Origin of the sequence: Blautia sp. AM28-27 (genome assembly GCF_003480905.1) — a bacterium.
GTDB lineage: Bacteria > Bacillota > Clostridia > Lachnospirales > Lachnospiraceae > Fusicatenibacter > Fusicatenibacter saccharivorans.
In genome coordinates this window covers 1-115,343 of the sequence record NZ_QUJK01000004.1, presented here as the reverse complement: position 1 = coordinate 115,343, position 115,343 = coordinate 1, and the positions used below count along the sequence as shown (strand labels likewise).

Annotated in this window: 111 protein-coding genes and 5 pseudogenes (1 of these 116 running past the window's edge); 109 read left to right on the top strand and 7 right to left on the bottom strand. The window is 43.1% G+C overall.

The window, feature by feature from the left end; all coding sequences use genetic code 11:
- The 4 genes from DW743_RS08415 to DW743_RS08395 all read left to right on the top strand — a co-directional run.
- On the top strand, nucleotides 1-6 hold the 3' end of the coding sequence (locus tag DW743_RS08415; RefSeq protein ID WP_117761319.1) for a SurA N-terminal domain-containing protein. Its footprint begins 1,419 nt before the window's first position; 6 of the gene's 1,425 nt are visible here — the last part of the coding sequence; the start codon falls outside the window, past its left edge; its stop codon occupies nucleotides 4-6.
- Nucleotides 7-253: 247 nt separating this feature from the next.
- Nucleotides 254-541 carry a hypothetical protein gene (locus DW743_RS08410; protein ID WP_055220917.1) on the top strand — a complete coding sequence of 96 codons (288 nt, stop codon included), beginning with the start codon at nucleotides 254-256 and terminating at the stop codon, nucleotides 539-541.
- Between the two features lie 215 nt (nucleotides 542-756).
- The gene (locus tag DW743_RS08405; protein ID WP_117510893.1) at nucleotides 757-1,641 is read left to right on the top strand and encodes a homocysteine S-methyltransferase family protein; all 885 of its coding nucleotides are present in this window, start codon (nucleotides 757-759) and stop codon (nucleotides 1,639-1,641) included.
- A gap of 232 nt (nucleotides 1,642-1,873) precedes the next feature.
- The gene (locus tag DW743_RS08395; protein WP_117761315.1) at nucleotides 1,874-2,584 is read left to right on the top strand and encodes an HAD family hydrolase; all 711 of its coding nucleotides are present in this window, start codon (nucleotides 1,874-1,876) and stop codon (nucleotides 2,582-2,584) included.
- Between the two features lie 114 nt (nucleotides 2,585-2,698).
- Here DW743_RS08395 and DW743_RS08390 read toward each other — a convergent pair whose 3' ends face one another.
- Nucleotides 2,699-4,060 carry an MATE family efflux transporter gene (locus tag DW743_RS08390; protein ID WP_117761313.1) on the bottom strand — a complete coding sequence of 454 codons (1,362 nt, stop codon included), beginning with the start codon at nucleotides 4,058-4,060 and terminating at the stop codon, nucleotides 2,699-2,701.
- Nucleotides 4,061-4,359: 299 nt separating this feature from the next.
- Between DW743_RS08390 and DW743_RS08385 the strand changes: the two genes are divergently transcribed.
- The 10 genes from DW743_RS08385 to pulA all read left to right on the top strand — a co-directional run bounded on the left by DW743_RS08385 (nucleotide 4,360) and on the right by pulA (nucleotide 22,020).
- The gene (locus tag DW743_RS08385) at nucleotides 4,360-5,934 is read left to right on the top strand and encodes a carboxylesterase/lipase family protein (protein ID WP_117510899.1); all 1,575 of its coding nucleotides are present in this window, start codon (nucleotides 4,360-4,362) and stop codon (nucleotides 5,932-5,934) included.
- Between the two features lie 148 nt (nucleotides 5,935-6,082).
- A complete protein-coding gene (locus DW743_RS08380; protein WP_117761311.1) occupies nucleotides 6,083-7,654 on the top strand; it encodes an AAA family ATPase in 1,572 nt (523 codons plus the stop codon).
- Between the two features lie 200 nt (nucleotides 7,655-7,854).
- Entirely contained in the window at nucleotides 7,855-8,250 is a 396-nt protein-coding gene (locus tag DW743_RS08375) for a hypothetical protein (RefSeq protein ID WP_117761309.1), read from the top strand.
- Between the two features lie 198 nt (nucleotides 8,251-8,448).
- Nucleotides 8,449-9,972, top strand: a complete 1,524-nt coding sequence (locus DW743_RS18650) for a response regulator (RefSeq protein WP_117761307.1) — start codon at nucleotides 8,449-8,451, stop codon at nucleotides 9,970-9,972.
- 1 nt (nucleotide 9,973) lies between these two features.
- Nucleotides 9,974-11,704, top strand: coding sequence for a sensor histidine kinase (locus DW743_RS08365; RefSeq protein ID WP_158568552.1), 1,731 nt, complete (start codon nucleotides 9,974-9,976; stop codon nucleotides 11,702-11,704).
- Nucleotides 11,701-13,446: an extracellular solute-binding protein gene (locus DW743_RS08360; RefSeq protein WP_117761303.1), complete on the top strand. Its 1,746-nt coding sequence runs from the start codon at nucleotides 11,701-11,703 to the stop codon at nucleotides 13,444-13,446. The genes DW743_RS08365 and DW743_RS08360 overlap by 4 nt, the downstream gene beginning before the upstream one ends.
- Before the next feature lie 277 nt (nucleotides 13,447-13,723).
- Complete coding sequence (locus tag DW743_RS08350; RefSeq protein WP_117510163.1) at nucleotides 13,724-15,037, top strand: extracellular solute-binding protein; 1,314 nt, start codon at nucleotides 13,724-13,726, stop codon at nucleotides 15,035-15,037.
- Between the two features lie 101 nt (nucleotides 15,038-15,138).
- Nucleotides 15,139-16,512, top strand: a complete 1,374-nt coding sequence (locus tag DW743_RS08345; RefSeq protein ID WP_117761299.1) for a carbohydrate ABC transporter permease — start codon at nucleotides 15,139-15,141, stop codon at nucleotides 16,510-16,512.
- Complete coding sequence (locus tag DW743_RS08340) at nucleotides 16,512-17,390, top strand: sugar ABC transporter permease (protein WP_227094136.1); 879 nt, start codon at nucleotides 16,512-16,514, stop codon at nucleotides 17,388-17,390. The genes DW743_RS08345 and DW743_RS08340 overlap by 1 nt, the downstream gene beginning before the upstream one ends.
- 664 nt (nucleotides 17,391-18,054) lie before the next feature.
- A complete protein-coding gene (gene pulA, locus DW743_RS08330; protein WP_117761295.1) occupies nucleotides 18,055-22,020 on the top strand; it encodes a type I pullulanase in 3,966 nt (1,321 codons plus the stop codon).
- Between the two features lie 221 nt (nucleotides 22,021-22,241).
- Here the strand turns inward: pulA and DW743_RS08325 are convergent, their stop codons facing one another.
- Nucleotides 22,242-22,622, bottom strand: coding sequence for a 4Fe-4S binding protein (locus tag DW743_RS08325; RefSeq protein ID WP_022463049.1), 381 nt, complete (start codon nucleotides 22,620-22,622; stop codon nucleotides 22,242-22,244).
- A 320-nt stretch (nucleotides 22,623-22,942) separates the two neighbouring features.
- Here DW743_RS08325 and DW743_RS08320 point away from each other — a divergent pair, with 320 nt between their 5' ends.
- The 6 genes from DW743_RS08320 to DW743_RS08295 all read left to right on the top strand — a co-directional run bounded on the left by DW743_RS08320 (nucleotide 22,943) and on the right by DW743_RS08295 (nucleotide 27,994).
- Nucleotides 22,943-23,767 carry a C39 family peptidase gene (locus DW743_RS08320; protein WP_158568551.1) on the top strand — a complete coding sequence of 275 codons (825 nt, stop codon included), beginning with the start codon at nucleotides 22,943-22,945 and terminating at the stop codon, nucleotides 23,765-23,767.
- Between the two features lie 68 nt (nucleotides 23,768-23,835).
- Entirely contained in the window at nucleotides 23,836-24,093 is a 258-nt protein-coding gene (gene spoIIID, locus DW743_RS08315) for a sporulation transcriptional regulator SpoIIID (RefSeq protein ID WP_055225733.1), read from the top strand.
- 87 nt (nucleotides 24,094-24,180) lie between these two features.
- The gene (locus DW743_RS08310) at nucleotides 24,181-24,927 is read left to right on the top strand and encodes a copper homeostasis protein CutC (protein ID WP_117761291.1); all 747 of its coding nucleotides are present in this window, start codon (nucleotides 24,181-24,183) and stop codon (nucleotides 24,925-24,927) included.
- Nucleotides 24,928-24,965: 38 nt separating this feature from the next.
- A complete protein-coding gene (locus DW743_RS08305; RefSeq protein ID WP_117761289.1) occupies nucleotides 24,966-26,225 on the top strand; it encodes a M20/M25/M40 family metallo-hydrolase in 1,260 nt (419 codons plus the stop codon).
- A gap of 15 nt (nucleotides 26,226-26,240) precedes the next feature.
- The gene (locus DW743_RS08300; protein ID WP_117761287.1) at nucleotides 26,241-27,170 is read left to right on the top strand and encodes a nucleotidyltransferase family protein; all 930 of its coding nucleotides are present in this window, start codon (nucleotides 26,241-26,243) and stop codon (nucleotides 27,168-27,170) included.
- A gap of 98 nt (nucleotides 27,171-27,268) precedes the next feature.
- Nucleotides 27,269-27,994 (top strand): glycosyltransferase family 2 protein, encoded by a 726-nt coding sequence (locus tag DW743_RS08295; protein ID WP_117761285.1) that lies wholly within the window; start codon nucleotides 27,269-27,271, stop codon nucleotides 27,992-27,994.
- Nucleotides 27,995-28,079: 85 nt separating this feature from the next.
- Here the strand turns inward: DW743_RS08295 and DW743_RS08290 are convergent, their stop codons facing one another.
- Nucleotides 28,080-29,207 carry a hypothetical protein gene (locus DW743_RS08290; protein ID WP_117761283.1) on the bottom strand — a complete coding sequence of 376 codons (1,128 nt, stop codon included), beginning with the start codon at nucleotides 29,205-29,207 and terminating at the stop codon, nucleotides 28,080-28,082.
- Nucleotides 29,208-29,769: 562 nt separating this feature from the next.
- Here DW743_RS08290 and DW743_RS08285 point away from each other — a divergent pair.
- From DW743_RS08285 to DW743_RS08010, 52 genes and pseudogenes are all read left to right on the top strand, one after another.
- On the top strand, nucleotides 29,770-30,744 hold the full coding sequence (locus tag DW743_RS08285) for a cell wall hydrolase (RefSeq protein ID WP_117761281.1): 975 nt from the start codon (nucleotides 29,770-29,772) through the stop codon (nucleotides 30,742-30,744).
- Between the two features lie 819 nt (nucleotides 30,745-31,563).
- The gene (locus DW743_RS08275) at nucleotides 31,564-32,031 is read left to right on the top strand and encodes an NfeD family protein (protein WP_117761277.1); all 468 of its coding nucleotides are present in this window, start codon (nucleotides 31,564-31,566) and stop codon (nucleotides 32,029-32,031) included.
- A complete protein-coding gene (locus DW743_RS08270) occupies nucleotides 32,028-32,996 on the top strand; it encodes an SPFH domain-containing protein (RefSeq protein ID WP_117761275.1) in 969 nt (322 codons plus the stop codon). Before DW743_RS08275 ends, DW743_RS08270 begins: the two co-directional genes overlap by 4 nt.
- Before the next feature lie 355 nt (nucleotides 32,997-33,351).
- Nucleotides 33,352-34,341, top strand: coding sequence for an ornithine carbamoyltransferase (gene argF / locus DW743_RS08265; RefSeq protein ID WP_117761273.1), 990 nt, complete (start codon nucleotides 33,352-33,354; stop codon nucleotides 34,339-34,341).
- 166 nt (nucleotides 34,342-34,507) lie between these two features.
- Nucleotides 34,508-35,500, top strand: a complete 993-nt coding sequence (locus DW743_RS08260; RefSeq protein WP_117761270.1) for a biotin--[acetyl-CoA-carboxylase] ligase — start codon at nucleotides 34,508-34,510, stop codon at nucleotides 35,498-35,500.
- A 32-nt stretch (nucleotides 35,501-35,532) separates the two neighbouring features.
- A complete protein-coding gene (locus DW743_RS08255; protein WP_117510128.1) occupies nucleotides 35,533-35,916 on the top strand; it encodes a DUF6145 family protein in 384 nt (127 codons plus the stop codon).
- On the top strand, nucleotides 35,906-36,904 hold the full coding sequence (gene dusB / locus DW743_RS08250; protein WP_243004569.1) for a tRNA dihydrouridine synthase DusB: 999 nt from the start codon (nucleotides 35,906-35,908) through the stop codon (nucleotides 36,902-36,904). Before DW743_RS08255 ends, dusB begins: the two co-directional genes overlap by 11 nt.
- Nucleotides 36,905-37,024: 120 nt before the next feature.
- Nucleotides 37,025-38,419 (top strand): MATE family efflux transporter, encoded by a 1,395-nt coding sequence (locus DW743_RS08245; RefSeq protein ID WP_117761268.1) that lies wholly within the window; start codon nucleotides 37,025-37,027, stop codon nucleotides 38,417-38,419.
- A gap of 232 nt (nucleotides 38,420-38,651) precedes the next feature.
- Nucleotides 38,652-39,134 carry a transcription elongation factor GreA gene (gene greA / locus DW743_RS08240; protein ID WP_022461080.1) on the top strand — a complete coding sequence of 161 codons (483 nt, stop codon included), beginning with the start codon at nucleotides 38,652-38,654 and terminating at the stop codon, nucleotides 39,132-39,134.
- Nucleotides 39,135-39,163: 29 nt separating this feature from the next.
- A complete protein-coding gene (gene lysS, locus DW743_RS08235) occupies nucleotides 39,164-40,762 on the top strand; it encodes a lysine--tRNA ligase (protein WP_117761266.1) in 1,599 nt (532 codons plus the stop codon).
- Nucleotides 40,763-41,001: 239 nt separating this feature from the next.
- Nucleotides 41,002-41,223, top strand: a complete 222-nt coding sequence (locus DW743_RS08230; RefSeq protein ID WP_008395358.1) for a DUF6462 family protein — start codon at nucleotides 41,002-41,004, stop codon at nucleotides 41,221-41,223.
- Nucleotides 41,224-41,231: 8 nt separating this feature from the next.
- Complete coding sequence (locus DW743_RS08225) at nucleotides 41,232-41,690, top strand: DUF6462 family protein (protein ID WP_008395356.1); 459 nt, start codon at nucleotides 41,232-41,234, stop codon at nucleotides 41,688-41,690.
- A gap of 3 nt (nucleotides 41,691-41,693) precedes the next feature.
- Entirely contained in the window at nucleotides 41,694-41,978 is a 285-nt protein-coding gene (locus DW743_RS08220; RefSeq protein ID WP_005340582.1) for a DUF6462 family protein, read from the top strand.
- A gap of 988 nt (nucleotides 41,979-42,966) precedes the next feature.
- Nucleotides 42,967-43,887, top strand: a complete 921-nt coding sequence (locus DW743_RS08205) for a ParM/StbA family protein (RefSeq protein WP_077327778.1) — start codon at nucleotides 42,967-42,969, stop codon at nucleotides 43,885-43,887.
- An 11-nt stretch (nucleotides 43,888-43,898) separates the two neighbouring features.
- Nucleotides 43,899-44,345 carry an ATP-binding protein gene (locus tag DW743_RS08200; protein WP_226801078.1) on the top strand — a complete coding sequence of 149 codons (447 nt, stop codon included), beginning with the start codon at nucleotides 43,899-43,901 and terminating at the stop codon, nucleotides 44,343-44,345.
- Nucleotides 44,346-44,350: 5 nt separating this feature from the next.
- Entirely contained in the window at nucleotides 44,351-44,524 is a 174-nt protein-coding gene (locus DW743_RS08195) for a hypothetical protein (protein WP_172622380.1), read from the top strand.
- 181 nt (nucleotides 44,525-44,705) lie between these two features.
- On the top strand, nucleotides 44,706-45,548 hold the full coding sequence (locus DW743_RS08190) for a hypothetical protein (RefSeq protein WP_077327774.1): 843 nt from the start codon (nucleotides 44,706-44,708) through the stop codon (nucleotides 45,546-45,548).
- Nucleotides 45,549-45,639: 91 nt separating this feature from the next.
- Nucleotides 45,640-51,018 (top strand): SpaA isopeptide-forming pilin-related protein, encoded by a 5,379-nt coding sequence (locus DW743_RS08185; RefSeq protein ID WP_172622379.1) that lies wholly within the window; start codon nucleotides 45,640-45,642, stop codon nucleotides 51,016-51,018.
- A 71-nt stretch (nucleotides 51,019-51,089) separates the two neighbouring features.
- A complete protein-coding gene (locus DW743_RS08180) occupies nucleotides 51,090-51,437 on the top strand; it encodes a helix-turn-helix domain-containing protein (RefSeq protein WP_055196088.1) in 348 nt (115 codons plus the stop codon).
- 14 nt (nucleotides 51,438-51,451) lie between these two features.
- Entirely contained in the window at nucleotides 51,452-52,447 is a 996-nt protein-coding gene (locus DW743_RS08175; protein WP_117568820.1) for a DUF5688 family protein, read from the top strand.
- Between the two features lie 109 nt (nucleotides 52,448-52,556).
- A complete protein-coding gene (locus DW743_RS08170) occupies nucleotides 52,557-53,096 on the top strand; it encodes a JAB domain-containing protein (protein WP_004611525.1) in 540 nt (179 codons plus the stop codon).
- A 4-nt stretch (nucleotides 53,097-53,100) separates the two neighbouring features.
- On the top strand, nucleotides 53,101-54,078 hold the full coding sequence (locus tag DW743_RS08165) for a DUF3991 and TOPRIM domain-containing protein (RefSeq protein ID WP_117606304.1): 978 nt from the start codon (nucleotides 53,101-53,103) through the stop codon (nucleotides 54,076-54,078).
- Nucleotides 54,079-54,471: 393 nt separating this feature from the next.
- Nucleotides 54,472-54,993, top strand: a complete 522-nt coding sequence (locus DW743_RS08155; protein ID WP_117477939.1) for a multidrug transporter — start codon at nucleotides 54,472-54,474, stop codon at nucleotides 54,991-54,993.
- 4 nt (nucleotides 54,994-54,997) lie between these two features.
- Nucleotides 54,998-55,330, top strand: coding sequence for a plasmid mobilization protein (locus tag DW743_RS08150; protein WP_117477940.1), 333 nt, complete (start codon nucleotides 54,998-55,000; stop codon nucleotides 55,328-55,330).
- A 10-nt stretch (nucleotides 55,331-55,340) separates the two neighbouring features.
- On the top strand, nucleotides 55,341-56,759 hold the full coding sequence (locus tag DW743_RS08145) for a relaxase/mobilization nuclease domain-containing protein (protein WP_117761394.1): 1,419 nt from the start codon (nucleotides 55,341-55,343) through the stop codon (nucleotides 56,757-56,759).
- Nucleotides 56,760-56,788: 29 nt separating this feature from the next.
- Entirely contained in the window at nucleotides 56,789-57,973 is a 1,185-nt protein-coding gene (locus DW743_RS08140) for a hypothetical protein (protein ID WP_117690976.1), read from the top strand.
- Nucleotides 57,974-57,982: 9 nt separating this feature from the next.
- The gene (locus DW743_RS08135; protein WP_006858865.1) at nucleotides 57,983-58,387 is read left to right on the top strand and encodes a hypothetical protein; all 405 of its coding nucleotides are present in this window, start codon (nucleotides 57,983-57,985) and stop codon (nucleotides 58,385-58,387) included.
- Nucleotides 58,387-59,505 carry a PcfB family protein gene (locus tag DW743_RS08130; protein ID WP_055262783.1) on the top strand — a complete coding sequence of 373 codons (1,119 nt, stop codon included), beginning with the start codon at nucleotides 58,387-58,389 and terminating at the stop codon, nucleotides 59,503-59,505. Before DW743_RS08135 ends, DW743_RS08130 begins: the two co-directional genes overlap by 1 nt.
- A 6-nt stretch (nucleotides 59,506-59,511) precedes the next feature.
- Nucleotides 59,512-61,707: a VirD4-like conjugal transfer protein, CD1115 family gene (locus DW743_RS08125; protein WP_117761262.1), complete on the top strand. Its 2,196-nt coding sequence runs from the start codon at nucleotides 59,512-59,514 to the stop codon at nucleotides 61,705-61,707.
- Between the two features lie 123 nt (nucleotides 61,708-61,830).
- Nucleotides 61,831-62,370, top strand: coding sequence for a helix-turn-helix domain-containing protein (locus tag DW743_RS08120; protein ID WP_227701393.1), 540 nt, complete (start codon nucleotides 61,831-61,833; stop codon nucleotides 62,368-62,370).
- A gap of 266 nt (nucleotides 62,371-62,636) precedes the next feature.
- Nucleotides 62,637-63,017, top strand: coding sequence for a hypothetical protein (locus tag DW743_RS08115; RefSeq protein ID WP_040894197.1), 381 nt, complete (start codon nucleotides 62,637-62,639; stop codon nucleotides 63,015-63,017).
- 54 nt (nucleotides 63,018-63,071) lie between these two features.
- Nucleotides 63,072-63,914, top strand: a complete 843-nt coding sequence (locus DW743_RS08110; RefSeq protein WP_008120647.1) for a hypothetical protein — start codon at nucleotides 63,072-63,074, stop codon at nucleotides 63,912-63,914.
- A gap of 12 nt (nucleotides 63,915-63,926) precedes the next feature.
- On the top strand, nucleotides 63,927-64,337 hold the full coding sequence (locus DW743_RS08105) for a DUF4313 domain-containing protein (protein ID WP_004611541.1): 411 nt from the start codon (nucleotides 63,927-63,929) through the stop codon (nucleotides 64,335-64,337).
- Between the two features lie 12 nt (nucleotides 64,338-64,349).
- Nucleotides 64,350-64,862, top strand: a complete 513-nt coding sequence (locus DW743_RS08100) for a PrgI family protein (protein WP_005340536.1) — start codon at nucleotides 64,350-64,352, stop codon at nucleotides 64,860-64,862.
- A 92-nt stretch (nucleotides 64,863-64,954) separates the two neighbouring features.
- Nucleotides 64,955-67,336: a VirB4-like conjugal transfer ATPase, CD1110 family gene (locus DW743_RS08095; protein ID WP_117761260.1), complete on the top strand. Its 2,382-nt coding sequence runs from the start codon at nucleotides 64,955-64,957 to the stop codon at nucleotides 67,334-67,336.
- A 123-nt stretch (nucleotides 67,337-67,459) separates the two neighbouring features.
- Nucleotides 67,460-69,355 (top strand): C40 family peptidase, encoded by a 1,896-nt coding sequence (locus tag DW743_RS08090; RefSeq protein ID WP_117528223.1) that lies wholly within the window; start codon nucleotides 67,460-67,462, stop codon nucleotides 69,353-69,355.
- A 50-nt stretch (nucleotides 69,356-69,405) separates the two neighbouring features.
- A complete protein-coding gene (locus DW743_RS08085; RefSeq protein WP_117568848.1) occupies nucleotides 69,406-70,302 on the top strand; it encodes a hypothetical protein in 897 nt (298 codons plus the stop codon).
- A 27-nt stretch (nucleotides 70,303-70,329) separates the two neighbouring features.
- Entirely contained in the window at nucleotides 70,330-70,548 is a 219-nt protein-coding gene (locus tag DW743_RS08080) for a DpnD/PcfM family protein (RefSeq protein WP_015567852.1), read from the top strand.
- Nucleotides 70,545-70,913, top strand: coding sequence for a hypothetical protein (locus DW743_RS08075; protein ID WP_106492169.1), 369 nt, complete (start codon nucleotides 70,545-70,547; stop codon nucleotides 70,911-70,913). Before DW743_RS08080 ends, DW743_RS08075 begins: the two co-directional genes overlap by 4 nt.
- A 798-nt stretch (nucleotides 70,914-71,711) precedes the next feature.
- A complete protein-coding gene (locus DW743_RS18450; RefSeq protein ID WP_106492170.1) occupies nucleotides 71,712-72,071 on the top strand; it encodes a TnpV protein in 360 nt (119 codons plus the stop codon).
- A 158-nt stretch (nucleotides 72,072-72,229) separates the two neighbouring features.
- Nucleotides 72,230-78,580 carry a helicase-related protein gene (locus DW743_RS18785; protein ID WP_306793946.1) on the top strand — a complete coding sequence of 2,117 codons (6,351 nt, stop codon included), beginning with the start codon at nucleotides 72,230-72,232 and terminating at the stop codon, nucleotides 78,578-78,580.
- A 13-nt stretch (nucleotides 78,581-78,593) separates the two neighbouring features.
- Nucleotides 78,594-79,211 carry a class D sortase gene (locus DW743_RS08065; RefSeq protein WP_117477952.1) on the top strand — a complete coding sequence of 206 codons (618 nt, stop codon included), beginning with the start codon at nucleotides 78,594-78,596 and terminating at the stop codon, nucleotides 79,209-79,211.
- On the top strand, nucleotides 79,204-79,602 hold the full coding sequence (locus tag DW743_RS08060) for a hypothetical protein (protein WP_117477953.1): 399 nt from the start codon (nucleotides 79,204-79,206) through the stop codon (nucleotides 79,600-79,602). The genes DW743_RS08065 and DW743_RS08060 overlap by 8 nt, the downstream gene beginning before the upstream one ends.
- Before the next feature lie 3 nt (nucleotides 79,603-79,605).
- Nucleotides 79,606-80,295, top strand: coding sequence for a SpoVG family protein (locus tag DW743_RS08055; protein ID WP_117477954.1), 690 nt, complete (start codon nucleotides 79,606-79,608; stop codon nucleotides 80,293-80,295).
- A gap of 60 nt (nucleotides 80,296-80,355) precedes the next feature.
- A pseudogene (locus DW743_RS08050) lies at nucleotides 80,356-80,592 on the top strand (DUF6674 family protein); the annotation flags it as partial.
- 303 nt (nucleotides 80,593-80,895) lie between these two features.
- On the top strand, nucleotides 80,896-82,815 hold the full coding sequence (tet(O), locus tag DW743_RS08045; protein WP_117761257.1) for a tetracycline resistance ribosomal protection protein Tet(O): 1,920 nt from the start codon (nucleotides 80,896-80,898) through the stop codon (nucleotides 82,813-82,815).
- 51 nt (nucleotides 82,816-82,866) lie between these two features.
- The gene (locus DW743_RS08040; protein WP_002779755.1) at nucleotides 82,867-83,040 is read left to right on the top strand and encodes a cysteine-rich KTR domain-containing protein; all 174 of its coding nucleotides are present in this window, start codon (nucleotides 82,867-82,869) and stop codon (nucleotides 83,038-83,040) included.
- Between the two features lie 82 nt (nucleotides 83,041-83,122).
- Nucleotides 83,123-83,557, top strand: coding sequence for a MarR family winged helix-turn-helix transcriptional regulator (locus tag DW743_RS08035; protein WP_158550875.1), 435 nt, complete (start codon nucleotides 83,123-83,125; stop codon nucleotides 83,555-83,557).
- A 47-nt stretch (nucleotides 83,558-83,604) separates the two neighbouring features.
- Nucleotides 83,605-85,350, top strand: a complete 1,746-nt coding sequence (locus DW743_RS08030; protein ID WP_117761255.1) for an ABC transporter ATP-binding protein — start codon at nucleotides 83,605-83,607, stop codon at nucleotides 85,348-85,350.
- 18 nt (nucleotides 85,351-85,368) lie between these two features.
- Nucleotides 85,369-87,255 carry an ABC transporter ATP-binding protein gene (locus DW743_RS08025; protein ID WP_117761253.1) on the top strand — a complete coding sequence of 629 codons (1,887 nt, stop codon included), beginning with the start codon at nucleotides 85,369-85,371 and terminating at the stop codon, nucleotides 87,253-87,255.
- Nucleotides 87,256-87,309: 54 nt separating this feature from the next.
- Nucleotides 87,310-88,590, top strand: a complete 1,281-nt coding sequence (locus DW743_RS08020) for an amidohydrolase family protein (RefSeq protein WP_117529001.1) — start codon at nucleotides 87,310-87,312, stop codon at nucleotides 88,588-88,590.
- Between the two features lie 275 nt (nucleotides 88,591-88,865).
- Nucleotides 88,866-90,089: an IS256 family transposase gene (locus DW743_RS08010; RefSeq protein WP_404856553.1), complete on the top strand. Its 1,224-nt coding sequence runs from the start codon at nucleotides 88,866-88,868 to the stop codon at nucleotides 90,087-90,089.
- A 182-nt stretch (nucleotides 90,090-90,271) separates the two neighbouring features.
- On the opposite strand, the gene DW743_RS08005 is transcribed toward DW743_RS08010, so the two are convergent.
- From DW743_RS08005 to DW743_RS07995, 3 genes are all read right to left on the bottom strand, one after another.
- Complete coding sequence (locus tag DW743_RS08005) at nucleotides 90,272-90,865, bottom strand: MerR family transcriptional regulator (RefSeq protein WP_243004568.1); 594 nt, start codon at nucleotides 90,863-90,865, stop codon at nucleotides 90,272-90,274.
- A 150-nt stretch (nucleotides 90,866-91,015) separates the two neighbouring features.
- Nucleotides 91,016-91,216, bottom strand: coding sequence for a helix-turn-helix transcriptional regulator (locus DW743_RS08000; protein WP_004611564.1), 201 nt, complete (start codon nucleotides 91,214-91,216; stop codon nucleotides 91,016-91,018).
- Between the two features lie 84 nt (nucleotides 91,217-91,300).
- Entirely contained in the window at nucleotides 91,301-92,035 is a 735-nt protein-coding gene (locus DW743_RS07995) for a helix-turn-helix domain-containing protein (protein WP_117482444.1), read from the bottom strand.
- Between the two features lie 238 nt (nucleotides 92,036-92,273).
- Between DW743_RS07995 and dinB the strand changes: the two genes are divergently transcribed.
- The 28 genes and pseudogenes from dinB (at nucleotide 92,274) to DW743_RS07855 (ending at nucleotide 109,185) form a co-directional block, all read left to right on the top strand.
- Nucleotides 92,274-93,521, top strand: a complete 1,248-nt coding sequence (dinB, locus tag DW743_RS07990; RefSeq protein ID WP_117529002.1) for a DNA polymerase IV — start codon at nucleotides 92,274-92,276, stop codon at nucleotides 93,519-93,521.
- A gap of 15 nt (nucleotides 93,522-93,536) precedes the next feature.
- Nucleotides 93,537-93,779: a LexA family protein gene (locus tag DW743_RS07985; protein ID WP_004611567.1), complete on the top strand. Its 243-nt coding sequence runs from the start codon at nucleotides 93,537-93,539 to the stop codon at nucleotides 93,777-93,779.
- A gap of 14 nt (nucleotides 93,780-93,793) precedes the next feature.
- Nucleotides 93,794-94,039 (top strand): hypothetical protein, encoded by a 246-nt coding sequence (locus DW743_RS07980; protein ID WP_154266625.1) that lies wholly within the window; start codon nucleotides 93,794-93,796, stop codon nucleotides 94,037-94,039.
- Between the two features lie 666 nt (nucleotides 94,040-94,705).
- Nucleotides 94,706-95,017 carry a helix-turn-helix domain-containing protein gene (locus DW743_RS07970; RefSeq protein ID WP_158565043.1) on the top strand — a complete coding sequence of 104 codons (312 nt, stop codon included), beginning with the start codon at nucleotides 94,706-94,708 and terminating at the stop codon, nucleotides 95,015-95,017.
- 129 nt (nucleotides 95,018-95,146) lie between these two features.
- Nucleotides 95,147-96,016: a hypothetical protein gene (locus DW743_RS07965; RefSeq protein WP_117529004.1), complete on the top strand. Its 870-nt coding sequence runs from the start codon at nucleotides 95,147-95,149 to the stop codon at nucleotides 96,014-96,016.
- A 16-nt stretch (nucleotides 96,017-96,032) separates the two neighbouring features.
- Complete coding sequence (locus DW743_RS17940; protein ID WP_156454676.1) at nucleotides 96,033-96,182, top strand: hypothetical protein; 150 nt, start codon at nucleotides 96,033-96,035, stop codon at nucleotides 96,180-96,182.
- A gap of 103 nt (nucleotides 96,183-96,285) precedes the next feature.
- The gene (locus tag DW743_RS07960) at nucleotides 96,286-96,639 is read left to right on the top strand and encodes a helix-turn-helix domain-containing protein (RefSeq protein WP_118589283.1); all 354 of its coding nucleotides are present in this window, start codon (nucleotides 96,286-96,288) and stop codon (nucleotides 96,637-96,639) included.
- 122 nt (nucleotides 96,640-96,761) lie between these two features.
- On the top strand, nucleotides 96,762-97,169 hold the full coding sequence (locus DW743_RS07955; RefSeq protein WP_117761249.1) for a recombinase family protein: 408 nt from the start codon (nucleotides 96,762-96,764) through the stop codon (nucleotides 97,167-97,169).
- Nucleotides 97,170-97,373: 204 nt separating this feature from the next.
- Nucleotides 97,374-97,694 carry a helix-turn-helix domain-containing protein gene (locus DW743_RS07945; RefSeq protein ID WP_004611636.1) on the top strand — a complete coding sequence of 107 codons (321 nt, stop codon included), beginning with the start codon at nucleotides 97,374-97,376 and terminating at the stop codon, nucleotides 97,692-97,694.
- A gap of 10 nt (nucleotides 97,695-97,704) precedes the next feature.
- Nucleotides 97,705-98,076, top strand: a complete 372-nt coding sequence (locus DW743_RS07940; RefSeq protein WP_004611637.1) for a recombinase family protein — start codon at nucleotides 97,705-97,707, stop codon at nucleotides 98,074-98,076.
- A 2-nt stretch (nucleotides 98,077-98,078) separates the two neighbouring features.
- Nucleotides 98,079-98,516: a type II toxin-antitoxin system PemK/MazF family toxin gene (locus DW743_RS07935; protein WP_004611638.1), complete on the top strand. Its 438-nt coding sequence runs from the start codon at nucleotides 98,079-98,081 to the stop codon at nucleotides 98,514-98,516.
- Nucleotides 98,500-98,712 carry a DUF6462 family protein gene (locus DW743_RS07930; protein WP_004611639.1) on the top strand — a complete coding sequence of 71 codons (213 nt, stop codon included), beginning with the start codon at nucleotides 98,500-98,502 and terminating at the stop codon, nucleotides 98,710-98,712. The genes DW743_RS07935 and DW743_RS07930 overlap by 17 nt, the downstream gene beginning before the upstream one ends.
- Before the next feature lie 134 nt (nucleotides 98,713-98,846).
- On the top strand, nucleotides 98,847-99,023 hold the full coding sequence (locus DW743_RS07925; RefSeq protein ID WP_077326067.1) for a DUF6290 family protein: 177 nt from the start codon (nucleotides 98,847-98,849) through the stop codon (nucleotides 99,021-99,023).
- 32 nt (nucleotides 99,024-99,055) lie between these two features.
- On the top strand, nucleotides 99,056-100,291 hold the full coding sequence (locus tag DW743_RS07920; protein ID WP_004611641.1) for a tyrosine-type recombinase/integrase: 1,236 nt from the start codon (nucleotides 99,056-99,058) through the stop codon (nucleotides 100,289-100,291).
- A gap of 267 nt (nucleotides 100,292-100,558) precedes the next feature.
- A pseudogene (metG, locus tag DW743_RS07915) lies at nucleotides 100,559-101,035 on the top strand (methionine--tRNA ligase subunit beta); the annotation flags it as partial.
- Between the two features lie 226 nt (nucleotides 101,036-101,261).
- The gene (locus DW743_RS07910) at nucleotides 101,262-101,765 is read left to right on the top strand and encodes a GNAT family N-acetyltransferase (RefSeq protein ID WP_022461045.1); all 504 of its coding nucleotides are present in this window, start codon (nucleotides 101,262-101,264) and stop codon (nucleotides 101,763-101,765) included.
- A gap of 35 nt (nucleotides 101,766-101,800) precedes the next feature.
- Nucleotides 101,801-101,944 carry a hypothetical protein gene (locus tag DW743_RS18645; RefSeq protein ID WP_003864332.1) on the top strand — a complete coding sequence of 48 codons (144 nt, stop codon included), beginning with the start codon at nucleotides 101,801-101,803 and terminating at the stop codon, nucleotides 101,942-101,944.
- Nucleotides 101,935-102,528, top strand: a complete 594-nt coding sequence (locus DW743_RS07905) for a class I SAM-dependent methyltransferase (RefSeq protein ID WP_278309103.1) — start codon at nucleotides 101,935-101,937, stop codon at nucleotides 102,526-102,528. The genes DW743_RS18645 and DW743_RS07905 overlap by 10 nt, the downstream gene beginning before the upstream one ends.
- A 99-nt stretch (nucleotides 102,529-102,627) precedes the next feature.
- Entirely contained in the window at nucleotides 102,628-103,230 is a 603-nt protein-coding gene (locus DW743_RS07900) for a Type 1 glutamine amidotransferase-like domain-containing protein (RefSeq protein WP_055225706.1), read from the top strand.
- 270 nt (nucleotides 103,231-103,500) lie between these two features.
- The gene (locus DW743_RS07890) at nucleotides 103,501-103,689 is read left to right on the top strand and encodes a hypothetical protein (protein ID WP_055040005.1); all 189 of its coding nucleotides are present in this window, start codon (nucleotides 103,501-103,503) and stop codon (nucleotides 103,687-103,689) included.
- 104 nt (nucleotides 103,690-103,793) lie between these two features.
- Nucleotides 103,794-104,507 (top strand): lantibiotic protection ABC transporter ATP-binding protein, encoded by a 714-nt coding sequence (locus DW743_RS07885; RefSeq protein WP_055225704.1) that lies wholly within the window; start codon nucleotides 103,794-103,796, stop codon nucleotides 104,505-104,507.
- Nucleotides 104,500-105,231, top strand: coding sequence for a lantibiotic immunity ABC transporter MutE/EpiE family permease subunit (locus tag DW743_RS07880; RefSeq protein WP_055225702.1), 732 nt, complete (start codon nucleotides 104,500-104,502; stop codon nucleotides 105,229-105,231). Before DW743_RS07885 ends, DW743_RS07880 begins: the two co-directional genes overlap by 8 nt.
- Nucleotide 105,232: 1 nt before the next feature.
- Complete coding sequence (locus DW743_RS07875) at nucleotides 105,233-105,973, top strand: lantibiotic immunity ABC transporter MutG family permease subunit (protein ID WP_117761244.1); 741 nt, start codon at nucleotides 105,233-105,235, stop codon at nucleotides 105,971-105,973.
- Nucleotides 105,974-105,987: 14 nt separating this feature from the next.
- Nucleotides 105,988-106,650 carry a response regulator transcription factor gene (locus tag DW743_RS07870; protein ID WP_055195474.1) on the top strand — a complete coding sequence of 221 codons (663 nt, stop codon included), beginning with the start codon at nucleotides 105,988-105,990 and terminating at the stop codon, nucleotides 106,648-106,650.
- On the top strand, nucleotides 106,638-108,014 hold the full coding sequence (locus DW743_RS07865) for a sensor histidine kinase (RefSeq protein WP_117761242.1): 1,377 nt from the start codon (nucleotides 106,638-106,640) through the stop codon (nucleotides 108,012-108,014). Before DW743_RS07870 ends, DW743_RS07865 begins: the two co-directional genes overlap by 13 nt.
- Nucleotides 108,015-108,126: 112 nt before the next feature.
- A pseudogene (locus tag DW743_RS18440) lies at nucleotides 108,127-108,222 on the top strand (DUF6462 family protein); the annotation flags it as partial.
- Between the two features lie 308 nt (nucleotides 108,223-108,530).
- Complete coding sequence (locus DW743_RS07860; RefSeq protein ID WP_055221652.1) at nucleotides 108,531-108,746, top strand: hypothetical protein; 216 nt, start codon at nucleotides 108,531-108,533, stop codon at nucleotides 108,744-108,746.
- A 22-nt stretch (nucleotides 108,747-108,768) separates the two neighbouring features.
- Nucleotides 108,769-109,185 (top strand): hypothetical protein, encoded by a 417-nt coding sequence (locus DW743_RS07855; RefSeq protein WP_055225697.1) that lies wholly within the window; start codon nucleotides 108,769-108,771, stop codon nucleotides 109,183-109,185.
- A gap of 51 nt (nucleotides 109,186-109,236) precedes the next feature.
- On the opposite strand, the gene DW743_RS07850 is transcribed toward DW743_RS07855, so the two are convergent.
- Nucleotides 109,237-109,752: a helix-turn-helix domain-containing protein gene (locus tag DW743_RS07850; RefSeq protein WP_055182202.1), complete on the bottom strand. Its 516-nt coding sequence runs from the start codon at nucleotides 109,750-109,752 to the stop codon at nucleotides 109,237-109,239.
- Nucleotides 109,753-109,944: 192 nt separating this feature from the next.
- Between DW743_RS07850 and DW743_RS07845 the strand changes: the two genes are divergently transcribed.
- The 9 genes and pseudogenes from DW743_RS07845 to tnpA all read left to right on the top strand — a co-directional run.
- A complete protein-coding gene (locus tag DW743_RS07845) occupies nucleotides 109,945-110,601 on the top strand; it encodes a hypothetical protein (RefSeq protein WP_191892610.1) in 657 nt (218 codons plus the stop codon).
- Between the two features lie 735 nt (nucleotides 110,602-111,336).
- On the top strand, nucleotides 111,337-111,546 hold the full coding sequence (locus DW743_RS18435) for a DUF6219 family protein (protein ID WP_021737557.1): 210 nt from the start codon (nucleotides 111,337-111,339) through the stop codon (nucleotides 111,544-111,546).
- 3 nt (nucleotides 111,547-111,549) lie between these two features.
- The gene (gene bcp / locus DW743_RS07830) at nucleotides 111,550-112,005 is read left to right on the top strand and encodes a thioredoxin-dependent thiol peroxidase (protein WP_021737556.1); all 456 of its coding nucleotides are present in this window, start codon (nucleotides 111,550-111,552) and stop codon (nucleotides 112,003-112,005) included.
- Nucleotides 112,005-112,754 (top strand): peroxide stress protein YaaA, encoded by a 750-nt coding sequence (gene yaaA / locus DW743_RS07825; protein ID WP_055267392.1) that lies wholly within the window; start codon nucleotides 112,005-112,007, stop codon nucleotides 112,752-112,754. Before bcp ends, yaaA begins: the two co-directional genes overlap by 1 nt.
- 127 nt (nucleotides 112,755-112,881) lie before the next feature.
- Nucleotides 112,882-113,289, top strand: a complete 408-nt coding sequence (locus tag DW743_RS07820; RefSeq protein ID WP_055225693.1) for a Fur family transcriptional regulator — start codon at nucleotides 112,882-112,884, stop codon at nucleotides 113,287-113,289.
- Nucleotides 113,282-113,902: pseudogene (locus DW743_RS18925) on the top strand (flavin reductase); the annotation flags it as partial. The gene DW743_RS07820 and the pseudogene DW743_RS18925, both read left to right, overlap by 8 nt.
- 18 nt (nucleotides 113,903-113,920) lie before the next feature.
- Nucleotides 113,921-114,463, top strand: coding sequence for a rubrerythrin (rbr, locus tag DW743_RS18920; RefSeq protein ID WP_005426680.1), 543 nt, complete (start codon nucleotides 113,921-113,923; stop codon nucleotides 114,461-114,463).
- A 27-nt stretch (nucleotides 114,464-114,490) separates the two neighbouring features.
- A pseudogene (locus DW743_RS19050) lies at nucleotides 114,491-114,586 on the top strand (L-lactate dehydrogenase); the annotation flags it as partial.
- Between the two features lie 353 nt (nucleotides 114,587-114,939).
- Nucleotides 114,940-115,343, top strand: a 404-nt coding sequence (tnpA, locus tag DW743_RS07810; protein ID WP_118760256.1) for an IS200/IS605 family transposase, incomplete at its 3' end; no start/stop codon positions are given.

The following is a 115,343-nucleotide window of genomic DNA, read 5'->3' as shown; positions in this document are numbered from 1 at the left end:
GAATAAAAGCATACGATACAGGACAAACGGCAGCCGGATCCGGGAGAGGGATCCGGCTGCTGTTTGTGTCTGAAAATATTTTGGAACAAAAAAAAGAAAATAATAGGGAATTTGTAGAGTAAATTGACAATAGTAAGAAGTTCATTTAAAATGAAATTACAACCAGAGTGTATCTCGCAAATTGCGGAAATAATTTTTCAGACACGCTCTAATGTTCAGGCGAAAACGATGTACCAGGAAAGAAGGTGGAGAAATGAAGAAGGCAGTAATTTCCGTACTTGTCGGTACAGCAGTACTGGCTTTCGTTGCGTGTGGAAAAAATGCTGCAACGGAAAACAGTTCCGATTCGGGTGTTTCAACGGTATCGGCATCCTCGCAGGTGGAAAATGGACAGAAAGCAACCCGTGTGAACCAGGGAACAAATTTGTCTCCGGGGTCACCGAAGAATATCCCGTCCGGTGGGGGGAACAGCTCGGGCAGGACACATCATTCGGAGACGCATCATTCGGAGACACATCATTCAGACGCGCATCATGATTGAGAATGTCGGGGGTTGCTGAACATCCGTGAACAGAAACAGACGAAGGGGTATCCAAAACGGATACCTCTTTTTCTACTTGTCGGGAAAACAATACAATGCTATACTGAACATGAATTTGACGCGAAAAGCGCGGCAGGTTCAGAAAAAACAGCCGGGATTTGTCAGTATACGCGGACATGTGCTGCAGGGAACTCGGGCAGAATGGAGAAAAGAAAATGACAAGAGAAGAATTTGAACAGCTTGCCGGAGCAGGTGTCATTTTATTGGATGGCGCAACCGGATCAAATCTGACAAAAGCGGGAATGCCAAAAGGAGTCAGTACAGAACTTTGGGTTCTGGAGCATCCTGATATTCTGGCAAATTTACAGAAGGCTTACGTGGAGGCGGGAAGCCAGATTGTCTATGCGCCGACCTTTGGTGCAAACAGATTGAAATTAGCGGATTATGGAAGAGAAAACGAGGTGGAGGAGCTGAATGCACGCCTGGTGGATATCTCGAAAAAAGCGCTTGCCGGAACAGGTGCGCTGATTGCGGGAGATTTTTCTACGCCGGGAAAAATGCTGCAGCCCAAAGGCGATCTTTCTTATGAAGAGCTGCTGGAATCCTACACAGAGCAGGTAACAGCGGTAGCAAATGCGGGCGTTGATCTTCTGGTAGCGGAGACGATGCTGAGCGTAGACGAAACGTGTGTCTTTATGGATGCTGCACTTTCTGTCTGCGATCTGCCGATTATGTGTTCTCTGACGCTGGAAGCAGACGGTTCTGCCCTGTTCGGCGGAAACGCTGTGGAAGCAGTTGAGACACTGCAGGAAATGGGAGCATCCGCCGTAGGACTGAACTGCTCGGTCGGACCGGATCAGCTTGAGGCAGTCGTAAATTCCATGAAAAAAGTGGCAAGAGTACCGGTTATCGTAAAACCGAATGCCGGCCTGCCGAAAATCACGCCGACCGGTGAGGCAATCTACAGCATGGATGCGCCGACGTTTGCAAGATATATGAACATTCTGGTAGACGCGGGTGCAGGCATTGTCGGCGGCTGCTGCGGAACGACACCGGAGTATATTCGTCTGGTGAAGGAAATGCTGGATGCGAGAAAGTAAATCAAAGATTACAATTCGCAGGAAACTGTGAGATGTAATGAATTCCCCTGTTGCGGACAAAATCTGTACGGGGGAATTTTTTTGCAAAACAGAGTTCAACGATCTGGTCTGATGGAAAGCCCGGGTGGAGAAAAAAGATAGGAAGTCTGGAAAAAAGACATGGAATTGTGGAGAAAAGTCTGGTAGAATACGTGTCGTGTGGAAAACTTTCCGTAAGAAAGGATGATGAAGGATGTATCAGAATTATATTTTTGATTTATATGGAACTCTGGTAGATATACATACGAATGAAAAGAAAGCGTATCTCTGGAAAAAAATGAGCCTGTTCTTCGGCATGAAAGGGGCCGCCTATGAGCCGAAAGAACTCCGGATGGCGTATGAGACAAAAATCAAAGAGCAGGAAGCTGCGCTTAAAATGGAATGCCGCGGCAGCCATGTACCGGAAATCGACATTGCGGATGTGTTCCGGCAGCTGTTTGAGGATCAAGCTGTTTCGGTAACGGAAAAAGAAATTGCAGATCTGGCGAAAATGTTCCGTGCGATTTCGATAGAAGAACTGAAACTGTTCCCCGGCGTGCCGGAAATGCTGCAGCGTTTAAAAGACGCAGGAAAGAAGGTTTTTCTGCTGTCCAACGCACAGGCGCTTTTCACCGCGCCGGAAATTTCCCTGCTCGGCCTTACGAAATACTTTGACGGAATCCTGCTCTCATCGGATGCCGGTGTGAAAAAACCGGATCCGGCGTTTTATGAGATGCTGCTGAAGCAGTATCACCTCAATCCGGCAGAATGCCTGATGACAGGAAATGACGACATCGCTGACTGCCACGGTGCAGCCTCTGCCGGAATCGCAAGCTGTTACGTGGCAACGCGCCAGTCACCGAAAATCAATGGTCCGCTGCCGGAAAACTGTGAGAAGATCGCGGCGATTGCAGAGTTGTTCTGATTAAAGAGCATTCAGCAGCACTCCTGAAAAAATAATGCGAAAAAAGGGGCTGTCGCACTACGTTCATTTTCTTAGTGCAACAGCCCCTTTTGCTTATGTCCGGAAAGGAATCCTTCAGTTTTTCCGCATTCCTTTATCCCATCGGAATTTCCGATAGCAGGCATAAATCAGAACACTGCATACCAGCCATCCCGCCGGATAACCAAGTGCAATCGGAATGATGGAATCAAATATATGAGACATCACAAACAGATAAATCTGGCGGAACACGACGAAGCTTCCGAGCATTACGATCATTGGTGTTCTGGTGTCTCCTGCGCCACGCAGGACGTTAGAATAAACCTGGTTGACGCAGCAGAGAATGTAGAACGGGGAGAGGAGATACAGGAACAGGGTTCCGTAACGAATCACAGCTGCCTCCTGGTTAAACAGATAGACCATTTGCGGAGCGAAAATCAGCAGAGGAATCATCATCACAATGGTTACAAGCTCAGCAAGCAGGAATGCGGTTGTAGCACCCTTCTTTGCACGGTCAATGTAGCTGGCACCGACGTTCTGTCCGGTGAAGGTGGTCGAAGCAAGACCAACACTCATCATCGGCAGCATCATAAACTGGTCGATTTTCATGCAGGCACTCCAGCCTGCCATAACATCCGAGCCGAATACATTGATATAGGACTGCACGAAAACGTTGGAAACGGAAGTCACCATCTGCTGGATCGCTGCCGGCAGTCCGACGCAGACGATGCGGTACAGCAAAGACCAGTCCATGCAGAGCTTTTTCCAACAGATGCGGTATGGGCCGTCTGTTGTGGTCAGCACATACAGCGTCAGAACCGCCGAAAGGCACTGTGCAATAACGGTTGCAAGCGCCACACCCTCGATTCCCATGCCGAAGGAAACGACAAACAAAAGATCGAGCACGGTATTGATAACAGCGGAAAAAATCAGGAAATACAGCGGATGGCGGGAATCGCCGACAGCGCGGAGAACGCCGGAGCCCATGTTGTAGAACATCAGACCGGCAACACCGCCAAAGTAAATTTTAAGATACGTTGCTGACTCGCGGATGACGTCGTTCGGCGTACTCATCATGCGGAGCATGTACGGTGTAATGAAGATGCCGAGAATAGTAAAGACAATAGAGAGAAAAAATGTCATCACCAGTGTCGTGCTGACGGTGCGGCTGACCTTTTCATCCGCCTTTGCGCCATAATACTGAGAGATAATGACACCGGCACCGGTGGAAAGTCCCATGAAAAAGCCGATCAGAGAATTGATGATCGGACCGACGGAGCCGACGGCGGCGAGTGCTTCCTTGCCGACAAAGTTGCCGACAACGATGCTGTCAACGGTGTTGTAAAGCTGCTGGAAGAGATTTCCGGCCATCAGCGGAAGCGAGAAGAGAAGAAGCTGTTTCCAGATAGAGCCCTGGGTCATATCGCGGGCTTTGCTCTTTTGTACTGTTTTCGTCATAGTAGTCCCCTTTTTTACGTTGATTTTACCTTCTTTTTTATTGTAGCACTTTGAAGTTGTGATGGAAATATCCATTTTTGACGCGATTTTCGGACTTTATTGATATAAACAGCCGAAAATAAAAGTGAAAAGAATTGTTTCTGAAAAAATTGTCTGGTATAATAAGGAGCAGATGCGTAAATGCAAAAACAACAGATGCTTCAAAGACCGGTGCAAAAACGGAAAGATCAGGGGGATTTTGCGGTGGTTTTTTGGAAACTGCGCGTCACAGAACAGGATAGAAAGAAGGTAACTGAAATATGGGAGATTATTTTGTATGCAGTAAAACAGATCCGGTAGTAGAGACAAAGGCGGGAAAGGTACGCGGCTTCCGCCTGAATACGACATACGCGTTTCATGGAATCCATTACGCTGAGGCGGACCGTTTCCAGATGCCACAGCCGGTGAAACCATGGAAAGGAATCAAAAATGCGCTGGCGTACGGCTATGTATGTCCGCTTTTAAAGCAGGATGAGCCGAACATGGAGGTGCTGGTACCGCATCGTTACTGGCCGCAGGACGAGCATTGCCAGAACCTGAATGTCTGGACACAGAGTCTTGATCCGGGTGCGAAAAAGCCGGTCATGGTATGGCTCCACGGCGGCGGCTTCAGCGCCGGCTCTGCGATTGAGCATGTGGCATATGAGGGGGATCACTTAAGCGAGTTCGGTGATGTCGTTGTTGTTTCCGTGAACCATCGGCTGAATATCCTCGGTTATCTCGATCTCTCGCCGTTTGGCGAAAAATACAAAAATTCTGCGAATGCAGGAAACGCAGATATGGTAGCTGCATTGCAGTGGGTACATGACAATATCGCGGCATTCGGCGGAGACCCGGAGAATGTTACGATTTTCGGTCAGTCCGGCGGCGGTATGAAGGTAGCAACGCTGATGAATACGCCGGCAGCAGACGGCCTGTTCCAGAAGGGTATCATCGAGAGCGGTGTTTATGAGGCAAAGGTTTATCAGAAAGAGGACGGAGACGGCACCGCGATTGTGAAGGCTCTGTTAAAAGAACTGAATCTGGACGAGTCCGAGGTGGAGAAGCTTGAGACGATCCCGTATTATGAGCTGTCAAATGCGTACAATAAAGTTGAGGCAGAGGTTGCTGCGAAAGGCTGCTATATCGGACAGGGACCGATGGAGAACGGCTGGTTCCGCGGAAATCCGATCAAATGCGGATTTACGGATCACGCCAAAACGATTCCGGTGCTGGCAGGAACCAACATCGGTGAGTTTGATTTTGGACCGGTTGTGCCGGGAAAACATGAGATGAACCGTGAGGAACAGATTGCGTTTCTGACAAGAAAATATGGTGATGCAACGCCGGAGCTGATTTCTCTTTTTGAAAAAGCATACCCGGACAAAACAATTGCCGACCTGTGGTCTGTGGATACGTTCTTCCGTCCGGCAACGATCGAATTCATTCGTCAGAAATCGGAGTTTACAGAAGCGCCGACTTATTCCTATCAGTTTACCTATGAATTCCCGATCGATGGCGGAAAAGCCGCATGGCATTGTGCCGAGATTCCGTTCGTATTCCATAACATCGACCGCATTGCCGTATGCAATGTCCCGGGCGAAACAGACCGTCTGCAGGAGCGTATGGCCACCGCCTGGATCAACTTTGCCCGCTACGGAAGCCCGGAAACCCCATCCCTCCCGAACTGGCCGGCATGCACCCCAGGGGATGAAGCAACCATGATTTTCGACAGAACCTGTGAAATTCGCCGCAACTTCGATCACGAGCTGGTGAAAAAATTGGTGGAAACCGAGTATAACCCGATGACACCGGTTGTGGAAGACGAGGAAGAGGACGCGTTCTTTATTCATTAATTAATTGACTCATAGCAATCCCAGAAAAAACAGCCAGAATGTTTTGCCTCAGTTAAAAACATTCTGGCATTTTTCAACTTATGCTAAATTGAACTTAAGGCAAGAATATCGTATGATAGAGGTAGAAAGAGAAAGGCGCAGGTGGAATATGGGAGTTTATCTGAATCCGGGAAATGAAAAATTTGCAAAAGCGGTTCAGTCCGAAATTTATGTGGATAAAACAGGGCTGATCGAGTATACCAATCAGGTGATTAATACTGTGCAGAGATATGTCTGTGTCAGCCGTCCGCGGCGCTTTGGAAAATCTATGACGGCGGATATGCTGACGGCTTATTATGGGAAGGAATGCGATTCCAGAGAACTTTTTTCTGGATTGAAAATTTCTCAAAATGCTGTATTTGCACAGCACTTAAATCAATATCCTACGATTTTTTTGAATATGCAGGAATTTCTGAGCCGGAGCAAGGAAATTGGCCAGGTGATTGACCGTGTTCGAAGAATGCTGCTGCGGGAACTGAAAAACAGTTATCCGGACGTGGACTACTTTGACGATACGGATCTGGTAGAATCGCTGCAGGATATTTATGCGGCAACAAAACAGTCGTTTGTCATTATCATTGATGAATGGGACTGTGTTTTCCGGGAATATCAGCAGGATAAAAAAGCACAGGAAGAGTATCTTGATTTCCTGCGGGATTTTCTGAAAGATAAGGTTTACGTAGCACTTGCCTATCTGACGGGTATTCTGCCGATCAAAAAATATGGAACCCATTCTGCACTGAATATGTTTGATGAATTTACAATGCTTGATCCAGGGCCGCTCGCAGAATATGTAGGATTTACGGAGCAGGAAGTAGAAGAACTCTGCGGCCGGTATCAGATGGATCTGGCAGAAATTAAAAACTGGTATGACGGCTATTCGTTCCCGGGAGAAAGTTCGGTTTACAGCCCGCGTTCGGTTGTCAATGCCATGCGATTCCGGAAAATCGGCAATTACTGGAATCAGACAGAAACATTTGAAGCACTACAGTGGTATATTGATCTGAATTTTGACGGCCTGCGGGATGACGTACTGCAGATGATGGCAGGGAAAAAGATTCCGGTGAACACGGGCAGTTTTACGAATGATATGACAACTTTCCGGACAGAGGATGATGTGCTGACACTGCTGATTCATCTTGGATATCTTGGTTATGAGGAACAGAATAAATATGTTTTTATTCCGAATGCCGAGGTACAGTCAGAATATGCCAGTGCGGTAACCGTTTCCCAATGGGGAGATATTTCAAAGGCACTGAAAAATTCCGCAGATCTTCTGCAGGCTGTGTGGGAAAAACAGGAAACACAGGTAGCAGAGGGAATTCGGCTGGCACATTTTGAAACGTCACAGCTTCAGTACAATGATGAAAATGCGTTGAGCTATACGATTTCACTGGCGCTGTATGCAGCACGGAATTTTTACACGGTTTACCGTGAACTGCCTGGGGGAAAAGGGTTTGCGGATCTTGTTTTCGTACCAAGAAAAAGATACCAGGACAAACCGGCGCTGGTTGTAGAACTGAAATGGGACAAAACAGCAGAGGGTGCGCTTGCGCAGATTAAGGACAAAGAATATTGCAGAAGTCTGGAAGAATATCAGGGAAACTTGCTTCTGGTAGGAATTAATTATAATAAAAAGACAAAAGAACATGTTTGCAGAATTGAGGAATATCAGAAGTAAAAGGGAGAGGAGGTATTATGAATATTGAAAATCGTAATATTCGTTTTACTTCAACGGTAATTTGCAGGATCTTTTTGGGGATTTGCTGTTGTTTTTTAGCTGCATGTTCCTCACAGAGTTCCCAAAATAACAGCAACATCTTTCTGTATGCCGTTGATTTCAGCCATTCCACCCTGTCGCCCGGGAATGTGAAATTTGATATGTCTATGGAAGATGTTTTGCAGAAGACGCAGCTTTCGGAAGATGATGTTGATACCACGTTAGGAGAAGCGTATCCGCGAATCATTCATTCGATCAGCATTTCCAGTCTGTCGGATGATATTCAGGAAATCTTTTCTTTTCAGAATGATCAACTGGTATCTGTGGAATATGCCATAACGGTTCCGGAATCTGAATTTCAAACGGTACTGCAGACGCTGGCTCATCAGGCGGCAGAATTACTTGAAGATTTGCTGGTGGGAGAGAATCAGATTCTTGAGGGAAAGACGACAAGGTGGGAAGATGAGCAGAAAAACAGTCTGATCCTGTCTTTCCCGGACACGGATACATCGGAAGAGCGCGTTATTTTTCTGGGCTTATACAGGACGAAGGCCTGATTCGGGACAGGATGAGTGGTGTCCTGAAATCATGTAATAGAAAAACCAGAGTCGGATGAGAATGTTTTCACCGGCTCTGGTTTTGCGTTTCCGGTAACGGTTTTGAGCGGTAAATGCTATGCAATTCTGCCGCGGGAATGGTATAATAAAACCAGTATGCGCCGCTTTAGGCAGGCTGCTTAGAAAGAGGATCGATGCATGTACACATATCTGATTGTAGATGATGAAATGATAGAGCGAAAGGGCATTCGGATGCTGCTTTCGCGGATGAATATCCGGGAGAATATTCTGGAGGCCTCCAATGGAGAGGAAGCGCTGGAGGTGTTTGAAAAAGAGAAAATTGACGTGCTTTTGACCGACATCAATATGCCGTTCATGGATGGAATTGAGCTTCTTTCCCGGATTCATGAGGAGTATCCGGGGACGGAAACTGTGATTTTCAGTGGGTATGATGAGTTTTCCTACGCAAAAAAGGCGATTTCCTATGGGGTTTCCGCCTATATTTTAAAACCGGTCAACCCGGAAGAATTTGAAAAGGTGGTTGGTGAAATCAACGAAAAGCTTGCAAAGAGTGAGCGTGAGGAAAAACGGAAGGACGAAAGTATGGAGTTTCTGCGGGAACATTTGCTGTATCTGATGGTCAATGGGCAGAGCCGCAACGCAATGCAGGAGAAAACACAGACGCTTCTCGATATGAGCTTTGTCCGGGATTTTTGCCGTATGGTACTGCTGGAGTGTGCCAACAACTATTTTGAACAGGTAAACAGCGAACAGATTGAAAAGATGCAGAGCGATTTGCAGATGCCGTTTCACTATCTGAACCTGAACCCACAGCAGTCCATCCTGTTTTTTAGCGAGGAGCCGGATGGCGGCTGGGAAGCGTTCGGACGGAAGCTGTACCATTATATTCGTGAAATGTGGGACCAGGAATGCTTTCTGGCCGTGTCGGGCGAGATCACGCCGGACGGTGAGCTTTACGATGCATTTGCACAGACGGAGCAGCTCATGGAGCGGCGCTTTTATCACACGGGAAACCATGTTTTTCTTCCTTTTCAGGAGGAGCAGTCCGAGGTGCTGGTGCAGATTGATGCTGAAATCCTGATCCGCCAGATCCAGCAGGACATTCGCATGAAGGATCTGGAGAGCCTGCGTGAACACTTTGACCAGTTCTGCGAGAAGTATGAACATCAGACGATTTTCTCCCAGATTTACATTAAGTTTATGTTTTCCAATCTGCTGAAAGAGATTTACGACAATCTCGAGAGAAAAGATGAGCGAGAGCTGGACCGTGAGATCGACGCCCTGTATCACAGCAGCAACATGGCCGGTGTGATTCAAGCGGTCCGTATGGGTATTGACCGGCTCGAAACGGTCTTCCGCGCAGACGGCGGTGTTGCGAAACGCAGAGAAGTCGAGCAGATTAAACAGTATATCCGTGAGAACTATTCTGACAGTGGCATGGGTGTTGACCAGCTTGCGCGCGAGGTTGGCATGACACCGAATTATCTGAGCAGCATTTTCAAGAAAAATACAGGAGAAAACCTGAGCCGCTACTTAAAAGGTTTCCGTATGGAGCGCGCACGGGAAATGCTCGAAAATACAAACGAAAAAATCGGCGTAATCTGTGAAAAGTGCGGTTTTGTGAATGTGTCCTATTTCTGTCAGAGCTTCCGCGAATATTTTGGAATCAGCCCGCAGAAATACCGGGATCAGGGGGAGTAAGATGACATCATTTGCCGCTAGAATAAAAAAAGCATTTTCAGATATGAAGGTACACCGGAAGCTTATCGTGGCTTACGTTCTCACAGGACTTTTCCCAATGTGCCTGATGTTCACACTGTTTTACACCCAGATGCGTCGTGTACTTGTCGAGCGTGAGATCAAAAATCTGCAAACCACCTTTGATCAGGCAGTGGACGATGTGAATACGGAGCTTGCGCTGCACCAGAGTATGTCGGACTATCTGGCATTCGACCAGACAATTGTTCAGATTGTAAAGGCAGAAGACAAAAACAGCTTCGAAGCATACGAGCGCATGGTGAAAGAGTTTGATCCGATGATGGATTCCTTAAGTTATTTTTACCCGGAAATCCGACAGTCTACGGTCTATGTGCGTGATTTCGTCATTCCGCACGGCACGTATCTGCGTCCGGCGCGGGAAATGGAAAATGATGAATGGACAGCACCGGCAGACAATGATGTTCACTGGTATGCTGATATGGATCAGGGAACGGTGACGCTGGTGCGGTCTATGCCGCTGATTGATGACGGAAAAGGCGGTTTTTTATACATTTCCATGGACTACAGTAAGATTTTTGGCTCCATGGAGCTTACAGTTAATGAGGATTACGGTGTTTTCGTCTACAATGAGGACAAAGAAGTGCTGTATGAAAATCAGAAGATGACCAGGAATGCAAAATACCAGATGGAATTTTCAGACTTTCAGAAGATACAAAAAAAAGAGAAGCAGAATACAGCGAACTACATTCTCCTGGAAAAGGAGATTGAGCAGAATGGATGGCATGCCGCGTGCTATCTGCCGAAAAAAGGCATCATCAGTCCGATGCAGCCGATTCTTCTGATGGTTCTTCTGATGTGGGCAGGCTGCGTTATTTTCTCTGCGGTCGTGATTATGAAATTCTCCGGAAACATGGCGCACCGCCTTGAAAAGATAAAAATGACAATGTCCGAGGTAGAAGAAGGAAATCTGGAAGTGGAACTGGTTTCTACAGAAAGGGATGAAATCGGTGATCTGACGCGTGGCTTTAATCAGATGCTGTCACGCATCCGTCAGCTGATTCAGGAAGTCTATGAGAGCCGCATCCGCCAGAAACAGTATGAGATGACGGCGCTCCGCGCACAGATTAACCCGCATTTTCTGTATAATTCCCTGTCGCTGATCAACTGGAAAGCGCTGGAAATCGGTTCGGATGATATCAGCAAGGCGACGCTGGCGCTTTCGCGGTACTACAGGACTTCCCTGAACAAAGGCAAAAATACGATGTCCATCCGCGAGGAGATCGACAATGTGCGTTCGTATCTGCAAATTCAGGAAATGTTTCATGACTACAGCTTTACGGTTAAAATGGATGTAGCGGAGGATATTCTGGATTACCGTACATTGAACCTGATTCTGCAGCCGCTTGCCGAAAATGCGATTGCGCATGGAATTGACCGGCGGCGCGGCAGTGAGCCCGGCGTGATCACAATCAGCGGACGGCGTGACGGAAATTGTGTGGTACTTTCCGTGGCAGATAATGGTGTTGGTATGGAACAGGAGAAAGCACAGACAATTTTGACGGAGAAGAGCAGCGGCTACGGTGTGCGGAATGTCAATTCCCGGATTCAGCTCGAATACGGAGAAGCGTATGGTCTTTCGATTGAGAGTGAGCCGGGAAAGGGAACAAAAGTGACGGTGCGGATTCCGGGCGTGGAAAGGGAGGTACAGGCATGATGCAAAAAAAACTTGCGGCAGGCCTTGCTGTACTGCTGGCAGCGGGAATGGCGCTGAGCAGCTGTGGAGAAAGTGGCGCAGCAGGAAATGATTCTGTTTCCGATGCTGCCGGAAATGAGGCTGCGGCTCTTACGGAAGCGAAAACAACGCCGTACGGACGTTACCCGGAAACCATCACGTACACGCTGGCAAAAATGACGGGTGTGAATAATTCCAATCTCCCGGAGGGAGAAACCTATGAGGACAATGCCTATACACGCCTGATCCGCGAAATCATTAATGTACAGAACGAGGATGTTTATGAAAACTACGGTGATACCTATAACGTTGGCATTTCTACCATGATTGCAACAGGAAACATTGCCGATATCATGGTTGTGGATCAAAAAACGATGAATGCCATGCAGAAAAACGATCAGCTTGCCGATCTTACAGAGGTTTATGCAAATTGTGCCAGCGACCGTATCAAGGATATTTATGCAAGCTACGGTGAGGAGATTCTGCAGGGCTGTACCTTTGACGGAAAGCTGATGGCATTCCCGGAAACCAACATTTCGGACGGTCCGAATCTTCTATGGGTGCGGAAGGACTGGATGGAAAAACTGGGACTTTCCGTACCGGAAACGATCGATGATGTGAAACATATTGCGTTGACGTTTGCAGAGGAGAATCCGGCAAACCAGGAGATGGGTAACATCGGTCTTGCAGTCAGCACAACTCTGTACGGCGGCACGGGCATTTCTTCGGAATACGGCATGAATCTTATTTTTGCCTCATTTGGTGCATATCCGGGAAGATGGCTGACGGATGCGGAAGGAATGCCGGTTTATGGTTCCGTTCAGCCCAATGTAAAAGACGCACTTGGCATGCTGGCCGACTGGTACCAGGAGGGCGTCCTTGACCGGGACTTTTTGATCCGCACACAGGATGACATTGCCGAGCTCATTGCCCAGGGACGCTGCGGCATTTTCTTCGCACCGTGGTGGGCACCGAACAACCCGCTCTGGCGCTGTCATGAGACGGATCCGGAGGCCGACTGGCAGCCGTTTCTGATTCGGACCGGGAAGGATGGAAGTGTGCGATACTGCAACGAAAAGCTGACCGGAAATTATGTGGTAGTGCGAAAAGGGTATGAATATCCGGAGATTGTGCCGAAGATTCTGTCGGTGATGTTTGATTATATGCGCTATTCCTACGATGATCCAAGGGGAGAATTTCAGCAATATTATACGGGAAATATCGATCCGACGGCACGCCCCTTAGCAATCAATCTCGACTATAATCAGGCACTGACGATCTGTTACGAAAATCTGCAGGCGGCACTGAACGGGGAAAAATCGGAGGATGAGCTGGAGATTTTGGAAAGATCGTTCGAAAAGGTATGCCGCGCCTATCTGGAGAACCCGAAAACAGCGAGTGCGGAGGAGTGGAGCGCGTATTTATCCCGTATCACAGCCTGCTCGCTTTTAAGCGACGAAAAGATTCAAAGAGTGAATACGATTTATCCGACCCGGACGAAGACCACAGAAACATATCGTTACACCTTAAAAGAACTGGAATCGGAGACCTTTTTAAAAATTATCCGGGGCGAGTCTGAGCTTTCTTCTTTTGACGACTTTGTAAAAGAGTGGCAGGAGGAAGGCGGAAATGAGATCATTCAGGAGATGATTCAGGAAAGGAAAAGCCTGAGTTCACAGGAAAATCAGAAGACAGAAGAAAAAGCCGAGCAGAAGGCGGAATAAAAAACAGAAGAGGAGGCAGGACGCACCGGAAAAACGGTGCGCGGCCTCTTTTTTTGTTGCGGAAAAGAATTCTGCAGATTGCGGAAATGATTTTCCGGATACGCTCCGGTGTAGAAATGTAACGTAGAAATCCAACATAGATCATAGATTCTTGATATTTCAGAAAAATCCGCCAACTGCTATAATAAAATCAATAAGAACGAGAGATACCAAGCAGCAAATGCGATATGACAGCAGACGTTCCAGAAAGAAAAATCATATAAGGAGGATTTTCAATATGAAAAAGAAAGTAGTATCTATTATGATGACCGCAGCACTTGCAGTTGGCATGCTGGCAGGATGCGGAAACAGCGACAGCGGTTCTTCAAATGCCGCTTCCGGAAACGATTCCAAGAGCACATCCGAGGCAGGAAGCACAAGCGCATCTGCTTCCAACGCAGCAGAGGAAGAGGAAATTACCACAACCCTTACCGTATGGTCTCCATCAGAGGATCAGGCAAGCGACAGCGGTGAGTGGCTGCAGACCATGTGCAATCAGTTTGCAGAGGAGCATCCATCCTGGCACATTACCTTTGATTACGGTGTATGCGCAGAGAGCGATGCAAAAGATACCGTAACACAGGACGTTGAAGGAGCAGCAGATGTTTACATGTTTGCAAACGACAACCTGACATCCCTGATCGCTGCAAACGGAATTTCAAAACTCGGCGGACAGACAGTTGAGGAGGTAAAAGAGAACAACTCTCAGGCAATTGTAGATTCCGTATCCGTTGACGGCGATATCTACGGTGTACCATTCACCACAAACACCTGGTTTATGTACTATGATAAATCTGCATTCACTGAGGATGAAGTGAAAAACCTGGATACCATGATCGCAAAAGACAAGATTTCCTTCCCGATTACAAACTCCTGGTACATTGCTTCCTTCTACGTAGCAAACGGCTGTACGCTGTTCGGTGAGGACGGAACAGACGAGGCAGCAGGCGTTGACTTCGAAGGCGATAAAGCAAAAGCAGTGACCGATTACCTGGTTGACCTGGTAAACAATCCGAACTTCGTATCTGATGCAGACGGATCCGGTCTTTCCGGTCTGCGTGACGGTTCTGTAAAAGCAATGTTCTCCGGTTCCTGGGATGCATCCGCAGTTAAAGAGGCACTCGGTGATAATTACGGTGTTGTACAGCTTCCGACCATCACCATCAACGGCGAGGAGAAACAGATGAAATCCTTCTCCGGTTCTAAAGCAATCGGTGTGAATCCGAACTGTGAATATCCGCAGGTTGCAGTTGCTCTTGCAAGATATCTCGGAAGCGCAGATGCTCAGAAAGCACACTATGAAATGAGAAACGTAGTTCCGTGTAACGAAGAGCTGCTTTCCCAGATCACAGACGATGCACTGGTAACTGCTCAGAACGATACCTTCAACAATACTTCTATCATCCAGCCGTTCGTTAAGAATATGAGCAACTACTGGACTCCGGCAGAGAATTTTGGTAAATCTCTGGTCAACGGTGAAGTTACCCATGATAACGCTGCAGAAATGACAGAGAAACTGAACACAAGCATGAATACTTCTGCAGTCGAGTAAGCAAGACAGGCACTGAAGTGTTCGGAAATCAACAGGATTGAAACCACAGGCATTGTCAGACACCAGGATTGACAATGCCTGTCTTTCGGAAAGGATAGATTATGGCATCATTGAAAAAACGCGCCAAAGAGTTTGAGACTCCCTATCCGGTGACAAAAGCCATCACAAAGGGCGATGCGGTCACGAAACTTTCCATGTTTGTCATGGGACTGGGAAATCTGGCTCACAAACAGATCGTAAAGGGTATTTTATTTCTGGCAGTAGAAATTGCGTATCTCCTGTTTATGATCGAAGGCGGTATCAACAATCTCTATCATCTCATCACCCTGGGCGGCCGTGCGCAGGAAGAGGTGTGGAACGAGGCCAAGGGTATTTATGAATATACCGGCGGCGATATGACAATTCTGTTCCTGCTCTACGGAGTAGCAACGATTTTTATTACGGTTCTCTTCTTTATGATCTGGCGTGTCAATATGAAGAGCGCTTATGAGGTAGAGTGTCGTGCAAAGGAAGGGAAACATATCAACACCATCAAAGAGGATCTGGAAGCACTCGTTGACAAGAGACTGCACTGGACCCTGCTGACACTTCCGATTCTCGGTATTGTGATTTTCACAATCCTTCCACTGGTCTTTATGATCTGTATGGCTTTCACCAGCTACAGTAAAGTCGGCGACCATCTGACGATTTTTCACTGGGTTGGACTGAAAAATTTCAGTACGGTTCTTGGCATGGGCAACTCGATCGGCAAGACATTCTGGTCTGTTCTTGGATGGACCCTGATCTGGGCTGTGCTCGCTACCTTCCTGAACTATATTCTTGGTATGATTCTTGCGATTGTCATCAATCGTAAAACAACCCGCATCAAGGGATTCTGGAGATTCTGTTTTATGCTCTCCGCTGCAATTCCGCAGTTCGTTTCTCTTCTTCTGATGCGTACGATGTTAAAGGACAACGGCCTGATCAACAACCTCTTGGTTCAGGCCGGTCTGATCAGCAGTCCGCTTCCGTTCCTGACAAATGCGACCTGGGCGAGAGCAACGGTTGTTATCATCAACCTCTGGGTTGGTATTCCGTTTACCATGATGCAGGTTACCGGTATCTTACAGAACATTCCGGGTGAGCTTTACGAGGCAGCCCGTGTTGATGGCGCAGGTCCTGTGACAATTTTCTTTAAAATTACGCTGCCGTATATGCTGTTTGTCACGACTCCGTATCTGATTACGACGTTTACGGGTAATATCAACAACTTCAACGTTATTTATCTGCTGACTGCAGGAGCACCGGTTCCGGTCGGAGCAACCGCCGGAAAGACGGACCTTCTGGTTACCTGGCTGTACAAGCTGACGGTTGACTTACAGTACTTTAACGTTGGTGCGGTTGTCGGTATTCTTACCTTTGTCATTCTGGCTGTGGTTTCACTGATCACGTACCGGAATACTGGTTCTTACAAGAACGAGGAGGGATTCCAATAATGAATAACAAAGAGAAAAAAACACACTCCATGAAAGCGCGTGGAATGATTTCCGATGTGATTGTACATGTGGTTCTGGCACTGCTTGCGATTGTGTGGGTGATTCCGGTTCTGTGGATTGCACTCTTAAGCTTCAGTACACAGAAGGGATCTTATGTTACCAGCTTTTTCCCAAAGGGATATACGCTTCATAACTATGTGCGTCTGTTTACAGATACGCAGGTGTTAGACTTTCCGCAGATGTTTAAGAACACATTTATCATTGCGGTGTTCAGTTGTCTGATTTCTACAATATTTGTGCTTTCGGTTTCTTACTGCATGTCGAGAATGCGGTTTAAAATCCGTAAGACTTACATGAACATCGCGATGATCTTAGGTCTGTTCCCGGCATTTATGTCGATGGTTGCTGTCTACTATATTTTAAAGGCAGTTGGCCTTTCGGAGGGATCGATGATCCGTGTGGCATTGATTCTGGTGTACTCGGGCGGTTCCGGAGCGGGATTCCTGCTTGCAAAGGGATTTTTTGATACGGTTCCGAAGGCACTGGATGAGGCGGCTTATCTGGATGGAGCAACGAGATTCCAGGTATTTACGAAGGTGACAATTCCACTGAGTAAGCCGATTATTGTGTACACGACTTTGAGTGCATTTCTGGGACCGTGGCTGGACTTTATTTTCGCAAAGGTTATCTGCAGGGCGAATGCGAAGTATTATACGGTTGCACTGGGTCTGTGGAAGATGCTGGAGAAGGAGTATATCGACAGCTGGTATACTTGCTTTGCGGCGGGAGCGGTTTGCATTTCGGTGCCGATTGCGATTTTGTTTGTTGTAATGCAGAGATATTATACAGATGGGCTTTCAGGAGCCGTCAAAGGATGATTTGTGGAGCAGCCGATGAGGGGTCGGCTGCTCTATTTGTGTGTGGGGGACGGATCTGACTCCGGCGCCGTGGCACCTGCCGCACAGACGGGCGCGGTGGCATCGGCGGGCGGATGATGACGTGTGGGAGGCGGTGGATTGAGGAACCGAGGCTATTCGACAGGAAATCTGATGATTTCCCGTCTCAGAGCCTCTTGACTTCCGGCCTGGATGGCCGTCCGTCATCCTCACCCCACTGCCTCCCACGCGTGCATCATCCGCATGCCGCCGATGCCAATGCGCCCGTCTGCGCGGCAGGTGCCACGACGCCGGAGCCAGATCCTGGGGTTGAAGGACGGGAGGAGGGGCTGGATCTGCCCGGAGGGCAGATCGGCGTGAGATTGTTGTGTGGAGAGGTGGGAGTGTGTTGGGGACGGGAGGAGTGGTCTGGATCTGCCCGGAGGGCAGATCGGCGTGAGATTGTTGTGTGTGGAAGGGGAGAGTGTGTTGGAGGACGGGGAGAGGGGCTGGATTCGCCCGGAGGGCGAATCGGCGTGAGTTTGTTGACTGGTGCGAAGTTTGGAGATAGAATGAAAAAAAATATTTCCGGAGTTTTTTGTGCTTGATTTTATGAGAACAGAAAAGTTCCGGGAACATATTGTGTGAAATTTGGAGGTTTTGCGGTATGGATAGGATTCGACTGAATGCTTCGGAGTGGATGGATTTTCGGAGTGGAGAAAAGAAGTGTTTTTTGCTGACAAACGGACTGGGAGGTTATTGTTCGCTGACGGTGATGGGGAATGCGGCGAGGAATGATCAGGCGCTGTTGATGGGGGCACTGAAGGCGCCTACGGTGCGGGAGCATCTGATTTCGAATGTCTGGGAGACGTTGGAGGTGGATGGAGAGGAAACGGAGCTGTTTTCACAGGAGTTTGTGAATCGGACGCAGAATGTGGAGGGGTTTCGGTTTCTGGAAGGATTTGAGATGGGGAGTCTGCCGGTATGGTTTTACCGGGTGAAGGGGATTGAAATTGAGAAGACGATTGGGATGGTTCAGGGGGAGAATACGGTTCTTGTCCGGTATCGGGTGAGAAGTGGGAAGAAGGGGAGTTTTTCGGTTCGGCCGGTGATGCGGTTTGCGGCGAAGGGAGAGCAGCTGCAGGAGGGGCAGAATTTTGCGGTGGACCGGAAGTGCATTGCGAGTAATGGTGTGATTCTTTCTTATGGAACGAATGGGGAGCTTCAGATGGAGAAGGAGAGGATCTGGAGGGATTTGTTTTTTGAGCAGGATGCGCGGGATGGAAGAGATGGCATCGGAAGTGCTGTCGTGAATCATCGGATTCGGTTTGAGATGACGGGAGACGGCAGGGAGCAGGTCTTTTTTGTTGTGTATAGTCTCGCGGATGATGTGGATAAGTGGGATGAGGAAAGGATTGCGCTGTGGATAGAAGAGGAAGAGAAGCGGCAGGAGGCGATTGCGGAAAAGTCCGGGATTTCTGATCCGGTGGGAAAGCGGCTGGCGGTGAGTGCGAGTCAGTATATTACGGAACGTGCATCGACAGGTGGGAAGAGTATTATGGCTGGTTTTCCTTATTTTGCGGACTGGGGGCGGGATACGATGATTTCGCTGCCGGGGTGCACGCTGGCAATTGGGGAATATGAAGAGTGCAAGAGCATTCTTCGAACCTTTATGGCATATACAAAAGAAGGACTGATGCCGAACCTGTTTCCGGAGGGGGATGCGCTTCCGATGTATAATACGGTGGATGCGGCCCTTTTGTTTTTGGATGTGGTGTATGAGTATTACCTTGAAACAGGAGATCTGGAGTTTGTGTGCGAGGCGTTTCCGGTGATGGAGGATATTGTGTTCTGGTATCAGAAGGGAACGGATTTCCATATTAAAATGGACAGTGACGGGCTGATTATGGCCGGGGGCGGTCTGGAACAGGTGACGTGGATGGATGTGCGGATTGACAAGGAGCTGCCGACACCGCGTCACGGGAAGCCGGTGGAGATTAATGCGTACTGGTATAATGGTCTGAGGATTCTGGAAGAGCTGGCGCCGTTTGTCGGAAAGGATGGATCGGCGTATGGGAAGCTTGCGGAGCAGGTGAAGAAGAGTTTCCTCGAAAAGTTCTGGATGGAAGAGGAAGGATATCTGAAGGATGTGCTGAACGGCACGTATGAAGAGAAGCAGTTTCGATGCAATCAGGTCTTTGTGCTGGCGCTTCCGTTTCAGATGATGAGTCAGAAGCAGGGGCAGCGGATCTTACAGGCGGTTAAAGAAAAGCTGTATACGACAGCAGGACTGCGGTCATTGGAGATGGAGGATCCGGCATTTCATCCATGGATCGGCGGAAGCCAGCCGGAGCGTGACAGGGCATATCATCAGGGGACAGTCTGGGGATTTCCGCTTGGGGCGTATTTCCGTGCGGTGCTGAACTATTTCCCGAAGGAGGGAAAACAGGAAGTGCGCCGCGGACTGGACCGTCTTGCGAGCTGGATGCAGGAAGGATGCCTGTTTCATCTGGCGGAGATTTATGATGGTGCGGCGCCGGTGATGTCGAAGGGCTGCTATGCGCAGGCGTGGAGTGTCGGAGAGATTCTGCGGGTTTACAAAGAAATGGAGGGAAAGAAGATGAATGCGGTGGTGAAAAGAACGCCGGCGGAGTGGAAAAGCTTTTTTGAATCGGAAGAATTTGTGGAAAACTTTACGTATGAAGGGGATGACCTCGGTGTCTCGGTGAAGAAGAGCAGGGAATGTGATGGAAACTGGCAGATGCCGAAAAAGGATGAGCAGTTTGTGACAGAGTGGAAGCTCTGGGCGCCGACAGCAATGGAGGTTTCGCTGGAGCTGTTTTCACGTGGCAGCAGCCGGGAGTACGGGGACCGAAAAATAGCCTCGATTGCGATGACGCGCGGCGAAAAGGGTGTCTGGAGTTGTGCATTGCAGGGAGCGCGGTATGGAACGTATTATACGTATCACATTCTGCACTCAGATGGCGTTTTTGATACGGTCGATCCGTACGGCGTGGCTTCCGGTGTTGATTCGGAGCGGAGTATGGTAGTAAATCTTGCAGAGACGGACCCGGTGGGCTGGGAGCAGGATAAAAGACCGGAAATCCGGCCGGAGGACCGCTGTGTGTATGAGCTTCATGTGAAGGATTTTTCAAGCGATCCGAATTCCGGTGTTTCGGATAAGCACCGTGGAAAGTTTCTGGCATTTACGGAAGAAGGCACAACACTGAATGGAGACGGAATTCATGCGACAGGGCTCGATTATCTGAAGTCGCTTGGCATTTCTCATGTGCATCTGCTTCCTGTTTTCGATTTCGGAAGTGTGCCGGAAGACGATGCGGAAGCGTTCAACTGGGGCTACGACCCGGTGCAGTACAATGTGCCGGAGGGATCCTATGCAACCGATCCTTTCCACGGAGAGGTACGTATCCGGGAAATGAAGGAAATGGTTCAGGCACTGCATAAAGCCGGCATCGGCGTGATTATGGATGTGGTATACAATCATACGTATAATCTCGATTCGCCGCTTCAGAAAACAGTTCCTTATTATTATTACCGTGAATGGGAGGACGGCACGATTTCCAATGGCTCCGACTGTGGAAACGAGACGGCAAGTGAGCGGGAGATGTTCCGCCGCTTTATGGTTCACTCGGTTTGTTACTGGGCGAAGGAATATCATATCGACGGTTTCCGCTTCGATCTGATGGCACTGCATGACACGGAGACCATGAATGCGATCCGCACAGCTCTGAACCGGATGCCGCGCGGCGAGGAGATTCTGGTTTACGGTGAACCGTGGAAAGCAGCGGCAAGCGCAATGCAGGAGGGATATTTCCCTTCGGATAAACAGAATATCGGAAAGCTGATGGATGGCATTTCCATGTTCTGTGACGATACGAGAGATTCCATCAAGGGAAGTGTTTTCATTGCCGCAGAGGGAGGCTATGTCAATGGAAAAGAGCGTCTTTCAGCAGGAATACTTTCCGCGACAGACGGCTGGCTGGACGGAAAAGGAGCCTATGAGCCGCGCAATGCGAGCCAGCTGATTCCGTATGTGTCGGCACATGATAATTATACACTGTGGGATAAATTAAAACTGTCCGATCCGAAGCGGAAGGAGGATGCGGAGCCGGATTTTGACAAGATGGATGAGCGGACGCTTTCGATGAACCGTCTGGCGGCGGGCATTGTGATGACCTGCAAGGGAATGCCGTTTTTCCAGGCGGGTGAGGAATTTGCGCGCACGAAGCATGGCGAAGGAAACAGCTTCAAATCGTCGTGGCAGCTCAACAAAATTGACTGGACACGCGCCTTAGAGCAGGAAGAGCTGGTGGACTATTACCGTGGTCTTCTCGCTCTGCGCCGAAAATTTCAGGCATACGGAACGTGCGAGCCGGACTGTAAAAAGACATTTTTCCGTGAAAACCAGATCGCAGGTTACGAACTGGAATACCCGGATGGCCGCGCAGTCTGCGTCTTCTACAATCCATGGGAAAAAGAAGCTTTGCAGAAACTCCCGGAAGGAAACTGGAAACTGCTCTGCGATGGAAAACGCTGTGCAGAGGATGGAGCAGAGATGAAAGAAAGCATGATGCTTCCGGCAAAATCGATGGTTCTGCTGGCGCGGGAGTAAAATTGTAAATTTTGTCCCTTTTTGTCGGAATGCCGTCTGTGGAAACGGGCATCGATCATTCTGCCAGGCAGCGAGCGGGAATCAATTGTTTTTCGTTTAACATAAAAATACACTGTGGAATTGTCCGACGACGTTCCACAGTGCATTTTTATGTTTATGTGAGCAATGAGTCAGGATCTGTGCTTACACGAGATCCCGACGATATCTCAGAGTTCGGATCATTATTCGTCCACAACTTCCAGTACATCCATCGGACAGGCTTTCGCGCAGATACCGCAGGCAATACATTTGGAAGCCGGATTGCCCTCGGTTTTTACGATCAGGCCAAATGGACAGGCCTTCGCACAGGCTCCGCATCCCGTACATTTTTTCTTGTTGATCATGTAAACGCCCTTCGGGTTCTGGGTAATGGCGCCTTCCGGACAGGCCTCGGCACATTTACCGCACTGCGGACAGGCAATCGGGCGGACAGCCTTTTTCTCTACGATCTGCAGACATGCCTTGTCCGGATCAAATACCTTATAAAATGCCTCAGAACATGCTCCCACACAGGCAAGACAAGCCATACAGGTGCTGCCTTTTTTTACTTTCAGTTTTTTCATTTGTTTTATCCTCCGCTTAAAGTTTGTATTTTCCTTATTCTACTATTTTTGATATTTTTTCTCAACGATATTTCCAGAATTTGCCATCATTTTCCTGCTTGCGATTTTTCTTCCATCTTCCATTTCGCATGGCTCTGCATAGCTACAAAAAATCTTAAGGAAGCGGACAGAAAAATTGCAGTTTTTCTTCGGAAAATATACAAAAAGAAAAATCGGAAATTTGTTATGATGAAAGAGAAGAATGTACTCTCAATCATCTCACAAAATCAGGAATGGAAAGATTTTGGGAGTACACAATAAGATCGGGAGGGGGATTTTTCATGATCCGTGAAAGCAATACACTGACATGGCAAGAGACGGCAGAACGAAAAAAGATGATGCGAAGAAGAGAAAGAGTGCGGAGACGAAAAAGAAAGGTGTGGCGAATCCGCGGGCTGCTGCTGTTACTTAGCTGTCTCCTGATTTTGGGCGGTGTGCGGCACTTCCGGCAGAATCCGATCCAGCGATATGCGAAAGCAAACGGCATTTCAATGGATCAGTACCCGGAGGATCTGCTATCGCTTTATGAGAGAAACAATGAGACGGAGACGTTCGTTGAAGAATATCCGTTGAAAAAAGAGGAGGAGCCGGAGATTGACCTGAGCGACCTGTCATCCGCATCGGAGGTTCCGCTTCTCTTGCAGTGGGATCAGAGATGGGGCTATCACCGATATGCCGGTGAAGTGATGGGATTAAGCGGCTGCGGACCGACAGCACTTTCCATGGTTGCCATTTTCATGACCGGCGATATCACAAAAAATCCGCGCTGGGTCGCCGATTTTGCCTCACAGAACGGCTATGCCGTAGACGGCAGCGGAACCGCCTGGTCTCTGATGCTGGAAGGAGCCCGGCAGATCGGCCTTTCCAGCAAAGAAATCCCTGTGGAACGGGAACGGGTGGAAAACAACCTGCAGGCCGGAAACCCCATCATTGCCCTGATGGGACCCGGGGAGTTTACCAGCAACGGTCATTTTATCGTTCTTACCGGATTGCAGAATGGCAGACTGAAAATCAACGACCCAAACAGCAGAAAAAATTCCGAAAAAACCTGGGATATCGATCAGGTGCTGGAACAGACAAAAGCGGTATGGGTATATTACAAATAATAAAATAGAAGACATACCCATCATAGCCTCCGAATACACTGTAAAAACAGCGTCTTCGGAGGCTTTTTGTGAGGGACTATATCGAGGAGCGTGCTGTAGAAACAGCGATTTACATGATCGAGACGAAAGCGACAGTACGGCAGACGGCGAAAAAATTCGGGGTGAGCAAGAGCACTGTGCATAAGGATCTGACCTCGCGGCTGGTGCTGGTGAATCCGCAGCTGGCGGCGGAGGCGCGGAAGATTCTTGATGTAAACAAGTCCGAGCGCCACATCCGCGGCGGGATGGCGACGAGGGAGAAGTATCTGCATCAAAAGCAGAAGTGAACGAAAGTGAACCAAAGAAGCTCTTTCCTAATCGCCCTAAATAGGGTATGATAGAGAAAGAAAACTTACGAAAACAGAGGGAATTTTATGAACGATTATATCCTGGAAGTCTGCGTGGACTCGGCGGAGTCGGCGCTTGCGGCGGCAAAAGGCGGAGCGAGCCGGCTGGAGCTGTGTCAGAATCTGGTGATCGGCGGAACAACGCCGAGTCCGAAGCTGTTTGAGGTGATCCGCAGACAGACAACCATTCCGATTCATGCATTGATCCGCCCGCGGTTCGGGGATTTCTGCTACACCCCATATGAATTAGAAGAAATCCGCGAGGAAGTCGCGATGTACCGCGAACTTGGTGCAGAGGGCGTTGTGGTCGGTGTGCTGAAAGAGGATGGAACGATGAATATGGAGGCAATGGAACAGCTGATGGAGGCAGCCGACGGCATGTCCGTGACGCTGCACCGCGCGTTCGATGTCTGCCGCGATCCGAAAGAAGCGCTTGAGCAGGCGGTATCGCTCGGTATGAACACCATTCTCACCTCCGGTCAGCAGAACAGTGCGGTAAAAGGAGCAGAGCTTCTCGCCGAACTGCAGCGCCAGGCGGCGGGACGCATCCGTATTCAGGCGGGCGGCGGTATCTGCGCGGATGCGATCCGCGAGCTGTATCCGAAAACCGGCGTGACCGCCTACCACATGTCCGGAAAAATCGAACTGGCGAGCCCGATGCAGTACCGGAAAGAAAATGTGAACATGGGACTTCCATCCTTAAGCGAATACACCCTCTACCGCACTGATGTCAAAGCCGTGCGCAGCGCGAGAGCGGTACTGGAAGAACTTTAAGAAAATAAAAAAAGAAAAGAAAAGGACATAACATTATTATGAAAGCAAATACCATCAGCGGCCAGCGGCAGTATGCGTTCATCAGCCAGTTTAACTACATCCGCGAAGCCGGAACGGAAGGCGAAGAAAAAGCAGCCTGCCGGATCGAAAAAGAACTTTCTGAAATCGCAGAAAAATGGGGGCAGGGCGAATTGCAGATCCGCCGCGAGCCGTTCGAGATTGAGACATGGCAGGTTGACGAAGCTGTCTTTACGGTCACAGAGCCATATGAGAAAACATACACCGTCCGCGGCTGCTTCGCGGCAGCCAATACCGCTCCGGAAGGCGTGGAGGCACCATTCCTCTACGTAGAAAACGGCGACCCAGTCAGCCTTTCCCATGCAGAAGGGAAAATCGTCCTGATCAACGGCGGTGCCAATGCAGAAAACTATGAAAAACTGGAAAAAGCAGGAGCCGTCGGATTTCTGATCCTGACCGGAACGCCGCTGGACAAAGACGAGGACCGTCTGCCGGACTACCGCACCCTGCGCGGCGTAAAAAATCCGAAACTGCCGTGCGCCGTCATTCATTATCTTGATGTGATGGAACTGGTAGAACGGGGAGCGAGCCGTGCACGCCTCGTTTTACAGCAGAAAAAAATCAGGAGAACGTCGAAAAATATCATCCTGCGCATCCCGGGAACCGAGCAGCCAGAGGAAATCCTGACGCTGACGGCTCATTACGATTCCGTTCCGCAGGGACCTGGTGCATACGACAACATGGCGGGCGCAGCGATCATCATGGAGCTGGCACACTACTTCGCCGAAAACCGCCCGAAACGGACACTGGAATGCATCTGGTTCGGCGCGGAGGAGCTGGGTCTCTGCGGAAGCCGGGCGTATGTGAAAGCGCATGAAGCCGAGCTGGCGCAGCACCGCTTCAACATGAACGTCGACCTCGCCGGACAGGCCATCGGCGGAACCGTGCTTGGCGTGGCAGCAACGAAAGAGGCATGCGACGTGATCATGGAGCACTTAAAACAGGCGGACAAAGGCGTATCGCTCATCAACAACATCTGGAGCAGCGATTCCAACACCTTCGCATGGAAGGGCATCCCGGCGATGACGCTGAACCGCGATGGTTTCGGCATGCACACCTGCCACGATACGATCGACTGGATCTCCGCCTGGTCACTGAACCGGAGCGCCGGTGTCCTGGGCGAAATCGCCGAGTATCTGGCGGATGCAGAACCATTTCCATTTGAAAGAGAAATCCCGGCAGACTTTGCGGAGAGATTAAAAGTTTATTTTGGAGAATAAAAAGGAGAGAACATCATGAGCAAAAAACCAGTATTAGTCATCATGGCAGCAGGAATGGGAAGCCGTTACGGCGGATTAAAACAGATTGATCCGGTTGACCCGTACGGAAATATGATTATCGACTTTTCCATTTATGATGCAAAACAGGCAGGCTTTGAGAAAGTCATCTTTATCATCAAAAAAGCCATCGATGAGGCATTCCGCGAGGGCATCGGCAGGCGAATTGAGAAATACATGGATGTAGAGTATGTTTACCAGGAACTCGACGTTCTCCCGAAAGGCTACGAAGTGCCGGAAGGCCGCGTCAAACCGTGGGGAACCGGTCATGCGATTCTCTGTGCGGCAGAAGCCATCGACGGCGCACCGTTCGCCGTCATCAATTCCGATGATTATTATGGAAGAACGGCATTCGAGGAGATCTACCGCCAGCTGACAACCGAGCAGGACGGCGCGACCTATCAGTACGCGATGGTTGCCTACGACCTGTACAAAACCCTGACCGACAATGGCCACGTAGCCCGCGGCATCTGCACCGCAGACGACCAGAACCACCTTGTCGGCATTCATGAGCGCACAAGAATCGAAAACCACGGCGGACAGGCCGAATACACTGAGGATGACGGCGCAACCTGGACCGGACTGTCGCAGGGAACCATCGTTTCCATGAACCTCTGGGGCTTCACACCGAGCATTCTGATCGAGCTGAAACGCCGCTTCCTGCCGTTCCTCGAGGATGTATACAAAACCAACCCGTTAAAAGGCGAATACTTCCTGCCGTTCGTTGTCGATGAACTGCTGCAGGAGAAAAAAGCGGAAGTCACCGTACTCCGCTCCTATGATAACTGGTACGGCGTAACGTACAAAGAAGACAAAGAAAATGTCATGGCAGCACTGCAGAAATTAAAAGACGAGGGCCGTTATCCGCAGAAACTGTGGGAAGAATAACAAACGAACGGTACTGGGAAATTTTCTCCATGAGCGCATCTTTCGCAATGAAAAGAAATCCTGTATAATGGATGGAAGGAAATGCAAGGAGAATACCAATGGATACTTTATATATTGTAATACCAGCCTATAATGAGTCGGAAAATATCAAAAGAACGATCGAGGAATGGTGTCCCGTCGTGGAGAAGCATAACGGCGGCGGTGCGTCCCGTCTTGTGATCATCAACGACGGAAGCCGCGACGATACGTATGAAATTGCTTCAGCAGAGTGCGAAACCCACCCGTTGCTCACCGTGCTGACGAAGCCAAACGGCGGCCACGGTTCCACCGTTCTGTACGGATACCGCTATGCACTTGAAAACGGTGCGGACTATATCTTCCAGACCGATTCCGATGGTCAGACCGATCCGGCGGAGTTCGAAAAGTTCTGGCAGATCCGCGAGGGCTACGACGCCATTTTCGGAAACCGCACAAGCCGCGGCGACGGCTTTTCCCGCGCTGTCGTGGAAAAAGTGCTGTGCGCGGTGCTCTGGACCTATTTCCACGTATCCGTGCCGGATGCAAATGCCCCGTTCCGTCTGATGAAAGCAGACTACGTGGCCGAGTATCTGCCGCTGATGCCGCAAAACTACAATCTGCCGAACGCACTGCTGACTGCCTTCGGAGCGTATTTTCACCGGAAAATCCGTTTCATCCCGATCAGCTTCAAGCCGCGTCAGGGAGGAACAAATTCCATCAACATCCGTAAAATCGTAAAAATCGGCCGTCAGGCGCTGCACGATTTCCGTGAGATTCAGAAAGCGGCTGCGAAAAAAAGAGGATAAAAAATAATATAAGAGAAGGAACGTATCCCATGTTTCATGAGATACGTTCCTTCTCTTGTATTATTTTTTATTATGGACCTTATTTTTAATAGAAGCGATGCGATCTTTTCTGATTCATGGAATCCTTTAGTGCCAGAAGTGATTCGATCAGGATCAGAAGCAGGATCACAGCGATCATGACTGCGAGGATCTGATTTGTTCGCTGATGGAACCAGGAGCCGATTCCTGTGTGTGCAGTCTGTGTATTCTCGGCCTGTGCGGCATTTTCAAGAGCTGCAGTTTCCGAAGTAATAATCTGTGCATCCGGGTCTGTTGTTCTGACAGATGGTACAATCTGCGTTGCGGCTGGAAGCTGGCTGGAAGAAGTAACAGCGGATGCGGTAACTTCCGGGTGGATGGTGGAAAGATCAACTTCTTCGTCTTCTGTAACAACTGCGCTGGCAATCGGTTCTGCTGCGATCGGTTCGGATGCAGGAACCTGTTCCGGTGCAGCTTTGGATGCAGGAGCTGCGGTTTCCGGAAGAATATTTTCCTGTGTCGGCTGTTCCGAAGCAGATGGCTGTACCACGGTCGGGGTTTCTGCCGGTGCGGATGGCTGTTCCGGAACGGATGGTTCTGGAGCGGCCGGTTCTTCCGGAACTTCCGGTGCAGATGGCTCTTCCGGAAGAGATGGCTCCGGGTCAGTTGCCGGTGTTTCCGGGATTGCGGTACAGTAAACAAGAGAAGTCATCGCCGCCGAAGAATCCGTAATCACAACGGAACCGCCATTGGAAACGGCCTGTCCATTAACATAGAAGGAAATCTGATCCATATCCAGTGTGTAGCCAGGTTCCGTAACCATCGATACGGAGAACGTTCCGTTTACTTCCTCGACCGGTTCGCTGTTCTGATACAGGACATAGGAACCATCATCGGAAAGATATGACATGGTGACCGGCGCATCCATTGTGGAATCCTGAAATGTCAGGGTAGCATCGGTAAAAGCAAGAGCCGCCTGATCGGTGTTCAGATAGAATTCCAGGTCCTGTGCATCGTAATGGGTGAAGTGAATGGTAATTTCACCGGCGTCTGTATTTTCTGCACTTGGAACTGTCTCGGCTGCTGCCGAATACGGAGCGGAAAAAAATAATCCGGCCGCCAGGAGGCCTGCCATTCCGAATCTCAGAATCAAATTTCCTGTGTGTTTTTTCGTTGTCTGTGTGCTGTGTAACATATGACATCCTCCTTTCACCTGATCGGTTTCTGATGTCGATCTGTTTTATTTTCCTGCGGTAAGTTTCACGTATAAATTGAAAGAAAAATAATTGATAAAATATAAATTTTCTTTCTTTTTAAAGATTATACCATATGTAGAAAGAAATATCATGTAAAAATAAAAAGTTAAAAGAAAATTTGAAAATGCGTCAAAAGTGGAAAAGGTTTGTAATGCATGTCGAAAAATAGAAAAAGAATTGTCACAATTTCTTAAAAAATATTTGCGGAAAAAGAGGGCAGAAAGGGCAGAATGTGAAACAAAAGCAAAATAAAAAGAAGGAAACAAGACACGGAAAAGTATTCCAGGCAGGCCGCATGCAGAAGAAAAAGTGGGAATAAAAACCGATCCAATTCGTCAAAAAAGCGGAAAAGTGGTGAAAAATTGTGGGTTCTATGAAAAAAACGATGGGAAAAGACAGGAATGTTGTCGAAATATTCTAGTTGACAAAAAGATGTAACACTGGTAGAATCGGTTTGTAACAAGATGTAACAAAAACGTAATAATTGTTTAGGAGGTAAGTATGACATTCAAAAAAAGTTATGTGCCGGGCATCCTGGGGAGCGTGCTCACACTGACTGTTATCATGGCTGCACCCGTAAAAGCAGAGACAAAGGAAGAAACCATTTTAAATAAAACAGACTGGAGCACAATGGCTGCAGCAAACGTAGAAGGATATGCCAACATCCGCAGCGAGGCAAGCGTGGATTCCGAGATCGTCGGAGTTCTGATGCCGGGCTATGCGGTTACTGTAACAGAAAAAGGAGACGAGTGGAGCAAGATCTCTTCCAATGGTGTAGAAGGCTACATAAAGAATGAATATCTGGTATTTGGGGAAGAGGCAAAAGCACATTACCGCAATATGTGCGGTATCATCGGAGTTGTTCAGGCGGACAGCCTTCGTGTCCGTGAGGCAGCATCCACAGATTCCGCGCAGGTTGGAACACTGACACAGAATGGTGAAGTCAGCGTATTCGGCGAAGAGGCTGACTGGTATCAGATCCAGTACAGCGGAAGCAGCGCATATGTTCATGGAGACTATGTGACACTTTCAGAGGAGTTAAAAGGTGCTGTTTCCATGGAGGAATACCAGGCATCACAGGCCTGTGTGGCAAGCAGCGCAGCAGCAGCCTCCACAGCAGGCAGTGCATCGGTAATTTCCGCAGACAGCAATGATGTGGCAATGCTTGCAGCACTGATCGAGTGCGAGGCAGGCGGCGAGAGCTACACAGGAATGGTGGCAGTCGGAGCGGTTGTAGTAAACCGTGTCAACAGCGGTTCCTTCCCGAACAGTGTTTCCGGCGTTATTTATCAGGGTGGACAGTTTACACCGGTTGCGACCGGAACCTTCCAGAGCGTGCTTTCCCGCGGAGCAAGAAGTGACTGTTATGCAGCTGCACAGGCAGCACTTTCCGGCGAGAGCCCGGTTGGCGGATGCCTGTATTTTAACAGCGGCTACGGCAGCGGAATCCAGATTGGATATCAGCACTTTTATTAAAAACAGGCGTGGAACCTTTGCAAGGGGATAGGCGGAGGGAGCATGCATTTCCATAGATTGTGATCGGTTCAAAGTCATGAAAAATGAGATGGAATCGACGGTATAGAAAAAAGAGTAAGTGAACAAGGGGAGACGTTCACTTACTCTTTTTTTACTCTGAAACAAATACTACCGGATAGTCAAAAAGTGCAGACTATCCTTATGGAGTTTTACAGGAAATGTTGTTGGATTTCCAGTTACGGGACATCGTTATTTTCAAAAATTTTCAACAGCTTGGTTTTCTGGTTATCGGCGCGGAAGTCTGCTAATGTCTGACGTAGTGTTGTATGGCGGACGCGGTAGGTATTGGAGAGAAAACAGAAAAAAGTGATTCCCCAAAATACCGGCCAGAGCAACACACATTTATGGCGACCTGATGCTGTTTCACCTGGTGATTGGTGCAATGTATCTGGCGAAGGAAGAGATGACATATGAAGGAAAAAATGTTTCTGCGGTCAGAAAGCTGCTGAAACAATATGGGTCAGATCCGTTTGTTCGAAAAACTCTGACGATATGGAATTGCCTGCATTACGTAGTTCAAATCAAATCGGTATTCTGGAAACTATTAAGCTTCACCCTCGTATTATTTTTACGTATTCACGCATATGGTTTTTTGTCAGCCATCCTCGTTTTCATGTCCCGGCTTGGAATTGACAGTCTGTAGACGATTCCTGACAAATCTTTCTTTTTTCTGAATGTTTTTAACTTTGCTTGTTATTTTTTCATCATTATAGTATGATGAATACAACAGCCAATTTTTTCAGAAAGGGGGAAAAACGCATGGGTATTACAGCTTACCTGCCGGTTTACTGGCTGATCGCACTCGTCGTTTTTTTAGTGATTGAAGCAGCAACACTTGGTCTTGCGACGATCTGGTTTGCAGGTGGGGCGCTTGTTGCTTTGATCGCTGCCATGTGCGGAGCCGGGATTGTAATTCAGATTGTACTGTTTCTTGTTGTATCGCTGGTACTTCTGTTTTTTACACGTCCGCTCGCCGTTCGCTTTCTGAATAAGGATACACTGAAGACGAACGTGGACCGTGTGGTTGGCATGGAAGGAGTCGTGACGGAGGAAATCTCCAATCTTGCGGGAACCGGAAAGGTTTCGCTTGGAGGAAACGTGTGGACTGCGCGTACAGAGAACGAAGGAGGTACGATTCCCGTGGATGCAGTCGTTACGGTGCTCCGTGTGGAAGGCGTCAAGCTGATTGTAAAGGTCAAAGAAAAAGAAGGAGGAAATGAAACATGAGTGGTGGAGGAGTTGCAGGAATTTTATTGATTGTGCTTCTTGTGATTGTACTGTTTATCGCAGCATCGTGTGTGAAGATCGTGCCGCAGGCCAGTGCTTACGTTGTTGAGAGCCTTGGAAAATACAAAGGCACCTGGGCAACCGGTCTTCATTTTAAAGTTCCGTTTATCGAGCGCGTGGCCATACGCGTGAATTTAAAAGAGCAGGTGGTGGATTTCCCGCCGCAGCCGGTTATCACAAAAGATAATGTTACGATGCAGATTGATACCGTCGTATTCTTCCAGATTACCGATCCGAAGCTGTTTGCATACGGTGTTGTCAATCCGCTGATGGCAATTGAAAACCTGACGGCAACAACGCTTCGAAACATCATCGGAGATCTCGAGCTCGATGAAACGCTGACATCCCGTGAGATCATCAATACAAAGATGCAGGCTGCGCTTGATATCGCGACCGATCCGTGGGGAATTAAAGTAAACCGTGTCGAGCTGAAAAACATTATGCCTCCGGCAGCCATCCAGGAAGCGATGGAGAAACAGATGAAGGCAGAGCGTGAACGCCGTGAAGCAATCCTGATTGCAGAAGGAGAAAAAAAATCGACCATCCTTGTTGCCGAAGGTAAAAAACAGTCAGCTATTCTCGATGCAGAGGCTGAAAAACAGGCGGCTATTCTTCGTGCAGAAGCAGAAAAAGAGAAACGAATCCGTGAGGCAGAAGGTCAGGCAGAGGCAATCCTCAAAGTACAGCAGGCAAATGCCGATGGTATCCGCGCGATCAAAGAAGCCGGTGCAGACGATGCTGTTCTTACCTTAAAGAGCCTCGAGGCACTCGGTGTTCTGGCAAATGGAAAGGCAACAAAGATTGTTGTTCCGTCCGATCTGCAGGGACTGGCAAGTCTGGCCACCACATTCAAAGGTATTGTGGAGGAACAGAAAGTGCCGGCAGGAAAAGAAGTGCAGAAGTAAAATAGAGATAAATCGATAAGAAAAAGAGAATTCTCCCACAGAAAGCGTGATGCCGGATGTGGGAGATTTTTCATGGACAGCGAACAAAAGTCCGCAGTTACAAGAGCCCCCGGTGACAGCCGTGATAACGGGAAAAATGGAAAGAGAGTGTTTTTAAAGTGCATAAAAATGCATATTATATGAATAATATAAAGAAAATACGTAAAAATATACATTTTACTCTTGACAGATGAACAGGTCTGTTTCATAATAGAGACTATTCAAGGAAACCAAGGGGCAAAAAACTTTTTGACCCAACATCACAGTATAGGAAATAATAAAATACACCATATGCAGATATAAGGAGGAACAAGCCATGGATTTAAAAGGACGCGATTTTCTGACATTGAAAGATTTTACACCGGAAGAGATTGCCTATCTGCTGGATCTGTCCGCAGAGCTGAAGGAGAAGAAAAAGAAAGGCATTCCGGTGGATACCCTGCGTGGTAAAAACGTTGCGCTGATTTTTGAGAAAACCAGCACCAGAACCCGCTGTTCCTTCGAGGTAGCTGCACACGATCTCGGTATGGGGACAACGTATCTGGATCCGACCGGTTCCCAGATCGGCAAAAAAGAGAGCATTAAAGATACTGCCCGCGTTCTTGCCGGTATGTATGAGGGAATTGAGTACCGTGGATTCGGCCAGGAGATTGTAGAAGAGCTGGCAAAATATTCGAAAGTTCCGGTATGGAACGGACTGACGAATGAGTATCATCCGACACAGATGCTCGCCGACATGCTGACGATCCAGGAAGAATTCGGCCATTTAAAAGGCATCAAATTCGTTTACATGGGCGACGCCCGTTACAATATGGGAAATTCCCTGATGATTGCATCTGCAAAGATGGGAATGGATTTTGTAGCCTGCGCACCGAAGAAATACTTCCCGAACGCAGAGCTTGTGGCTCAGTGTGAGGAGTATGCAAAGGAGAGCGGTGCAACCATCACCCTCACCGAGGACGTAAAAGAAGGAACAAAAGATGCCGATGTTATCTACACCGATGTCTGGGTATCTATGGGTGAGCCGGACAGCGTATGGGAGGAGAGAATCCACGATCTGACTCCGTACCGTGTCACAAAAGAAGCAATGGCAAATGCAAAAGATACCGCCGTATTCCTGCACTGCCTGCCGTCCTTCCACGATCTGAAAACAAAGATCGGAAAAGAGATCCACGACCGCTACGGCCTGAATGAGATGGAAGTAACCGATGAAGTATTTGAATCTGCGCAGTCGAGAGTATTCGAAGAAGCAGAGAACCGTATGCATACGATCAAAGCAGTTATGGCAGCGACCCTCGGAGCATAAAGTTTTGGGTGGAAAAACCGGAATAGACTGTGTATAATAGAATAACGAAGAAACACGCACAGCAGCGCTGCGGAAAACTCTTCCGCAGCGCTGCTGTTGATTTTACGAAACGAAGAAAGCGTGCTTCTTATGTGAGAAAGCGACACGGGGAGTGTGAAGATACGATATGCTGGAAAATAAGAGAGCCGAGACGCTGCGTCTTCTGCGGGAATCCGGAAAAAATGTTTCCGGACAGGAGCTGTGTGAACATTTTGGGATTTCCCGCACCGCAGTATGGAAAATGATGAATCAGTTGAAAGAAGAAGGATACGAAATTGAAGCCGTTCAGAATAAGGGATACCGTCTGTTAAATGAGCCGGATCTTGTAACGAAGGATGAGCTGGAAAGCCGCACGCATACGAAATATGTCGGACAGACGGTTTATTACAGCCGAGAGGTGGATTCGACAAACACGTGGGCGAAGCGGCTGGCGGAAGAGGGTGCGCCGAACGGCACCCTGACAACAGCCGAGACGCAGACTGCCGGAAAAGGCCGCCGTGGCAGAGTCTGGAAATCGCCGGAGGGAACCTCTGTTTCGATGTCGATTCTGCTGTACCCGGATCTTGAGCCGGCCAAAGCACCGATGCTGACGATTGTAATGGGACTTGCCGTAGTGCAGGGTGTGCAAAGAGCGCTCGGTGTCGATACGAAAATCAAATGGCCGAACGACGCAGTGCTGAATGGGAAAAAGCTCTGTGGTATCCTGACAGAGATGAGCGCACAGATTGATTATATCAATTATGTTGTCATCGGAACCGGAATCAATGTCAATCAGATGGAATTCCCGGAAGAAATCGCGGAGATTGCGACCTCACTGGCGATAGAAATGGGTCATTCCGTCAACCGGGCGAAAGTGGTCGCAGCAGTGCTGGAGGCATTTGAGGAGGACTATGAAAAATTCCTGGAAGCAGGGGATCTCTCCGGGCTGAAGGAAGCATATGAGGCTGTGCTTGCAAACAAAGATCAGCCGGTGCGTGTACTCGATCCGAAGGAACCGTTCGAGGGCGTTGCACTTGGCATCACGCCGACCGGTGAGCTGCGCGTGCAAAAAGAGGACGGAACGATCGCTGAGGTGCATTCCGGCGAGGTTTCGGTGCGAGGCTTATACAGCTACGTATAGAGAGAACGGAAAAGGAAGAGAAAGGAAAAATTATGTATTCAGATAATGAAAAAGTAGTGCTTTGCGGAGCAAGTGCATACGAACAGAAATATTATTTTAACCAGGATTTTGCATCGCTGCCACAGTCTGTGCAGGATGAGCTTCATGTTATGTGTGTTATGTTTACGGTAGAAATCGGCGGTATTTTTACCATGTGGTTTGACAGCGACGGAAGTCTGCAGTTTGAGACAGAGGCCGTAGACGCAGATGCGATGTACGACGAGATCGGCGGCGCGCTTCGGATTAAGCAGTATCAGGAAGAAAAAAAGGAGCTGCTGGAATCCCTGGAGCTGTATTATCGTGTCTTCTTCCTCGGTGAGGAGGTGCCGGAGGAGGCGCTGATGGAAGAGGACGGAGAGAAGCCGAATGGAAAATAAGAAACGTACACTGCAAAAGATGCCGCCACTGAAAATCGGAAACGTGGAGATGCCAAACCCACTCGTGCTTGCACCGATGGCGGGGGTGACGGATCTGCCGTTTCGTGTTCTGTGCAAGGAGCAGGGCGCGGGCCTGATCTGTATGGAAATGGTGAGCGCGAAGGCAATTTTATATAAGAATAAAAATACCGAGGATCTGATGACGATCGATCCGGGTGAGCATCCGGTGTCCCTGCAGCTTTTCGGCAGTGATCCGGAGATTTTGGGGCAGATTGCCGCTCAGATCGAAGAAAGACCGTTTGATATTCTGGATTTTAACATGGGCTGTCCGGTGCCAAAGGTTGTCAATAACGGCGAAGGCTCGGCCCTTATGAAGGATCCGCATCTGGTGAGGAAAATCGTGACAAGCATGGTAAGGGCAGTGAAAAAGCCTGTAACCGTAAAGATTCGAAAGGGCTTTAACGAAGAATCGGCGAATGCTGTGGAAATTGCGAAGATCCTCGAGGACTGCGGAGTGGCCGCAATTGCGGTTCATGGAAGAACGAGAGCGCAGTTTTATTCCGGAAAAGCAGACTGGGATATTATCCGCCGGGTAAAAGAGGCAGTTTCGATTCCGGTTATCGGAAACGGCGACGTGGTGGATGCGGCGAGTGCCGAGGCACTGGTGGAGCAGACCGGCTGTGACGGAATCATGATCGGACGCGGCGCGGAAGGAAATCCGTGGATTTTTAAACAGATTCTTCATTATATGGAAACAGGCGAAACGCTTGCAAGGCCGACCCAGCATGAGGTAAAAGAAATGATGCTCCGCCATGCACGGATGCAGGTGGAATACAAAGGCGGCGCGATCGGCATCCGCGAGATGCGCAAGCATGTTGCATGGTATACGGCAGGCTTTCCGCACTCGGCAAAGCTGCGCGCGGCGATCAATCAGGTGGAGAGCCTGCAGGCGCTGGAACAGATGCTGAATGAGTGGGAACGAGGATAAAAAATAAGTCAAAAAAGTACCTATGATATGCCAATATTGATATATCATGGGTGCTTTTTCTGTGCTATACTGATAAACAGAGGTATTGGGACAAAAAACACTAAAGAGGGAGTGTAGTGTATGACTATGAAGGAACTTTTCGCACCGTCCGACATGACGGTGGGAAAGCCGTGGGAAAAGATTGTAGCTTTTACAATCCCTATGCTGATCGGCAACATTGCCCAGCAGCTCTACAATACGGTTGACAGTATTGTGATCGGAAAATATGTCGGGGACAATGCGCTTGCGGCAGTTGGAAGCGCCAGCCCGATCTTAAACCTGCTTCTGGTTCTGTTCGTCGGAATTTCCGTCGGCGCCGGCGTCATGGTGTCGCAGTATTTTGGGGCAAAACAAAGAAAAGAGCTTTCGATGACGATCGGAAACTGCGTCACGCTGACAGCAATTTCTTCCATCATTATTATGATTCTGGGAGCCGTCCTCTCAAGGCCGCTGCTGGAAATGCTGAAAACACCGGATTCCATCATCGACTGGTGTACATCGTATCTGGTGATCCTGATGGTGGGCTGTGCCGGCAGTGCGTACTATAACATTCTATGTGGTATCCTTCGCGGACTCGGCGATTCGATTTCGGCGCTGATTTATCTGCTGGTGGCAACGGTCATCAACATTGTATTGGATATTGTATTCGTTTCCCAGTTCCACATGGGCGTTGCCGGAGTTGCATACGCGACCGTGATTGCGCAGGCAATTTCTGCAGTACTCTGCATGTGGCGTCTGATGCGTATGACCGACATTTTTGATTTCAGACCCAAATACCTGAAAATGAAAAAACAGTATTCGATGGAAATTATCCGCCTTGGTCTGCCGTCCGGTATTACCCAGGTGATCTTCTCCATGGCGATGGTTATCGTACAGTCGCTGACCAACAGCTTCGGTGAAATGGTTATCGCCGCGAATGTTATCATCATGCGTGTCGATGGCTTTGCAATGATGCCGAACTTTTCGTTTGGTACCGCGATGACAACGTATGCCGGTCAGAATGTCGGTGCACGCCGTATGGACCGCGTAGAGCAGGGCGCAAAACAGGGAACACTGATTGCAGTCGGAACCTCAACGACCATTACCCTTTTAATTGTTATTTTCGGCCATCATCTGATGGGAATCTTTACGAATACCACAGAGCTCGTAACATTAAGTGCCAATATGATGAAGATCCTTGCGGTCGGCTATATTGCCATGGCAATAACACAGTCGCTTTCCGGCGTCATGCGTGGAGCAGGCGATACGATGACCCCGATGTGGATTTCGATGGTTGTTACTGTTGTAATCCGTGTGCCGCTGGCATACGGTCTGGCCTTTCTGACCAGGACGCCGGAGCTGCCAAACGGACGATATCAGGTACTCTGGATTTCCATGCTGGTAAGCTGGTGCATGGGTGCGCTTCTGACGCTGATTTTCTATAAAAAAGGAAATTGGAAAAAGAAAGCACTGACAGGAAGCTCATCCGAAAAATAAAGGAAAAATAAGAGAAAGATGCAGGAAGGATTTGTGAAAAAGAAAATCTTTCCTGCGTTTCTTTTTTTCTTGACATTCCGTGGGCAATCCTTTATACTACTTTAATTGTTAGGATAGGCGGAGTCTATCCTTATTTCAACCGGGAATACTGAAAATACAGCGCATTTCCGGAGAGTTTACAGAATAAAATCAGATATGACTGGATACAGAAACGATAGAAAGGGTGTATAAAATGGAACAGAAAAAAACGATTCTTACCTATGCCGGCCTGAAAAAACTGGAGGACGAGCTTCATGACCTCAAAGTAAACAAACGTAGAGAAATTGCCGGTAAAATCAAAGAAGCAAGAGAGCAGGGAGACCTTTCCGAGAACGCCGAGTACGATGCAGCAAAAGATGAGCAGCGTGACATCGAGGCAAGAATTGAAGAGATCGAAAAAATCCTGAAAAACGCAGAGGTTGTTGTTGAGGACGAAGTAGATTCCGATAAGATCAATATCGGATGTAAAGTAGACGTACTGGATCTGGAGTATGACGAAGAAATCGAGTTCCAGATCGTTGGTTCCACCGAGGCAAACAGCCTGGAAGGAAAAATTTCCAATGAGTCTCCGGTAGGAAAAGCTCTGATCGGCGCGCACAAGGATGATATTGTCGATGTAGAAACACCGGCCGGAATTATGCAGTACAAAGTACTTTCTATCCAGAGAAATATCTAATAAAATACAAAGAAAAGGGAGTGAAGAGATTGGCACAGCAGACACAGGAACAGGATATTAACCACTTACTGAAGGTTCGCCGCGAGAAACTCGCAGAGCTGCAGCAGAACGGAAGAGACCCGTTCCAGATTACAAAGTTCGATCAGACACATCATTCGCTTGAGGTGAAAGGTCTTTACGAGGCACATGAGACTGAGCTGTTAAAAGACCGCCAGGAGCCGAACGTAGAGGGAATGGATGAGGAGCAGGCGAAAGAAGCTCTTAAAAAGGATTACGAAGAGAGAAGAAATATCATGGACGCAAGCCCGATCCATGTGGCAATTGCAGGACGTATGATGTTTAAGAGAGTCATGGGCAAGGCATCTTTCTGCAACATTCAGGATTTACAGGGAAACATCCAGGTATACGTTGCAAGAGATGCGATCGGAACAGAGTCTTACGCTGATTTTAAAAAATCGGATATCGGTGATATCTTCGGAGTGGAAGGATTTGCTTTCAGAACAAGAACAGGTGAGATTTCTATCCATGCAGAGAAAGTGACACTCCTCTCCAAGAGCTTACAGATCCTCCCGGAGAAGTTCCACGGTCTGACAGATGTAGATACCCGTTACCGTCAGAGATATGTAGACCTGATCATGAACACAGAGTCTAAAGATACCTTTATCAAGCGTTCCAAGATTCTCAGTGCGATCCGCAAGTACTTAAGCGGAGAAGGATTCATGGAAGTTGAGACTCCAATGCTTGTACAGAACGCAGGTGGAGCAGCAGCAAGACCGTTCGAGACACATTTCAATGCCTTGAACGAAGATCTGAAGCTTCGTATTTCCCTGGAGCTGTACCTGAAGAGACTGATCGTCGGAGGACTCGAGAAGGTATATGAGATCGGACGTGTATTCCGTAATGAGGGTCTTGATACAAGACATAACCCGGAGTTCACTCTGATGGAGCTTTACCAGGCATTTACAGATTACCACGGCATGATGGATCTGACAGAGAACCTGTATCGTTTTGTCGCACAGGAAGTGCTCGGAACGACACAGATCGTATACAAGGGAATCCCGATGGATCTCGGTAAGCCGTTCGAGCGTATCACAATGGTTGACGCAGTGAAGAAGTACGCAGGCGTTGACTGGAATGAAGTTGAGACTCTGGAGCAGGCAAGAGAACTTGCAAAAGAGCATAATATTGAGTTTGAAGAGAGACATAAAAAAGGTGATATCCTGAATCTCTTCTTTGAGGAGTTTGTAGAGGAGCATCTGCTTCAGCCGACGTTCGTTATGGACCACCCGGTTGAGATCTCGCCGCTGACGAAGAAAAAGCCAGAGAATCCGGAATATGTAGAGCGTTTCGAGTTCTTCATGAATGGATGGGAAATGGCAAATGCTTACTCTGAGCTGAATGACCCGATCGACCAGAGAGAACGTTTTAAAGCCCAGGAAGAACTGCTTGCCCAGGGCGATGATGAAGCCAATACAACAGATGAAGACTTCATGAACGCATTGGAGATCGGTATGCCGCCGACCGGTGGTATTGGATTCGGCATTGACCGTATGTGTATGCTTCTGACAGGCGCGGAGGCAATCAGAGACGTGCTGCTCTTCCCGACAATGAAGAGCTTGGATAAATAAACCTAGTGTTTATGCGGGATTGAGGCATTTGAGTACGTCAAAGGACGCATTAAAAGACGTATTTTGGCATAGTCATTTACATCAGTATGAAAGAGTACACAATCTGAAAAGAATAAGACTCAATCGAATATGAACTACTAAGAGGACATTTTCTAAAGAAATTTAGAAGATGTCCTCTTTTTTGCGTTATGGAGAAAATACGTCATTTGTTATGAAGTCAAAGTGAAAGGAGCACAGCAATGGATGAATCAAAGAAAAAAGATAGATATGAGGATGCAAAAAAGTTTGTAAGATATTCAGATGGTGCAAAGATGTACAGTATGGGAATGACAAAATTTCAAGAAGTGGCTAAGGATGCCAAGGCTTGTTATAAGATTGGTCAGCTTGTACTTGTTAATACAGAAATATTGGATAAGTATCTTGAAACTTTTCATATTACAGATTCTGAGTTTTATAAGTAGGTGATGTTATGGTAAATACATTGAGTGGTTCAGTTAGTGCCTATAGAAAAGAAATTGTAAAACCAAGATTTATTCGTATTGATGAAGTAATGGCTTTATTAGATGTAACACGAGATGAGGCAATGGATATAGCATTAGCTGCTGGAGCAAGATATCAGCTTGCAAAGATTATATTAGTACATAAGGAAAGGTTGATGAAATTTATGAAACATTTTGCAAGAGTGCCTAGTTCAAACAAAATCGTAGAAAAGAAGTTTGTAAGAATTGGGGAAGCTTCAATGACATATAGCATAGGGCATCATAGATTTATTGAAATGGCTAGAGCAGCGGGTGCTGTATATAAGATTGGAACAGCTAAGGGAAATACTATATTAATAAATTTGGAAATTTTTGATGATTATATGGAGCAATTCAGAGAACCGCCAACAGAAATGAAACATCCATTGCCAAATGTGAAAGGAGACTGATGAATGAGTTACTCATATAAGTGCTATTCAGATACAAAGGATTTTATGAAAAAATTTGTAAATGCAGAGGAAGGAGCGATTATTTATGGGATAAGTAAATCTAGAATCATAGTAATTGCGAGAGAGGCAGGAGCAGTCTATAAAGTCGGTAATTCAGCATTAATCAATACGGAATTATTTGAAAAATATCTTGAACGATTCAGAGAGCCGGCAAGAGAACTGCCTAAGCATACATGGAACAAATTAAAGGAAATGACAAATACACCAAAAACTGGTGAAAATTCGTAAAAATACACCAGTGGTGTCACTTCCGTAAAATTAAAGTGCATTGTAGAATATCAATTGTCCAAGAGAGATTGGACATAACAATTGAATAATCAGTTACAGATTTGCAAAGTAGTTTGCACTGCAGAGTATCTGTAGGTAGTAAAATTACGGGGCATGTACCTGGAGGATGAAAGTCACAGCTATCATATTAGTAGTCTGATGGATTGAAAGATGAAGGGCGAGAAGCTGGATGGAAATCTGGTAAAAGGAATAGGCATGTTGCGTAAGGATAATTAACCACAGAGGGCGAGAAGTTCGTCCTTATCCTCAAAAGGCTAAAAGAGGAGATAGTGCTTCTGATAATTCAGAAGGGCGTCGTGAAACACATTTTGTGGCTCGTCTGTAACTCCCGGAGGTGAGAACACCTCTTTGTACACGGGGCGATATAGGAGTCTAGAAGACTGGCGTGTACCTACATGCTTAGCGTTAAGCATAGCCATGTAGACTATATCACTTCCAAATTCAAATTCTGTCTATATGGCAACTAATTTGAAGGAGGATAAAGTGGTGATGGGATTTAGCATAGCATTAATAATTATTGTTCTTATCGTATTGTATTCGTTAGCTAGGACGGCAGGAGAGTCGGACAGGACAATGGAACAGATAAGAGAGCAATCACTCCTTGGAAGGGAGGAGAGCTCTGGTGGGAACAGTTGAAAAAAGAGATAAGCATAAGAAACGCAGGTTTGTATCTCCAGAAGAAAAGCTTGAAAGAGAATTAAAAGATTGTATGCATTGTAGATTCTTCTGGGGACATAACAACAGATGTGCCAATGGAACATGTTGTAAACCATCTAAGAAAAAGGAACAGAAACTTCCGACGGAATGTGTCGGATGTCCATATTATCGAGGGAATGGTTATTGTTTTCCTTGTATGCGAAAGCTGATAGGAAAGTAGGTGGTTAAGATGTTCAAGTGGCTGTTTAAGAAGAAAGGATGTGCAAAACACATGAATAACAAGTTAGAAGTAATCGGCATTGATCATGGATGGTCAATGATGAAAACAATCTCTCAGGTATTTGTCACAGGTGTTAAGGAGATTACAACAACTCCGGCACTTTTCGGCGATGTACTTGAGTATGAAGGAAAGTTCTATAAGGTTGGAGCTGTGAGGCAGGAAGTAAAGGATACAAAGGTCGAAGATGACAGCTTTTATCTTCTCACTCTTGCAGCAGTTGCCAAGGAACTTAAAAGAAGAGGTCTTGCAGAGGCAAAGGTATTTCTTGCTGTAGGACTTCCACTTACAAGATTTGGAGCAGAGAAGAATGATTTTATCAAGTACCTGACAAAGAATAAGCGTGTAAGCTTCAAATATGAGAATGAGTCATATCATATTGAAATTGATGATGTGGCAGTATTTCCTCAGTGCTATGCAGCAGTAGTGGACAAGATTCCTGCTATGGCAAAGAAAACACTGATAGTAGATATTGGAAGCTGGACAATCGACATTATGCCGGTAATCAACAAGTCACCGGATGAATCAAAGTGTGTGACGATTCCAAAAGGTCTTATTACCTGTATGCGTTCTATCAATGAGCAGTGTGTAAGACAGCTTAACGGAGAGGTAGACGAGTCAGAGATACAGAACATCATGCGATATGGCAGGTCAGATATTGATGATGAATACTTTGCCATTATCAAGGCAGAGATAGAGGATTTTGTTGATAAGGTATATAACTCAATCCGTGAGTTTGGGTATAACTTAAAGACTACACCGATTGTATTTGTCGGTGGCGGGGCAGTTGTGATGAAGAATTTTGGCAGTCACGATGCAAAGAACATTTCCTATAACCTTGATGTAAAGGCAAATGCAAGAGGATATGAACAGCTTGCCACGATGGGACTTAAAAGCACTAAGCGATTATCATAAGGAGGCAGATGATGGGAAGAAGACTTGAATATGAAGTAAAAACTTCTGTCCGCCTCAACATGAGCAATCCTCAGCATGTGAAAATCAATGATGTGATTCAGAACCTTGATCCAAAGATTTTCAAATCTAAGAATCAGTTCATCATAGATGCGATTCAGTTTTACATTGATAATTATGGAAAAGAAACCTTTGTTATCAAGAAGAAGGAAAAAGAGAGGGCTGAATATATCCGGTCAGAAGATATTGATGACATTAAGGAAGAAGTCATTGAAGCAGCAACCAATGAGGCTAGAAAAGAGGTAATAAAGCTGTTAGGCGGAGTGATATCCGGGATGAATGTTGGTCAGCCGGTAATTATGCAGGCAGCCAATAGTGAAGCACAAGAACTTACAGAAGATGTTATGGACGATGCAGATGTTGCAGGTCTTGCAATGGGATGGATGTCGAAAGGAGACTGATTATTATGAGAAGAGTTATGGGAGCCGTAGGAACAGTGATTTTAGAGATACTCAAGTGGATATTAAGGATAATTCTTGGAGCTTTGAAGCTGGTCTTAGGACTTGCCAGAATAATTCTTCTTCTATTCGCAATGGTGGCAAGGGTATTTCTTTCATTCGTAAGAATGGGCACATTCTGAGAGGAGGTGAGCGAATGCAGGTAAAGGGTTTATTCTTAAATTATAAGAAAAACAGAAGACTTATGCAGTATTTCTTTAAAATAAGAGAGCTGGTATAATGAAAGGAGTTTAAGATGCACAGAATACGGGACAGTCCTATGTGTCCCGTGCATTACAGATAAATAGTTCACTGCAAGGGTGGATGGCACGGAACACAAAGCCCGTCCCTCTTGCGGAGAAGGGATGGGTGATTACTATGAAGAAGATAAGTATTATCTTATTATCCGCAGTACTGGTCTTTTCAATGGCTGCCTGTAATGGTGGTAAGGAAAAGGCTGATAATCAGACAGAGAAACAGACGGAAAGCGTAAAGCCAACTGAAGAAGTAGCAATGGCAACGGAAGCTGTCACAGAGGTCACAACCGAAGCTGGAAGTGATGAGACAGAGAAAGATATTGCCGAGGCTAAAGATTCAGAAGAGAAGACTGATAAAGAAGATAACCGATCCGCAGATAATAAAACTGCTTCAAAGCAGGAAGAAAAGCCAAAGCAGAATGACGAGCCGGAACAGAAAGCTCCTGTAAATGATAATGAGGAAGCTGGCGGAAATCAGAGTAATGCAGGTAATGGTGGTCAGACTACAGACAGTCCGAAAGACAATGTGAGCAACCCACAGCCTGCATCCGTGGCATACAGTCCACAGAATGTTGTGTCACTTGCAACAGCAAAGTGTCAGGCAGGAGGAATGATTACCACACAGCAGAATTTACAGAACCATTTGAATGATGGCAGTATCACGCAGGAAGAGTACAATGAGTATTATCCTTACGATGGTATGGAAGGCTCTTATTATAGTGTGTTTGTAGAGACAGACCTTAACAAAGCAAGTACCATTGATGGACAGCGGTTATCATCTGAGGATGCAATCGCAGAATATATTGCAAGTATGTTACTTTTGGAAACAGATCCGGTATTCTACATCAGTTATGATGGAGTTTACACGACAGGCGGCACAGACTATTACGAGTTTCGATGTCACAGATAAATAAAAACGAATAGAAGCAGAAGGAAGAAAGATGTAAGCCATAAACTTATGTCTTTCTTTTTTTATGCGTAAATTAAGGAGGAAAGAGCACATGAAACAGAAACTAAAGCGTTTTATGGCAGGATTTATGGCTATGCTCACACTGGTTGGAACACTCTTTACGAATGGTACAACAGCATTTGCAGCCAGTCCGCAGGCAAATATTGCGTTCTGGAATGCATCAGTCAAAAATTCCGGAGAAGTAAGTGAGCTAAAGCCCGGATTTAATCATGGCAAGATTCTGTATTCAATTCTTGACGGAAATTCGGCATATTGTATGAATTTCGGATTAAGAGCAGATGGCGGTCAGCTTATGAACAGCTACGATGATGCAAGCACATCAATGTCAGCACAGCAGAGAAAGCTTTTAAGTTACTGCCTTTATTATGGGTTTAACAGTACACAAAAGGCGGCACCAAGCAACAGCCAGTGTGATGAGTATATCGCAACTCAGGCAATGGTATGGGTAATTGTAGCAGATATTTTTGGAACTGGAAGTGGTGATTCGGCAGCGAGAAAGCTCTGCAACACAGCACCAAGTCCTGATTCTTCATACAGTTATTATGAGAGACTCAGGGACAATATCAGCAGCTCCTACAATGCAACACTTCCAAGTTTTGCATCACGCAGAACCAGTGAGGCACCAACTTATGAGCTGAAGTGGAATGAGGGAAGTCAGAGATTTGAAACAACATTATATGACAGCAATGGTGTTTTATCGGATTTTGATTTTGGCATCAGCGGATATTCTGTTGATAAGAATGGCAACAGTATTACCATATCTTCAACGAGTGTGAATACTACAGCTACAACAGGAACATTCACATCCAATGCAGGCAAGGTTGAGACAACATCAAGCTGTGTATTCTGGCTTACAGGAAAAAGCGGATATCAGGAGTTTATTTCTGAAAGACCGACAGCAGATCCTGTCAAAGCCTATATCAAGGTCAAGACAGAGAACATCGGATATGGTGAGCTTACAAAGACAGATGAGTCAAGCGGAGTGAAGCTTTCCGGTGCAGTTTATGGAATCTATTCTGACAGCGGATGCACAAACAGAGTACAGACCATGACAACAGATGGAAACGGATATGCAAAGTCAGCTGCACTTGTTGCAGGCACTTATTATGTAAAAGAAATTACCGCACCAAAGGGATATGTCCTTTCCGGTAAGGTTCATACACTTACTGTAAAAGCAGGACAGACAACGGGAATCTCTGCAACAGATAAAGAGCAGCTTGGAGCAATCACAATCTATAAAGAGGGTGAGGTGCTTAGCTCATGGAATGGAAGCAATTTCACCTATGAGAAAAAGAAGCTTTCCGGAGCAGCATTCAAGGTAACTGCCGGGGCAGATATCTACAAGGCAGATGGTACAAAGGTGTATAGTGCTGGCGATGTTGTAGCAGAAAGCCTAACAACAGGAACTGACGGACAGGTGGTATTATCTGACCTTCATCTTGGAACTTATGTGATTACTGAGATTAAGAGCATTGACGGATATACAATCAATACCACACCTCAGACAGTAGCAGTTGAGTATAAGCACCAGACTGTGACAGTCCAGTATGAATCAACTACGATTGAGAATACAAGACAGAAAGCGGATGTATCTGTCGTAAAGAAGGACTCTGACACAGAGAACCCTCTTGAAGGCGGCAAGTACACACTTTATGCCGGAAATGACATCAAAAACTATGCCGGACAGGTTATTGTGACAAAGGGTACAGCTCTTGAGACAGTAACTACAGGTGAGGACGGAAAGGCAAGCTACAGCGCGGATCTGCCAATCTCTAACGGATATTATGTATCAGAGACACAGGCACCATATGCGTATATCAGAAACAGTAAAGATGTTTACAGCTTCAATTTCAATGTATTACCTGAAACACAGGCAAAGGCATCATTCAGTCATACATTTGTGAATGACAGAACGACAGCAAAGATTCATATCTACAAGGTAGACAAGGAATCAGGCAAGGCAGTTGCCCAGGGAGATGCAAGCCTTGAAGGTGCAGTTTATGGTCTTTATGCAAGAAACGATATCGTGCATCCGGACGGAGCAACAGGAGTCGTATTCAAAGCAGGTGACCTTGTAGCAACACTTACAACAGATAAGAATGGAGAGGCAGAGGTCAATAACCTTTACCTTGGAAATTATTATGTAAAGGAAATCACTCCATCAGAGGGGTATCTCTTAGACGAAGAGGAACATGATGTGGTATGTGATTATGAGGGAGACCTTGTAGCAGAGGTATCAAGAAGTACAACTTCAGCAGAGCAGGTAATCAAGCAGCCATTCCAGCTTATCAAGGTATCTGACAATGGCGATGATACTGAAGCAGGACTGCTTGCAGGTGCAGAGTTTACAGCTTATTTGAAATCATCTTTACCTGTAAAGGCAGATGGAAGTTATGACTTTGACAAGGCATCTCCGGTTGTAATCGGGGAAAACGGAGCAACAACAATCACATCCGATGACAAGGGGCATGCAGTTTCCATTGCAATTCCTTATGGAACTTATGTGGTAGTTGAGTCAAAGACTCCGCATAACATGAAGACGATCAAGCCATTTGAGGTAAAAATCAGCGAGAACCATCCTGACAAACCTCAGACATGGAGAGTATTCCTTGACAGGGAGTTTACTGCAAAGCTTCGTGTAATCAAGAAGGATTCCGATACAAAGCAGACAGTACTTGTGCCAAATGCAGAGTTTAAAATCTTCAATATTGATAAGAACGAATATGTAAAGCAGTACACAACTTATCCGTCAAAGGTAGAGCATACTTCATTCTTTACTGATGAGGACGGAGATTTAATCTTACCGGAGGCACTTAAAATCGGTAACTACCGCATTGAGGAAGTGTCTGCACCATTTGGATATGTTGTAAATGATAAGTATGTCAACATCTCGGTTGATACTGATACAGCATTTGAGACAGATGGTGATACAAATGATGCAATCATCACCGTGGAATATTCCGATGCCCCTGCAGTCGGAGAGCTGACTGTAGAAAAGAAGGGAGAGGTACTTGACGGATTCAAGGGTGGACTTCTTGCAAGCTCATATGAGAAAGAGTTTGTTTATAAGGAAGGCTCACTTGCCGGAGCAAAATTCAAAGTTTATGCTGCGGAAGATATTTACACAGCAGACAACCAGAAGGATGCAGACGGAAACCGCATTAAGTATTACAGCAAGGGAGACCTTGTGACAACTCTTACAACTGGCAAGGATGGAAAGGCAACAGCAAAGAATCTTCCTCTTGGACAGTACAGAGTTGTGGAAGTGGAAGCTCCATACGGATATGTATTAAATCCGAATGAGCAGAAAGTGACATTCACATATGTGGATGATAAGACACCTGTTATCAAGGAAAGCCTTACTTTCTCAGATGACAGACAGAAGCTTGATATGTCAGTGACTAAGCTTGATGCAGAAGATAACACACCGATTGCAGGTGCAGTATTTGGTCTTTATGCAGATGAGGATATCAAGAATGCTGATGGCAGAGTTATTATCGAGAAAGGCACACTTCTTGAGAAGGCAACATCTGATGAGAATGGAAAGATTGCTTTTGTTAAGAATTATCCATTTGCAAAATATGTTGCAAGGGAGCTTGTAAAGCCTGCCGGATATGTGACAAATGAGGAAGCAGTAAACTTTGATACAAAATATCAGGGACAGGATGTTAAGACTGCTGTATATAACAGCGAGTATAAGAACACTCCTACAACCTTTGAGTTTACAAAGACAGATATCACAAGCGGTGCAGAGCTTACAGGTGCAACACTTACTGTACTTGATAAGGATGGAAATGTGGTAGACACATGGACATCTGATGCTAAGGAAGCACATGTAATCAAGAGACTTGTAGTTGGAGAGATTTACACTCTTCGTGAGGAATTTGCTCCTTACGGATATCTCAAGGCAGCAGATATCCAGTTTACAGTTGAGGACACAGGCAAAGTGCAGCATGTAGAGATGAAGGATGAAGTTCCTACAGGTTCCATCGTTATCAATAAGGACGGCGAATTTGTAACAGATACCACTCTTATGAAGGGGTACTGGTACGACTTTATCTTCAATTTCTTCAAGGACAGCCTTGCAGGAGTAACTTTTGATGTATATGCAAAAGAGGATATCGTAAGTGCTGACGGACTTGACACTGTATATCATAAGGCAGGAGACAAGGTGGCAACCATCGTGACAAATGATAAGGGTATCGCAAGAATTGATGACCTTCCACTTGGCAGATATTATCTTGTTGAGACAAAGACCATTGATGGATTTGTATTAGATGATACACCGATTGAAGCAGACCTTTCCTATATCGACCAGAATACAAAGGTTGTGTTTGCAGGAATGGATGTGACAAATGAGCGTCAGAAAGTGCAGATTACTGTAACCAAGACTGATTCAGAGACTAAGGAAGCACTTGAGGGAGCAGTATTCGGTTTATTTGCGAAAGAAGACATTGTGAACAAAGATGGCAAGGTAATCGTAAAAGCTGATACACAGATTGAGAGAACAGTAACAGGCAAGGATGGAAAGGCTGCATTTACCTCTGACCTTCCGCTTGGACAGTATTATGTCAAAGAGATTGAGGCCCCAAAGGGCTATGTGAAGTCTGATAAGATTTTTGATGTGGATGCTTCATATCAGGGAGATAAGGTAAAGGTTATCGAGTTTGAGGCAGCATTTGAAAATGCACCTATTAAGGTAGAAATTTCAAAGACTGATATCACAGGAGAGAAAGAGTTGCCTGGAGCAAAGCTTTCAGTAATTGATGCTGATGGAAAGCTTGTAGAAAGCTGGACATCTGAGGCTGGAAAGACTTATATGATCGAAAGACTTCCTGTTGGAAAGTACACACTTCGTGAAGAATCAGCTCCTTATGGATACAAGGTGGCGAAGGATGTGACCTTTGAGGTAAAGGAGACTGCCGAGATTCAGAAGGTATCCATGAAGGATGAGCAGGCAGTAGGTAAGATTGTCATTGAGAAAACTGACAAAGTAACCGGAAAGCCGATTGAGGGTGTTGTATTTGAAGTAAGGGATAAGGACGGAAAGGTGCTTGATACACTCACTACTGACAAGAATGGTCATGCAGAGAGCAAGGAGCTTCCTATCTGTACTTACAACGAGGATGGATCATTCAAAGAAGATATCCATTATACAGTTGTTGAGACTAAAGCAGCTGACGGATATATCCTTGATGAAACAGCTCATGATGTAACTCTTCGATATGATGACAATGCACCGGATGTTGTTGTAACAACTCTTAAGCTTGTCAATGTACCGACAGAGCCTAAGCTTCCACAGACAGGCGACAATGCAAATCCGCTTCTTTATCTTGGAATTGGTGCACTTGCACTTATTACAGGTGTTGGAGTAGGACTTCGTGGAAGAAAGAAAAAGAATAAACAGTAACAATAAACCTTGCAGGGAATGTAAGCCAGTGACTTATGTTCCCCGCTTTTTTTTGATTTGGAGGACAAACAGTGGTAGGAGAAAGAATCAGGTATTACAGAAAACGACAAAAAATGACACTCAGGGAACTGGGCGAGAAAAGTGGTTTTGAAAATAGAGGTGATGTAAGAATTGCCCAATACGAAAATGGTTCAAGAGTTCCAAGGACGGGAACGTTGAACAGGATTGCAAAGGCACTAGGCATTCCGCCGGAAGAATTATTCTGTGAGGACTGTAGAAAGTGTATGTTTCTCAAGAATTATTACAGAAAGAAAAGAAAATCTCATACCACTTTTGATATGGGAATCGAAGAAGACAACAGTTACAGAGAACACAAAAATCCTGATGATGAAGGGATTTTATATGACAATTTAGATTAAGGAGGAACCGTAATATGATGAATTACGAGATTTTTAAGGAAGTAGTAAAAGAAAAGTTTATGGATTATATGCCTGAGAAATTCAAAGGAATGGAGCTTGTGGCAGAGCCAGTGGAAAAGGTAAATGTGACTCTTGATGGCATCATCTTAAGAGAAGAAGGCAGGAACATTTCACCCACGATTTATATCAATGACATGTATAAGAAGTATCAGGACTGTGGCGATCTTGAGGAAACACTTATGGCTGCATGTGACTTCATGGAAAGGGCATATGAGCAGACTCCGGTTGTTGATGTGGACAGCATTATGAGGGATGCTAACGAGAAGATTGTATTCCAGCTCATCAATACAGAGCAGAATAAAACATTTTTGGAACAGGTGCCGCACAGAGAGTTCCAGGATCTTTCTATTGTGTATAAGGTAATAATCAGTGCAGATAAGGATGCGGTGCAGAGTTCAAAAATTACAAATGAATTTGCGAAAAGACTTGGAATGAGCGAGGAACAGCTCTTTAAGTGTGCAGCGGAAAACACAAGAAGACTCTTCCCACCTGTCGTTCGTAGCATGAATGACATTATGAAAGAAATGTTCGCAAGGGATGGGATGCCACAGGAGATCGCAGAGATGATGATAGCTGAGATTCCACCGGAGCAGACGATGTGGGTGATTTCCAATGAAAAGGGTATCAATGGCGCAGCATCCATGCTTTATGAGAATGAGCTTCATGAGCTGGCAGAGAGTTTAGAGAGTGACCTTTATATTCTCCCTTCGAGCGTGCATGAGGTTATTGCAGTATCTTCAGATATGGGAAGCCCTGAGATGCTAGCACAGATGGTAGTCGAGGTAAATATGCAGGAGGTGTCTTTGGATGAGAGACTTTCCAATCAGGTATATCACTATGATAAGGATTTAAGAAAACTCACCCTTGCAACTGATACACCAAACAAGAGACTTGATGGTATCGTTGCAGAACCTCCCCTTGTATATGACGCGAAGGAAAAGTCCAGATAGGAGGCAGCTATGGAGCAGGAACTTACAATGGAAGAACTCATTGCTCTCATAAACAGCCAGAAAGGTGACTTTGTTATCCGTGTCGAGTTTGGAGAGGAGGCGGTGTCTGATGCCAAAGAAGAATGACTTCAAGCTTGATGTGGTTTCGGTAAGACTTGTAAAGGATGCTCCGATTTATTCGGAGCACACCTTTAATAATCCGGCGGATATAGCTGCTGTCATGGGAGACTGTATGTGCCAGTTTGACAGGGAAGTAGTGTGTGTGGTCAATCTAAGGTCAGATTTAAAACCTATCAATGTGCATTTTGCAAGTGTTGGTTCTTTAAATGAGGCAATGGCACATCCGAGAGAGCTGTTTAAATCAAGTATCTTAAGCAATGCTGCAAGCATGATGTTAATCCATTGTCATCCATCCGGAAATGTATTCCCAAGCAAGGCAGACACGATGATGACAGACCGCATGAACAAGCTGTGTGAACTGATGGGAATACCGCTCATTGATCATATCATAGTCGGTGGAGACAATCGTGAATTTTTCAGTTTCAGGGAAAAAGGCATGATTGATAATCCTAAGATTACCTTGAGCACAGATTACCGGACACTTGATATCAAGTCACCGCTTGTAGCAGAGCAGGGAAAGGCAAGGTGAAAGCATGGATGGAAGATTTACGGATGAAGAGCTTGTCATAGCAAAGAGTGTTGACCTGTGTGCAGTTGCAGAAAGCCTTGGGTATACAGTAAAGAGGATTGGCAAATACCACACTTTAAAGGAGATGGATTCCATCCGTATCTATAACAGAAGCCATTGGTACAGATGGTCAAGGCAGTTTGACAAAGGCAACAATGGCGGCTCACAGATAGATTTCTTACGGGTATTTTGTGGAATGAGTGTAAAAGAGGCTGTGTTCTGGCTTCTGGACTTTGCAGGATACAGAAGAATCGAGAATCCTGTAAAGCAACCACTTGTTCATCAGGTATCACAGAAGCAGGCAGAGGAGAGAAAGCCGTTTGTCCTACCGGAACCGGCAGGAGATAATTCCTATCTTATTTCATATCTGAATCAGGAGAGAGGAATCAGCAGAGCAGTCATAGATCTTTTTTTAAAAGACGGACTGATTTATGAGAGCAGGCATTACCACAATGTTGTTTTCAAGGGAAATGATAAAAATGGAGTGACAAGATTTGCAAGTATGAGGGGCGTGTTTGATAAGCAGGGCAAGCCATTCAAGTGTGATGTCACAGGCAATGATAAAAACTATGGATTTAATGTAGTAAATGTTAACAGTACAGAGCTTGTAGTATTTGAGGCAGCAATCGACCTTATGAGTTATGTTGATATCTTCACGGATTATGAATCAAATAAGCTGGCACTTGGAATGCTTGCAGATGCCCCGCTTGAGACATTTCTTCGGGAACATCCGCAGATTACTTCCATCCGGTTCTGCCTTGATGGAGATGAGCCGGGACGGAAGGCGGCAGCTGAACTTATGAGAAAGTATTATGAGCTTGGATATGAGGTAGAAGACTGCCCGCCTCCAGCCGGATATAAGGATTACAACGAGTGGCTTGTAGCGGCAAAGCTTAATCTGAACAGGATGAATAAGCGAGCAGATGAACCAGTCAGGGCATGAGAAACCGGATTTTGATGTGTGGGGGCAGAAAGCGCCCCCAAAACAGCAAAGTGGGGGCAGAAAGCGCCCCCAAAATGTCAAAGTGGGGGCAAAAAGTGCCCCCACAATTTGGACACGACAAAATCCGGACTGAAGTAAAAATAAAAGTGGGGGCAGAAAGCGCCCCCAAAATAACAAAATGGGGGCAGAAAGCGCCCCCAAAGTAGCAAAGTGGGGGCAAAAAGCGCCCCCACTTTCATAAACAGAGGGTTTTAGGGAGATTTTCTCCCTAACTAGATGGCATTAGGACAGAGATGTCTCTAATGCGTATCTAGCCGTAAACCTAAGAGATTCAGACAGGCGTGTGGGTGGAAGAGATATACAAAACACGGATAAGGGAGGTGCAGGAAAGCAATGGATAAAGAACTTACAATAATCGCAGAACCAGAGGAACTTATTGCCTGGGCAGACACATTTGATATCTTACTAAACCCTTCGATAGAAGATGCTGCAATTCTGCTTAACTATATGGAAGGACATGATTATGCCATTGGCATAGATTCAGATGGGAAGATGTACAGGCAGGATGTAGCTGAGGAGAATGGTGAAATTGAACCATACCCGATAGATGATGTTATAGATATTGTCTGTGAATGGAACTATGAACTGATACTTGATGCGGAAGCACACAGGAGTGATCCAAAGGATTTTAACGACTATAACGAGTATCAGAGCAAGTATGAAAGTCTGAAAGCAGATGAAAAGAGACTGGACAGATTGTTTGATAAAACCTGTTATGGTAAGGAACTTATAGAAGTTGCCACAGAGCTTGCAGACAGGGTTATTGCCCAGCTGGGTAATAAAGAACTGGAAAAAGTTGCTGTAACAGTAGCAGAAGGAGTAAGAGAATACAGTACGGGTAAGAGAGGAAGGTGATTCTATGGCGGATAAAGTTCATTGTATAAGGAAAACACTAAGACTTATGCCACAGGAAGCGAAGGTACTTTCTGATAAGGCAAAGGCAAATGGAATGAATGAAGCCGAATATATCAGGCTTCTAATCAGTCAGAAACCAAATGATTATCCGGAAGTAAGGAAACTTCTTAAAGAGCTTATCAATGAGATAAACCGAATCGGCATTAACATCAATCAGATTGTATTTAACAGCAATGCACAGCTGTATTCCAAGAAAGATAAGGAACAGCTTGTGACATATATGAAAAAGCTGAATCAGTCTGTCAGCGAGGCGGTGGTAAAGATTGGCAATCAGTAAGATACTTCACATGAAGGACAGCGGGAATTCTTTTCATGCAAGGCATTTGAAACGGGCACTGGATTATGTGATGAATCCTGAGAAAACTCAGAGAGGAAGACTTGTGGGAGCTGTTAACTGTCAGGCAGATATGGCTTTTGAACAGATGATGGATACAAAGAAGCAGTTTGGAAAAACAGACAAGCGACAGGGGTATCACATCATTCTTTCCTTCAAAGAGGATGAGGTGGAACCGGACAGGGCTTTTGAGATAACACAGAAGTTTGTAGCAGAATATCTTGGCGATGCCTATGAAGCGGTATTTGTGGTTCATGATAATACAGACCATGTTCATTCACACATTGTATTTAACAGTGTAAGCTTTGTGGATGGGAAAAAGTATCGCTACGAGAAAGGTGACTGGGCAAAGTATATCCAGCCGATTACCAATAAGCTGTGTCAGGAGTATGGTCTTTCCATTATAGATGTGGAGGATGGCAGCAAAGAGAAACAGCACGAGAATTATAAGGATTGGAGCGAATATCGTGAAGGCAGCTTTGTGTGGGCAGATATGATAAAAAGAGATTTGGATGCCTGCATTTTACAGGCAAATGATTTCAGAGGATTTCTGGAACTGCTGTCGGAAAAAGGATATGAGGTCAAGCAGGGAAAGTATCTGGCAGTCAGACCACAGGGGATGACAAGATTCAGAAGATGTAAGACTCTTGGCGAGAATTATTCACAGGAAGCTATTGTGGAGCGTATTGCTAAGGAAGATTTATCTTTTTACCAGTCACAGAATGAGGAAAAACAGGCAGCGATAGTAAAGTGCTATGTCAAAAGATACCGCAGGGCGAAGATGTCAGGCTTGCAGAAAAGATATTATGCAAAGCTTTACCGGATTGGAAAGCTGAAAAAGAAGCCATACAGTCAGGTATGGAAGTATAAGGATGATATCCGAAAGATGCATAAGCTGCAGGAGCAGTATCTATTTCTGGTAAGGCATAAGATTGAGAGTGCGGAAGAACTTGTATCGGTACTTGATAATCTGACGGATAAGAAAAAAGAAGCATCAAAGGAAAAGAGTAAGACCTATAAGGCTAAGGAAAGATTCAAAGATATTTTTGACAAGGCTGAACAGATCCGGGGGCTTGATGATGCGGAATCGTGTTATCAGAGTGGGGATACCTTCTTTGAAGATGAGCACAATGCATGGGAAAGGCTTAACACTGAGCTTCTGGCACAGGGATACAGTGTGGAAGAGGTCGAGAGTCTTAGAAAAAAATATGAGAGCAAGTATGCACAGGACTGTAAGGCAGAACGGGCGGTATCAAAGGAACTTAATCTTGGAAGATCAATATGGAAGGAACTTACGGTATCAGCTTCGGCAGAAGAGAAGCAGTATGACAAAGAAACAATAAGAGACAGAAAAGAACAGCCGGTACGTTAGGCTGTTTTTTTAGTGGTTAGGAGGCATATATGGAAGAAAAAAGAGAGCCATTAAGTGAAATGGCGATTGAGAGAAAGATACAGATTCTTCGTAATAAGCATATGGACAGTGAGGTTATTGCTCTTGTCAAAAGCGATTATGAATATGGACTGACTGATGATGAAATCGGTCTGTATCTTAACAAAAGTTATGACATTGAGCAGATGAAGGTGTTATCAAAATGTCTGCATAAGGGTGTATCAGAAGAGTTGTTAACGCTGCTGAAAGATAGCAGGATGGCAGCACCTAAGATGCAGACAGCATTGGATTACTATGAAAAAGGTGTGCCGATTGATGCAATCAGAGAGGTAGTCCAAAAAGATGATACAGCAGTAAACATGCGCAGGATGTTTGATGTGGTATTAGATAAGCTTAATAAAGCCAAAGAGCAGATGCCACAGGATTTAGAGTATGTGAAAAGTCTTGTAGCTCAGATGGATGAAGTGGTTGCAAAGATCAATCATCAGAATGAAAGGTATGATGCCCTGAATAAGAAGCTTTCTGAAATAGAAACTTCCAAAGATGACGAGGAAGTCAGGGAGCGTCTAGTCAAGGAGAACCAGGATAAGGACGCTCTTATCAACAGTCAGCAGAATGAACTGAATAAGGCAAGCAGTACGATTGCAAGACTCAGGGATGATATTGAGAAAAAGGATAAGGAGATGAAGCGTATGGGAGACAGAATAGAGTCATTGGAAGATAAGATCATAAGTGTTGCCACAGAGAATAAGAAAGAGGCAGAAAGTAAGGCAGAGCCGCAGGAAAGCCAGTCCGTATCACAGGCAGATAAAAAGATGGTTGATACAGTTGCAGTTCCTCAGAATATGCAGGCTGTGGCAAATGGAATTCCGGTCTATTATCAGATTCCGGTAGTTGATGGTACTGGAAATGTGGTGCAGAGACTTCCGATTGAGCGAAGTGTGAGAAAGAGCAGCAACAGCGGAGTGGCAAGTCTTTTTGCAAGACTGTCATTTAAGAAAAAGTCAAGAGCAGACATTGTAAAGCTGGTTGCATCGGGAGACCTTGTTCCGGCGCAGCTTGTGCAGATTAAGAGTGCAATAGAAAAGGGACTTACTGAGTCACAGCTTGTAGAGCTTATAAACAACAACATTTCAGCGGAAAAGATGAAGGAGATCATTGAGATTGCTGTGCTTGAAAACAGCATGGCAGATTAGGAGGAACTTATGAATTTAGCAGTAGTAAATGAAGCAGTAACAGAAATGAATGGTGTGGAGCATCAGTTTACAGAGGAAGAGAAAAACTTTGTTGTCCAGTTCGCATTCAGAAGTGGCAGCAAGGAAGACACGATTTCTCTTATTGAAGCTTTGGCACATTCAGCGGATAAGGCTGAGTCGGACGAGATTATGGTCACATACAGGTCTAAATATGATATGAAGCCTGCATGGGTGGAACAGGTGGAAAACCTGCTTGTGGCACTTGAAATGTATCGTATCGAGGAGGAGAAAGCAATCAATCATCTGGCAGATATTTTGACTGCTTATGGTATTGATGTATCAGCCGAGGAAATCCGTACTACAGAGACAGAAACGCTTAAAACAACAGTCAGAGAGAAAGTGGAGGTGCGATAATGGCAGAAGAGATTCAGGAAGCGGTGCAGATCATCCGTGTAGCTTATGATGGCATTGAGATTGCCATGAAGGTAGGAAGCGGCGGCATTGCTGCCATGCAGAAGGCAATAGATTTCTTAAAAGGGATGCTTGATTATGAAAAGTCACTTGGCAAGACATCCATGAGAAAGCTGATCTTAAAAGGTGGCGATTTACAGGTGTTGCAGTTTAATACCGAAGATATGAAAAAGGTTGAAAAGATGGCAAAGAAGTATGGAATCCTGTATTCGGTACTTCCAGACTGTAACAGGAAAGATGGACTGAGTGAGGTAATCTTTCATACAGAGGCAGTTCCCCGTGTGAATATGATGATACAGAAGCTCAAGTTTGGTAAGATTGCCACATTTGACGATTATCTGAAGAATGGAGATGAAAAATCCCTTGGCAAGCTGATGGATTTTTTGAAGAAACAGCAGGGAAACGAGAAAAGCCACACGATAGAAGGGGATAGGGTTAATACCGCTATTGACGGACTGATCGAAAAGGTCGGAATGTTTGCAATGGAAAAGAAAGCTATCAGTGTGGATCAGGTCAAGGAGAATTTCAGTATCAATGGTGAGCAGGCTGAAAGTGTTATCAAACAGCTAGAGACAATCGGTGTGCTTGGAAAGAAAAATGAGGATGGCACCCATACAGTCATGATGGACAAGGATGCATTTATCAATCGTGTCAGAGGCTATCAGGACCTTGCTGAGAGAGTGAGGGCAGTTGCAGCATCAAAGAATGCGAACTTATCAGATGTGACTATCAGTAAGAAGCTGATTATCGAAGAGAATGACCATGCTGTTAAGACCAGAGTTCCCGGCACATGGGGAGAAGAGGCAAGATATGTATGGCTCCGTAAGGAAAACATCATGGAGATTCATGGTGGAAAGACAATGCTTACCTTCCTTGATTCAACCAAGGATTATAAGCTCTACGATGAGCAGAATCGTGTGGTGACAACCCAGAAAGGAACCGAGCTTTATACTCACTACGACAAGGTGGAGTCATCTGTCAGGGATCGTTACGAGAAAGTGCAGAAGCAGCAGAAAAAGACCACACAGAAGAAAACTGTTACCACAAAGAAAGCGAGGTAGCAACCTATGCAGACAACAAAGAAAAAGCCGTCACTGATATTCATTCTTGTGGGTGCAGTGTTAGCAGGGTATCTTGGTTATCTGATAAATGGTGCGTGGACGGAAGGGATTGCCTTTAATGAATTTATGGACAGATTCAATGAAGTATGTGCTGTTCCCTTTGCCAACTATTACAATTCCAATACAGTAAAAGCAGTAGCCATTGCATTAGGTATCTATGCGATGGCTATTGTCATGTATTACACCAGTCAGAGAAACTATATGCCTGGCAAAGAATTTGGTACGGCAAGATTTGAAAATCCGAAGCAGGTCAAAAAGATACTTGCAGATAAGGATGAAAATTTCAACCGGATACTCAGCCAGAATGTGAAGATGTCGCTGGATTTTAGGAGACTCAAGCTCAATGGAAATATACTTATCTGTGGTGGTTCCGGAGCAGGAAAAACATTTTATGAAGTAAAGCCGAATCTTATGCAGATGCCGCATAACTGTTCCTTTATCTGTACCGATCCAAAGGGAGAAATCCTTAGAAGCTGCGGGCAGATGTTAAAAAATAACGGATATAACCTGAAAGTCATTAATCTGTTAGAGATGGATAAATCAGACTGTTACAATCCATTTTCCTATATCAGAGAGGAAACAGATGTGGTCAAGCTGATTACAAACCTTATCAGCAATACGACACCAAAAGGAGCGACACCAAGTGATCCGTTCTGGGAAAAAGCGGAAGGATTGTTCTTACAGGCTATCTTTTATTATGTGTGGCTGGAGGTACAGCCGGCAAAGAGAAACTTTGAGACAGTACTTAAACTTCTTGGAGAGGCAGAGGTTACAGAGCAGGGGAAGGCATCAAAGCTGGATGTGCGTATGAAGTTTTTAGAGGAAAGTTCCCCGCTTGGAGCAAATCATCCGGCAGTCAAGCAGTACAACAAATGTATGAGAGGTGCAGGAGATACAGTCCGTTCCATTATCATCAGTGCCAACTCAAGACTTGCATTTCTTGAGAATAAGCAGGTTTTACGATTACTCTCCAAGGATGAACTGAATCTTTCTGATATCGGCATTGGAGTCAATGGAGATGGTGAGACAAAGACAGCACTGTTTTGTGTAATCCCTGATAGTGACAAATCTTATAACTTTATTATCGGTATGCTCTACACGCAGATATTTCAGGAATTGTACTATCAGGCGGACTTTAACTGCGGAGGCAGACTGCCAATCCATGTGACATTTATGTTAGATGAATTTGCGAATGTCGCATTGCCCGATGACTTCTGTTCGCTGTTATCGACAATGCGAAGCCGTGAGATTTCAAGTATTATCATCATTCAGAACTTTGCCCAGCTAAAGGCACTTTTTAAAGATACCTGGGAGACAATTCCCGGCAACTGCGATACTTTCATCTATCTTGGTGGAAATGAGCAGAGTACACACAAATACGTGTCAGAGCTGCTTGGAAAAGGTACGATTGATAAGAAGTCAAGTGGAGAGACAAAGGGCAGACAGGGAAGCTCTTCAAGAAACTATGATGTATTAGGAAGAGAACTGTTCACACCCGATGAAGTCAGAAAGCTGGATAACAAAAAGTGTATTATCTTTATCCGTGGTTTTGATCCTATCATGGACAATAAGTTCATACCATTCAATCATCCGATGTTTAACCAGACAGCAGATGGCAAGGGAGAGCCTTATGTTCATCAGATAAGGGGAGCAGATAATCTTATCGGTCCGCCATTTGAGATTCTTTCAGACAAGGCAGTTAAGTATTATGAAAAGCTGAGGGATAAGGGCGAGAATGTGTATATAGATTCTCTTACCTATGAGCAGTTTATGATGCTTGGTGATGCGGAGTTAAGCAGAAGATTCTCCATGCAGGATGAGGCAGAGCAGAAAGCAAAGATTGACAGGGAGCAGGCAAATGAGCTTGAGTATGTCGATGAGTCACAGAAGTCTGATACTACAGAATGTGCTAACTCTTCTAATGGAAGTGCTGGTACTAAGCCTGTAAGGAATCCTGAGAGGGAAAAGCCTAAGTGGGAGGATACAATCACAAACCGAATGCTGCACTGGTCATATACACCGGAGCAGAAAGAGGAAGTGAAGAAGGCACTTGCGGCAGGAGTTCCGAAGGCAACGATTCTTACTTACTTTTATCCGGAGGTTACTGTGGAGAAGATGAGTTCATATCGAAAGAAGCAGTAATGTTTTTAGATATATTACAGAGTATATGATATAATTTGCTCACATAGTATGCTTCAGCTTATTGGACTACTAACATGTGAGCAGTTACAAAAGACAGAAATTATTTTATATTGGAGGTACAGGATGAATACGGAAAAGACTTTTGCAGATAGATTAAAAGAGTTGCGTAATATACGAAACTATACACAGGAAGAGCTGGGTAAGATAACAAATATATCTGTTCAGAGTATACGACGTTATGAACAAGGTAGACTCAATGAAGAGCCAAGTGCGTATAATCTTTTACAACTAGCAAAGGCACTAGATGTAACACCTGAATACTTATTGATAGGAGATAATAATATGACAAGTTACACGGAGGCAATTAAGAGAGAATTGAAGCAACTTAATGACTATGGACAAATATCTGAAATTAAAGAAACCGAGTTGAATTCCACGATTTTATCACATCTTGAGATGAGTAATGATTTAGTAGATGCTGTAAAGACGGATTGGAATGCAAAAGGCATATTTAAGAGGATAGAGAAAGAGGAAGATAAACAGATTGTGGTAGACAGTTATTGTACAAGACCTTATGTACAGGATGTCATATTACGATATTGCCAGAATAGATCTATATTTAAGACAAAGTTTGCAATAATTGATGGAATGCTTTTAGAATAAAGCAAATTTGAGAGTAAATTAGCACTTTAGCCATATGGTTAAGGTGCTTTTTTTCATACCTTGAAAGGAGATGGTCACAGCAAAAACGCATCGGGGAAAGCCCGATTAACCAGTACAACAGGCATTGCCTGATTATCATAGAGTAACTATCAACAGGACAGAAAGGAATGCATATATTCCGTTCGGAAAGCTAGCCGGATTGGAATATGTGTATTCCTTTCTGGCTTTTTCCGCTTCTGTCACTTCAAAAAAGGAGATTAAACAACATGAGAAAAGAACAGGTTATTTCAACAACAAACAACAATCAGATGGAGGAGAAAGGCATGAAGAGTAGATTCATTCACTTAAAAAAGAGATTCGTTCCGGCATTATCCGGAGCACTTATGGGAGTGATGCTTATGAGCACTACCTGTTTTGCAGCAGGTACAGGTACTTCCGCAGTAACACAGCCGCTTGAGAATTTAAAGACACTTATCATTGCAGTCATTGGTGCGGTTGGTGTCATCATTCTTGCAAAGAATGTTATGGAGTTCGCACAAGCCTACCAGCAGCAGGATTCATCTACCATGAACTCTGCACTGAAAGGAATTGTAGCAGGTGTCATGATGGCTGGTATTTCAACAGTACTGACATTCTTAGGCTTCTAAGATTGGGGAAATGCATTTCCCCTTTTAGTAAAAGGAAAGAGGTGAATAACAAGTATGGATATTTTTAAGCTTGGAGACAAGATCCTTGCACTTCTTGAGGCAGTGTTTGGGTTTTGGAACAATCAGATATCCCTGGTCTTTGCAATGCTTGGACAGTCACCGGTCAGTTTCAAGGGCGGAGGTCCCTGGGCAGTCATTGAGGGGATAGAGCCGGTCTTTGTAGCGGTCGGCTCTTCCCTCGTTGTGCTGTTCTTTGTTATCGGTTTCTGCTCGGAAAGCATAGATGTAAAAGATGAGATGAGGTTTGAATCAATCCTGCGTATGCTTATCCGACTGGGACTTGCAGAATGGTTTGTTGCAAATAATGTCACGATTATGAAAGCATTTTTTACTTCCATAGGAAATCTGGTAGGACTTATATCTGCCGGGACAACGACGCAGCTTGCCATTGACAGTACACAGGCAGATATCATTAAAGGACTCGGATTTGGTGAAAGTCTGGTAATGCTGATACTTACAGCTTTGCTTGCAATCATCATTATTATCTGTGGATTCTTTATCATCTACACAGTGTATTTCAGGTTCTTAAAGATACTGATTATTGTGCCGCTTGGTGCGATTGCATGCTCCACAATGGCAGGAAACAGAATGGTCAGTCATACAATGGCTACCTACTGCAAATATTTTCTTTCGTGTGTATTCGAGGCAGTAACGATGGCACTTGCAATTGTGGTATGTAATGCATTTATCAATGCAGGACTTCCAGCATTTACAGGAAGTTACGCTGACTGGGCACAGACGCTTATTTATTTGTGTGAAATGACATTTACGATAGCAATGACTGTTGGAAGTGTGAAGGGTGCACAGACACTTACAAGCAAGGCATTTGGATTATAGAAGGAGGCAGAAATGGATAATGAAAAGAAACAGGTTACTTATAATTCAAGCATAACCGGAGAAACGCAGGTGACATTTGATATCCAGCAGTATATGAATAACAGGGCAATGTTTATCGGTCTTATGTGTAATGAAGATGGATATGAGGAGCCTTTTGGGGATGTGACTGTGAATTTGTCGGTTGCAGCACCAAATTACTGCGGATATCTGAATGTGAATGACATGCCGGATATTGAAAAGTTTATTACAGACAATGACATTGGAGAGTTTACAGGATTCACGCAAAGGAGCGGTTTCTGCGAATATCCGCTTTATCTGTTCAATGTAGATAAGCTTAGAGAACTGTGTCCGGATGGAATGGATAAGTATGAGGCAAATATCGGAATGACAAGAAAGCCGGAGACAAAGGATTTATCAAGATAGGAGGCAGGGACAATGGTAATCGAAGTAAACAAGGATATTGACCGCTATCAGGAATCGGTTGCAATGGGACTTACTGCAAGGCAGCTTATATTTTCCATTGCAAGCGTAGTGGTTGGTGGCGGTATCGTCCTTCTTCTTTACAAGTATATCGGTCTTACGGGTTCTGCTTATGTGGCAATTCCCTGTGTGGCACCGATTGCTCTTGGCGGATTCTATTCCTTTAATGGGATGAATTTTTACGAGTATATGGGAAAGAAACTGCATTTTATGTTTGGCAACAGGGCACTTACCTATGTATCAACAGAGGGAGAGCCTGCAATAAAGAAGTTAGAAGCAGAACAGAATGAACAGGTAAAGAAGAAAGGCAGAAAGGCTGAACCGGAGACTGTAACAGCTGATTCAGCTGTAAAGAAGCAGGAGGAGTTTGAAGCAATGAAGAAAAAGACGAGAAACATGCTGCTTGGACTTGTCGCAGTCATTGTGGCGGCAGCAGCTGGTATTGCAGCATATAAGGCAATGCATTAGAAATAAATAGTATCTGACCGCAAGGTCGGGAACACAGCCCGCAGGGTGAAGTTCCCGGCGGGCTTTCATTATAAGAAAGCGAGGTTAGAGACATGGGTTTATTTACAGACGGATTTAAGTTATTAAAGAAGGCGAGTGAGCCTTTGTATAAGACACCTAAATCCATTCAGGAAACCATAGAGATTATGGCGGTGGCTGAAAACGGCATTTTTGAAGTAAGCAAAAATAAGTATTCCAAATGCTACCGCTTTCAGGACATCAATTACACGACAGCAACCGAGGATGAGCAGATCGGTATTTTCGAGAGATACTGCAAGTTCTTAAATTCGCTGGACTGTAATTATAAGATTACGATCAACAATAAGAACAAAAACATGGATGAACTCCGTGACAAGGTTCTGATTGCTGAGAAAAATGATGGTTTCAATAATTACAGAAGAATTTACAATGACATCATTGAAGAGAAGATTATTGAGGGCAGACAGGGGATTGAGCAGGAGAGATACCTGACGATCACGATTGAGAGAAAGAACTTTGAGGAGGCGAAGGCACAGTTTGCTACCCTTGAGGCAACGATACACAAGGCTTTCATTGAGCTTGGGGCAGAGATTGTTCCGCTTAATGGCAATGAGAGACTGAAAGTGCTCTATGATTATTATCATCTTGGAGATGAGGGCAGCTTTGATTTTGATATCAAAAAGGCAAAGAAGGTCGGAGCAGATTTTAGAAATGATCTGTGCAATGGGATGGTGAAATATTTCCCGGACCATTTTGAGGATGAGAGTAAATTCTGCAAGGCACTTTTTATCAAAAAGTATCCGAGCAGTTTGTCAGACAGATTCATCAATGAGATTACTTCCCTTCCGGTTCATTCTATCACGAGTATTGATGTGGTGCCTGTTCCAAAGGATCTGACAACAAAGGTGCTTCAGAAAAAATACCTTGGTATTGAGTCGGATATTATCAAACAGCAGAGAGTTCGTAATAAGAATAACGATTTTTCTACGGAAATTTCATACGCCAAGAGAACGGAGAAAAAAGAAATTGAGGAAATCATGGATGACGTCCGTGAGAATGACCAGTGCCTTTTCTTCGTGGGAGTAACCATTATTCTTATGGCAGAAAGCAAGAAGGAGCTTGAGAGTGTATGTGAGACTGTGGAGACCATCGGAAAGCGTAACAGCTGCACGATTGATATACACTACTTAAAGCAGAGGGAAGCTCTCAACACAGCACTTCCGATTGGTGTAAGACAGGTGGAGACAATGCGTACCCTTCTTACTCAGTCACTTGCGGTACTTATGCCATTCAATGTGCAGGAGCTTAATGACAGCACAGGCAACTATTATGGTATCAACCAGATCAGCAAGAATGTGAATATCGGTAACAGAAAGAAGCTTATCAACGGAAATGGCTTTGTATTTGGTGTGCCGGGTTCCGGTAAATCCTTCTTCTGCAAGATGGAGATGGGCAGCGTATTCTTGTCGGGAGATGATGAGATAATCGTCATAGATCCAATGAACGAGTACTTTGATATAGCTGATACTTATGGTGGAACAGTGGTAAATATGTCTACCTACACGGATAACTATGTGAATCCGCTGGAGATGGATGTATGGAGCCTTGATCCGAATGATTCCAAGGGAATGGTTAGAGAGAAGGGCGAGTTTATGCTTGGACTTTGTGAGCAGTGTATCGGGGATAGTTTAAATTCAAGACAGAAGTCAATCATCGACCGCTGTGTGAGAAAACTGTATATCGACATTGCAAGGAGCAAAGAGAAGTATATCCCTGTAATGAGTGATTTTTACGATATTCTCATGGCACAGCCGGAGGACGAGGCAAAGGACATTGCACTGTCACTAGAGCTTTTCGTAAATGGTTCCCTAAATATCTTCAATCACCAGACAAATGTGGATGTGGATAACAGATTCACAGTATATGGCATCAGGGACTTAGGTACAGAGCTTAGTCCTATCACAATGCTTGTTATGATGGAGTCCATTCAGAACAGAATTGTTGAGAATGGTAAGCGAGGCAAGGCAACATGGCTCTATATTGATGAATTCCACGTCCTGCTTAATTCGGAGTATTCTGCAAAATATTTGCAGCAGCTCTGGAAGAAAGTAAGAAAGCAGGGAGGTCTTTGTACCGGTATCACGCAGAATGTGGTTGATCTGTTACAGAACTACACTGCAACAACGATGCTTGCAAACTCTGAGTTCGTGGCACTCTTAAAGCAGGCGAATACAGATAGTTCCAAGATGGCGGAGGTTATCGGGGTATCAGAGGCACAGCTTCGGTTCGTAACTAATACCTCATCTGGAATGGGACTTATTAAGTGTGGTTCGGTGGTGATTCCGTTTGATAATCAGATTAGTAAGGATACAGACCTTTACAGGCTGTATAACACCAATATTCACGAGAAGATTGCAGAACAGAAGAAACGTGAAATGCAGAATAATGTCGAATAAAGTTGATAGAGGTCGCAATTTGCGACCTCAAAGCATAGCCATCCGGGAAGCTGGGTGGCTGTTTTGCATTTTGAGTGAAAGAAGGTGAGAACATTGAAGATAAAGAAAGTGGATGACAAGCCAATGGTCATTCACACCAAGGAGAAAGCCAAGATTCATGCCCACGAACCGAAGGGAGCCAAGATTAAGGGGAGTAACATCTATACAGTAGAGAGAGGTCCTAAGACAGCTGGTGCAAAGGTAACTAATACGGATAGAAAGAAGTCATATCGCAAGAGTACCATTCATCAGTCAGAGTCGAAGAATAAAGGATTATCAAGATTTAAGCGAAACTATAGAGAATCTAACACTTCCATCAAGACCAAGAACACGAATCTTCACATTGCAGGAAGAACAGGTGCACTTGCAGCCGGGGCAGTAACGGAGCATGTGGAAGGTGGTCAGGAGGTATCGCAGGCAGCATATCTTGCATATGAAGCAAGCCGACCTGTTACCGGAACTGCTTCCAAGGGTGCAGCACTTTTCAGGAAAAAGGCGGCAGCCGAGGCAAAGAAGCGAATCAAGAAGGTAGATGCAGGAAAGAAGCTGGCAAAAAAGACAGCAAAGAAAGCTGCCAAAGATACTGCCAAAACCGTAGCTAAAGAGACGGCAAAAGAAACAGCCAAGACTACTGCCAAGGTTGCAGCGAAAACTGCTTCAAAGACAGCTGCTACAGCGGCAGGAACAGCGGTTGCACCGGGAGTTGGTACTGCAATTGGCATAGCAGCTGGATATGCAGCAGGTGTGTCCATAGAGGTCAAGGATGAAAAGATGACCAACCGGAGCAGGAAGATAAAATTCTTTCTGGATAAGATGAAAGCACAGGAGAATCAGACAGACAGCGTGGCAAAGCTGGTAAAGGATCTGATTGTGCGAAAAGCGATTACCTGGGTAAAGGCAGCGGCACCGATTGTCGGACTGGTGCTTTTATTACTTGTTCTTGTAGTTGCCATGATTGCGGTTCCGGTTATTGCGGCGATAGCAATCCTTTACAATTCTCCATTTGCTTTATTTCTGCCACCACTTGAATCAGGAGATACCGTGCAGACAGTAACGAGTGCTTATGTGCAGGAATTTAACCGGGATGTGAATACGAAAGTGAATGAGCATACCGGATATGACCTTGGAGAGCTTGTATATGTGGACTATGAAGGTATGGAAGAAAACCCAAGCAATTACTATGACATCATGGCTGTCTATATGGTCAAGCATGGTGTCGGAGATACTGCAACAGTCATGAATGATACTTCAAAAGGCTGGCTGCAGGCAGTTGTAAATGATATGTGTTCATACACCACAAGCACAGGAACAAAAGATGTGGAAGAAACAGATGCAGACGGTAATGTAACTACTGTCACGAAGTCGGTTCTGTATGTGAATGTCACACTAAAATCGTACAGGGATATGATTTCGGTCTATGGATTTAATTCTGATCAGGTGGAAATGCTTGAGCAGATCATGAGTCCTGAGTTTATGGGACAGCTTGGATATGCCGGAAGCGGAAGTGGAGGTGGAGGCGGCAGTCCGGGAGTAAGCTCCATGACTGAGGATGAAATCAATGCCATCCTAAACGAAATTACAGACAGCAGGCAGAAAACAGTCTGCTCCTATGCACTACACAGAGTTGGTTTTCCTTATAGTCAGGATTTAAGAGACAGCGGTAACTATTATGACTGCAGTTCCTTAGCCTATTATTCATGGAAAGATGCAGGCGTGGATATTAGTTATGGCGGTGCAACCACAGCGGCAGCGGAGGCACAGGGACTTGATGAAGCCGGAAAGACTGTCTCCTTTGATGAGTTACAGCCGGGAGACCTTATCTTTTACAGTTTTACAAGCAATGGAAGATATAAGAACATCAGCCATGTGGCAGTATATGTCGGAAATGGCAAGGTGGTAGAGGCACTTAATGAAAGTCTTGGTGTGGTCTACAGGGATGTGGCAAGCACAGGAAAGATTGTTGTGATAGGAAGACCATAACAGGAAATTTGCAGAGAGGGCATAGTCCCTCTCTGAGACTGGAGGTAAGAATGGATTTAAAAGATATGATACTGGTAACAGAAAACGACAGGGGAACAGAGACAAATATGCTGATGACTCTGGATGATTATAAGAGTTTTATAGCAATTGATGATATGTCAGAGCTTGCAGAAAATTTGTTGCAGCTTGGAAGGACACTTGGTGAAGCAGATAACTTCACAGAGTATTACAGGGCAGCAAATGTAACTGTATCTGCGAGATTCTGTCTGGATGATATTCAGCTCGGACATTTTCTTCAGGGATTTTATAACGATTCCAAAGAATTCCGGTTTGATAAAGAAGCCAGTTCTTCTGAATGTGTTGCAAAGCTTAAGGAGATTGGAATGACCGATAAGGGCTGGGTGGATGATTTTAACCTGCATTATGAAATGGAGAACCGCTCATTTGAAAGGGGACAGACATTTCATAACTTCAATGACCATGATTACATGGTGCTTGAAGCATTATCACCAAGGAATCTTGTGGTGATGGATATGAAGTCAGGTTCCCTTACAATCGCCCTTGGTGCGACAGAGTATAAGCGTTATCCGAAGGATGAGAAGCCTACAAAGGACAATACCACAATCGGGGTATCGTGGGAGCATGGCATTTATCTAGGTTCCACACTTTCAACTACAAATTTCAAGGCATACAAGAGGGAGTATGGCACACCGGAAAAGATAGAGGATATCTATGATTACAGGGCAAAGCTAAAGCAGAAGTTCTATTTTTATCAGGATATGTCAAAGGATGATGATGTACCAAAGAAGCTGCAGAATGACTTCCTTCACCAGATGTATGAGGATTTTGGAACGATTGAAGAGGACTGTTTTTACGACAGGCTGGAAGATGGAAAGTACGATGAAGGCTTTAAGGAAAGACAGGTAAAGGAAGAAAAGAGCCGGTGATGAGATTTTTACAGGAGGCGATATCATATGGAACAGGAATTTGATGTTGAGATAAAAGAAGTGCTTTCACGAGTACAGAAAGTAAAGGCAGAGTCGCTTGACGATGCCATCAATAAGGCAATGGATATGTATTATGCAGAGCAGATAGTCCTTGGAGCAGAGGACATGAAGGGAGTTGATTTTGCACCTATCAGCGAAAGTCAGCTCCCTTCTTCATTAAAAGAAAACGGAGGAAGAGCAAGATGAAAAGTGATTCAACAACAGTAATTAAGAACATGGAGTTTTTAGTAAAGGAACTTCATAAGGAGTGGGACAGATCGGGTGCTTCTAAGGCATCCGTTATTATTTCCCTTGAGGAAGTAGATGGTATCAATGATAAGTTAAAAGAGATTATCTATCAGACACAGAAGTCAGTCGATGAGGATGAGCTGACCTTTAAACAGAGCATTGCAAAGTCCAAGGAGTGCTATGTGCTTCTTCGTGTGGTGCGTAAGATTGCAAAGGAAAAGGATAAATGCGAAAAACAGGCAATCGACAATGAATTTGCAATCGAGCTGGATAAGGATGAGTTAAAGCTCTTTAAGGGATTGTTTGCAGAGATGTTTAAGTAGAGGAGGACAAAGGTATGGGCGTTGATATGAAGGTCAAAGCGATATACGATTCTGAAATTGGTAACATCACCAGAACAGATAAGAACTGGAAAGATGTTTTAAAGGTTGCAGGTCAGTTGTACCGCTATGAATTTGACAATATCGTTATGGTAACAGCTCAGAGATCTCCGGAGAGAAGCACACTTATGGCAGATTATGATACCTGGAAAAAGGTGGGAAGATATGTAAAGCGTGGTGCGAAAGGCTGTGCCATTTTCCCGTCAAGGGCACTGAATCCCCGTATGAGATATATCTTTGATATCAGTGATACCGGAGGGAAGAATGTTAAGCTGACATGGGACCTTGAGGGAGAAAATCTTAAGGATTATGTGGATTTTCTTGTGTCAGAAGGTCAGATTGAGCAGTACGATAACAGCGACAGGGAGTCTCTAAAAAATATATTAAAACAGTTTACAGGAACAGATGTTTGGCTTATAATAAAAGAAGAGTTCGGAGACCGAATGACCGAACTTATGCAGCTATCAGGTAGTGTGATAAAGGAAGAAAGTAAGAAACGCAATGGCTTACAGCAGGAAATGGACATGGAGCAGCTTGTATATGCAAGTGTCATGTATGCTGTAGGGACGAGATGCGGATTTGACTTATCTGTGCAAGAACAGGATTTTAGTCAGATCGTAAATATCAAAGACGAAGAGATCATTTACCGTCTTGGTTCCATTGTATGCGATGTCTCCTGTAGTGTTCTTAGAGAATTTAGTCGTAACTTAAAGGCAATCGAGAGCGAAAGGAGAATTGGATATGTTAGAAGAAATGACTTACAAGGAAGTGGACGGACTGCTTTATCCGCAGATAGAGATGCCGGACGAGACGGAGGATCTCACGAAGCTGGGCAAATACGGAAGGATGGCGATGAACTATCTAAAGGAGAACGAGCCGGCAAGATACAAGACGCTGATGAGATTCGGGAAGATGTACGAGAAGATGTCAGCGGTAGAGGAGGAAGCGAACCAGCTGTACGACCAGCTGGAGATGCAGTATCTGGCGAAGCACAAGCCACAGAATCCGTCATCGACAATGGAGATGTGGAAGATAAGAGAGCAGGCGAAGATGCAGGCAGAGGAAGTGGTACTGAATCAGATAGTGATGCGATTCCACTAGAATCAGATGATACAGAACTGAATAGGGAACTTGATGAAATCAATTCATTGGGTGTTAGTAAGGAAGCCGAATATACACAGGCTTCCTTTTTTTTCGACCAGAATGGGCAGGCAAGCATTGGCACTATTCATACTGAGGACGAAAACAATAATCAGTTTATGCGTCAGTTCGAGCAGGACAGAAAAGCTGCATTAGCAGGTAAATACAATTACCTGAATCCCAAAAAGTCTGCAACAGTACCAAGTGAGTATATCAAACAGGTGCTTATGAGAGGTACAGGTTTTATCGGTGGCAAGGGCAGGGTATGCAAGATTTTTGAAACTGAGATTGATGCAGGAACCAGGGCAAAGCGTATCAAAGCAGAATATGGTCAGGGAGGTGCAGGCTGGCCGGTTGACGGACTGGGACTGCACGGATATGACACATTTCATGGGAATGGACTGCGTTTTCAGTGGCGAGATGAGGATGGAGAGGTTGAAGGATATGTTTCGTGGAAAGATATCGAAAAAGAGCTTGGTGTCCTTATTCTTACAGGGGAATACCAGCCTGAGACACCTCGTATTGATGAGCTTGCGATGGACGGACTCCGTGAGGATGATGAGGTCATTGATGCCGAATACCGGGAAGTGGAACCGGAGGAGGCAGAATCAGAGATTGATGATTATGCAATACCGGATGAGCCGGAGAGCTATGCTTCTAACAGAGATTATGTAAGTGCAAAAGGCATGACACCACAGGAAACTGCCGATGAAGACCGCATGGTAACACAGGCAGAATATGGTGCAGAGATAGAAGCTGAAACAACTGAAAAAGATCCATCAGAGCTTCAGTATATTACACCGATTGATTATGCCAAGCGTATTGCAGAGCTTGATGAAGACCTGCGTGATGCGGCGGAGATTCTTGTAACAGATTGCAGCTGCTACACTCCGTTTAGGGCATTCCTTATGGATGTGGTGCAGTCTGATTTTGCATTTATGCCCAATAAACTTGACCTTATCAGGGATATTGCATTAGGGACAGATAATGCAGAAAGAAAGGCATATTCCAACAATAAGTATGGTCTTGTGGAGTACTCAATCAGAAGTGGATATGTGAAGATCAGCTATAAGAACAGGAATGGTGTGCGTAAGGAAGGTGCTCTCGACTGGCGTGAGTTATATGAGATTTTATCCTATATGGTAAAACAGCCATTTTACTGCGGAGAAGACCAGAAAAAGTATTATCAAGAGATAAAGCAGAAGGCTGACAGGGATAAGATGAATCCGGTCTATAAGAGATTCTTTGACATCGAGGATAGTGTAAAAGCTAATCGTCTTGAAACCAGGGAAAGAGCAATAGCGAATGGATGGGAAACCAAGATTGATGAGAATGGACATGTAGTTTCAGATGATGTGGTATCAGTATCTGTGGATGATATTCAGGCTGATACAGAATCACAGGAAACTGTAGATTTTACACCAAAGCAGGAACCAGTACAGCAAGTAGAAAGTCTTGAAAATGAGAAGAATGTTGCCGGGCAGACGAAGCACAACTTCCATTACAATCTCTGGGAAATGGAAAAAGGCGGTGCCAAGACCAGATATCAGTGGAATATGGATGCAATTCGTACTTTAAAGCAGATTGAATCAGAAAACAGGCTTGCAACACCGGAGGAACAGAAAACCTTGTCGAAGTTTGTCGGATGGGGCGGACTGTCACAGGCATTTGACGAGGAAAACGCAGGCTGGAGCAAAGAGTACAAAGAACTCAAAGAGATGTTATCGGATGAAGAGTATGCTGCAGCTAGGGCAACAGTAAACAATGCCTTTTATACTTCACCGGAGATTGCCATGTGCATGAACTCGGCACTTGTCCAGTTTGGTTTCAGAGGCGGCAATGTATTAGAACCATCTATGGGTATCGGTAACTTCTTTGGGAGTATGCCGGCACCTATGCAGAGAAGTAAGCTGTATGGGGTGGAGCTTGACAGCATTTCGGGAAGAATTGCAAAGCAGCTTTATCAGAATGCCAATATCAGTATCACAGGATTTGAGAATACCACATATCCGGATAACTTCTTTGATGTAGTTGTCGGAAATGTGCCATTTGGTGATTATAAGGTTTTTGATCCGAAGTACAACAAGTATAACTTCCGTATCCACGATTATTTTCTGGCAAAAGCACTTGATCAGGTAAGACCGGGAGGCATGGTTGCGGTGATTACCACAAAGGGAACACTTGATAAGGCAAATCCTACTATCCGAAAGTATCTGGCTGAAAGAGCAGAGCTTGTGGGAGCGATAAGACTTCCGAATACTGCATTTAAAGATAATGCAGGAACCGAAGTGACAGCAGATATCCTGTTTTTGCAGAAAAGGGAGAGAAAGATTGATATTGAGCCGGACTGGGTACACCTTGGTGTAACTGAGAATGGCATTGCAGTCAACTCTTATTTTGCAGAGCATCCGGAAATGATGCTTGGATCTATGGAATATGACACAAGGATTTACGGACAGGACAGCAGATACACAGTCTGCGTGAATGATGATGAGAACTTCAATATTTATGAAGCATTAAACAAAGCTATCGGTAATATCAAAGCCCAGATGACAGATTTTGAGAGAGTGGCAGATGAGGCGGAGCAGACGGAGGAAGTTATCCCGGCTGATCCGGATGTGAGAAACTACACTTACACATTTTTTGAAGGAAAACTCTATTACAGGGAAAATTCCGAGATGGTAAGAAAAGAAGTATCACAGACTGCCGAGGAGCGAATCAGAAGCCTTGATGAAATCAGACAGATAACAAGAGATCTGATTGATATCCAGATGGATGGCTGCAGCGAGGAGGAGCTTTCTGATAAGCAGAGACTTCTTAATGTAAAATATGATGCCTTCGTAAAGCAGTATGGAGCCATTACTTCAAAAGCAAACAGAATAGCTTTCAGAGATGACAGCGATTACCCACTTCTTTGCAGTCTTGAAGAAGTAAATGAAGACGGGGAGGTGAAAAAAGCGGATATGTTTTATAAGCAGACGATTAAGGCAAAGACTGTCATAGACAGGGTTGAGACTGCTGTGGAAGCATTGAATGTATCCGTCAATGAATTTGGATATGTAAATCTTGCCTATATGCTCTCTATCTATGAGCCGGATATTACTAATGTAAAGGAAGAACTTGCAGAAAAGTCCGGGCAGACAGCTGATGAGATAACATTTAGTGATGATGCTTTGGCAGAGCTTAGAAGGGCAGTTCTTGTGGAAGAGCTGGATGGATTGATTTTCCTAAATCCCGACCGCTACAACGAGAACAATCCCGACATCGGCTGGGAGACGGCAGACGAGTATCTTTCCGGCAATGTGAGAGACAAGCTTCGTGTAGCAAAGGCTATGGCAGCGGATACAGGCAATCCGCAGGCAGAAAAATTTGCAGGCAATGTGGCAGCACTTGAAAAGGTACAGCCGGAGTGGATTGAAGCCTCGGATATTGATGTAAAGATTGGCACGACATGGATTGAGCCGCTTGATTATGAGCAGTTTATCTATGAGCTTCTCAATACACCAAGACGGGCAAGGGCAGTCAGAAGCCAGTTTTACAATACAGGCATTCAGGTACACTTAAATAAGATGAGCATGGAATGGTTCATCGAGAATAAAAGCATGGATAAGCATTCAGTGGCGGCTACTAAGACCTATGGTACAAGCCGCATGGATGCTTATTCTATTTTTGAGGATACGCTGAATCTAAAGACAGTAACAGTCAGGGACAGGATTGATGACGGTGATGGCAGGTATCATTACGAAGTCAATAAGAATGAGACAATGCTTGCAAGGGAAAAGCAGAACATGATCAAGGAGAAGTTCAAGGAGTGGCTGTTTGCAGAGCCGGAGCGAAGACAGAAATATGTGGAGTATTACAACGAGACATTTAATAACATCCGCCTGCGTGAGTATGACGGAAGTCACTTACAGTTTCCGGGAATGAATCCGGCGATTGAGTTAAAGCCACACCAGAAAAATGCGGTGGCAAGAATTCTTCTTGGGGGAAATACTCTGCTGGCACACTGTGTCGGTGCCGGAAAGTCATTTGAGATGATGGCTGCCTGCATGGAGCAGAAGAGACTTGGACTTGCCAATAAGACAATCATGGTTGTACCAAAGCCGCTTATCGGTCAGACGGCATCAGAGTTTTTAAGGCTTTATCCGTCAGCAAATATCTTAGTTGCCACGGAGCGTGATTTTGAAAAAAGCCGCAGAAAGCAGTTCGTATCAAGGATTGCAACTGGTGACTATGACTGTATCATCATGTCACACTCACAGTTTGAGAAAATCCCAATCTCCGCAGAGAGAAAGGAGCGAATGCTTAACGAGCAGATTGATGAAATCAGCTATGCGATTGATGAGATGAAGGAGCGTAACGGAGAGCGATGGACTGTAAAGCAGATGGAAAGCCAGAAGAAAAAACTGGAGGAACAGCTGAAATCCTTGTCAGATGAGAGCAGGAAGGATGACCTTATTACCTTTGAGGAACTGGGTGTAGATTCTATTATGGTAGACGAAGCACATAATTTTAAGAACCTTGCGATTTTTTCCAAGATGAATAATGTGTCAGGTATCAGCAGTAGCGGAGCTAAGAAGTCAACGGATATGCAGCTTAAATGCCAGTATTTGTCTGAGATAAATGATGGCAGGGGTATTGTGTTTGCAACAGGTACACCAATATCCAATACCATGTGTGAGATGTATGTCATGCAGCTTTACTTACAGAAAGCGGCACTTGAAGAGATGGGGATTTATCACTTTGATTCTTGGGCAGCAAACTTTGGTGAAGTGACAACAGCACTTGAGCTTACTGTAGAGGGAAGCGGATTTCGTTTTAAGAGCAGATTTAATAAGTTTACGAATCTGCCGGAGCTTATGAATATCTTCCGTGAGGTAGCAGATGTGCAGACCGCAGACATGCTTGACCTTGATGTGCCAGCTCTCCGTGGCGGCAAGCCTATTATAGTGGAGTCGGAGCCTGACTGGTATGTGAAGCAGGTCATGGAAGACTTTGTTGTGAGGGCAGAGCGTATCAGAGGCGGTGGAGTTGATCCAAGCGTGGATAACTTTCTAAAGATTACCCATGAGGCAAGACTTCTTGGAACGGATGCCAGACTGATTGATAAGGATGCGCCGAACAATCCGGATGGAAAACTCAATAAGGTAGCGGAGAATGTATGGAAAGAATATGAGAAAGGAAATGCTGATGGTCATATAGGCTGCCAGCTTATTTTTTCGGACATCGGCACACCGGGACCAGATAAGGACTTTACCATCTACGATTATCTGAAAGAAACACTGATCCAGTATGGTATTCCGGCAGATGAGATAGCTTTTATTCATGATGCCAAGACGGATGCACAAAGGGACGCACTTTTTAAGGAGATGAGGACAGGTAAAAAGAAGGTTCTTATCGGTTCAACGGACAAGTGTGGAACAGGTGTCAATGTGCAGACACACCTTGTTGCAATGCATCATGTGGATTGCCCTTGGAAGCCTTCTTCTATTGAACAGAGGGAAGGACGAGGCATACGACAGGGTAATGAAAATGAAGAGGTGGCAATCTACAGATATGTCACCAAAGGGACATTTGATGCATACAACTGGTCGCTTGTTGAAAATAAGCAGCGATTCATCAGTCAGGTCATGACAAGCAAGGCTGTAAGCCGAAGCTGTGAGGATATCGACGAGGCAACACTTTCCTATGCAGAGATTAAAGCGGTTGCCACAGGCAATCCTTTAATCAAGGAAAAGATGGAGATTGACAATGATGTCCAGAGATTAAAGCTCTTAAAGGCATCCTATGACAATCAGAGATATGGCTTGCAGGATAACTTTATGATTAAGTATCCGAAGCTGATTAAGACAGCAACAGAAAAGCTTGCCAATGTAAGAGAGGATGTAAAGGCAAGGGATAAAGAGCTGATTGATAATCCGGAATTTGCCATTACCATAGGCAAAGTAACTTACACAGAGCGTGTGGATGGCGGAACGATGATGCTTGAAGCAATCAGTAAATGTAAGACCGGAGAGACAACTGTAATCGGTAAATTCCACGGATTTGAGCTGCTTGTGGAAAAGAACTTCCTTGGCATCAATTATATGGTGCTTCGTGGAAAGACAGAGTATAAAGCAGAGCTTTCCACAAGTCCTGTCGGCAGCATGGTGAAGCTGGAAAACCTGTTCAATGGACTCCATGAGAACATTGATTTCTTTGAAAAGAAGATTGAGCAGTACCAGAATGACCTTGAAGCATCAAAGGCAGAGTATGACAAGCCATTTGCGTACAGCAAGGAACTGGAAGAAAAGCTGGCTAGGCAGTGTAAACTGAATGCCCAGCTTGACCTTGAGAACGCAAAGGCTGTGGATGCAGACCTGAGCGGACCGGAGGAAGAAAGAGAAGCTGATGACAGAATGGAATCTGCAGCAATTGTAGCAGAGGATAAAGGTGCTTATCCAGCCGACAGAGAGGGCAGAACACGATAGGAGAGTGAATAATATGAGCATAAGAAAAGTGGTCGCAGGACTACTGATTGCAGCAGGGATTGCCATTATGGCAGTCCCTTTTTTCTGGCGGACAACCGGAGAAAAACAGACAGAACAGCTCATAAGTGAATTTGAGCAGACATTGGAGGATGATTACGATGAAGAAACAGATGTGGAGGAAGAGCAAACCTCCATTAGTAAAGAGGATGAAGCCATTCTTAAAGAAGGCGGTGTTATCGGCATCATTGAGATACCGGGCTTAGATATCAGGTATCCGGTAATGGAAGGAACCACAAGTAAAGTGCTTAATGCAGGGATTGGTCATATAGAAGAGACTGCAGGAATCGGAGAAAGTGGCAACTGTGTATTGTGCGGTCATAATGGCAGCAGATATGGCACATTTTTTACACCACTAAGTCAGATATCCATAGGTGATGAAGTAATGATAACCGACAAAAATGGGCTGAAGCATATCTATGAGGTAATAGAGACAGAGGTAGTAAATCCGTATGATAACAGCATCAAGACACAGGGTACAGAAAAAGAATTAACTCTTTTTACCTGTTCCCAGAAAGGAACCATGCGTTTTGTGGTCAGGTGCATTTATAAGGAGGCGGTGATGGATGAATAAGAGATACCGATTAGGTGAGATAGAAGAGGCAGTAGCAGAAATGGAAGAGCTAATTGACATCGAGGATGATATTGCTGAGATTGATGATGACTTTCAGATAGTCGTAAGCGGCTGGTCTGTGTATGTCGAAAGCCTGAATCTGACACTCAGACAGGGAATAGCCTGTGTATGGGATGCAGAGGAAGGATTATTTATGCCTGATTTTGATGTGACTATCGTGTATGAGGGGAACATTGAAACACAGGAGTGGCTCTATTACGAGCAGGATGGAATGGTCGTTACACTTGGCAACTGGCTTAATGGCAGATTGTCTTGTGAACAGATAGAACAGCTTTGGTGTGAGCTTATCATACCGGAGCAAAACAAAGAACAAAAAGAAAGCGAGGAATAGCATATGAAGTATTCAATTAAAGTAAACGAAGTAAGAGCAAAAGAGGGCAGCAACATCAAAGGATTTGCAACAGTAGTATTTGGTGATTCATTTAAGATTACCAATATTGCAATCCTTGAGAATAAGGATAAGGGAGAGCTTTTTGTATCAATGCCAAGATACCGCTCCAATGAGCGTGATGAAAGCAACGGTGTGATCTATAAGGATGTGTGCAATCCTATCACAGCAGAGTTTCGAGAGGAACTCTATACCAATATCCTTGATGCCTATGCAAGAATTAAGGAACCGGAGAAAGAGGAGACACAGAAGCAGGAGCGTACACAGGAAATGCCGGAGTTTTCCGTAACTGTAACACCTTATGAGAGGGAAGGTAGTAACATCAAGGGACTTGCACGCATTTATTTTGAAAACAGTTTCATCGTAAATAACATCAATATCGTGCAGGGCAAAGAGAAAATCTTTGTATCAATGCCTTCTTATAAGACAAAGCAGGTGGACGAGCAGGGCAAGCCAATCTACCAGGATGTCTGCTATCCGGTCACAAAGGATTTCAGGGAAAAACTCTATAATGAGATTATCTCTGAATATGAGAAAGCAAAGGATAAGAGCAACGAAAATGCAAGAGAGAGTGCAGAGAAACATCATGGCAATCCCGATAAAGAGAAGGACAAAGAGGCGACGCCCTTTCGATAATCAGTAATCAGAGTACAGGGGCGGCCAAGGCTGCCCCATTTACAGAATGGAGGAAACAGAATGGATATGGAAGCAGGAAAAACACTTACCAATGAGGAGGTCATAAGAGAACTTCTCGACTTATTAAAGAAAAATGCCATGAAAGAGCAGGCAAACGATGTATTTGAGATATGCAGCTATGTGGATGGACTGGAGAAAAAGATTGATTCCATGACGGAAGAACTCACCAATATGCAGAACCAGATCAAAGAAATGCAGGAAGATACTCTTGTCAATAATGCTAAAAAGGGCTTGACAAATAAAGGGTTAAGGAATATAATTAGATTCAGTATTATACAAGGAGTTAATAAATATGCGGCAAGGTATTCTTAAATAAACTGTCAATTTGATAGTGGGAACAAAAAGTAGCAGTCTCGTTTCACTTTTAATATGGGGCTTAGTTTTTTGTACCCAGTTTAAGAATACTTTTATCATGTAATTTTATATGCCCGAAAACATATAAGTGTTTTGGGGCTATTGGAGTTATTTACCCAGTGATAGGAGTATTTATCACTGGGTATTTTTATGCCCTTTTTTGGGTGTTGATAGGAGGAAAATCACATGAAAATAATTAACTTAGGCATTCTGGCTCACGTTGACGCAGGAAAGACAACATTAACGGAAAGTTTATTGTATACCAGTGGTGCAATTGCAGAACTAGGGAGCGTAGATGAAGGCACAACAAGGACAGATACAATGAATTTGGAGCGTCAAAGGGGAATCACTATCCAGACAGCAGTGACATCTTTTCAGTGGGAGGATGTAAAAGTCAACATTATAGATACGCCAGGCCATATGGATTTTTTGGCGGAAGTATACCGTTCTTTATCCGTATTAGACGGAGCAGTATTATTAGTTTCTGCAAAGGATGGCATACAGGCACAGACCCGTATACTGTTTCATGCACTACAGACAATGAAGATTCCGACAATTTTTTTCATCAATAAAATTGACCAAGAGGGGATTGATTTGCCAATGGTATATCGAGAAATGAAAGCAAAGCTTTCTTCGGAAATTATAGTGAAGCAAAAGGTTGGGCAGCATCCCCATATAAATGTAACGGACAATGACGATATGGAACAGTGGGATGCGGTAATTATGGGAAACGATGAACTATTAGAGAAATATATGTCAGGGAAACCGTTTAAAATGTCAGAACTGGAACAGGAAGAAAACAGGAGATTCCAAAACGGAACGTTATTTCCCGTTTATCACGGAAGCGCTAAAAACAATCTGGGGATTCGGCAGCTTATAGAAGTGATTGCCAGTAAATTTTATTCATCAACGCCTGAAGGTCAATCTGAACTATGCGGGCAGGTTTTTAAGATTGAATATTCAGAGAAAAGGCGGCGTTTTGTTTATGTGCGTATATATAGCGGAACATTGCATTTGAGGGATGTTATTAGAATATCTGAAAAAGAGAAAATAAAAATCACAGAGATGTGTGTTCCGACAAATGGTGAAATCGTCCCGGCTGACCATGCCTGTCCGGGAGAAATTGTTATTTTAGCTGATGATACTTTGAAACTGAACGACATTCTGGGAAATGAAAAACTCCTGCCTCACAAAACATGGATTGATAATCCCATGCCATTACTTCGGACAACGGTAGAGCCGCAAAAGCCGGAGCAAAGGGAAGCCCTGTTAAATGCCCTCGCAGAGATTGCTGATACAGACCCTCTTTTGCATTTTGACATTGATACTACAACGCATGAGATTATACTTTCTTTTTTGGGGAATGTGCAGATGGAAGTCATTTGTGCCATCCTTGAGGAAAAATATCATGTGGGCGTGGCTATGAAAGAGCCTTCGGTTATTTATCTGGAAAGACCGCTTAGAAAAGCAGAATATACCATCCACATAGAAGTCCCGCCAAATCCTTTCTGGGCTTCTGTCGGGTTGTCCATAGAGCCGCTCCCTATTGGAAGCGGAGTGCAGTATGAAAGCAGAGTTTCACTTGGATATTTAAATCAATCGTTCCAAAATGCGGTTATGGAGGGGGTTCTTTATGGCTGCGAGCAGGGGCTGTATGGATGGAAAGTGACAGACTGTAAAATCTGTTTTGAATATGGATTGTATTATAGTCCTGTAAGTACCCCCGCAGACTTTCGGCTGCTTTCCCCTATCGTATTGGAGCAGGCTTTAAAAAAAGCAGGGACAGAACTATTAGAGCCATATCTCCACTTTGAAATTTATGCACCGCAGGAATATCTCTCACGGGCGTATCATGATGCTCCAAGGTATTGTGCAGATATTGTAAGTACTCAGATAAAGAATGACGAGGTCATTCTGAAAGGAGAAATCCCTGCTAGATGTATTCAAGAATACAGGAACGATTTAACTTATTTCACAAATGGGCAGGGAGTCTGCTTGACAGAGTTAAAAGGATACCAGCCAGCTATTGGTAAATTTATTTGCCAACCCCGCCGCCCGAATAGCCGTATAGATAAGGTTCGGCATATGTTCCACAAGTTAGCTTAACAGCTTGCAAAAGTCATATAAAATGAGATTTGAAAGGATTAGAGACTAATTATGATGAAATGCGAATGGATATTGTGTCCTGTTTGTGGGAGCAAAACCCGTAATAAAATTAGGAAGGACACTGTTTTGGAGAATTATCCCCTTTATTGTCCAAAATGCAGACAAGAAAGATTGATTAAAGTTGACAACTTGAAGATAACTGTCATCAAAGAGCCAGACGCTTAAGACGCAGAGCCGATTATTTTTGTAATATATTAGAGCATCTAGAAGAAACTATTTATCAAATTTTATGAAAAGGAATGAGCATATGTTTGGAGAAACATTGCATTGCGGTGAACTTATAAAGAGACTTAACGATGCACTTGGAAGAAAGGCTAATAATACGTTGATGTGCAATGATGTCACCCTTTCGCAGATTAAGGTCCTCGCAACTATCAGCGAGGCAGCCGATGAGACGATAACGCTAAAAGAACTTGAAAAGCATTTTGAAGTTAAACAGGCAACGATGGCAGGAATTGCTGCACGTCTGGAAAAAAATGGGATGATAGAGGGGTTTTATGATTCAAATGATAAAAGAATCAAACATGTAAAGCTCACGGCAAAAGGTGAGGAGATATGCAAGACGGCAAGAGCTTCAATGGATGAAAATGAGAGGGAACTTTTAAAGGCACTTAATGATGATGAAAAAGGACAGCTTAGAAATCTTTTGCAGAAAGTATATGACAGTATCAAGTCATGCTGACTGTAGACTTATAAGGTGAATTTAATCGAAGGGAGAATGATAAAAATATGATAAAAACATTAGCAAAATGTATGGGCAAATATAAAAAAGAATCAATTATAACGCCAATATTTACTGCAGTTGAAGTTTTTTTGGAAATTCTTATTCCATTTATAACAGCCTCAATAATTGATAAAGGAATACAGGCCGGAGATATGAGAAAGGTTGGTATTTATGGTGGAATAATGCTTATTATAGCATTTTTGAGCCTTTTTTGTGGTATACAGGCAGGAAAGTATGGGGCGGCAGCATCAACAGGATTTGCGTGTAATCTGAGAGAGAAAATGTATGAAAATATACAGACATTTTCATTTTCTAATATTGATAAATTCAGTACAGCAGGTCTTGTAACACGTATGACAACTGATGTAACTAATGTACAGAATGCTTATCAGATGATAATAAGGAGTGTTGTGAGAGCACCTCTCATGATGATTTGCAGTATTACAATGTGTGTAATAATAAGTCCGAGATTAAGTATTATATTTCTTGTTGCACTTATATTTTTAGGATTTGTACTTTTCTTTATTATATATAAAGTAACACCGGTTTTTACATCAGGTTTTGAAAAATATGATGAACTCAATGCGAGCGTTCAGGAGAATATTTCAGGAATCCGTGTTGTTAAGGCATTTGTACGTGAGGAGCATGAAAATAAAAAGTTTAATAAAGCGGCAGATAATCTTTATAAAACATTTGTTAAAGCCGAGTCATTTCTTGCATTTAACAATCCGACTATGATGCTTGTTGTATATGGATGTATTGTTGCATTGTCATGGTTTGCTTCACATTTTATTGTGTCGGGTTCAATTACAACTGGTAATCTTACATCAATGTTCAGTTACGTAATGAACATGCTTATGGCACTTATGATACTTTCAATGATATTTGTAATGGTTTCAATGAGTGCGGCAAGTGCAAGGCGTATTTCAGAAGTTCTTAATGAAAAAGCGGACCTTGCCAATCCGGAAAAACCTTATGAAGAAGTGGAAGACGGAAGAATCGATTTTAATCATGTTAATTTTTCATACAGAAAAAACAGTACAGAGGATACTTTACATGATATTGATATTCATATTAATGCAGGTGAGACAATTGGTATTATTGGTGGTACAGGATGCGGAAAATCAAGTTTTGTGAGCCTTATAAGCCGTCTTTATGATGTTACTGAAGGTTCTGTATGTGTTGGCGGAAAAGATGTAAGAACTTATGATATGGATGCACTCCGTAATCAGGTGGCTGTAGTATTACAGAAAAATGTCCTGTTTTCAGGAACAATACTTGACAATCTCAGATGGGGTGATGACAATGCTTCATATGAAGATTGTGTTGAGGCATGTAAACAGGCATGTGCTGATGAATTTATCGAGAGAATGCCTAAGAAGTATGATACATGGATAGAACAGGGCGGTACTAATGTTTCAGGTGGTCAGAGACAGAGACTCTGTATTGCGAGAGCATTGCTTAAAAAACCAAAGGTTCTTATTCTTGATGATTCGACAAGTGCTGTAGATACTGCAACAGACGCAAAAATCAAACAGGCATTTGCCCAGAAAATTCCGGGAACAACAAAGCTTATAGTTTCGCAGAGAATTTCAAGTATTCAGGATGCCGACAGAATTATTGTTCTTGAAGATGGAAAAGTCAGTGGCTTTGATACACATGAGAATCTTATGGAAAATAACAAAGTTTACCGCGAAATCTGTGAAGTTCAGATGCAGGGCGGCGGCGATTTCGACGAATCGGCAGAATAGTGAGAATAGGAGGAAGACATGAAAAATAAAAATGAGAACAAAGAGAAGAATCCGCTTTTATTATTAAAAAGACTTCTTTCTTATATAGTAAAAAATTATAAATTGGCATGTTTCATGGTGGTCGTTTGCATATTGGTTTCGGCACTTACGACATTATGTGGAACTTTATTTATACAGAAACTTATTGATAATTACATTGTGCCTCTTACCCAGATGGCAGTTCCTGATTATTCACCGCTTGCACAGGCTCTTTTAAAACTTGTAGCAATATTTGCAGTGGGTGTTTTATGTTCCTACGGATATAACAGAATTATGGTAAATGTTGGTCAGGGTACTATGAAAAAGCTCCGTACAGAGATGTTTACTAACATGGAATCACTTCCAATCAGATATTTTGATACACATGCACATGGAGATATAATGTCGGTATATACAAATGATATTGATACATTAAGACAGCTTATAAGCCAGAGTATTCCACAGGTTCTTAATTCACTTATAACACTTGTATCAACATTTGTAAGTATGATAGTTCTTGATATACCACTTACAATTGTATCTGTTATTATGGTTGCAATTATGCTTTTTGTGACATCAAAGCTTTCCGCTGCATCTGGCAGATATTTCATTGAACAGCAGAAAGATATCGGTAAAGTAAATGCTTATATTGAGGAAATGATGGAAGGGCAGAAGGTTGTTAAGGTATTCTGTCATGAGCAGGAAAGTCTTGAACAGTTTAAGCAGATTAATAACAAGTTAAGAGAAAGTGCCAACAATGCTAATAAAATTGCAAATATTACAATGCCTATCAATGAAAATATAGGAAATATAAGTTATGTTTTGTGTGCACTTGTAGGTGGTGTGCTTGCATTAAGCGGCTTTTCAGGACTTACAATTGGTACACTTGTAGCATTTCTTTCATTAAACAAGAGTTTCACACAGCCTGTAACAGAGATAAGCCAGCAGGTAAGCAGTATTGTAATGGCTATGGCAGGTGCCGGCAGGGTATTTGACCTTTGTGATGAAGTACCAGAGACAGATGAAGGTGATGTTGAACTTGTAAATATATGTTATGATTCAAATGGTGAAATCCATGAAACTGAAGAACTGACAGAGATGTGGGCATGGAAAAAACCAAATGCTGCAAACAAAGATGAAATGTATACAAGACTTCAGGGTGATGTTACATTTGATGGAGTTGATTTTGGATATAATCCTGACAAAATCGTGCTTCACGATATAAAAATGTTCGCAAAACCTGGTCAGAAGCTTGCGTTTGTAGGTTCTACCGGTGCCGGAAAGACAACAATTACCAACCTTATTAACAGGTTTTATGATATACAGGATGGTAAAATCCGTTATGATGGAATTAATATTAATCATATTAAAAAAGACGATTTACGCCGAAGCCTGGGCATTGTTTTACAGGATACCAACCTTTTTACAGGCACGATTATGGACAATATCAGATATGGAAGACTCAATGCAGCTGATGAAGAATGTATAGCTGCCGCAAAGCTTGCTAATGCTGATGGATTTATAAAAAGACTTCCTGATGGTTATAACACAGTGCTTACCGGCGGTGGTGCGAACCTTAGTCAGGGACAGCGTCAGCTTCTTGCAATAGCGAGGGCGGCAGTTGCAGATCCTCCTGTTCTTATTCTTGATGAGGCGACTTCTTCTATTGATACACGTACAGAAAAACTTGTACAGCGTGGTATGGATGCACTTATGACAGGAAGAACTTCATTTGTTATCGCTCATCGTCTTTCTACGGTACGGAATGCAGACTGTATTATGGTTATGGAACAGGGAAGAATTATTGAGCGTGGTACACATGACCAGCTTATGGAAGAAAAAGGCAGATACTATCAGCTTTACACAGGAAAGTCAATCAGTGCGTAAGATTTTGATTAATTGGTATTAAATAAACATTTCAAAAACACGGGGTATAAAAATATGAAATATGCTTATATTAACGGAAAAATACTTGACGGAACCAAAGATATGCAGGTAAAAGAGGGCTTCGTCATACTTACGGACAATGATAAAATTGAGGATATTGTCAAGGCAGGCACGGATTTGAATGGATATGAAAAAGTTGATTTAAAACGCAGATATATTATGCCCGGTCTTATAAATATGCATGTTCACCTTGCAGGTAATGGCAAGCCGCAGAAAAAACAGCGTGATAATGAGAAACTTGTAAAAATACTTATGGGAAATGCACTTATGCGTTCAATTGCATACGGTATGGTTGCCGGATTTGCAAAAACAGAGCTTATGAGCGGTGTGACAACAATAAGAACGGTTGGCGGACTTGGAAGTTTTGATACAAAATTAAGAGATGAGATTAATGCAGGAACAAAGATGGGACCTAGAATACTTGCCGCTAATGAAGGGATTTCCGTGCCTGGCGGACATATGGCTGGCTCTGTTGCTGTTGCGGCGGACAGTATAGATACAGCCTTAAAACATCTGGAGCAATCGGAAAAAGAAAAGGTTGATTTGATAAAGCTTATGATTACTGGCGGCGTAATGGACGCAAAAGAAAAAGGTGTTCCGGGTGAACTGAAAATGTCTCCGGAAATGGTAAAGGTAGTCTGTGACAAGGCACATGAAAATGGCTATTTAGTTGCTGCACATGTCGAATCTCCGCAGGGGGTGCGTGTTGCTCTTGAAAATGGTGTTGACTCAATTGAACACGGTGCAAAAATTGATGATGATACAATTAAGTTATTCAAGGAAAGAAAAGCATTTCTTTGCACAACAATTTCGCCTGCACTTCCGTATGCATTGTTTGATCGTTCGATTACCAACGCAACTGAAGTTGAACAGTTTAACGGAAATGTTGTGTTTGAGGGAATAATTGCATGTGCGAAAGCGGCACTTGAAAATGATATACCTGTCGTTCTTGGCAATGATGTCGGATGTCCGTGGATTACACAGTATGATTTCTGGAGAGAATTGTATTATTTCCACAAATATACGGGCGTTTCCAATGCGTTTGCACTGTATACGGCAACCGCAAGAGCTGCCGAAATGGCGGGAATCGGTGATATTACCGGTACGCTCGAAAAAGATAAATGTGCAGATATGATTGTAACCGAGGAAAACCCACTCGATGACCTCAGAGCATTACGACATGTAAAAATGGTTGTCGCAAGAGGAACGATTATGGAAAATCCTAAAGTTAAAATAAATAAGCGTGTCGAGACTGAACTTGATAAATTCCTATAAAAAAACCCCGCTGCGGCGGGGCTTTTTTATTCATAAAACACATATAATTTGTCAAATACTCTGTTATAATTTCTCCATAATAATTGTTCATCTGCAATTTCGCATAGATAAAAGGTTTTAATAAATAACGGATTATGATACATATAACAGGACAAATAAAAATCCGAGACTGTAATTAATTCTGTGTAAACTCTAAAAGAGCTATATACCCTCTTGGATTGATGTTAAAATAAATATCAATTCAGGAGGATTTTTTTATGGCACGAAGAAGAAAAATGGATCCAGAACGCAAAGCGTTCATCAACAGCTTGTTGGAACACTATCAACCAAAGGATGCTCAGGATATCCAGGACATGTTGAAAGACCTGTTAGGCGAAACGCTGCAAGGTATGTTAGAAGCTGAAATGGATGATCACCTTGGATATTCCAAGTATGACTACAAGAACAAAGAGACAGACGATAGCCGTAATGGTTATAGTCCTAAAACTGTCACCTCTTCAATGGGAACGATTGATCTGGATATACCACGAGATCGAAAGGGAGAGTTTGAACCGCAGATTGTGAAAAAGAATCAGACAGATATCTCAAACATTGAAGATCAGGTACTTTCTATGTATGCAAAAGGAATGACGACAAGAGATATCTCCGCTCATCTCAAAGATGTTTATGGTGTGGATGCATCCGCAGAAATGATATCACATATGACAGATCGAATCCTTCCTATCGCAAAAGAATGGCAAAACCGGCCGCTGGAAAGAAAATATGCCATTGTTTTTATGGATGCGGTACATTTCCATGTTCGGGAGGACAATCGAACGGTAAAAAAGGCAGTTTACGTTGCTATAGGTGTTAAACTGAACGGAAAACGTGAGGTCCTCGGCATGTGGGTAGGAGGAAATGAAAGTGCAAAATACTGGTTGTCCGTCCTCAACGAGATAAAAAACCGAGGTGTAGAGGATATCATGATCGTATCTGTGGATGGATTGACCGGATTCGGGGATGCGATTCATGCAGTATTCCCACAGGCAGAGATCCAAAGGTGTATTGTGCATCAGATTCGTTATTCTACAAAATTTATCTCTTACAAAGATTTAAAACCATTTATGGCGGATTTAAAGCTGGTTTACAAAGCTGATACAGAAGATCTTGCACTCACAGCCTTGGAAGATCTGGAAGAAAAATGGGGCAAAAAATACCCTGCTTCCATTGGATCCTGGAGAAATAACTGGACACAATTATCCACATATTTTAAATATCCATCTGAGATACGTAAATTAATATACACTACAAATTCCATCGAAAATTTTAACCGCCAGCTACGCAAGGTTACGAAATCCAAGACTATTTTTCCGACCGATGATGCACTTTTCAAGATGCTTTATCTGGCAATGATGGATGCTACAAAAAAATGGACCGGAAAGGCTTGGGACTGGGGTCTGACACTGGATCAGTTATGCATCTATTTTGGGGATCGGATCCAGCCAGAGGATATCGATTAAGCACAGATTCAATCGCATATCAAGGGTAAATAAACGCCCGATTTTCTCGGGCGCCCTTGACATGCAATAGAATCCATGCTACTAAATAAACAACAGGCTGAACAGCAAAGTATGCCATTCAGCCCATTACATTATATTTTTGTATTCTATAAACCTATGATTTTATCATCAATCTGAGAGGTTTACACAGAATAATTTACACTACCAAAAATCCAGTTTTTATTAACTAGGGATGTTGCCACTCCTTTACTCCATTGTACTGGAATTTCTGTCGGCAACTTAGAATAAGACAAAGCCCCAATAATCAAGCATAGTGCGGTAATCATAGTCCAGGTAAGCATACTTCCCCATATATACAAAAAGCTGACTGAATCCAGTTTGAAAACAGTTCGATTATCTTTCCAATAGTCATGAAAATCTGTTACATACTGTTCTACCTGTAATTTTTCATAACTAATACTTCCTTCATCCAGCATTTTTTCGCACATGAGTTTCGCCTTATTCAAATCAGTAATCTGATTTTTTAATACTTCCTTTTGCTTCTCAAGCATTTCCTGCAATGTTACTTTTTCGGATATAATATTTCGTATATCTTCAATAGAAATTCCCAATGTACGTAGATATGCAATCTTCTTTATATTTTCCACATCATTTTTAGAATAATCTCTATAACCATTACTTTCATTTCTCGAAGGCTCAATAAGTTTTTCCTTTTCATAAAAACGGATATTAGAACGGGATAAACCTGTTCGCTCTTCTACGTCTTTTATAGTCATATTATGCCCTCCTTTCGAGCAACTCTATTTTACTTAATAATAAGCTATAAACAAGGTTTACAGTCAAGCATTTATCAAAAAAACTATAGTTGTTGATAAGGACATGAAAAGCTGTCCAAAATAGAAGGTGAACCGGATTGCTGCTCCGACTCAATCTTCCACATGGAATACATCTTCCACCAGCATATTAAAGTACTTTGATATCCGCAGCATAAATTCGGCAGATGGGGTGCTGTCCCCACGCTCTATCCTGCCGACAGTTTTGGTGCTGTATCCAATAGCAGCGGCAAGGTCATCCTGGTAAATGCCTCGCTGTTCACGTATTTCTCTTATATTATTGGTAACCGCCATAAAAATCCCTTCTTTCAGTTCTATAGATATTTTCTTATTGTCAATTATGCAAAATAATGTGTCCGATAAAAATGACTTGCAATTTTATCGGCAATGTCCTGTAATAGCACAAGCATCAGATTTTCCAAGAACTTTTCCAAATATGTCTAAGCGGTCATTTTCACTAACCTTGATAGGTGCATACTTTTCATTGAGTGAGATAAGGAAAATTCCTTCTTTATCGTTTTGTAATTTCTTAATATAGGCTTCTCCGTTTAGAGCGAAGATGCCGATTTCTCCATTAGCAACAGATTCCTGCTGTAATATCCATGCAATCTGACCATCGTGGAATTCTGGTTCCATACTGTCACCACTAATACGGACACCGAAAGTAGTATCTTCTGGCAGGATAGATTCATCTATGCGTACAGTCTCTTTCGGTCCATCTACAAGGAAGTTACCGGTTCCGGCTGATACAGCATTTTCAAAAATATCAATGCTACGGAATGGAATTATCTTAGCAGTCTGCTTTTCATACATTCCGGATGCGTGGAGCAGATTGATATAATCCATAGCTTTTTCCCTGCCTTCATCAGTTAGTGATGAGAAAGGATCGGCAGGATTTACTCCAAAATATGCCTCATACATGTTAGTAATACCAAGGATTCTACACACTTTGTAAAATATGGTAACGCTTGGTTCAGCAAGATTTCTCTCCCAGTTGGATATGGCTTTATAGGAAATGGTAATGCCTTCCTTTGCCAGTTCATCAGCGAGATCCTGTTGGAGCAAGCCTTTCTTTTTTCTATATGTTGAAATGATTTCTCCGATTGAGTACATACATACGCCTCTTTTCTTTCATTTTGTTGATTTCAAATGTCTCTTTTCACTCCATAGTATATAGCAATAGTGCCAATTATTCAAGTTAAAAATCCAATATAATGAGAAAAAGGACACATGTGTCCGTTGACAGTCGATTATTCTTGGGGTTATACTATGCCCTGTAAGGAACATTACTCATATACTTGGACTAAAGGTTATGGTAGTGACAGATTAAATGCAGCAGGAGGTTATGCAGATGGGAGACAGGGTAATACTTCATTCAGATATCAACTGTTGCTATGCTTCGATTGAGCATCTGCATCATCCGGAGCTTGCAGGAAAGCCACTGGCAGTAGGCGGTGACCCGGAGGCAAGACATGGGATTGTCTTAACAGCCGACTATATTGCCAAGAAGTACGGTGTGAAAACAGGAATGGCACTCTGGCAGGCAAAGCAGGTCTGTCCTGACATAACGTTTGTTTCACCAAGAATGGACTTATATCTTCGATTCTCAAGAATGGCACATGAGATATATGCAGAATATACGGACAGGCAGGAGCCATATGGAATTGATGAGTGCTGGCTTGATGTGACAGGGAGCAGCTCCCTTAAAGGGGATGGATTGCTCATTGCACAGGAAATCAGCAGGAGAATGAAGTCAGAGCTTGGCATCACAGTAAGTGTTGGTGTTTCTTTCAATAAGATATTTGCAAAGCTTGGTTCAGACTATAAGAAACCTGATGCAATCACAACTATGTATAAGAGTGAGTTTAAGCAGAAGGCATGGTCACTTCCGGTGGCAGATCTTCTATACGTTGGCAAAAGTACGAACAGAAAGCTTGCATTATTTGGTATTAAAACCATAGGTGATCTTGCAAGAGCAGATGAAGATGTGCTTAACAGTCACCTTGGAAAGATGGGCAGTATCTTATGGTCATTTGCGAATGGCTATGATGATTCACCTGTCAAGCTAGAGAATACCCACGCTCCAATCAAATCGGTGGGAAACAGCACAACGACTCCAAAGGATTTAGTATGTGATGAGGATGTAAAGATTGTTCTTTATATTCTGGCTGAGAGTGTTGCAGCAAGACTTCGTGAGAATGGATTCCGGTGCAGAGTGGTTGAGATAAGTGTCAGGGATAATGAGTTATTCTCTTTTATTCGTCAGAAAAAGATTGACCATGCAACGAATATCACCGGAGAGATAGCTGCATATGCTTATCAGATATTTAAGGAAAACTATAACTGGAGCAAGCCGATCCGCAGTGTTGGTGTCCGAGGTGCAGACTTAGTAACAGATAATTATTGGGAACAGATTGATTTGTTCTCAAGTGTGGAGAAGCGTGAAAAGCAGATGAAGATGGATTCAGCGGTGGATGAGATACGCAGAAGATTTGGATTTTACAGTATCCAGAGGGGACTCATGTACCGGGACAGGATTCTGTCGGCAGTCAATGCAAAAGAAGAACACACAGTACATCCACATGGGTATTTTGGATAAAGAGGGAGGCGGAACATGAGCGAAGCAGCAAGAATTGATCTGGTAGACAGAGCACCATTGACGGAGAAGCAGCAGAATGTGTATGAAAGCATTATGCAATATCAGCGTGTGAATGGTTATGCTCCTACTATCAGGGAGATATGCAAGATGGTAGGGGTGGCATCGACTTCAAGTGTTTATGCACATCTGAAAATATTAGAAGAAAAAGGCTATATAGCAAGGAAGATGGATGCTTCCAGAGCAATAGCAATCTTGTAAGGAAGGTGATTACATTGAGCAATAAGGTATATGTTGATGTACTTGCAGAGTTTTCAAAGGACGGACTGCTCATTCCCAAAGAGATAACATGGGAAGATGGCAGAAAGTATGAGATTACACGAGTAAAAGACAAGCGCAGAGCAGCCAGTACAAGGGCTGGCGGCGTTGGAGAGCGTTATACCTGTGTGGTAGATGGAAAGGAAATATTCCTTTTCTATGAAGATAACAATATGTGGTTTATGGAAAGAGCCGGAGCCTGATGTGATTGTGTGCTGACAGCACAATTCATATCAGTTGGCTTTAGATCAGCAAAGCCGGGGAATGTGCAGACATTCATCGGAACTCCCGGCAACAGGCTTGCAAAGGTGATTTCCCTTTCCTTTACGAGTACAGAATTGTAGATTGATGATTTTGTATGAATAAGGAGCGAACTGAATTGAACAAAGAGTTAAAAGTTATAGATTTTTATTGTAAGAAGTGCAAAAAGAGTATGAAAGTTTCATACATGGTTACAGGTAACAGAAATTATCCGGTACTGCCGAGAGTAATGATGAAATGTCACCATTGTGGCAGAGTAATGACCTTGAAGAATTTCAAGGAAGGTGAACTGTTAGATAAAGTAGAGCAGGATAAGTATTATATCTGATACATACAGTCAGACATCAGATGGTGCGGCAGATATTTGGTCGCAACAGGACAAGACAATTAAATTAGTGGTCATCATGATATGGGAGACACTTGCAATAAGCGTAAGCTGATGATACGCAAAGGTGCCATCCTAAGGACGCATGAAAAATTAGAAACCAGTTTGAGGACTGGGACTGTTTTTCATGTGTCCTTTTTTATTTGCTGAAAATTACATATCTAGGGAGTTATTGTCCGTCCTCAAACGAGTTAACGGTAACAAGTTTTAAAGGATGGACAATATGAACAAGGAAATAAGAGAATATGATAAGAATGTACAATTTGAAATAGGGCAGAGAATACAGGAAATGCGACTAGACAAAAATATGAAAAGCATTGAGTTGGCAACGGAATTGGGAATAACAAGGAACCAAATGTCACGGATTGAAAATGGTAGAGCAAATTGCACTATACAGCAGTTATATATAATGTCACAGATATTTGAGCACAGTATGGATTATATCATATCGGGCAAAAGGGGCAGACAGGAAAATAAGATAACATTTGCCCAGAGAGAGGCAATTGATAAAATGTTGAGGGCATTTGATAAATAAACAGTACTTTGCATAAATATCTTTTCATGCAAAAAATAGAAAGTTTTTGCTTTGATATGCAAATGTTGTGCAAAGATTTGACTACACGCAAAATCTATGGTATCCTTTGTGAAAGGAGGAAGCAAATTAATGAAAAGAGATTTATCAATTCTATCAGAATATGTAAGAATAAGTACTCCGGATAAGGATAGATTGGCAGAATTAGTTGTGAGAGCAAAAGGTCCAGAGCTTAGTATGTCACAGTTCGCAAAAAAGTGTGAGGTTAATCCGTCTACGCTTTCAAGAATTGTAAACAAAAAAACAACGGGCAAAAATTCAGATGCTTTAATATTTAATATTGCGGAGAATGCAGATCCAAATAGTGGAGTTACCTTTGAAATGCTTATGTCTGCTCATGGCATGAAAAAGCGTAATTTAAATGGAAAAGTGGATACAGAAGAATACAGAGCATTTGAAAAAAATGCAGCTGACTTAGTACTGTCGGAGATTATGAAGAGGGGGTATAAAGTTCAGGTCCCAATGACACCTCAGGTTTACAATGCTTTAAATTATCATTATAGACCTGATTGGGAAATTGCTACTGATGCCGTTACTTCTGATAACACTATGGGACAATGGCTATTTGAGTTTTGGACAATGCTCGGTACGGAACAGCAAGCCATTCGTAAACAGACAATAAAACTAAGACAGAAATTATTGATGGTTTTAGGACTATATTATATGGATGAAGTCAAAGCAGATAAATTATCGTTTGTGGTTTTTAATAGAAAATTCTATAAATTACTTAAAGATACCTTGGAGGGGATTTGTGTAAAACCATGGATTACAATTATGCTATTTGATATGGAGCAAGCACAATTTATAGAAGAATTCACTTTTTTATCGCCTGATGGAAGTGTTCGTGATAGTAATATGAAAATTTCTATGAATGAAGAATGCGATGATTATACAGACGATTTGTTTGAAGATATAAATGGTCGTAATCAATTTATGGATTAGTCTATAGGAGGTGCTTATGGAAGAAGATAAAACAGTTTTATTATTTCGTCAGATACAGGCAGCAACTAAAAATGGTCATGATGCAGAAGTGCGCAGAGATAAAGATGGAAATTTTGTGGTTTATTCCGTAAAAAAACAGCGGGCAGATAAAATACAAGTTAAATAATACATCAGCTGAATTGGCAGTTGATAAGGGCAAAAGGGAGCCGATATCGTTCAATATTTGAATGATAGAGGCTCCTTATTTTTTTGTAAGGGAGGTGAGCAGAGTGATCCAAGAGATAAAAGAATATGATTCTGATACTTGTTCGAAAATTGGTATACGAATTCAAGATATACGAGAATCAAGACATATGAAAGCTATAGAGTTGGCAAGCTATCTTGGTATTGGTAAGAACCAAATGTCTCGAATTGAAAGTGGAAAAGCAAATTGTACAATACCACAATTGTATTGTATTGCACAAATCTTGGATTGCTCTGCTGATTTTTTGTTGTTTGGAGAAGAACACATGAATTATTCGCCGGAGATGGTGGAATTAGTAAACAATTTAAAAATGGTGACTGGAAGAATAGAGGGAGAAATTAAAAATAGTCTTTTAAAGACTACAAATCAGAAAAGATAGTCTTTAGAGTGGGCGCATAGGTTTTCTTAATAGAGTACCATAAACATGTGCTAAGGAACAGCACACCACGAGAGTGGAGGCGCCAAAACTCTCCAATACGAAATCGTAAAGGAGATAACAAAATGAATAAAAGAGATTTTAACGTAGTGGGAAACGAAGGTACAGATAATCAGGAGCTTGCTAAGGGAATTGCATTTATAAAGTCCCGCAGAGCAGAACTCAATGTAGTCCAGATGGTCGAGAATATGCGTGATCAGGCAATGCCTAACGGAGTAATAATTAACGATGCATATTGTGACCGCTCGATAACAAGAGACTATGACAGAGAAGCACTGAATGCTTTCTTTGCAACACTTAAAGAGGAAGATTTTGAGGTTGTAGTAGTCAGAAGCCTGAATGAGATCACCGATGACATTTATGATTTGGAAGAATTTGTTAAGACCATCACAGATATGGGCATATGGCTCTATTCTCTTGAAGTCGGTCCGGTGCCAATTATTGTATCTCATGCAGAGGACTTTGGATGCTAACGGAGTCCTTTGGTAGAGCGACAACAGAAAATCATTCCGGTCGGGACAAACAAGTCCCGGCTGTGAAGGATTGCAGATTTACACAGACTGCATTCGGAACAGTTGTACATGATTCAAGTGGGAAGTGGCTTGGTCAGTACGAGACAGAAGATGCAGCTGTAGAGATGATTAGGGAAATGGCACAGGACATTGGAGGGTACGACGATGAAATATGAAGGATATAAAATTGGTCCGGTGATTCGTGATATCCGTAAGGACAAAGGACTTCTCATTGAAGAGGTTGCTGCTAAAACTGGAATAAGTGTTTCGACACTTGGACAGGTGGAGCAAGGAGGAAGAAACTTGAGCATGAAAAATTTGTATATGCTTATGGAAGTTTATGAAACAGACGCAAATAGCTTACTTGCAATAGACTGTACACCGGATTCATTAGATTCGAGGCTAAAGCGGTTACCTGCAGATAAGCAGGATTATTTGAAAAAGACATTTGATTTTATGATAGAGCAGGCTTTGAAGTCAGCATAGGAGGCAGAGAATGAGAAGAAAGATTAAAAAGATGGATTGCATAGAATATCTTTCAGTGCAGGCTCCATTGGAAAAAGTAAATATGCTTGAAGACAAGCAGAGCAAATATATACATGAATTTGTAAAGAGAAAAGAATATTCAATCGTGGGAAAGATAAGACGCAATGGCTTTTCGCAGAGAGATGTTGATCGCCAGTGGAATCAGATTGTGAATATGATCCGCAAAAAGCAAATCAGTGGAGTAGTTGTTGCGAATATGGCAGCTATATCCAGCAGTGTTGCGGATGCTTATTTTAAGGTAGGACTGGTTATTGAAGCAGGCGGCATTGTGGTGACTGTAGATGAGGGCAGATTGGATATGCACATCAAGAAGGGAGCATAGATATGAGCAGACGAACAGAAAAAAGAAGATATGGTAAGTATAACAAATTTGATGTCGTGTATGCAGATTTTGGAAAAAATCCACATGGCATCCAGGGAGGAATCAGACCAGGAATAATTATTTCATGTGATGCCAGTAATCATGATGGTGCACCACAGGTGTCAGTAGTCCCTTTGAGCAGTAAGTTAAAGGATATTCCGGTACATGTGATTTTAAATCCGAAGGATGTGAGTGGATTTGGATTAAGTAAGATATCTGATTTTATGCCTGAAGATGCACAGACAATTTCAAAAGGCTGCATTAGAGCAAAAAGTGGAACTGTCATTGAGGATTCCGGCGTGAGAGAAGAAATAGACAGAGCATTGATACGACAGTTTGATCTGTTACCTGTAGCTCGCAAAATGGTAATGGAGGAGTTAGCAAATGGACAGCAGAACTAAAAAGACTAATAATAAAAGATTTGTCAGATATTCAGAAGGAGCAGAGATGTATTCAATGAGTGTGTCAAAGTTTATGCAGTTAGCGAAGGATGCAAAGGCATGTTATAAAGTGAATCAGCTGGTGTTGGTTAATCTGGATATTATTGATGAATATCTGGAGACTTTCCATATTGTAGATGACGAGTTTTATAAGTAATTATGAGAAATGACGCATTGATATAGAAGAAATACAAACAAGTATGGAGAAAAATGAGCCAAGAGAGAAAAAATGTATTGACTTTCGGTCAGACCGAAAGTATAATATGACTAAGATATGAAGGAGGCATACAGATGGTTAGAACTGGAAGACCAAAAGCAGATAAACCTTTTGATCATAAGGTAACTGTTAAATTCAAAGAAGAGGAATACCAGATAATGGTTGAGTATGCTGAGACTCATAATCTATCCATTTCGCAATTGATTAGAATGGGTGTTGAATTACAAATGAAGCAGCAGGCTAATCAGTAGAACAGGCTCTTTTCTCCGGAAAGGAGAGAATAATGGCTTGTAGAAAAGATGGTAAAGGCAGAGTATTAAGAAAGGGTGAGGGTTACAGAAAAGGCGACGGAAGATACTCATATGTATATATTGATCCATTAGGCAAGAAAAGAACCATTTATGCAAAGTCTTTGGTAAAGCTTCGAGAAAGAGAAGAACAGTTACAAAAAGACCAGTTGGATGGACTTGATATCTATGTCGCAGGAAAAGCTGATGTAAACTTTTTGTTTGACAGGTACATATCAACTAAAACAGAATTGCGTAGCACTACTTACAGTAATTATTTGTATACATGGAATCATTTTATTCGTGATACATTTGGCAAGAAGAAAGTAAGAGATGTGAAATACTCAGACGTGTTATTCTTTTATACAGACTTGATTAATAATCAGGGATTACAGATTAATACGCTTGAGACAATTAACACAGTATTAAGACCTACATTTCAGCTTGCTGTCAGAGATGATATCATAAGGAAGAATCCGGTAGACGGAGCATACTGTGAAGTAAAGAAGCGTAATGGTGGTGCCAGAAAAACAAGGCGAGCGTTGACTGTGGATCAGCAGAGAAAATTCATGGAGTATGTAGCAAAGAATCCGTTCTTTTATCACTGGTATCCATTCTTTGTATTTTTGTTAGGAACTGGATGCAGAATAGGAGAAGCAATTGGGATACGCTGGGATGATATCGATTTGGAGAATCGAATCATTGATATCAATCATAGCTTAACCTATTACCAGAGAGCGGATGATTCATATAAATGTGAGTTTAGAGTATCTTTGCCAAAGACGGAAGCTGGTAATCGTAGAATACCTATGATGCAGCAGGTATATGATGTGCTTCAGGAAGAATATGAGAGACAGAAGCAAGAAGGCTTTTGTGTTGAGAATGTGGATGGAATGACCAATTTTGTATTTACAAACCGATTTGGGATGCCACATAACCCAGCAGCAGTAAACCGGGCAATCAAGAGAATTGTGGATACACATAATTCAGAAGAAGAGGTGGCTGCTAAAAAGGAGAAGAGAGAACCTGTTATGATTCCAAGATTCTCCTGCCATATCTTCAGACATACGTTTGCATCAAGATTTTGCGAGAATGAAACCAACATCAAAGTAATTCAAGAGGTAATGGGACATGCTGATGTATCGACTACCATGAACATATATGCAGAAGCAAACCCAGATGTTACCAAATCAGTAATTGAGAAATTATCAAAAAATATGGATATTTTTTAGAAAAGAGTCCTGCGATTGAACTCTTTGAAGATTGAAAAATATACCTATTCATACTGTGGCAAATATGTTATACTTGCTAAGTATTGTTGTGTTTGACACAGCAGTACATGCATAAAATAAAAAGACGTATTTTAAGGCGAATGACATCTTTTGGACGCACAAAAGTCAAAAAAACGTCCAAGAGTATCCAAGTATATAGAATCCGGGAAAGCCCATTTTCCAAGGGTTTACAAGGATATACAAGAGTTAGCTTAGCAATCAAAAAAATTCCCGACGATGAAATCACAGGGCGCTGCTAAGAACGAAGCAAACAACGCAGCTCAGTCTGGTGCAGCAGCTCCGGCAGAGACAAAAGTAGCTGAGAAGGTTGATTTCTCCAATGTGAAGATTGAACCAATCTTTGAAGAAATGGTTGATTTCGATACATTTGCAAAATCTGATTTCCGTGCAGTTAAGATTCTTGAGTGTGAAGCAGTTCCGAAATCCAAGAAGCTTCTGAAGTTTGTACTGGATGACGGAGAACGCAAGGATCGCGTGATTTTAAGTGGTATTCACGAGTATTACGAGCCGGAAGAACTGGTTGGTAAGACAGCAATCGCTATCGTGAACCTGCCACCGAGAAAGATGATGGGAATTGATTCCGAGGGTATGCTGATTTCAGCAGTACACGAGGAAGATGGTCACGAGGGACTGAACCTTCTGATGGTAAATGACAGAATCCCAGCAGGTGCTAAGCTCTATTAAGATGATGTAAAGATGTACCGTTTTACCAAATAGACGGGACGTACTTCATTTGATAAAAAACTAAAAAAACAGCGATTTACATTAAACTTACATCAATTGATGCAGAAATCGGTGCAAGCAAGGGAAAATCGCATAATTAGTGCAATGGGTGGGCAATTCCAATCGGAGTTGCCCATTTTCTAAAATGAATGGAAATGCAAATCGATATTTAGCGAGGTAAAGATATATGCTTCATTTAGAAAAAGTAAATGGTAATAATGTCTGGGATATCCTGAAACTGACGGTATCGAAATCGCAGAAGAACTTCGTTGCCACCAATGAGATCAGCATCATTGAAGCGTATACTGCAATTACGGGAAACGGTCATGCATTCCCGTTTGGTATATATGATGAGGATAAGCCTGTAGGCTTCCTGATGATTGGTTTTGATGTTGATGATTATTGGACGGATGCACCTGAAATTGCAAAGGGAAACTATAATCTGTGGCGTCTTATGATCGATAAGGCATATCAAAACAGAGGGTACGGAAAAGAAGCGGTCAGCCTTGCATTAGAGTTCATAAAATCTATGCCTTGTGGAGAAGCGGAATACTGTTGGCTATCATATGAACCCGATAATGCAGTTGCCCGTCAGATGTATCGCTCTTTCGGTTTCGAAGAAACCGGTGAAATGGACGGCGAAGAACTGATCGCTGTTCTGAGACTGCAATTAACAACTTCAAGTTTTTGAAACTGAGAAATAGGAAGTTGTGGAGGTAATTATCAATGAGAAATATTTACGATAATAGTGAATTTTTTGCCGCATATGCGGAAATGGGAAGAAGCAAAGATGGTCTGAAAGCTGCTGGAGAGTGGCATCAGTTGCAACCGTTATTCCCTAAATTACAGGGAAAAAAGTTTTGGATTTAGGATGTGGTTACGGTTGGCATTGCAAATATGCCGCACAAATGGGAGCTACTGAAATTCTTGGTATTGATAGTAGTCAAAAAATGATTGCAAAAGCAGTAGCTGATAACTCTGATGACAAAATCAAGTATAAAGTTTGCGGTGTTGAAGAATACATTTATCCTGAAAATACTTATGACCTAGTTGTTTCTAACCTGGTACTGCACTATATCGAAAATTTAGCTAATGTTTATCAAAAGGTGTATTGCACATTAAAAGTAGGTGGGTATTTCCTATTCAATATTGAACATCCGACTTTCACCGCAGGTGTTAATGAGGATTGGATTTATGATGAAAATGGGAAACCTAAATATTGGCCAATCGACAATTACTATTACCCAGGCGAAAGAGAAACCAATTTTCTTGGTCAACGAGTAATTAAACAGCACCACACATTAACGCAGATATTGAATCCACTTATAAAATGTGGTTTTCAAATTGAGGCTATTGAGGAAGCAATGCCTCCGGCAGATATGATGGGTATGCCGGGAATGTGTAATGAAATGCGTAGACCTATGATGTTGTTGGTTAAGGTTAAAAAGGTTTAATAAACAACTTCTAGTTTGTAGATGCAAATACATAGTAATTATGGTGTAGGGGACAAGGAATTGTTCCTTGCAAATCGCAATTTATAAAGGAGAATATTGATGAACCTATTTTTATGTTCGCACTTTTCAAGTGTAGGAAGTCTGATAAAGGAAGAAATTGAAAATAAAAAAGTCGCATTTATTCCAACAGCTTCGCTGCGTGAAGGCTACACCGGTTATGTCGGCTCGGCTCGAAAATTATTCAAAAAGTTGGGAGCAATCGTAACTGAAATTGATATTTCAACGGAGGCTTATTCAACGATACAGTCTGTTTTTGAAGATGCGGATGTGATATATTTTACCGGCGGAAATTCTTTTTTCCTTATAGACCAGCTCCGTAAAACGGGAACGGATGAGCTGTTGAAGAAAGAATTGGCAAAGGGAAAACTGATGATTGGTGAATCGGCAGGTGCGATTATATGCGCTCCAAGCATCCAATATATCGAGCAAATGGATGAAAAGCCGGAGGACTACTCACAAGAAGATGATGCAGGGCTTGATTTGATTGATTTCTATGTTCTTCCGCATTATCTTACAGCACCATTTAAGAAAGTTACCGAGAAAATAATGACTGAGTTTTCGGATTTGAATCTATGCCCAATTAACAACCGTCAGGGAATTGTAATTGATGGTGAAGGTTCAAAGGTTATTTGTAAAGACTAATTTGAAAATTCAAGTTTGTCGGACTTACTCTACAATAATCAAAGACCGCTTACATCGTGTAGGCGGTCTCTTTTCTTATTCAGAAATATTTGATTTTGAGCTTTCTTTTCTTGGCTGACATTACCTTGCAGAGAACATTGTCAACCCCGTCGGTATATCTGCCTTGTGCTATCAGGCTGTTCTTTAAACGGATAAGTGATTGTATTACTCTGCCATATTCGTCATCATTAAGATAGATGAAGCACTTGAATTGATGGGCAGGTAGACTATATGTATGGAGAAGCACTTTATAAGCCTGAAATGAAAGAAGGAAATCCTATAAGGTTATATAGTTTGGATGAAATCACGGAGATATTCGGTAAATTAGGACTTCGTATTTGTAACAGCTTTGCTGATTTCAGTGGAAAGCCGAGTTCTGATAATGATATTCAATTGATGGTTTATTCCATACGAGAATAAAAATAGAGTAGACGAATTATTTAGCAATCTTCATCAAATCTTTATTTCTTTCTGTTAGGTTATATTTCAGTAAGAAATGAAATATGGAAGGAAGGATAGTAAAGATGGAAATGATGTTGCAGACACAAAATTTGTGTAAATATTTTAGAAAGCAGAAAGCGGTAAATAATGTTTCACTTAATATAGAAAAGAAACAGATTTATGGACTGCTTGGACCGAATGGTGCGGGAAAATCTACCACATTGAAAATGTTGACTGGTATGATGAAACCCACTGCAGGAAAGATTTACTTTGATGGAAAACTTTGGGATAGGAAAGATTTATCAAAAATAGGAGCGTTAATTGAGAATCCGCCTATTTATGAAAATCTTTCCGCCAGAGAGAATTTGAAGGTAAGACAATTATTGCTTGGTACAGATGAAAACAGAATTGATGAGGTCTTGCAGATTGTATCACTTACAAACACCGGAAAGAAGAAAGCAGGACAGTTTTCTTTGGGAATGAAGCAAAGACTAGGCATTGCAATGGCATTGCTTGGAGAACCGGAACTTTTGATATTGGATGAACCTACGAATGGATTAGATCCAATAGGCATCGAGGAATTACGAGAGCTGATCCGGTCTTTTCCGGAACAGGGAATCACTGTAATTCTCTCCAGTCATATTCTCTCAGAGGTACAGTTACTTGCAGATAAAGTCGGGATTATTTCAGGTGGAATCTTAGGATACGAAGGAGCATTAAAGCAGGGAGATAATCTTGAAGATTTGTTTATGAATGTGGTAAGAAAAAACCAGAAAGCAGGTGAAATCCATGGTTAATATTATAAAAGCAGAACATCAAAAAGCCAAAAGAACCATGCGAAAAAAGTTTATCTGGGGATTTCCTCTTCTTACATTTGTCATGGCATTTATATTTACTCTTGGGATGACAAATGCTTATGCAGAAAGTGTTTGGAACTGGTGGTATACACTTTTGCTGCCGGGGATGATTGCTCTATTTTGTTATCTTTCTGTGGCGCAGGAGAAAAAGATAAAATACTATCATTTAACGACTATTCCCACAGACAGAAGAAAATTGTTGCTGGGGAAAATTATTTATATTGGGTACATGATTTTGTTTTCTAATGTGATTGTGTTTGCAGGAGCAACGCTTGGAGGCTTTCTTCTAACGACACATGTTCCAGTTGGAGGAGCGTTGATTGCAGTATTGTTTCTGACGGTTTCTGAGTTATGGGAGATTCCGGTAGCTTTATTTTTAAGTGAACGATTTGGAATGATTGTAAACCTGTTCGTCTGCCTGTTTATTACCGTCAGCGGTGTGGTAATATCACAAACCAGAATCTGGTATGTACTTGTTTCTGCAATCCCTATGCGAATGATGTGCCCGTTGCTTCATGTTTTACCAAATGGACTTGCCGCAGAAGCAGGGAATCCTCTTTTGGATACGGGAGTCATTGTTCCGGGAATGTGTCTCTCAATCATCTGGTTTGTTTTTGTAACGGTTCTGTTTTTGAAATGGTTTGAGAGAAGAGAGGTGAAATAAGATGATTGGAAGATCTCTTAATGCAGACTTGCGAAAGATGAAAGGAACATCTGTGATTCTGGCACACTTACTGATTCCGATTATAACCAGCGTTATATTTTTAATATATTACTTTTTTTCACCATGGAATGAAAATATGAAAGTGATTGCATTTTATCAGGCAATAGGAGCAGGACTTCCGGTACTTATTGGAATTTTTACAGCAAGTGTGATGGAACAAGAACAAAATGCAGGTAATTTTCAAAACCTGTTGTCTTTACCGGATAAACCTGCAGCATTTTTATCGAAACTGTTGATGCTACTGGTTTTGTGTCTGTGCTCTATCCTATTGACAGCAATCATATTCGGAATTGGATTTGGAAGAATCGCATCAAGCGATATCGAAATCATGAAAGGATGTATATTTGCAGCATTGCTGCTGTGGGGAAGCAGTGTTCCACTTTATCTGTGGCAGCTGATTCTGGCTTTTCAGTTTGGAAAAGGGGTATCCATTGGAGCAGGGATTATATCAGGACTAATTAGTGCATTGATGCTTACCGGACTTGGAGATTATGTGTGGAAATATGTATTTGTCTGCTGGACGGGTAGAGTACCATATACTTATCTGCAATCTATATTGGGAGAAACTAGTGTAGGTGAATGGTTGTCATTCATACCAGGTTGCTTAATATTTACAGGGATTAGTATGGTATACTATTTTTGGTGGGTAAACCACTGGGAAGGAAACAGAATATCGGAATAGAATCGAGGGAAACTATGGCAAAAATACTGGCAGTTGATGATGAACCGGCAATTTTGGAAATGATAGAAAGCATTTTGAATAAGGATGGACATCTGGTTACCAAAGTAAGTAATCCACTAAAAATTAATATGGAAGAATTACATCGTTATGACCTGATTTTACTGGACATTATGATGCCTGGAATTGATGGCTTCGAATTATGCAAAAGAATTAGGATACTTGTGGATTGTCCGATTTTGTTTCTTACGGCAAAAACGGAGGAAAACAGTCTGGTAAACGGACTTTCTTTAGGAGCAGATGATTATATTTCAAAGCCATTTGGAGTGATGGAACTTCGGGCAAGGATCAATGCACATCTTAGAAGAGAGCACAGGGAACATTCTGTCCGGATGGTTTTAGGGAGAGTCTGCATTCAGATGTCTCAAAAGAAACTGTTGATGGATGATAAAGAACTTCCGTTTACGAAAGCAGAGTACGAAATCTGTGAATTTCTGGCTAAAAACAGAGGACAGGTTTTCTCGAAGGAACAGATATTGGAAGCGGTCTTTGGCTTTGACAATGAGAGTAATGACAGTACCATTATCACGCATATCAAAAATATAAGAGCAAAATTTGCGGATTATGATTATATGCCGATAAAAACAGTCTGGGGGATTGGATATAAATGGGAAGAGTAAAGAGAAGCAATGCACTCAGCAGGATTTTTATGAGATATGTACTGGTCATGCTTGGATCATTAGTTGGTTTGGTGATTGTTGCTTATCTGCTGCTGTACCTTTTGATTAGTGTGGGCTGTATTTATCCGGCAAATTATGCAGAGCAAAAGATTAATGAAGCATATGATACGATTCTATGTGCAGATAAAGTGACTGCTGAGATGATTCCCGCACTTTGTGATTATGTAATCTTTTCAGAGAATGGAGAGAAAATAGGTGGAGATCTGTCAGAACAATACGAACAGATAGCATGGAATGTTGCAAAGTACGGAAACGCATCCGGGAAATATTTTTATAAAGTAATTGTAAGGGAAAATGAATATGTTGTATTGCAATATCGCCTGACACCTCAATATCATTCAGCTTTTTTGAGGGAGCATTTTATAGGACCACAGAATGTGATGATTATTATGTCTGTGATTGGAGCGGTAGCGATTATCATCATTCCGTCCATACGTTTTGGAAAAAGAATCAAAAAGCAGATGCAGCCTGTATTAGACGCAATCAGACAAATAAAGGATCAAAATCTGGAATATGAGACATCCTGTTCCGGTATCAAAGAGTTTGATGACTGTTTATCGGCAATCGATGATATGCGAGATGCATTGCGAGAATCTTTAGAAAAGCAGTGGAAAACAGAGCAGGAAAAGAAACAACAGATGTCTGCTTTGGCGCATGATATTAAAACACCTCTTACGATTGTACGGGGAAATGCAGAACTACTTTCAGAGACTGAACTGACCACAGAACAGAAGAATAATATCACTTATGTTTTGAACGGCACAACACAGATACAAAGTTATGTAAAACAGTTGATAGATGTCACAAAATCATGGAATTGCAGTGATGTTACCTATACAACGGTGAGGTTAGAAGATTTTTTCGCAGATATAAAGGAACAGGCACTCGGACTGGTAGAAATCTGTCACCAGAAGATAGATTGGAAGGCGGAACAAAGTGATAAAAAGGTAACGATTGATTATGATCCAATGTTCCGAGCCGTAATGAATGTGATTCAGAATGCAGTGGAGCATACAAAAGAAAATGGAATCATTTATATTGACGCAAAGGAGCAGGATGGCCGGCTGACATTCATTGTGGAGGATAGCGGATCAGGATTTACAAAAGAAGCATTATTGCATGGCACAGAGCAGTTTTTTATGGATGACACAAGTAGAAATGGCGAAGCCCATTATGGGATGGGACTATTTTTTGCAAAAACTGTGGCTGAAAAATATGGTGGAGGTATTAAACTTTCGAATTCTGAAAATACAGGTGGGGCGAGGGTAGAAATATTTTTCCTGAGTAGTCAGGAAACAAGCTAAATGAAAAGTCTAATCCCCCAGCATAGCTGGGGGATTAGACTTTTCATTTATACGGATATTCGCAAACTACAAGATAAAGCCAAAACTTCATATACTCTAACAGTTAGCGAAAGATGCCAGAGCAGTATACCATGTCAAACGAATTGTGTTAGTTAATTTGGATCTTATTGATGAATATCTGGAAGCATTCCGTGATGAAGAATTTTGATGAAAGAACAGGAGGAACAACTATTCCTCGAAAATTGAGAATTACATATGTTCAATTCTTTGTATTAGGTATATATTTTGAAAAGTTATCCGGTTATACTGACAATATCAAAAGGCAGAACTGTTAGAATGAGGTGAGCAGATGGATACAGCACAGAGAATAAGGATAATTCGGATGATTGAAAAAATAGAGAAGAACCCAGAATTCAGTAGTAAAATCGGTGTGAGAAATACATCTGAGTTTATATCAAGTAAACAATCAAAAAAATGAATGATTCAAATCATAACAGGAGTCAGAAGGAGTAGAATATGTTATCGTTATTATTTGCTATATGCATGATTTGGTTTATTGGAAAATTTTTTATATTTGGTGTAAAAGCATCCTGGGGAATCTTAAAGCTGCTCTGTACAGTTGTATTTTTCCCGGTGATTTTGATAGGAATGGTTGTTGGCGGACTGATTTATATTGCACTTCCATTGTTGATCATCGGCGGAATCATTGCACTTATATCATCTAACTCATAAAAATACGAGGAGGGAAGAAATTATGGGATATGATATAGAAAAAGAGAAACGAGAAGCGATTGAAGCAGGACAACGTGCGTTAAGTAGTCTTCGGACAGCAAAAGAGAACCTGAACAGTGCAAAGAATTGGGGCTTGGTGGATATGTTTGGCGGTGGATTCTTTTCTACGATGTTGAAACACTCCAAGATGGATCAGGCAAGACAAAATATGGAACAGGCGAAATATGATCTTCGTAATTTCAGTAGGGAATTAAATGATGTGAACGTGGCTTGTAATTTAAACATCAATACTGGAGACTTCTTATCCTTTGCAGATTATTTTTTTGATGGATTTGTTGTGGATTGGATGGTGCAGGATCGAATCAATAATGCCAGACATCAGGTGGAAGAAGCTATCCGCAGAACGGAATACATCATAAACCAGTTACAGCATATGTAAAGGAAAGAGGCAGTGAACCATAAATAGGTTCGCTGCCTTGTTTTTTCATACTTATTTCTGTTTCTTTTTTTCTTCTCTGAGCAATTCGATGTTTAGTCCCTGCTCTCCGGCTGTTTTATCAACCCAGAGATTCAGAGAATCTATTGCCAGAGAAATTTCATCCAGTTTGTTGCTGATAAAAGCAAAATCCTTGATCTCATCATCACTGATCTTACCGTCACGGGCAATCTGGATCAGACGTGTGGTAAGAGGATTAATCTCATTCAGACTGGCAATGGTTTCCAGGATTATATTGGACAAGTCAGAAACTTCGACTTCCGGGACATAACGGTGACCGATTTCGCATTTATGAGAGCAGTAATAATTGCAGAGATCTGGTCGCCCGTAAGCGTCTGCCATCTGGATAATATCATAAGGTGTAGGTTCCTGCATTTCATATTCAAATTTTTCAATTTTAGAATCAGAAACAGCAGTCATTTTTTCGCTGGCTTCTAATCTGGTAAGACCGGCTTCTTCCCGGCAAATCTGATAAATTGTTTTATTTTCTCTTGTAGATTGTTTCCCCATGAGAATAACCTCCCCGTATATCGCCGAACATGAGAATTATCAGGTGTTAAGTCCACATGCTGTGCGTGTATTTTCTTTATAGATTTTATTATACTTGAAGCATCAGTAAACAACAAGTGCATTGTTGATACGGAATTATGAAAGGAAGAAAAAACATGAGGAAAACTAGAAGTGATTGTAGAGTAGGAACATTTGAAAAGAAGCATGGTCTTCCACCGGGGACTATTAGAAACAAAAATGGAAGAGATACCAGAAGTGACAAAAAAATTGGCACCATTCGCAAAGAAGCAAAGTAGGAACATAATCATGGAAAAGAAAATAAGAAAAAGATATCATTCAGAAGAAGCTGTAAAAAAAGCGTTAAAAATTGAATCATTTCGAAATTTAACAAAGGATAAAGTGATGGAGTTTACATCTATGATTCCATATATGGAAAAGGAAGTGGCGCTTGAAATAATAAAGCAGTTCCCAGTATATGTAGAGTTTGTGGAATCAGCAATAGAAAATTATACACAGTTATGCAAAACAATTTTAGAAACAAATAAAGAAGAATATGAACAAGCAGTTCATGCACATCAGTATGTTCTTGAGACCTTCGCAAATCAGCTGGAACAAGAAAACTTAACAGAGGAGGAAAGAAGGGACTTTTCTGAAAAAATGATTGAAGAAGCTGATAAAATAACGGAATTATATTTACAGCAGCAGAAATTTCATGAGCGAGTGTTCAAGACGATTGGGGGAGTTGTAACATTAGCTTTGGGAGTGACGGTAACAATGTTAGGTTTAAAAGCAATTGGTAGCGATGAAGATTTACCTCAACTAGATGATGAGAATCAGAATGTTGCATAATAGCTTTATCTATAATTGAAAACAACAAGATGGAAAGGCTCAGGAAAAAGTATTCTGGGCCTTTTGTCTTAGAAGGATAGCAGTATAAAAGAGCAGGGATTTTTATACCCCACCTATTGATATACACTGTAACCATCAAAGAAGATTAAATCATAAAATTCAAAGAAATGGAGGAGTTGGCAATGGAAGGTTTTAACACTGGTGATGGTTACATGGGATTGGAGACTGTGAGAAAAAGTCTGTAACACTTTTTCTATGCGAACCCTACAAAAATATTAGAAGAATAACGTATGCAAAACTTCCTGTTTGCCAACTTGCCCTTTGAGAGAGGAAAAATCCTTTTCTCAAAGGGCTTTTTTGTTTATACGGATATTCGCAAACTTACAAGATAAAGCTAAAATTTCATATACTCTAAGCACAAGGAGGTTGAGGTTTATGAGCCAAACAGCACAGTGTCTAAGGCATATAAGCCACGAACCTGGTATACATTCTGCCAAATGGGAACAATGACGCAGGGTATCTGTAAATTAAAAAATAATGAAAAGAAGAATAAAAAAATACAACACGAAAGGATGCGTCAAGGTAATGCAAGAATTATCGTGATACATCCTTTTGTATTTGGATTGAGTATTTTTCTTTCCCTGCTTGTCAAAAGTAATGGATGGAATGTATAATATTGTTAATGATCCAGAGATATTTATTTTGGAAACAGCTTAATCAATTTGGAGGTATAAAATGAAAGCACATAAGTATTGGTCAATCGGAGCGTTAATTACTATGATTGGAACTTTTTATACTGGATATAAAGGATCCAAATCAGGTCATAGGTATTTTGCGTGTAGCACTCTTATATGTATGATCATGTCTATGTATACGGGACATAAAATGATTTCAGGTAATAAAAGAACAAGAAAACAGGTGGAAAATACAAAAGCGGAGGAATAGTAAATGTTAGAGTTAGGAAAAAAAGCACCGGACTTTGAATTGCCGGATCAGAATGGAGAAATGCATAAATTAAGCGATTATGCAGGAAAAAAAGTGATCTTATATTTTTATCCAAAGGATAATACACCAGGATGTACGAAGCAGGCATGTGGCTTTTCTGAGCGTTATCCACAGTTTACTGAGAAGGGAGCTGTTATTCTCGGAGTAAGCAAGGACTCTGTAGCGTCTCACAAGAGATTTGAAGAAAAATACGGACTGGCATTTACGCTATTAGCAGATCCGGAGCGTAAAGTTATTGAAGCATATGATGTCTGGAAAGAAAAGAAAAATTATGGAAAAGTATCTATGGGTGTAGTAAGAACTACATATCTTATTGATGAGCAGGGAATCATTATAAAGGCAAATGATAAAGTCAAGGCGGCAGATGATCCTGAAAATATGCTTAAGGAATTGGCATAATGAAGATTATTTTATCACCTGCAAAAAAGATGATTGTAGATACCGATAACTTAGCACCGGTTGAACTGCCTGTCTATATTGATAAGACAGCAGAAGTATTAAACTGGATGAAAAGCAAATCAAAAGAAGAACTGAAAGCTATCTGGAAATGTAATGACAAGATTGCAGAGCAGAACTTTAACAGATTGGAAAATATGGATCTTTATAACAGGCTTACTCCGGCTGTTTTAGCATATGAAGGGATTGCATTTCAATATATGGCACCATCTGTGTTTGAAATCCAGCAGTTTGAGTATTTGCAAAATCATTTAAGAATCTTGTCTGCGTTTTATGGCATTTTAAAACCAATGGATGGTGTGACTCCTTATCGTCTTGAAATGCAGGCAAAGGTTGGAATTGGAGATGCAAAAAATCTGTATGAGTACTGGGGAGAATTGTTATACCGCTCAATAATCGATGACAGGAGGATTATCATTAATCTTGCATCAAAAGAATACTCAAAATGTATAGAAAAGTATCTGACATCACAGGACAGATATATTACGATTGTATTTTGTGAGTTATCCGGAGATAAATTGGTAACAAAAGGTACCTATGCCAAGATGGCTCGGGGTGAAATGGTCAGATTCATAGCGGAAAATAATATTGAAAATCCGGTGGAGATTCAGAAATTTGACAGACTCGGATATTCGTTTAGGTCTGATTTATCTTCAGATTCAGAATATGTATTTGAACGCAAAATAAAATAGTTATTCAGGTAAAAGATGCTCAGTTTGACAGTTTTTGTAATAATGAGAATTATTACTATTTTTATTGACAGCAGGATGAGGGTGGTATATAATCCTTATTAAGAACTAATCCTAATAAGGAGGACAAATGACAAGTAGGAGAAATACCATTCAAAAAGATCTCGTAAGAAATACCGTATACGAAATGAGAAGACACGTTACGGCAAATGAAGTGTATGAATTTATAAAAGAAGCATATCCAACAATTGGAAAAGGAACTGTATATAGAAATCTTGATATATTGGTAGAGGAAGGTGCATTAAGAAAGGTTGAAGTTCCGAATGGACCGAACCGATTTGATTTTACATTGAAAAATCATTACCATGTAAGATGTATAAAGTGCGGTGAAATTTTTGATGTGGATATGGATCAAATACCGGATTTACTGGAAAGAATTCATAACACTCATGGAATTGAATTTGTGGATTATGATATTTCATTTAAAGGCATTTGCCCGAAATGCAGGGAGAAGGTAAAGGAGGAACAGCATGGATAGGAAAGCAATGTATAAGTTGAGTTATGGACTGTTTATATTGACCGCTAAAGAAGCAGAAAAAGATAACGGATGCATCATTAATACAGCCATTCAGGCAGCTTCGGAACCAAACCAGTTAAGTATCTGTGTAAATAAGGCAAATTATACGCATGATATGATTCAAAGAACCGGAAAATTTACTGTATCAGTCTTAAGTCAGAAGGCACAATTTGAATTGTTCAAACATTTTGGCTTCCAATCAGGAAGAGATACCAATAAGTTTGAAGCCTTTGAGCAGTGTGCCAGGGGCACAAATGGTATTTATTATATTACAGAAGGTACAAATGCATACATTTCTGTGACAGTTACTAAAACAGAGGACTTGGGTTCACATACGATGTTTATCGGTGAGATAACCGATATGGAAGTTTTAAGCAATGTTCCTTCAGTAACATATGATTATTATCAGAATAATATTAAGCCTAAGCCACAGGAGGTTGGAAAAACAGAGGACGGTCAGACAATATGGCGTTGCAGAATTTGCGGATATGAATATGTAGGCGAGGAATTACCAGATGACTTTATATGTCCTTTGTGCAAGCACCCGGCATCAGATTTTGAAAAAGTAGTAAAGAAAACGGAGGTAAAAGAGATGGCAGCAAACAAATATGCAGGAACACAGACAGAGAAGAATTTACAGGAGGCATTTGCAGGGGAATCACAGGCAAGAAATAAGTATACCTATTTTGCTTCTGTAGCGAAAAAGGAAGGTTACGAGCAGATGTCAGCATTGTTTTTAAAGACTGCAGATAATGAGAAAGAACATGCAAAGATGTGGTTCAAGGAATTAGCAGGAATTGGTGATACAAAGGAAAACCTGGTGGCAGCGGCAGAAGGCGAAAATTATGAGTGGACAGATATGTATGATGGCTTTGCTAAAACAGCTGAGGAAGAAGGATTCCCTGAGCTTGCAGCAAAATTCAGGGCAGTAGGTGAGATTGAGAAGCACCATGAGGAAAGATATCGTGCACTTCTTAAGAATATTGAAACTTCACAGGTATTTGAAAAGAGCGAAGTTAAGGTATGGGAATGCCGTAACTGCGGACATATTGTGGTAGGAACTAAGGCGCCTGAAGTATGTCCGGTATGTAATCATCCACAGAGCTATTTTGAAGTACATGAAGAGAATTATTAAGGAGATGAGATTATTACGAAGAAGAAAGTGATTAATTCAAAAAAAGCAGTAATGATAGGCTGTGGCTTTGTTGGTTCTGCATCGGTATTTGCTCTGATGCAGAGTGGCTTGTTTACAGAGATTAAGTGATAATTTTTTTGCAAAGATTGTAGATTATAAATCTTCTTTTACAAGCGATAATAATCTGATGAAAACAATGATCATCAGGTGCTTCAAAACATCTTTCCAATTTGGTGCAGGCAGATATTATTGAACCAGTATCCGGTCACGGAAAAGGAAAATATAAATTCAAGAAGTAGTTTAGGTATTGTAAAATTTCCACTCGATGAGTGGAAATTTTGCTTATCCAATGCGTCGTAAAACCCCTTGCTTCAGCTATGGGGATATATAAGACGCGTCCATCGAATTTACGCAAGTAATTGAAGATGGACAAAATAACAATTGTGTTAATTGATAAAACATTGTATAATACAAACATGAACACAACATATAAATCAAACAATAATGTCGTCTATTCCTGTAAATACCATGTAGTATGGTGCCCCAAATATAGACGAAAAGTATTAACGAACGGTGTAGATGTCCGGCTGAAGGAGCTGCTCACAGAGTATGCTGCAAATCGTTCTGTAGACATTCTGGAAATGGAGATCATGCCAGACCATGTTTATATGCTGCTGGAAGTAGATCCTCAGTTTGGAATCCACAAAGCTGTAAAATCGTTCAAAGGCTATACGTCCAGAATTTTAAGACAGGAATTTCCCTATCTCAAAACGAAAATGCCGACGCTCTGGACAAACAGCTATTTTGTATCTACCGTTGGCGGTGCCCCGCTGGAAGCAGTAAAACAGTATATCGAAAACCAGAAAACATCGCAGAGACA

Excerpts from the sequence above, each read along its gene's own strand:
- DW743_RS08380 (WP_117761311.1), top strand. The coding sequence starts at position 6,083 with ATGGGAGTTTATCTGAATCCGGGAAATGAAAAATTTGCAAAAGCGGTT.
- DW743_RS08385 (WP_117510899.1), top strand. The coding sequence starts at position 4,360 with ATGGGAGATTATTTTGTATGCAGTAAAACAGATCCGGTAGTAGAGACA.
- DW743_RS08135 (WP_006858865.1), top strand. The coding sequence starts at position 57,983 with ATGAATTTAGCAGTAGTAAATGAAGCAGTAACAGAAATGAATGGTGTG.
- DW743_RS08220 (WP_005340582.1), top strand. The coding sequence starts at position 41,694 with ATGAGTTACTCATATAAGTGCTATTCAGATACAAAGGATTTTATGAAA.
- DW743_RS08305 (WP_117761289.1), top strand. The coding sequence starts at position 24,966 with ATGAAAGCAAATACCATCAGCGGCCAGCGGCAGTATGCGTTCATCAGC.
- DW743_RS08405 (WP_117510893.1), top strand. The coding sequence starts at position 757 with ATGACAAGAGAAGAATTTGAACAGCTTGCCGGAGCAGGTGTCATTTTA.
- DW743_RS08100 (WP_005340536.1), top strand. The coding sequence starts at position 64,350 with ATGGTAATCGAAGTAAACAAGGATATTGACCGCTATCAGGAATCGGTT.
- DW743_RS08345 (WP_117761299.1), top strand. The coding sequence starts at position 15,139 with ATGGCATCATTGAAAAAACGCGCCAAAGAGTTTGAGACTCCCTATCCG.
- DW743_RS08320 (WP_158568551.1), top strand. The coding sequence starts at position 22,943 with ATGATCCGTGAAAGCAATACACTGACATGGCAAGAGACGGCAGAACGA.
- DW743_RS08130 (WP_055262783.1), top strand. The coding sequence starts at position 58,387 with ATGGCAGAAGAGATTCAGGAAGCGGTGCAGATCATCCGTGTAGCTTAT.
- DW743_RS08025 (WP_117761253.1), top strand. The coding sequence starts at position 85,369 with ATGAAAAATAAAAATGAGAACAAAGAGAAGAATCCGCTTTTATTATTA.
- pulA (WP_117761295.1), top strand. The coding sequence starts at position 18,055 with ATGGATAGGATTCGACTGAATGCTTCGGAGTGGATGGATTTTCGGAGT.
- DW743_RS18785 (WP_306793946.1), top strand. The coding sequence starts at position 72,230 with ATGCGTCAGTTCGAGCAGGACAGAAAAGCTGCATTAGCAGGTAAATAC.
- DW743_RS18450 (WP_106492170.1), top strand. The coding sequence starts at position 71,712 with ATGTTAGAAGAAATGACTTACAAGGAAGTGGACGGACTGCTTTATCCG.
- DW743_RS07855 (WP_055225697.1), top strand. The coding sequence starts at position 108,769 with ATGGGATATGATATAGAAAAAGAGAAACGAGAAGCGATTGAAGCAGGA.
- DW743_RS07965 (WP_117529004.1), top strand. The coding sequence starts at position 95,147 with ATGAAAAGAGATTTATCAATTCTATCAGAATATGTAAGAATAAGTACT.
- DW743_RS08140 (WP_117690976.1), top strand. The coding sequence starts at position 56,789 with ATGGAAGAAAAAAGAGAGCCATTAAGTGAAATGGCGATTGAGAGAAAG.
- DW743_RS08090 (WP_117528223.1), top strand. The coding sequence starts at position 67,460 with ATGGTCATTCACACCAAGGAGAAAGCCAAGATTCATGCCCACGAACCG.
- DW743_RS08360 (WP_117761303.1), top strand. The coding sequence starts at position 11,701 with ATGATGCAAAAAAAACTTGCGGCAGGCCTTGCTGTACTGCTGGCAGCG.
- DW743_RS08005 (WP_243004568.1), bottom strand. The coding sequence starts at position 90,865 with ATGACTATAAAAGACGTAGAAGAGCGAACAGGTTTATCCCGTTCTAAT.
- DW743_RS08055 (WP_117477954.1), top strand. The coding sequence starts at position 79,606 with ATGAAGTATTCAATTAAAGTAAACGAAGTAAGAGCAAAAGAGGGCAGC.
- DW743_RS07820 (WP_055225693.1), top strand. The coding sequence starts at position 112,882 with ATGACAAGTAGGAGAAATACCATTCAAAAAGATCTCGTAAGAAATACC.
- DW743_RS07875 (WP_117761244.1), top strand. The coding sequence starts at position 105,233 with ATGATTGGAAGATCTCTTAATGCAGACTTGCGAAAGATGAAAGGAACA.
- DW743_RS08225 (WP_008395356.1), top strand. The coding sequence starts at position 41,232 with ATGGTAAATACATTGAGTGGTTCAGTTAGTGCCTATAGAAAAGAAATT.
- DW743_RS08390 (WP_117761313.1), bottom strand. The coding sequence starts at position 4,060 with ATGACGAAAACAGTACAAAAGAGCAAAGCCCGCGATATGACCCAGGGC.
- DW743_RS08340 (WP_227094136.1), top strand. The coding sequence starts at position 16,512 with ATGAATAACAAAGAGAAAAAAACACACTCCATGAAAGCGCGTGGAATG.
- DW743_RS08065 (WP_117477952.1), top strand. The coding sequence starts at position 78,594 with ATGAGCATAAGAAAAGTGGTCGCAGGACTACTGATTGCAGCAGGGATT.
- DW743_RS08175 (WP_117568820.1), top strand. The coding sequence starts at position 51,452 with ATGATGAATTACGAGATTTTTAAGGAAGTAGTAAAAGAAAAGTTTATG.
- DW743_RS08290 (WP_117761283.1), bottom strand. The coding sequence starts at position 29,207 with ATGTTACACAGCACACAGACAACGAAAAAACACACAGGAAATTTGATT.
- DW743_RS17940 (WP_156454676.1), top strand. The coding sequence starts at position 96,033 with ATGGAAGAAGATAAAACAGTTTTATTATTTCGTCAGATACAGGCAGCA.
- DW743_RS08185 (WP_172622379.1), top strand. The coding sequence starts at position 45,640 with ATGAAACAGAAACTAAAGCGTTTTATGGCAGGATTTATGGCTATGCTC.
- DW743_RS07890 (WP_055040005.1), top strand. The coding sequence starts at position 103,501 with ATGTATGGAGAAGCACTTTATAAGCCTGAAATGAAAGAAGGAAATCCT.
- DW743_RS08080 (WP_015567852.1), top strand. The coding sequence starts at position 70,330 with ATGGAACAGGAATTTGATGTTGAGATAAAAGAAGTGCTTTCACGAGTA.
- dinB (WP_117529002.1), top strand. The coding sequence starts at position 92,274 with ATGGGAGACAGGGTAATACTTCATTCAGATATCAACTGTTGCTATGCT.
- DW743_RS18650 (WP_117761307.1), top strand. The coding sequence starts at position 8,449 with ATGTACACATATCTGATTGTAGATGATGAAATGATAGAGCGAAAGGGC.
- DW743_RS07995 (WP_117482444.1), bottom strand. The coding sequence starts at position 92,035 with ATGTACTCAATCGGAGAAATCATTTCAACATATAGAAAAAAGAAAGGC.
- DW743_RS07860 (WP_055221652.1), top strand. The coding sequence starts at position 108,531 with ATGTTATCGTTATTATTTGCTATATGCATGATTTGGTTTATTGGAAAA.
- yaaA (WP_055267392.1), top strand. The coding sequence starts at position 112,005 with ATGAAGATTATTTTATCACCTGCAAAAAAGATGATTGTAGATACCGAT.
- DW743_RS08375 (WP_117761309.1), top strand. The coding sequence starts at position 7,855 with ATGTCTATGGAAGATGTTTTGCAGAAGACGCAGCTTTCGGAAGATGAT.
- DW743_RS07935 (WP_004611638.1), top strand. The coding sequence starts at position 98,079 with ATGAGCAGACGAACAGAAAAAAGAAGATATGGTAAGTATAACAAATTT.
- DW743_RS08350 (WP_117510163.1), top strand. The coding sequence starts at position 13,724 with ATGAAAAAGAAAGTAGTATCTATTATGATGACCGCAGCACTTGCAGTT.
- DW743_RS08255 (WP_117510128.1), top strand. The coding sequence starts at position 35,533 with ATGTATTCAGATAATGAAAAAGTAGTGCTTTGCGGAGCAAGTGCATAC.
- DW743_RS08195 (WP_172622380.1), top strand. The coding sequence starts at position 44,351 with ATGAGAAGAGTTATGGGAGCCGTAGGAACAGTGATTTTAGAGATACTC.
- DW743_RS08145 (WP_117761394.1), top strand. The coding sequence starts at position 55,341 with ATGAAGGACAGCGGGAATTCTTTTCATGCAAGGCATTTGAAACGGGCA.
- DW743_RS08365 (WP_158568552.1), top strand. The coding sequence starts at position 9,974 with ATGACATCATTTGCCGCTAGAATAAAAAAAGCATTTTCAGATATGAAG.
- DW743_RS08395 (WP_117761315.1), top strand. The coding sequence starts at position 1,874 with ATGTATCAGAATTATATTTTTGATTTATATGGAACTCTGGTAGATATA.
- DW743_RS08205 (WP_077327778.1), top strand. The coding sequence starts at position 42,967 with ATGAATAACAAGTTAGAAGTAATCGGCATTGATCATGGATGGTCAATG.
- DW743_RS08035 (WP_158550875.1), top strand. The coding sequence starts at position 83,123 with ATGTTTGGAGAAACATTGCATTGCGGTGAACTTATAAAGAGACTTAAC.
- greA (WP_022461080.1), top strand. The coding sequence starts at position 38,652 with ATGGAACAGAAAAAAACGATTCTTACCTATGCCGGCCTGAAAAAACTG.
- DW743_RS07880 (WP_055225702.1), top strand. The coding sequence starts at position 104,500 with ATGGTTAATATTATAAAAGCAGAACATCAAAAAGCCAAAAGAACCATG.
- DW743_RS07955 (WP_117761249.1), top strand. The coding sequence starts at position 96,762 with ATGAATAAAAGAGATTTTAACGTAGTGGGAAACGAAGGTACAGATAAT.
- DW743_RS08245 (WP_117761268.1), top strand. The coding sequence starts at position 37,025 with ATGACTATGAAGGAACTTTTCGCACCGTCCGACATGACGGTGGGAAAG.
- DW743_RS08020 (WP_117529001.1), top strand. The coding sequence starts at position 87,310 with ATGAAATATGCTTATATTAACGGAAAAATACTTGACGGAACCAAAGAT.
- DW743_RS08105 (WP_004611541.1), top strand. The coding sequence starts at position 63,927 with ATGGATAATGAAAAGAAACAGGTTACTTATAATTCAAGCATAACCGGA.
- rbr (WP_005426680.1), top strand. The coding sequence starts at position 113,921 with ATGGCAGCAAACAAATATGCAGGAACACAGACAGAGAAGAATTTACAG.
- DW743_RS08300 (WP_117761287.1), top strand. The coding sequence starts at position 26,241 with ATGAGCAAAAAACCAGTATTAGTCATCATGGCAGCAGGAATGGGAAGC.
- DW743_RS07870 (WP_055195474.1), top strand. The coding sequence starts at position 105,988 with ATGGCAAAAATACTGGCAGTTGATGATGAACCGGCAATTTTGGAAATG.
- DW743_RS08165 (WP_117606304.1), top strand. The coding sequence starts at position 53,101 with ATGGATGGAAGATTTACGGATGAAGAGCTTGTCATAGCAAAGAGTGTT.
- DW743_RS08410 (WP_055220917.1), top strand. The coding sequence starts at position 254 with ATGAAGAAGGCAGTAATTTCCGTACTTGTCGGTACAGCAGTACTGGCT.
- DW743_RS08275 (WP_117761277.1), top strand. The coding sequence starts at position 31,564 with ATGGGTATTACAGCTTACCTGCCGGTTTACTGGCTGATCGCACTCGTC.
- DW743_RS08115 (WP_040894197.1), top strand. The coding sequence starts at position 62,637 with ATGAGAAAAGAACAGGTTATTTCAACAACAAACAACAATCAGATGGAG.
- DW743_RS08125 (WP_117761262.1), top strand. The coding sequence starts at position 59,512 with ATGCAGACAACAAAGAAAAAGCCGTCACTGATATTCATTCTTGTGGGT.
- DW743_RS08260 (WP_117761270.1), top strand. The coding sequence starts at position 34,508 with ATGCTGGAAAATAAGAGAGCCGAGACGCTGCGTCTTCTGCGGGAATCC.
- DW743_RS08000 (WP_004611564.1), bottom strand. The coding sequence starts at position 91,216 with ATGGCGGTTACCAATAATATAAGAGAAATACGTGAACAGCGAGGCATT.
- DW743_RS07885 (WP_055225704.1), top strand. The coding sequence starts at position 103,794 with ATGGAAATGATGTTGCAGACACAAAATTTGTGTAAATATTTTAGAAAG.
- DW743_RS08230 (WP_008395358.1), top strand. The coding sequence starts at position 41,002 with ATGGATGAATCAAAGAAAAAAGATAGATATGAGGATGCAAAAAAGTTT.
- DW743_RS08285 (WP_117761281.1), top strand. The coding sequence starts at position 29,770 with ATGACATTCAAAAAAAGTTATGTGCCGGGCATCCTGGGGAGCGTGCTC.
- DW743_RS08095 (WP_117761260.1), top strand. The coding sequence starts at position 64,955 with ATGGGTTTATTTACAGACGGATTTAAGTTATTAAAGAAGGCGAGTGAG.
- DW743_RS08085 (WP_117568848.1), top strand. The coding sequence starts at position 69,406 with ATGGATTTAAAAGATATGATACTGGTAACAGAAAACGACAGGGGAACA.
- DW743_RS07985 (WP_004611567.1), top strand. The coding sequence starts at position 93,537 with ATGAGCGAAGCAGCAAGAATTGATCTGGTAGACAGAGCACCATTGACG.
- DW743_RS07940 (WP_004611637.1), top strand. The coding sequence starts at position 97,705 with ATGAGAAGAAAGATTAAAAAGATGGATTGCATAGAATATCTTTCAGTG.
- DW743_RS07910 (WP_022461045.1), top strand. The coding sequence starts at position 101,262 with ATGCTTCATTTAGAAAAAGTAAATGGTAATAATGTCTGGGATATCCTG.
- DW743_RS07970 (WP_158565043.1), top strand. The coding sequence starts at position 94,706 with ATGAACAAGGAAATAAGAGAATATGATAAGAATGTACAATTTGAAATA.
- dusB (WP_243004569.1), top strand. The coding sequence starts at position 35,906 with ATGGAAAATAAGAAACGTACACTGCAAAAGATGCCGCCACTGAAAATC.
- DW743_RS08170 (WP_004611525.1), top strand. The coding sequence starts at position 52,557 with ATGCCAAAGAAGAATGACTTCAAGCTTGATGTGGTTTCGGTAAGACTT.
- DW743_RS18645 (WP_003864332.1), top strand. The coding sequence starts at position 101,801 with ATGAGAAATATTTACGATAATAGTGAATTTTTTGCCGCATATGCGGAA.
- DW743_RS07920 (WP_004611641.1), top strand. The coding sequence starts at position 99,056 with ATGGCTTGTAGAAAAGATGGTAAAGGCAGAGTATTAAGAAAGGGTGAG.
- DW743_RS08310 (WP_117761291.1), top strand. The coding sequence starts at position 24,181 with ATGAACGATTATATCCTGGAAGTCTGCGTGGACTCGGCGGAGTCGGCG.
- DW743_RS08295 (WP_117761285.1), top strand. The coding sequence starts at position 27,269 with ATGGATACTTTATATATTGTAATACCAGCCTATAATGAGTCGGAAAAT.
- DW743_RS08110 (WP_008120647.1), top strand. The coding sequence starts at position 63,072 with ATGGATATTTTTAAGCTTGGAGACAAGATCCTTGCACTTCTTGAGGCA.
- DW743_RS08270 (WP_117761275.1), top strand. The coding sequence starts at position 32,028 with ATGAGTGGTGGAGGAGTTGCAGGAATTTTATTGATTGTGCTTCTTGTG.
- DW743_RS07865 (WP_117761242.1), top strand. The coding sequence starts at position 106,638 with ATGGGAAGAGTAAAGAGAAGCAATGCACTCAGCAGGATTTTTATGAGA.
- DW743_RS08190 (WP_077327774.1), top strand. The coding sequence starts at position 44,706 with ATGGCACGGAACACAAAGCCCGTCCCTCTTGCGGAGAAGGGATGGGTG.
- DW743_RS08325 (WP_022463049.1), bottom strand. The coding sequence starts at position 22,622 with ATGAAAAAACTGAAAGTAAAAAAAGGCAGCACCTGTATGGCTTGTCTT.
- DW743_RS08040 (WP_002779755.1), top strand. The coding sequence starts at position 82,867 with ATGATGAAATGCGAATGGATATTGTGTCCTGTTTGTGGGAGCAAAACC.
- DW743_RS07925 (WP_077326067.1), top strand. The coding sequence starts at position 98,847 with ATGGTTAGAACTGGAAGACCAAAAGCAGATAAACCTTTTGATCATAAG.
- DW743_RS18435 (WP_021737557.1), top strand. The coding sequence starts at position 111,337 with ATGAAAGCACATAAGTATTGGTCAATCGGAGCGTTAATTACTATGATT.
- DW743_RS07945 (WP_004611636.1), top strand. The coding sequence starts at position 97,374 with ATGAAATATGAAGGATATAAAATTGGTCCGGTGATTCGTGATATCCGT.
- DW743_RS08060 (WP_117477953.1), top strand. The coding sequence starts at position 79,204 with ATGAATAAGAGATACCGATTAGGTGAGATAGAAGAGGCAGTAGCAGAA.
- DW743_RS08200 (WP_226801078.1), top strand. The coding sequence starts at position 43,899 with ATGGGAAGAAGACTTGAATATGAAGTAAAAACTTCTGTCCGCCTCAAC.
- DW743_RS08075 (WP_106492169.1), top strand. The coding sequence starts at position 70,545 with ATGAAAAGTGATTCAACAACAGTAATTAAGAACATGGAGTTTTTAGTA.
- DW743_RS08030 (WP_117761255.1), top strand. The coding sequence starts at position 83,605 with ATGATAAAAACATTAGCAAAATGTATGGGCAAATATAAAAAAGAATCA.
- DW743_RS08120 (WP_227701393.1), top strand. The coding sequence starts at position 61,831 with ATGAATACGGAAAAGACTTTTGCAGATAGATTAAAAGAGTTGCGTAAT.
- DW743_RS07930 (WP_004611639.1), top strand. The coding sequence starts at position 98,500 with ATGGACAGCAGAACTAAAAAGACTAATAATAAAAGATTTGTCAGATAT.
- DW743_RS07900 (WP_055225706.1), top strand. The coding sequence starts at position 102,628 with ATGAACCTATTTTTATGTTCGCACTTTTCAAGTGTAGGAAGTCTGATA.
- DW743_RS07850 (WP_055182202.1), bottom strand. The coding sequence starts at position 109,752 with ATGGGGAAACAATCTACAAGAGAAAATAAAACAATTTATCAGATTTGC.
- DW743_RS08010 (WP_404856553.1), top strand. The coding sequence starts at position 88,866 with ATGGATCCAGAACGCAAAGCGTTCATCAACAGCTTGTTGGAACACTAT.
- bcp (WP_021737556.1), top strand. The coding sequence starts at position 111,550 with ATGTTAGAGTTAGGAAAAAAAGCACCGGACTTTGAATTGCCGGATCAG.
- argF (WP_117761273.1), top strand. The coding sequence starts at position 33,352 with ATGGATTTAAAAGGACGCGATTTTCTGACATTGAAAGATTTTACACCG.
- DW743_RS08155 (WP_117477939.1), top strand. The coding sequence starts at position 54,472 with ATGGATAAAGAACTTACAATAATCGCAGAACCAGAGGAACTTATTGCC.
- DW743_RS08150 (WP_117477940.1), top strand. The coding sequence starts at position 54,998 with ATGGCGGATAAAGTTCATTGTATAAGGAAAACACTAAGACTTATGCCA.